Origin of the sequence: Cellulomonas sp. NTE-D12, from assembly GCF_027923705.1 — a bacterium.
Lineage (GTDB): Bacteria > Actinomycetota > Actinomycetes > Actinomycetales > Cellulomonadaceae > Cellulomonas.
In genome coordinates, this window is sequence record NZ_AP026442.1 from 343454 (window position 1) to 456882 (window position 113429).

Sequence of the window (113429 nt, forward strand, 5' to 3'; positions counted from 1 at the left end):
GGGTCGGCGTCCAGCTGCCCGAGGTCGAGCGGGACGTCCGCTGGCCGGAGCTGCTGGACCTGGCGCGCCGCGCCGAGGACGTCGGCCTCGACTCGCTGTGGGTGGGCGACCACCTGCTGTACCGCTTCGCCGACGGGTCCACCCGCGGGCCGTGGGAGGCCGGCTCGCTGCTGGCCGCGCTCGCGGCCTCGACGTCGCGGGTGACCCTCGGCCCGCTGGTGGCGTGCACGGCCTTCCGCAACCCGGCGGTGCTGGCCAAGCAGGCGGCGACGCTCGACGAGATCAGCGGCGGCCGCTTCGTCCTCGGCCTGGGTGCCGGCTGGAACCCCGTGGAGTTCGCGGCGTTCGGCCTGCCCTTCGACCACCGCATCGCGCGGTTCGAGGAGGCGTTCACCATCATCCGGTCGCTGCTGCGCGACGGCTCCGTGGACTTCGTCGGGCAGTACTACTCGGCGCGCGACTGCGAGCTGGTGCCCCGCGGCCCGACGCCCGGCGGCCCCGCGCTGATGATCGGCTCGATCGGCCCCCGCATGCTGGCCGCCACCGCGCCGCACGTCGACTCGTGGAACGCCTGGTACGCCGATACGGGCAACACGCCGGACGGGGCCGCCGCCGCGGCGGAGCCCCTGGCAGCGGCACTGCGGGCGACCGGACGGGAGTCCGACGAGGTCGTGCGCACCGTGGCGGTCCTGCTCCGGCTGCCGGGCGGTACCGGCCGGACGATGGGGGACACCTCGGACTCCCAGCAGGTGCGCCCGCTCACCGGCTCGCCCGAGGAGCTGGCCGCGGGACTGCGCGCCTACGCCGACGCCGGCATCACCGAGGTGCAGCTGGTGCTCGACCCGATCACCGCCGGCTCGATCGAGGCGCTCCGCCCGGTGCTGGCGCTGCTCGACGCCTGACGTCTCCTCCGGGGGGCGAGCACGGAGCGGCCACGCCGTCACGGCGACGAAGCCGCTGATCACGCCCTCGAACCGAAATGTGAAGGATCACACTCGTCCCCACCTCGGCGGTCGTGCGACTGCCCATCCCCGCAGGTGAACAGGCACGTTACCCAATTGTTACCGCTCACAATCTTCCGCTGTGTCCGTTGTGAAGGTTAACGTCGCGCCCACGGACCTGGCTCAGCAGGTTTCCGGCTCAGTCCGGACGTGTCCGGGCTCAAAACAAGGAGGTTTTGAGGATGAGGAAGAGGCTGCTCGCTGGGCTAGCGCTGGCAGGGGCCATCGCGCTGGCGACGACGGGATGTTCGGGCACTGCCTCGGGCTCGACCGGCTCGACCGGCGCGAGCACGGCCGGTGGAGGTGCCGCGCACAAGGTGATCACGGTCGGGTTCGCGCAGACGGGCTCGGAGTCCGGGTGGCGCGCCGCCAACACGCAGTCGATGAAGGACGCGTTCTCCGAGGCGAACGGCTTCAAGCTGATCTTCAACGCCGCGGACAACAAGCAGGAGGCCCAGATCGCGGCCGTCCGCAGCTTCATCAACCAGGGCGTCGACGCCATCGTCATCGCGCCCATCACGGTCGACGGCTGGGACGACGTGCTCAAGGAGGCCAAGGCCGCCAAGATCCCGGTGATCCTCGAGGACCGGACGATCAACGTGTCCGACCCGAGCCTGTACGCCGCCTGGGTGGGCGACGACTTCAAGAAGGAGGGCGAGACCGCCGGCGCGTGGGCCAAGCAGAACGCGACGAGCCCGACCAACATGGTCGTGCTCGAGGGCACCACCGGCTCGGCCCCGGCGCTCGACCGTGCGACCGGCTTCACGGCCGGCTCGGCCGGTGCTCCCATCACCACCCTCGCCTCGCAGACCGGCAACTTCACGCGGGCCGACGGCAAGACCGTGATGGAGGGCTTCCTGCAGAAGTACGGCAACAAGATCCAGATGCTGTTCGCCCAGAACGACGACATGGGTCTGGGCGCGCTCGACGCGATCACCGCAGCCGGTCTGACCCCCGGCAAGGACATCAAGATCGTGACGATCGACGCCACGCACGACGGCCTGCAGGCGCTCGCCGACGGCAAGTTCAACTACGTCGTCGAGTGCAACCCGCTGCTCGGCCCGCAGGTGTCCGACCTGGTCAAGAAGGTCGTCGCCGGTCAGTCGGTGCCGAAGTCGCAGACCGCAACGGACCTGTCCTTCACGCAGGACCAGGCCAAGACGGCGCTGCCCAGCCGCAAGTACTGACCGCCAGGCCCTGTTGACGGGCGGGGGTCGGCCTCGTGCCGGCCCCCGCCCCGGCCCCCGTGAAGGAAGCCCCGATGTCCCTCACCGACGAGGAGACGACGAGCGACGCGCTCGTCGCGATGCGCGGCATCACCATCCAGTTCCCCGGGGTCAAGGCCCTGGACGACGTCGACCTCACGCTGCGCGGCCGCGAGATCCACGCGCTGATGGGCGAGAACGGCGCCGGCAAGTCGACGCTGATCAAGGCCCTCACCGGGGAGTACGCGGTCGACGCCGGGACCATCTCCGTGGCCGGTGAGCAGCGCGTGTTCCACGGCACCGCCGACGCGCAGTCGGCCGGCGTGTCGACGGTCTACCAGGAGGTCAACCTCTGCGCGAACCTGTCGGTCGGCGAGAACGTCATGCTCGGCCACGAGGTGCGCCGCGCGGGGCGGATCGACTGGCGAGCCACCCACCGCGCGGCGGTCGGCCACCTGCAGAACCTCGGCCTCCGGCTCGACACGCGCACCGCGCTGGGGAGCCACTCGATCGCCGTCCAGCAGCTCGTCGCGATCAGCCGCGCCATGGTGACCGAGGCGAAGGTGCTGGTGCTCGACGAGCCGACGTCCAGCCTGGACCGCGGTGAGGTGCAGCAGCTGTTCGCCGTGATGCGCGACCTGCGGTCGCGCGGTGTCGCCGTCCTGTTCGTCACGCACTTCCTCGACCAGGTGTTCGAGATCTCGGACCGGTGCACGGTGCTGCGCAACGGCCGGCTCGTCGGGGACTACCCGATCGACGAGCTCTCGCCCGGCCGCCTCGTCTCCCTGATGCTGGGCCGCGAGCTCGAGGACCTCGCCGCCCTGTCGGGCGCGTCCGACCGCCCGGTCGACAGGTCCGGCACCCCCGTCGTCCGCATGAAGGGGGCCGGCCGCAAGGGCCTCATCGAGCCCGTGGACGTCGACGTCTACCCCGGGGAGGTCGTCGGCATCGCCGGGCTGCTCGGGTCCGGCCGCACCGAGCTCGCGCGGGTGCTGGCCGGGGCGGACCACGCCGACTCGGGCCAGATCGAGGTCGCCGGGAAGGCCGTCAGGCTCACCACGCCGCGGCACGGCATCGACCACGGCATCGCCTACTCGCCCGAGGACCGTCGCGCCGAGGGCATCCTCGGCGACCTGACCGTCGCGGAGAACATCGTGCTGGGCATCCAGGCCCGCAGGGGATGGCGCAAGGTGCGCAGGTCCGAGCAGGATGCGCTGGTGTCCGAGTACATCGCTGCTCTCGGCATCCGGCCCGCGAACCCGCACGTGCTCATCCGCAACCTCTCGGGCGGCAACCAGCAGAAGGTGCTGCTGGCCCGGTGGCTCGCCACCGCACCAGCGCTGCTGATCCTCGACGAGCCGACGCGCGGTATCGACGTCGGCGCCAAGGCGGACATCCAGAGCAAGGTCGCCGAGCTGTCCGAGCAGGGGCTGTCCGTCGTCTTCATCTCCTCGGAGCTCGAGGAGGTGCTGCGGCTGTCGCAACGGATCGTCGTGATGCGCGAGCACCGCAAGATCGGCGAGCTGGCCTCGAGCGAGACCGACGTCGACGGACTGATCGACTTCATCGCCCACGAGGGCCGGGAGGGAGCGGCGTGAACGCCGTCATGAAGCATCGGCTGTTCTGGCCGGTCGTGGTGCTGCTCGCGCTGATCCTGGTGAACACGCTGTCGCGGCCCAGCTTCGTCAGCATCACGGTGCAGGACGGGCGGCTGTACGGGTCGCTCATCGACATCCTGCGCAACAGCGCACCGCTCATGCTGGTGGCCCTCGGCATGACGCTGGTGATCGCGACCCGCGGCATCGACCTGTCGGTCGGTGCGGTGATGGCGGTGTCGGGGGCCGTGGCGCTGCAGATCATCCAGGACTCGGGCGACGCGGCGAACCCCTCGGTGCTCGCGGTGGCGATCGGCGCCGGGGTGCTCGCCGGCCTGGTGTGCGGCCTGTGGAACGGCTTCCTCATCGCGGTGCTGGGCATCCAGCCGATCATCGCGACGCTCGTGCTGATGCTCGCCGGTCGCGGCATCGCGCTGCTGATCACGCGCGGCTTCATCACGACGATCAACAGCGACCCCTACAAGTTCATGGCGCAGGGCTACGTGGTCGGCCTGCCGTTCGCGTTCTACGTCTCGCTGGCGGCGATCGCGATCGTCGCCGTGATCGAGCGGCGCACGGCGCTCGGCGTGCTGACCGAGGCCGTCGGCATCAACCCGGAGGCGAGCCGGCTGGCCGGCGTGCGGGCCAGGGGCATCATCTGGGGCGCCTACGCCGCCAGCGGCCTGCTCGCCGGCTTCGCCGGCCTGCTCTACAGCTCCAACATCATGGCGGCGGACGCCAACGCGGCCGGCCTGTACATCGAGCTCGACGCGATCCTCGCGGTGGTGCTCGGCGGGACGTCCCTGGCCGGGGGCACGTTCAGCCTGGCCGGCACGGTCGTCGGCGTGTTCACCATCCAGACGCTGAAGTCGACCATCACGTTCCTCGGCGTGCCGCCGGCCGTCACGCCGGTGTTCATGGCGGCGGTCGTCGTGCTCGTCGTCCTCATCCAGTCCAGCCGGTTCCGGCGCTGGGTCGGCCGGCTCGGCGGTCGGCTGAGCGCCAGGTCCGCCCAGCCCGTCGAGCGAACGGAGGTCGCGTCATGACGAGCACGCAGACGGTTCTGACGGGTGAGCTGCGCGCGGTGACGCGCCCGCACCGGTTCATGGCTCGGCACGCCTCGTGGATCCCCGTGTTCGCCGCCGTCGGGATCCTCGTCGCGATGGTGGTCGGTGCCCAGCTGTACTTCGGCAAGTTCCTCACGCCGCGGCTGGTGTCGTCGATCCTGCTCGACAACTCCTACCTGCTGATCCTCGCCGTCGGCATGACGTTCGTGATCCTCACGGGCGGCATCGACCTGTCGGTCGGCGCGGTGATGTCGTTCACCGGGATGATGGGCGCCAGCCTGCTGCGGCAGGGGCTGCCGTCGTCGGTCGTCGCCCCGACGATGCTGGCGACCGGGGCCGTCATCGGGCTCGGTGTCGGCGTGCTGGTCCAGTACTTCGACGTGCAGCCGTTCATCGCGTCCCTGGCCGGGATGTTCCTGGCGCGCGGCCTCGGCTTCGTGGTGAGCCTGAACTCGATCAAGGTCACCGACCCGCCGATCCTGTGGCTCCAGGGCACCCGCCTGCAGGCCGGATCCGGTTGGTACATCACGCCGACCGGGATCATCGCGCTGCTGGTCGTCCTGGTGGGGGCCGGGCTGCTGGCGTACACCCGGTTCGGCCGCACCGTCTACGCGGTCGGCGGCAACGAGCAGTCGGCGCGGCTGATGGGCCTGCCGGTCGCCCGCACCAAGCTGCTGGCGTACGTCGTCAGCGGTACGTGCGCGGGGCTCGCGGGGGTCATCTTCACCGCGTACACCGGCGCGGCCTACCCGCTGAACGGGATCGGCACCGAGCTCGACACGATCGCCGCGGTGGTGATCGGCGGGACGTTGCTGACCGGCGGCAGCGGGTTCGTCGTGGGCTCGATGATCGGCGTGTTCGTCTACGGGATGATCAAGACGATCATCAACTTCCTCGGCGTCGACCAGTCGTGGACCCGCATCACCATCGGCGCCCTGCTGCTGCTGTTCGTCGTGGTCCAGCGCCTGATCGTCGCCAGGTCGGCACGGCGCAGATAGGCCCGGCCGTGGCCCGTCGGGGCGCCGTGCGGGCCACGGCATGATGAGCACCATGGAGGACGCGCAGCCGCTGGTGCAGGTCACCGGCGCGACCGTGCGCTTCCGGTCGGACACGGCGCTCGACGGCGTCGACTTCCGCATGTTCGCCGGCGAGGTCCACTCGTTGATGGGCGAGAACGGCGCCGGCAAGTCCACGCTGATCAAGGCGCTCACCGGCGCGCTGGCGCTGGACGACGGCGAGGTCCGCCTCGGCGGCGAGGTGGTGCGGTTCGCCACGCCGCACGACGCGCACCTGGCCGGCATCAGCACCGTCTACCAGGAGATCGACCTCCTGCCGAACCTGACGGTCGCGGAGAACATCGCGCTCGGCCGCGAGCCGCGCAACCGCGTCGGGGCCATCGACTGGGCCGCGACCCGCCGCCTCGCGCACGACGCGCTCGCGGCCCTCGGCCTGGAGATCGACCCCGCGTCGGTGCTCGGCACCCATCCGCTGGCCGTGCAGCAGCTCGTCGCGATCGCCCGCGCCATCTCGACGGACGTCAAGGTGCTGGTGCTCGACGAGCCCACGTCGAGCCTCGACCTCGACGAGGTCGCCGAGCTGTTCCGCGTCATCCGCGAGCTCAAGGCGCGGGGCGTCGCGATCCTGTTCGTCTCGCACTTCCTCGACCAGGTGTACGAGATCTGCGACCGCATCACGGTGCTGCGCAACGGGCGGCTGGTCGGCGAGTACCTGACCACCGAGCTGCTCCGGATCGACCTGGTGCAGAAGATGCTGGGCCGGTCCGCTGCCGCGCTGGCCGAGCGGCAGACGTTCGACGCGCCCGACGACGACCCGTCCGTGACGCTGAGCGCCCGTGGCATCACCGTGCTGCCGGGCATCGCCGATGCGGACGTCGACCTGGTCGAGGGCGAGGTGCTGGGCGTCGCGGGGCTGCTCGGCTCCGGCCGGACCAAGCTCGCCCGCGCCCTGACCGGCGTCGACCGGCTGGAGGCCGGCATCATCCGCATCGACGGGCGCGAGCGGCGGCTGTCCAGCCCGCGCCGGGCGCTGTCGCTCGGCGTCGTCTACTCCTCGGAGAACCGCCGCACCGAGGGGCTGATCGGCGAGCTGAGCGTGCTGGAGAACATCACGCTGGCCCTGCAGGCGCAGCGCGGGGTGCTGCGCCGGATCCGGTCGGCACGCCAGCGGGAGCTCGCGGCGAGCTGGGTCGAGGCGCTGGACATCCGCCCGCCGGACCTCGACCGACCGGTCGCCAGCCTGTCCGGCGGCAACCAGCAGAAGGTGCTGCTCGCCCGGCTGCTGGCGCTGTCCCCGCGGGTGATCGTGCTCGACGAGCCGACGCGCGGCATCGACGTGGGCGCCAAGGTGGAGATCCAGAACCTGGTGGGCGAGCTGGCCGACAACGGGCTGTCCGTGGTGTTCATCTCGGCGGAGCTGGAGGAGGTGCTGCGGGTCGGCACGCGCGTGGCGATCCTGCAGGACGGCCGCGTCGTCGACGTCGTGCCGTCCGAGGGGCTGACGACGGACTCGCTGCTCGCCATGGTGGCCCGGTCCGAGGGGGACGAGGCATGAGCGGCGACGGCTCCCGCGCCGCGAACATCCTGGACGTCGCCCGGCTCGCGGGCGTCTCGCACCAGACGGTCTCGCGCGTGCTGAACGACCTGCCGAACGTGCGGCCGGCCACGCGCGCCCGCGTCGAGCAGGCGATCGCGCAGCTGCGCTACAGCCCGTCACCGCAGGCCCGTGCCCTGGTGACCCGTCGGACCCGGACGATCGGCCTGGTCACACCGATGGCCGCCGACTTCGGGCCGACGTCGGTGGCGATGCACTTCAACGTCGCGGCCCGTGCCGCCCGCTACAACGTCGAGACGGTCAGCCTGCTCGACACCGACCCGACCGACGTGCGGGCGATCGTCGAGAGCCTGCTGCGCCAGCGGGTGGACGCCATCGTGTTCGTCGTCGCCGACGCCGACGTGCTCGAGCTGGTCCGCGGCCTGGACCTGAGCGTCCCCGTGGTCGCCGCGGCGTCCACCGCGCGCCGCAGCCCGTTGTTCGTGTCGATCGACCAGTACCGGGGTGCCCGCTCCGCCGTCCGCCACCTGGCCGAGCTCGGCCACGAACGGATCCTGCACCTGGCGGGCCCGCAGCGGGCGGCCGACGCGATCGAGCGCGTGCGCGGCTGGCGCGACGAGCTCGCGGAGCGCCGGCTCGAGATCGTCACCCCCCTGCACGGCGACTGGTCCGCGGCCAGCGGCTACCGGCTCGGTGCGGAGCTGGACGTCGCCCCCGGGTCGGCTGTCTTCGTCGCCAACGACCACATGGCGATCGGGGTCCTGTCGGCCCTGCGCGAGCGCGGCCTGCGCGTGCCGGACGACGTCAGCGTGGTGGGCTTCGACGACGTCCCCGAGTCCGGCTACCTCTACCCGGCGCTGACGACCGTGCGGCAGGACTTCGCGGCGCTGGGCGAGCTGATGATGCAGAAGGTGCTGGTCGCCGTCGAGGAGCCGGACAGCGTCACGGTGGACACACCGCTGCCGACGCACCTGGTCGTCCGCCAGTCCACCCGCGCGGCAGCGCGCGCATGACGACGAGGGCCTATGCCGCGCTCCTGCGGGGCATCAACGTCGGGGGCAACAAGAAGCTGCCGATGGCGGAGCTGCGCGCGCTGCTGACGGGCCTGGGTCACGGCGACGTGCGCACCTACCTGCAGAGCGGCAACGCCTTCTTCACCAGCGACCACGACGACGAGGAGGCGCTCGCGGCCCGGCTCCGGGCGGCCATCGGAGCCCGCTTCGGGTTCGACGTCGAGGTGCTGGTGCGCGACCACGACTACCTGAAGGGCGTCGTCGAGGCCTGCCCGTTCCCGGCGGCCTCGCTCGAGGGCAAGCAGCTGCATGTCACGTACTTCTCCGAGCCGGTCGAGCAGTCCCGTCTCGCGTCCCTCGACGCGGCGGCGTTCTTGCCGGAGGAGTTCCGGCTCGGCGACCGCGCGCTCTACCTGTACGCCCCCGACGGGCTGGGCCGCTCCCCGCTCGCCGAGGCGCTGGCCAGGTCGGGACCGCCCAAGGGCGTCGTCGCGACCAGCCGCAACTGGAACACGGTGCTGAAGCTCGTGGAGCTGACCGCGCCGTAGCCACCGGGAGGACCAGCACGGCCGCTGGCGTGCCTAGCCGCGCACTGCGGCCAGGCACTGGTCGTAGAGGTCGATGACGTCGCCTTCTCCGCCCTTGTCGACCCACGCCATCGTCGCGGCGTCGAAGCACGCGAACGCCGTCGCGACCACTGCCCGCGCGCGCAGGTCGGAGCTGCGGACGCCGGGACCGAGGCGCGCCGCGACGAGCGGCAGCAGGTCCTGCTGCATCCGCAGCCGCTTCTCGAGGTAGCCGGCACGCAGCGACGCCGTGTCGTGCAGCAGCCGGAACCGGGCCAGGGCCTCCTCGCGGCTGTCCTGCAGAGCGAGAACGGCACAGAGCCCCGCGCGCAGGGCGTCCCAGACACCGACCTCGGCAGTTTGCTCGCTGACCGTCGCGGCCAGCACCTGCCCGAACCGCTGCGGGTCGTCGCCGAGCAGGTCGTCCTTCGAGCCGAAGTAGCGGAAGAGGGTGCGCTGGGATACCCCTGCCTCCTCGGCGATCTGGGCCATGGTCGTGTCCGCATAGCCCTGCTCGGCGAACAGCCGCCGAGCCGTCTTCAGGATCTCCTGCGTGGCCAGCTGTCGTGACCGTTCCCAGAGGGTCGTCACCCTGGCCGGTGCGGTCTCTGAGTCCGCTTCCGACCTCGCTCGCGGCGTCATGTCAGGAGGCTAGCGACCCAGTGCTGACAACGTGGCATTCGCTCGCGACCTGGCAGACACTGCCAACTAGGCGTAGCGTGCCAGTGACGCACAGAGGTCCGACGAACCAGGCCGGCCCGCGCGCTCCCCGCTTCTTCTCGGGACGACGGAAAAGGAACGCACATGTCCGCACCTGCAGCCCTCATCACCGGCGGAACGAGCGGCATCGGCAAGGCGACTGCCGAGCTGCTCCACTCGCGCGGCTACCGCGTCATGGTCACGGGCGTTGACCACGTCGCCGATGTGGGCCTGCCCGACGACGTCCTCGTCGTCCGGGCCGACGCGCGCTCCCTGCCGGACATCGACCACGCGCTGGACCAGGTGCGTCAGCACCTCGGCTCTCTCGACCTGCTGTTCCTCAACGCGGGCGTGTCCCGTCCCGGACCGATCGAGTCGACCGACGAAGCAGCCTTCGACGCCCTCTTCGACATCAACGTCAAGGGCACCTTCTTCACGCTGCAGAAGGCGCTCCCGCTCCTCGACGAGGGAGCGTCGGTGGTGTTCACCGTCGGTGCTGGGGAAGGGTTGGGCGCTGCGATCACGGCCGCCAAGGGCGCCCTGCTGCCACTGATGCGGGCGCTCGCTCTCGAGCTCGCACCCCGCCGGATCCGCGTCAACGCAGTCAGCCCGGGCCTCATCGACACCCCGGCCTACAGCAAGCTCGGCGTCTCGCCGGAGACGGTCGAGGCCTGGGGTCACGGCGTCCCGCTCGGCCGGGTCGGCTACCCCGCCGACGTGGCCGAGGCCGTCGCCTTCCTCGCCTCGGACGCAGCGGGCTATGTCACGGGCAACAACGTCATCGTCTCGGGTGGCATGGGCGTCCACCCGGCCTCCTGACCGGACCGCCGCCGCACGACCTACGGGCCCGAACCGCCACCAACGAGCCGCCACTGGCCGTCCGCCTGCTGCTTCAAGACGTAGAACCAGGTGTTCTTCCCGTTGTTCATGGAGGCGTCGGCACCCGTGACCGACAGCTCGGTCGAGAAGATCGCTTCACCGTTGCCGGGAAGCGCCGGCTGACCTGGTTCCGTGTACGACCAGACCTTGAGGTGCCCGCAGAGCTCGCCGTTGCCGAAGGAGAAGGTCGACGTGGCCAGCCGCCTCGCCGTCTTGCAGTCCCCCGCCTTGAGGGCCCGGAGGTAGACGGACAGAACGGTTCGCGGGTCGGCCCCGGCGGTTGGTAGCGCCACGGACGGGCTCGAGGTGCTCGCGCAGCCAGCGAGCAGGTCGAACGCCAGCACGACAAGAAGCGCTCGACGTGCTGGCACGGGGTGAGCATCGCAGGCCGCGCGCACCTGCGGATCGGAATCGGGCTGGCAATCCACGCGTGCGGAGTCCCGGGCGTCACGCCCGTGCGCGCGGAACGACGAAGGGCCCGCCACCCACATCGCTGCAGGTCGCGGGCCCTTCGGCAGAGCATCGGGCGGAGGATGGGGGATTCGAACCCCCGAGGCTGTTACACCAACACGCTTTCCAAGTGCCCGCTTGGGGACGGCGGCGGACGACGGGGGATACGTCGGTGCAGGTCACGGCGCTACCGGGTCGTCCGTTCATGACGCCGGACCGCCCCGCGTCGAAGACAACTGCAACCAGAACTGCAACCGCAACGAGCAGGTGTACGCATGTGGTCTATAGCGGTCCCGCGCAGCCCCACTTGCCCAAGTGGCGGCGCGATCCGGCTGCCAGGTCGGTGTCGGTCAGCGGGGCACGGCAGCCCAGGCAGTGCCCGGTGGGCACGGTGGACGGGTCCACGACCGGTGCGACCCGGGTCGCGCGGTTCCCCCGGCGAGCACGGGTCGCTGCGATGGCACGGACCCGTCGGACCATCGTCGACTCCGCCGTGGGAGGCGGTGCCGGCTGCTCGTGGGCAGCGACCTCTGGCGGGACCGGCTCCGCCGTTGGCACGGGCACGGCGACGGCGAACGCGCCGGGAGGCTCTGGTGGGGCGGTGATCGCGGTCATGGCCCACCTGCGCGACCGTCCAACCCGAACATTCGCGGGCCGCAGCACTTCACGGTCGCGCAGGATCCGAGCCCAGTCGTCGACCATGTATCGGAGAGCCTGAGCGTGGTACGGCATCTGGAGGGTGTCCACGCCGGGGATGAACTGGCTCTCGCTGATCCACACCCTGGTGGGGTTCGCCAGCGCTTTGGCTTGGTGCAGGGCGTAAAGGTAGGCGGCCGTCTGCCAATGCCGGTGGTCGATCCCCACGTACGGGGACGGGATCTCCGGGTACGGCACCAGCACGAGCCGCTCGAGGTCGTCACCGAACAGTTCGAGACCGCGGGCACGGGTCGACGAGCGCTCCCACAGCTTCGCGAGGGTGTCGACGTCACTGATCGGTTTGACGCCCCGCCGCACGACCGAGCGGGTGAGACGGCTTGCAGCTTGAGCGAGGGCTAGCTCGGCCGCCTTCTGGGCTGCTGCCGCACGCTGTCGCGCGTCTTCCTCGGCTCGCCGCTCGGCTTCCTGCACCCGGTAGCGGTTGTCGAGCGCTTGGTTGTACGCGTCGGTCCGCAACCCGTCCTTGGCAAGTCGCGCCTCACTCAGGGGGCAGATCGTCAGCCACACGTCCGTGTCGTCAGCCGGCACCAGAACAGGCTCTGCAGGCCCGCTGGGGAAGCCCCTGTAGGTGCCCGCCCAGGCGACGGTGGCGTCCACCGGGTTGATCCACCACACGGGGGACCCCGTGGCCATGACGGCGGCCTGCACCGCGTTCAACCTGGCATCTGCGGTGGTCCAGGCCGCCGCTCGGGCGAAGTGCGTGCCGGTGTGCCCGAACAGCCACACATCGGTGATGTCGTGAGCCATGTACCAGTCGTGACGGGACTGCCACAGCTCCACGGACAGGCCGCTGTACTGCACTTCGAACGCGATCCGGTTCCCTTTCTCGGAGACCGCAAGCACGTCTGGCCGGCGTTGGCCGCCCTCGAGGTTTACCTCCGGGTCGATGACCACGTCCGGGTACGCCTGACGCACCCAAGCGAGGATCGCCGCCTTGCCCTGCTGGTGCAGGACCGACTCGGGGTTGTGGGTCGCCGGGTCCACGGGCCCACGGTGGACGAACCCGTCCCGCTTCCTAGATCGGTGCGCGGCGGTGAGCGGAACGGTGCACCCGGGGACCACGCACGCCAGATGCTCTTTGGTCCACGCCCGGTAAGGGCCATCGACCTCGTCGTCCTGGACGTACACCAGGTTCGTGGGGTCGTCCCGGTGCACGGCCCAGACCATGCGTGTGTCAGCGTCGGCGTTGAACACCTGCAAGGTGAGCGGGTCGTGCCCCACGGTTGAGGACGGTATGCAGCAGGGAGGCAAGGAGGTCCTCGGTCGCCGGGTGAACTCCGGGCGCTGCAGGCGGTCCGTTCACGGCGCGGGACGGCTCCGCCGAGGGATAACTGCCACCGAGTCTGCAAACAGCGGCAGCGCGCCGGCTCCGTCCGACCGCCTCGTCCTGGGCGTTCGCGCCGTGCCGGTTGCGCCTGTCACGGGTGCGGTGCGCAGGTGGGACATCGAATCAGAGATAGTCGCCGTCATCCGCATCGAGGAGGGAAGCCAGCGATGTCGGCGGGAGCATCGTCGAGAAGACGATCTGCCCCTGGTTCGGGTTGATCCCGAGGACAGGGCCCGGTTCCGCGATCCAGTCGTCCGCAGCGACGCCCGGGACCGAGTCGAGAAGGACAGCGACCAACCGCGCGTCGTAGTACCCCTCGGCCGTGACTGCCAGGTAGGTCTCACCGTCGTCGGTCCGCACGAGCGCTCCGATGACGTGGTGCTGGACGGTGACCGTCCAGAGCTTGCCGTCGTGTGCTGATTTGACGATGGCCTTGCGAATGAGCCCTTGCATCGCCGTCACCGCGAGGGTCGCCAGCTCGGCATACCACCGCTTGTAGTCCGTCTCTTGCGGCAAGAGCCCCTCGGAGATGACGCCGCCGCTGCCCCTGCCGGCCCTCTCGCACTCGGTCGTGAGCCGGCTGTAGAAGTCCTGAGTTGGTGTGTCCGCTCTCCGGTGGCCCGCCGCAGCCAGCCACCAGCTGTGGTCGGGGACCGCGGGATCGTTGCCTGAAGGCACGTCGCCAGCGGCGCCCCGGTAGTCCTGGGTCTTGACCTTGAACCAGGTTCGGTCGGTGATACTCACGATCCGCTCGGCACCACCGGCCTGAACTGCTTCCGGCAGACCCTGCGCTTTCACGACGAGGGGGTGGTCGATCGTTGCGAGGGGTACGTCGAGTCTTGGGAACGTCAGGCCTAGGTCACTGAGCGCGCGCCTCGTGGGTCGCACAGGTTCCGCCACGGGGTGAAGGTAGCGCAGGGCACCTACAACGCCCGGCGGTCGTCACCCCGCAGCGGGAACCTCAGTGGTCGAGTCCGCCGAGATCCTCGATCTCGGCATCGCTCAGGCCGGTGAGCAGCTTGACAGCAGACTTCGTCGAACCGTCGAGCGCGTGCAGAGCGTCGACGACGCCGGTCTGAATCTCGGCTCGGTGGGTCTCGACGTACTCGCGCACGGCAGCGTCGACGACGTCCTTCTTCGAGCGCTGCAGGAAGTGGGCGGCGTGGGCGATGAGCTGATCCGTCTCGGCGTCGACCTTGATCGGCGCGGTGGCGGTGGCCATGTTTTCCTCCTCGGTCGGTACCAAAGTACCGAAGGCGACTGACGGTAGCACGCTGAGGAGCGTGCTCGGAGGTGTGACCTAGGGAGGGGGTGCGGACATCATGCAGTGTGGGCGATGAGGCGGACGAGGCGCTTTGGGCGCTGGTCGTCGCCGGTGATGCCGCCCCGTACGGGGTCCTGTGGGATCGGCATCGCGACCGGGTGTTTCGGCACCTGCTCTGGTTGGGGTTCGCAGCGCAGGACGCGGAGGACCTGAGCGCGGCGACGTTCCTTGAGCTGTGGCGCCGACGCGGGGCGGTCCGTTTCGTCGACGGTTCCGCGCTGCCGTGGTTGCTGGCCACGGCGCACAACCTGGCCCGTAACGAGGCGCGTGCTCGGCGTCGCTACCGCCGGTTCCTCGCCGCACTGCCGGCGCCGGAGCCGGCGCCGGACCCGGCAGTGCTGGTCGACGGCATTGACGCGGCGCGCGATGCCCGGGTTGGGGCGGTCTTGTCGGCGGCACGGCCGGCGGACGGCCGGCTGCTGGCGCTGACAGCGGTCGAGGGGTTCAGCGTGAAGGACGCCGCCGCTGCAGTGGGGATCAGTGAGTCCGCCGCGAAGATGCGCCTGTCGCGGCTGCGGCGCCGCCTGGCCCTGGTGATCGAGGGCCGCCCTGTCCCGGAGGGGGAAGTGCCATGACCGTGACCTTCAGCCCGAACAGGTCCGCTGCGATCCGTGCCGGCTTGATCGCTCACGCGCGCCCCGGCGGGGTCCGGGGACGCACGTGGAGGGGGATCGCGCTGGTGCTGGCGGGAGCGCTGGTCGGCGGTGGCGCCACGGCGGCCGCGTTCGGCGCGGCCAGCAGCCGCGTCCCGATCGCCCGTCCGTCCGGAGAGCCATCCCCGTCGCTGGGCGCGGCAGTCGATGCCCCTCCGGGAGTTGTCCCCGGGGCGCCGATCATCTCCCTTGTCGGCACGCCCATCACCAGGACGGTTAGCACCCGAACGACGATCTCGCTCCAGCCGCGACCTGCAGCCGCGACCCACGCCCGCGTGGTCGTCACCCCGACCGCTGCCGGCACCCTGAGCTTCGGGACCAGCGCGGGCGGCGACAACCCCAGTGCATCCTTCGACGCCGCCGACGTGACTCGCGGCAGCCAGGGCGCGAGCTGGTACGACTTCCCGCTCGACGGCACGGTGGACTCGCTGTTCCTGACGCCCTCGGCCGGGTTCGCCGGGACCGTCACCGTCCAGTACGTCACGCACATCCCGACCCGGCTTGGGGTCAACGCCCGCGGGCAAACGTTCGGCGTGAGCGGCTCCGCCCCGCAGGGAGACCCCGACCTGGTCGCGGTCCAGGCGACCAATGGCAAGTCCGGCTACGCCTATGCCGCCGACCTCGAGGGTCCTCAGCCCACCAGCCCGGCCGGCGCCGGCACCAACCCCGAGCACGGCCGAACCATCCCCGTCTACGAGTCCGACGGCAGCACAGTGATCGGTGAATTCGCCATCGGTTGACGCAGGTGCCTTCAGCGCGCGTCCTCAACAGCGCGATCCGATCGGTGCGCAGACCGTCACGACCATCTCGGCCGCTGAGTGCGCTAGTAGGGCTTGAAACACCGGCCCGGACGCTTCCGTTGTCGGCAGAGAAGCGGAAGCGACCAAGACACGTCTTGCACGGTGTGCGTTAGGGCGCCCGCCGGCGGGGGGGGGGGGGGGGGCGTCGGGGCCGCGTGACGGCGATGGGTGACGCCGTTCGGCCACGTGGTCTGTAGCGCGATCCTCAGCTCAATCGGGCGAGCGGATCTCGCCCGCCGGGACGCGATGCTCGGCCGCCGCGTGCCTGCGCCGCCTCCGAAGGCCGATGCCCTCATCGGCGTTCGTCCAAGAGACTCGCCTGCCTGTCTCGGAAAGCGAGACGCAGTCTCACGCCTGCCACGGCGACAGACCCCCACCGTCGCGTGTTGGTCGTCCGCTGCACACGTACGTACATGGGGACCACCAACGACGACCACCAGGCGCTCGCCGATCGACCGCGCGGGCCCGACTCGAATCGACCGCGGCATCGACAGCCGGATCGACAATCGACAGGTCGGCCGGCGCGGGATAGACAACGCGATCACTCGCTCATCACCGCCATGCCGACTCCCGCCCGCGGCCTGAAGGGCGGTGGCCGTCGGTGCTCGCGATCCGCAAGCTGAGCGTCGGTGACGGCTACCAGTACCTGTCCCGTCAGGTCGCCGCGGGCGACGTGCAGGTAGCGAAGACCGCAGCACTCACCGACTACTACGCCGCCTCGGGAACGTCGCCAGGCCGCTGGTACGGCAACGGGCTCAAAGGGCTCGCCGGCGCAATCAAGCCGGGCGACGTGGTGACGCCAGAGGCGATGACGCGCCTCTTCCGCGACGGCAGCGACCCGACGTCCGGCGAGGCACTCGGTCTCCCGTTCGATGCCCAGCGGGGCGGTACCGGCAAGGCAGTCGCCGGGTTCGATCTCGTGTTCACGGTGCCGAAGTCGGCGTCGGTCCTGTGGGCGCTGGGCGACGAGGCAACCCGCAAGGCGGTGGTCGCCGCCCACCACGCGGCGCTGGCACAGTCGATCAAGTTCCTGGAGGACAAGGTTGTCCGGACCCGCGTCGGCGCCGGCGGTGTGCGACAGATCCGCTCGGTCGGCCTCCTCGCGGCGGCCTTCGAGCACGTCGATTCGCGACTGAACGATCCCAATCTGCACACGCATCTCGTCGTCGCCAACAAGGTCCAGGGTCCCGATGGGAAGTGGCGTGCGCTCGACGGCCGCACGATGCTCGCAGCCACGGTCGCCGTCAGTGAGCTCTACGACGGTCTGTACGCCGACGAGCTGTCCCGACGCATCCCCGTCTGCTGGCACCTGCGCGACCGCGGGGAGCGGCGGATCCGCGCCTTCGCGATCGACGGGGTGTCCGACGAGTTGCTCGGCCACTTCTCCGGACGCGCTGCGCAGGTCGACCTGGCTCAGAGGGCCTGGGAGGCCCGCTTCACCGCCCGGCGCGGCCGCACGCCCACGCCCCTGGAGGTAGTCAAGAAGCGCGACCAGCTCACTCGCGCCACCCGGCCGACGAAGGTGCTGCGACCGCTGAGTGAGCTGTTCGAGGAGTGGGCCAATCGGGCACGAGCCCTGACCGGACGGGAACCACGGGATCTCGCGGCACGCGCGCTGCACGGCGACTACGGCCGGCCTCTCGCGGCGCACGACGTCGCCGACGAGACGTACGCCGCCCTCGTCTCCCGGGTCGTCGCCGACGTGCAGGCACGGGCCGCGACCTTCACCGAGTGGAACCTGAGCGCCGCTGCAGCCCGTGCGACTCGCGAGCTACGCATGGCCTCACCCGAGCAACGCCTGGCACTCGTCGGCCGCCTGGTCGTCGGCGCGGCCGCCCACTGCGTGCGCCTCGACGACGGCCACGTCGGCCGCATCGGCGAGCAGCGCTACTCGACCCCGCTGATCCTGGCCGCCGAGCGAGACCTGATGACCACCGCGGCGGCACCGCTGCCCCTCGGCGTCCCGAACCACATCCAGGTTCGATGGGCTTGGCGCGACGGACCCCCGTTGAGCTCCGACCAGCAAGATGCCGTCGCCGCGGTCCTCACCTCTGGCCGGGTGGTCGACACCGTCGTCGGCGCGGCGGGCACGGGCAAGACGACGACGCTGCGCGCCGTCGCCGACGGCTGGCAGCTGTTCCACCCCTGCGAGATCCTCGCGCTCGCGCCGTCGGCTACCGCGGCGCACGTGCTCGGGGACGCGTTGGGCATCCGGGCCGAGACAGCCGCAAAGTGGCTGTACGAGTCGCTCCGGCCAGCCCCGGATCGCCAGTGGCGGCTGTCGCTCGGACAGCTCGTCATCCTCGACGAGGCATCCCTCGCCGACACCCCGACCCTGGCGGCTATCACCCGGCAAGCCGCCGAGGCCGGCGCCAAGCTCCTCCTCGTCGGCGATCCCGCACAGCGGCCCGCCGTCGGGCCCGGGGGCGGGTTCGGCATGCTCGCCCACCAGCACACAACCGCCCGGCTGACGGTGCTGCACCGCTTCGTCCACCCATGGGAGGCCGAGGCCACCCTGCAGGTCCGCATCGGGGACCCGGGGGTGATTGGTACCTACGTGCGCGAAGGGCGCATCACCGAGGGAACCCCCGACGAGCTGCTCGACAAGGTGGTGGCCGCAGCCGCGGAGGACGCCGCCTCCGGGCGCTCCGTTCTCCTCGAGGCGGCGGACAACCACACTGTCCACGAGCTCAACCTTCGGGCACAGGCGCTCGCCGTCCTCGTCGGTCGAGTCGAGGGTGGCCAGGGCGTACCGCTGGCAGACGACGCGTCGGCCAGAGTCGGCGACCGCGTTGTCACCCGCCGCAACGATCGACGCCTTCGGGCACCGGACGGCTACGTCCGCAACGGCGACCTGTGGGAGGTGGCGGCGACCGGCGCGGACGGGTCCCTGACGGTCCGTTCGCTGCAATCCGGAGACGGCGGAGGCAACGCCGTCCGGCTGCCGGCCCGATACGTCGTCGAGCACGTCGAACTCGGCTACGCCACGACCATCGCGCGGTCCCAGGGCTCAACCGTGGACATCACCCGCACCGTGGTCACCCCCGCGATGGCCCGGGAGGACCTCTACGTGGCGATTACGCGCGGGCGCGAGCACAACCAGATCTACGTGCCGGTGGTCCCCGACGACCCCGACTGCCCACCGGGTCGGCCCGCCGAACAGACCGCTGCGGAGACGTTGCGCGCCGTGCTCAGCACCACGCGAGCACCCATGACGGCCCTCGAGACCTGGGCCGCTCACCACCCGGGGGAGCCGCTGCCCGTCCTGGTGAACCAACCACAACCCGTTCTGACGCCGACCTATCCACCGATGCGGCCCAGCCCCTCGACAGCAATGCCTGGGAGGGCACCTGCTGGACGAGTGGTCGAGCTGTGAACACCACCAAGGAGGCACACATGACCACCACCGACCACGCCGACGAGCGTCCGCGACTCATGCTCACCATCCAGGAAGCGGCCGACCAGCTCGCCATCAGCCGCACCCTCTGCTACCAGCTGATCAAGTCCGGCTCGCTGGCAACCGTCCGCATCGGCCGCCTCAACCGCGTGCCCGCCGACGAGCTCGCCGACTTCGTCGCGCGCCTGCGTCGCGGTGAACCCGCCTTCGGTGCGTAGCCGTGGGCACGCGCGCGGGAAACCTGCGCTCGTCGATCTACCAAGGCAACGACGGGCGCTGGTACGGCTACGTGACCATGGGCATCAAGCCCGACGGCTCGGTCGACCGGCGCAAGCGGACCGCCCCGTCGCGCCAGGCCGTCACCCGCAAGGTGCGCGAGCTGGAGCGTCAGCGTGACGAGCGCAGCGCCCTGCCGGCCGGATGGACGCCTCGGCTGGAGGACTGGCTGCACGACTGGCTGAAGTCGACCGCCTTGCGGGTACGGCCGAGCACACTCAACGGCTACACGGTCGACGTCGAGAACCACATCGTCCCGGCCATCGGGCGGCACCGGCTGGCCGACCTCGAGCCCGAGCACATCGAGCACCTCTACACGGTGCTGCTCGGCAAGGGTCTCGGCGCCGGCTCGGTCCACCACGTGCGTCGCACGCTCAACAAGTCGCTCAACGACGCGGTCCGCCGCCGACGGATCGCCCGGAACCCCGTCACGCTGGCTCACACCCCGCGCTACGACCCTCCGGACATCGAGCCGCTGACGGTCAACGAGGCCAAGCGGATCCTGCGAGCCGCCGAGTCCGAGCGCAACGGCGTCGCGTTCATGCTCGCCATCAGCCTGGGCCTTCGACGCGGAGAGGTTCTCGGGCTGTCGTGGGACGACGTCAACCTCGACGACGGTCGGCTCGACGTCCGCCGACAGCTCGAACGACGCCGATGGAAGCACGGCTGCCCTGATCCGCTCGGGTGTATCGCGATCAGGCCGGCCGAGTGCCCCGAGCGCACCGGCGGCGGACTCATGCTCACCGAGCTCAAGACGAAGCAGTCGCGGCGCACCCTGCCGATGCCGACGCCGCTCGTCCTCGCCCTGCGGCGGCACCGGCAGCAGCAGCGCGAGGCCCGCATCCACGCGGGCTCGGTGTGGGAGGAGACCGGCCTGGTGTTCACCAACGCCTACGGCCGACCGGTGGACCCGCGTGACCACTCGGTCCACTGGACTGCGTTCCTCGATCAGCTCGGCATCCGCCCGGCCCGTCTGCACGACGCCCGCCACACCGCGGCGACGCTGCTCCTCGTCCAGGGAGTCGACCAGCGGGTGGTGATGGGCATGTTCGGCTGGACCTCCGCCGCCATGACGACGCGCTACCAGCACGTCGTCCCGGAGCTGGTCAACGAGGCGAGCCGCCGCATTGCGAACTTGCTCTGGGGCGAATAGTGGCGGAGCGCTCGGAAGTCACGGCGTTCTCAGGCTAGGCCCGTCGTTGACGCTCACGCGCCTGCACCTGGCATAGCAGACACCAGATTGATTGCGTCGAGCCAGAGGCTACAGCGTCGGCAGTTCTGCCGTCGGCCCGGCGACCGGCGGCAAAGCCGCAGGCGCCGCGACAATGAAGTTCTTGAGCCAAATGCGGCCCGCATCACTCATGATGACCTTCGTTGCCTGGCTACGCTCAAACATGATCGTCATCAGGTGGTAGGCCGTGAGAACGGCTTCTTGAAGCTCTTGGCTATTCTCGAGGTCCTCCACTATAACGCCTTGGGTGCGAGCCTCGTCTCGGTCTATTCGCCGGCCATGGCTCTTATGCTTGTTGGCGTCGTTGAAGTGGGCCGCGATTGTGTGCCCAGCCGTCCCCTCTGAATCATTGCCGCCGAGCATCCAAGTCGTTAGCCAACGTGCAACCATGTCCTCCGAGTACTGGAGCGCGTTGTCGGCCTCTTGGAGGAGCGCGGGACCAAGGCTCTGGACGATTGGCGCCCAAATATGCGCTGACACCGGATTCGACAGCACGTCGTCACGCGCTCTGCTGAACTGCTCCACCACCGCGCGCGCAGAGACGGTGCGCCCGCCTGGCAAACTCATCTGGGGGTCGATGGGCCCGAGCTGACTTTGACGGCCCATGATTATGCGATTGGCACCAAGGCTAATCATCGTACCTGCAGACATCGCCAGAGCAGGAACAATTACCTCGACATCCGGGAATTTCGAGCGGAGATATGCAACGACGGACTCAGCAGCATTCGTGACACCGCCGGGCGTGTGCAGAATCAGGGTCAGGCCGCGTGAGCAATCCATCTTGTAGATCACTCCCATGAGACCGTTCAAGTCCTCATGGGTGATCATCGTCAGCTCTGCCGGGACCGCCGGCTTCTGGAGGAATCCCGACGCATAGAGCACGACATTCCGGTGGCGGTCTGGGCTGCTACTCCGGAGCGCTCCGACATTGGTCAAGGCCTCCACCATGCTGGCGTTGAGCCACGCGGCTTTTGACTCGTCAGACGGCTGCCGATCCATCTCGAGCAGCAAATCGTTCCATGAGGGCATTTCAGTGGGACGTGACAATCAGTGTGAGCGGTGCCGGGCTGGAGATGTAGAACTCGGGCCGGTCGCTGGCGGGGACCGAAGTCAGGTTGGCAACGCGCGAGATCTCTAGGTACTGGTCATAGAGCGGCAGAGCTTGCTCGATGAGATCCATGGCCTGGTCCGGCATCTTCAGCCTCTCGTGGCGGCGACTGGGGCACAGTAGGCATCGTCATCAGCGACCGATGGCTTGAGTCTGTGGGAGGACCCTTCAATCCCGAAGGCTAGTCGTGTTGTCGCCGTAGGCGTGTCCCGCGGTGTGCGTGCCATCGCTAGGTCGACGTCCCGCCGCGGTGGGACGCGGTGGCCCCGAGCGGCAGAGTCTGACTTCGGTACTCGGTAGCCCGCGGCTCGCTCCAATTGCAACCAAAACTGCAACCACGGCGCGCCATGCCAGTTCCCGTTCCAAACCGACGAAGGGCCCGCCACCCACATCGCTGCAGGTCACGGGCCTCTCGTACTGGCGGAGGATGGGGGATTCGAACCCCCGAGGCTGTTACACCAACACGCTTTCCAAGCGTGCGCCATAGGCCACTAGGCGAATCCTCCTGGTACTGCCACGTGCACGGCGACCCTGGGCTGACGGGCCGACCGCGGCGGCAAGTCTAGCGGAGCCCCGGCGGTGCGCCCGACAGCGCCCGACGAGGGCCCGCAGCCCCCGCGGCACACGCCCGCGGGCGCCCAGACCGTCGTCGGCACCGGTCTTCACCCGGGACCCCCGTCCTACTAGAGCGCTCGCTCTAGAGCGAAAACTCTAGGCATGGCCGAGTCCACCGTGCAGATCCCCACCGTCGCCCCCGTCCGCCGCAGCCTGCGCGTCACCGGCAAGCGCCGCCCCGGCACCGCCGAGCGGATCCTCGACGTGGCGGGTGACCTGTTCGCGGCGGAGGGCGTCCGCGCCGTCTCCACCAACCGGATCGCGTCCACCGCCCGGATCAGCCCCGGCAACCTCTACTACTGGTACGCCGACCGCCAGGCGATCGTCCGCGCGCTGTTCGCCCGCTACGCCAAGGCGCACGCGGCGGTGTGGGACGGGATCGACCCGGACAACGTCACCCCGGAGCGGCTCGACCGGCTCGTGGCGGCCGGCGCGCGGATCACGGCGGACCACCCGTACTTCGCGCGGGACCTGATCACGCTGGTCCGCGACGACGAGGAGCTCGCCGAGGCCTACCGGGCGGTGCGGGTCCAGCGCCGCGAGCTGTTCGGGCGGGTCGCGCGCGGCTGGCGGGCGCGTGGCGTGCTGGTCCCGGTGGGCGACGACCGGCTGGACCACGTCGTCGAGGCGCTGCTGGTGCTCGCCGAGTCGTGGTGGGCCTTCGCGCAGCTGGACGACGAGCGGCCCGAACCGGTCGAGGGCGAGCGCCTGATCAGGGCGCTCATCGAGCCGTACCTCGTCCCGGGCGTGCAGGGGGCGCCTGGGCCGTCGTCCGTCCCGCTCGCGGCGGACGCAGGACGATGAGCCGGCGGTCGCGTCGCCGCCCCGGTGCGGACGACGACGACACTGACGGTGTGAGCAGACGAGCCGTGCTGGGGTGGGTGGGCGCAGGCGCCCTCGTCGTCGTCGGCGGGACGCTGGTGCGCGCCCAGCGGCAGGGACTGCTGGACCCCCGCACCGGCCCTGCGTACACCGCGTGGCAGCCGACGCGCCGCACCGGTGCCGAGGCCGTGGTCGCCGCCGCCGTGCTCGCCGCGAGCCCGCACAACCTGCAGAACTGGTGGTTCCGTCCGACGACGGCCGCCGACGGCTCGGTCACGCTCGACGTGCACGACGACACCTCGCGGTCCCTCGGCGTGGTCGACGCGCACCGCCGCGAGGCGCACCTGGGCATCGGCGCTGCCGTGGTCAATGCCGAGGTCGCGGCCCCGGCACTCGGCTTCGACACCCGGCTCACCGTGCGGCCCGCGGCCGACGACGAGACGCTGCTGGCCCGCCTCGCCCTCACCCCGCACACGCCCGCCGATCCCGACCCGCTGGCCCAGGCGATCTGGCACCGGCACTCGGACCGCGGCGCGTACCCGCCGGAGGAGCCGTCGGCCGACCTGCTGAGCCGCCTGCGCGCCACCGCGCTGGACGGGACCACCGGCGTGGACCTCGTCTGGATCACCGCTCCGGACCAGCGCGAACGCCTCGGCAGGCTGCTCGTCGACGCCGCGACCGCCCTGACCTCCGACCACCAGATGAGCGTCGACAACGCGGAGCTGATCCGCTACGACCACCAGCAGGTGGAGCGGTACGGCGACGGCCTCACCATCGACGCGCAGGCCCTGTCGCCGTTCCTCGAGGTGGCCGCTCAGCTGCTGCCCGCCACGTCGCGCGCGCAGGGCGACAAGTCGTGGGTCCGGTCCACGCGGGACGTGCACACCGCGACGGCGCGCGCCTACGGGTTGGTCGTCGGCCACCGCAGCGACCCGGCCACCCGGGTGCACGCCGGCCGCGTGCTGCAGCGGCTGCACCTGGCCCTGGTCGCCGAGGGATGGGCGATGCAGCATATGAACCAGGCGGTGGAGATGGCCGAGCGGGACGCCACGCTGGCGACGGCGGACCGGTTCGACGGACCGCTGACGCAGCTCGCCGGTGGACAGGTGATCGCGGCGCTCCGGATGGGCCGACCGAGCGGTCGGGCGGTCGCCAGCCCTCGTCGTCCCCTCGCCGACGTGCTGCGCTGAGCCGGCGCCGGTCGAGCAGGGGGCGACCGGCGTCACCCTGGCCCTGCCCTAGACTGGGGGCAGACCCCTCGTGCGGCGTCATCTCGCTGAACTCCCCCAGGGCCGGAAGGCAGCAAGGGCAGGTGAGCTCTGGCGGGTGTGCGGGGGGTCCTTTCATGCCCGGTCAGCAGCTGCCTGGGCAGCGGCCATCGGGCCTGGTCAGCGGCCGTCCGGCGTCGTGGGACGGCCCCCGGGCGCCTCAGAGCTGTAGCAGCGACACCGGCGCGCAGACCTCGACGATGCCCCGCCCGGCCTGCGGAACGATCCCCGGCTCGGGCCGGTGCACGCTGAACATCGGTCCGGCGAACCGGTAGCCGTTGCGAGCGATCCACCGGCCCAGCGCGTCGAAGACGGTGTGCAGCTGCGCCTCACCACCGTCCTGCCGGCTGGAGGCGACCAGCGTCGTGGGGACCTGCCGGCAGCGCACCGCCTCGGTGTCCTCGAACGGGCCCGCCACCTCGAGCAGCACCTCGAGGTCGGCGTTCCGGCTCAGCAGGAAGTCGTCGTGGTACACGGTCAGCGCCAGGGGCATGGCGACGGGCGTCGCACCGGCTGTGGCCAGCCCCGACCACAAGCGCCTCCACAGCACACCTTCGTCGGCGGCGGACGGAAGCGTGTCCCGGACGGCGGCCATGGTGCATGGGGCCAGGGTGCGCGTGACGATCTCGGTACCCACAGGGGTCCTCCAACGGATGACCAGAGGCGAGCCGCACACCGGTGGACGGCCGCGCCGGTGGACACACTGTCGCACCTGCTCGCCGCGGCCTCCAGCGTGTCCATGCCCGCGTGGTGCGCCGGGGACGGTCGGCGGCGTGGTCGGTGGTCGGTCAGTCGCAGCCGGGGGCGTGCGGGTCCTCGTTGCACGTGGTGGCGACGAGGTGGGAGCGCAGCTCCTCGGCGGTGAAGGGCGTGCTGGCGCTGACCGTGGTGGCCGTCCCGGGGACGTCTCGGGGCGTGGGGTCGTCGGCGAGGGTGAAGGTCGCCGACCACGTGGTCGTCAGCGTGATCGTGTAGGTGCCGGTGTGGACGTAGGGGTGGGAGATGTCCGCCTGCGGCCAGGGCCGGCCCGGGATCGTTGTGCTGATCACGGCGCCGTCGCCGAAGTCCCACCGGTAGCTGTGAGGGTGGGCGGTGATGGTCACCGGGGTGCCCAGGATCGTGGTGGTCAGCGTCTGGTCGGCCGCGTCGGTATAGACGACCGTCGGCTTGTTCACCAGCACCCACCCGCGATCGGGCTGGACCGTCAGGGCGCTCGGGGTCAGCGTCATCCGGCGGAACTCGGCCAGCACCATCTCGGGTGTCACGGTCGCTGCCGCGGCGCACGACGCCGGCGCCGTCACCGCCCACTCGCTCCACGGACTAGCGGCATCCACCCGGGTGCGCTGCCAGACGGGCGCCAACGTCGCCACCCCGGCCGCCTCACACTCCGGCAACGGGGTGAGGTCGTCTCCGAGGCAGGGGAACAGCTCAGGGGAATCGCTCAGACTCCGCCGACAGATCGGCGCCCTCAACGTCTCGACGAGCTTCGCAGGTGCTGCCGCGGTGTGGGTGTCATCAGCGGTTCGGCTCTGTGCCTGAACTGCGGCGAAGTCTACGTGGTCATCGTCGGCAGCCGAGCTGTAGCTCGAGTCGCCGCCGGGCGTAACGGTCGGCGCGCCGACGAGGGTGAGGGCGCAGCCGATGACCAGGCTGGCGCTCCACGGCGTCATTTCGGCGCGCCGTTCACCGTCAACGTGTCGACTCCCCAGATGCGCCAGCCCTCCGGATGGCGCACGACCATGTAGGCGATGGTCATGGCACGCGCTGGCTCGGTGCTGACGACTGTCCCGGCTGTCGACCAAGTGACGCCCGCTTCCTGCTGGACATCGAAGTCGATCTCATAGGCGAGGGGGCTCGCTGACGCCACACGTTCCGCCAGCACCGTGATGAGGCCGGGATAGGTGACCGTCTTGCCGGCTACCTGTGACGCGACTGCGTTCTTGACGGAAGCGCAGAAGGTGCAACGGTCGAGGCTCGCCGTCGTCCACGGCCCGGTGTCCTGAGTGGACACGGTGTACCGGTAGAGGTCCGTGAGGAAGAAGCGTGCCGCTGCGATGGCGCCGGTCTCGTCGTCGCGAGACAACTCCGCGGGCTGTGTCGGCGACGGGGCCGGAGCGGGGAGCAGCGACGTCGGCGTGACGGAGGGGCTGAGTGCCGTCGGGGTCGGCACGGGCGTCGGGTCCGGTGCGCAACCGGCGACGAGACCGGCGACGGCCAGGGGGACGAGGAGTGCGAGCCGACCGCTCCGGCGGCGGGTGCGGGCGCGTGTCGACATGGGGTGACCTCGGCGGGCGCGGCAGTGGGGGCGCGTGCAGCCTGGCAGAAGCCGTGTTCCGATATGCCCGATTTCCCCAGCTCATCGCGCCCGGGTCTGGGCTGCCCAGGCTGACGGGCGAGTCCGCGCGGCTCGGCAAGGTACCGAACGGCCTGTACGCCCTATGTACGTACACCGGGCGCACAGCCCGAAATGGGTGCCGGGGGTGTCCGGGCCGGTGTCGTCGCCCCCGCCCCTCTCGTGCCGGGTCCGGACCACGCCCTCGGCTCCGCCCAGCCACGCGCCGGGCCGGGCCGGGCCGACCGGCCTACCCCTGCGGCACGTCCTCCAGCTGCTGGACCGGCTGGCGGATGATCGTCCGCAGCCGCTCGGGCGCCGAGCGGCGTGGGTCGTCGAGGTAGATCTCGTGGTGGGCGCCACGCAGCGCGTACCCCTGCTCGGCGATGGCGCGGTGCAGTCCGGCGATCGTCGGTCCCTCGGCGTCGTACGGGCCGACGTGCAGCACCTGGAACGCGGTGCCCTCGTCCAGCACGTCGAGGTGCAGGTGCTCCGCTGCGGGTGCACGGCCCTTGGCGACGGCTGCGTCCAGCGCGCGTCCGACGAGGTCCGCGGTGACGCTGGTCGGCTGGACGATCAGCATCGTCCAGCGCCATTCCGCACGTGTGTCGGTGAGGAAGACGTCGGGATCGTCGGCCCACCACAGCCCCTCCAACGGCCCGACCTTCCACGGCTGCTCACCGATCGCCTTGGCCATGAAGCGCAGGCCGTAGGAGACGGCGTAGAGGGTGCCGACCGCCTCGGCGTAGGCCGGCGTCGTCTCGGGATCCCCGGCGCCGTCCACCATCAGGCACTGCAGCGGTGGCACGTCCACCCGCGCGGTCGTCGCCGTGGCCCGGTACAGCGCAGCGAGCTCGGGGTCGCCTGCAGAACCACGGACCGCTGGGGTCATGGCCTCAGCGAACCGCAGTCCCAGGAGCCGGACAACAGAGGAGGACCACAATGGCGGGCGTGACTGCCACGACCTCGAACCAGACCCAGAACCCGAACCCGACCCAGACGCCGGCACTCATCCCGACGCAGAGCACCAACCACACCGGAACCGTCGCGGCCGCGCCGCTCGACCCGTCCTTCGTCGCGACCCTGGCCGCCGGCTTCGCCGCGGACCCGGCCCGGCTGCGCGCGCAGAACGCCGTCACGCGCACCCCGGTCGGCGAGGTGGCCATGAACCACGCGCGCGCCACCTCGATCCGCACCAGCGTCTCCAACCAGCTCGACGACTGGTCCGTCGCCAACCAGAAGAAGAGCGGTCGCTGCTGGCTGTTCGCGGCGCTGAACCTGCTGCGCGTCGGCGCCAAGCAGCGCCTGGGTGTCAATGAGTTCGAGTTCAGCCAGAACTACGCCATGTACTGGGACAAGCTCGAGCGGGCCAACTTCTTCTGCGAGGACGTCGTCGCGACGGCCGGCGAGCCGATCGACTCGCGCCTGGTCGGCTTCCTGCTGCAGACGCTGCTCGGCGACGGCGGCCAGTGGGACATGGCGGTCAGCGTGTTCCTCAAGCACGGGGTGGTGCCCAAGGAGGCGATGCCGGAGACGCAGTCGTCCTCGGACACCGACGCGATGAACACCCAGCTGCGGGCTCGGCTGCGCAAGGGCGCCCTGGCGCTGCGCGCGGCGGTGGCCGACGGCGGTGACGTGGCGGCCGTCAAGGCGCAGATCCTCACGGACGTGCACACCATCCTGACGATCCACCTGGGCACGCCGCCGACGTCGTTCGACTGGCAGTGGACCGACGACGAGAAGCAGTTCCACCGCGACGGCGTGCTGACGCCGCAGCAGTTCTTCGAGCGGTACGTGACCCTCGACCTCACGCAGTACGTGTGCCTGGTGGACGACCCGCGCACCGAGCACCCCAAGGGTGCGGCGCTGACGGTGGCCAACCTCGGCAACGTGGTCGGCGGTCGGCAGGTGCGGTACGTCAACGCGCCGATGGCCACCATCAAGGAGCTGGCCGCGGCGTCGATCGTCTCCGGTGAGCCCGTCTGGTTCGGCTGCGACGTGAAGCCGCAGATGCACCGTGAGGACGGCATCTGGGCCGCCGACCTGTTCGACTACTCCGGCGTGTACGGCGTCGACCTGTCCACCACCAAGGAGGAGCGGGTCGTCTCCGGTGAGTCGGCGATGACGCACGCGATGCTGCTGACCGGTGTGGACGTGGTGGACGGCACCCCGCGGCGGTGGCGGGTGGAGAACAGCTGGGGCGACGACAAGGCCGACAAGGGCTTCTTCACCATGGACGACTCGTGGTTCGACGAGTACGTCTTCGAGGTCGTCGTCCGCACCGACGCCCTGCCCGAGGACCTGCGTCCGGCGCTGACCGCCGAGCCCCTCGTCCTGCCGGCATGGGACCCGATGGGCGCGCTCGCCTGAGCCGCCGAGGGCCGGAGACGGGTGTCGGATCTGCCGCATAGGGTTCGCACGTGACGACAGCGCTGTACCGCCGGTACCGGCCCGAGACCTTCGCGGAGGTCATCGGGCAGGACCACGTGACGGCACCGCTGCGCCAGGCGCTGCGCTCCGGGCAGGTCAACCACGCCTACCTGTTCTCCGGCCCTCGCGGCTGCGGCAAGACGAGCTCCGCGCGGATCCTCGCGCGGGTGCTCAACTGCGCACAGAACACCGCCGAGCACCCGACGGACACGCCCTGCGGGGAGTGCGAGTCGTGCATCGAGCTGGCGACGGGCGGTCCGGGCAGCCTCGACGTCGTCGAGATCGACGCCGCCAGCCACGGCGGTGTGGACGACGCCCGTGAGCTGCGTGAGCGGGCCACCTTCGCGCCCGCGCGGGACCGGTACAAGGTGTTCATCCTCGACGAGGCCCACATGGTCTCCAACCAGGGCTTCAACGCCCTGCTGAAGATCGTCGAGGAGCCGCCGCCGCACGTGAAGTTCATCTTCGCGACGACGGAGCCGGACAAGGTGATCGGCACCATCCGCTCCCGCACGCACCACTACCCGTTCCGGCTGGTGCCGCCCGACGTGCTGGTGCCGTACCTCGCGCAGCTGTGCGAGCAGGAGGGTGTGCCCGTCGGTTCGGGCGTGCTGCCGCTGGTGGTGCGGGCCGGCGCCGGGTCGGTGCGCGACAGCCTGTCGGTGCTGGACCAGCTGATCGCCGGCGCGGGGGAGAGCGGGCTGGAGTACGAGAGCGCGGTGGCGCTGCTCGGGTACACGCCGGCGTCCCTGCTCGACGACCTGGTCGAGGCGATCGCCGCTCGCGACGGCGCCACTGCGTTCTCGGTGGTCGAGCGCGTGGTGGCCACCGGGCACGAGCCGCGGCGGTTCGTCGAGGACCTGCTCGAGCGGCTGCGCGACCTGATCGTGCTGGCCGCGGCAGGCGATGCTGCCGGTGCAGCCCTCGGCATGATCCCGTCGGACCAGCTGGACCGGATGCGTGCCCAGGCGGCGCACCTCGGTGCCGCCGAGCTGTCCCGGTCCGCCGACCTGGCCAACGCGGCGCTGACCGAGATGGCCGGTGCCACGTCGCCGCGGCTGCACCTCGAGCTGCTGATGGCGCGGCTGCTGCTGCCGGCGGCGGACGACGGCACGCTCGGGCTCGGTGCCCGGCTCGACCGGCTGGAGCGCGGCGGGTTCGCGGCCGTCCCGGCGGCGGTCGGGGCCGGTGGTGCGCCCACGGCGGCCACCCGTGCATCGGCGCCGGTGGAGCCGGCCACCCCGCCGCTCGCCACCCCGCCGGTGGCCACCCCGTCGACCGCAGCACCGTCGACCGCGGCACCGTCGTTCACCGCACCCTCGACCGCCGCGCCGGTGAGCGCAGTGCGGATGAGCGCGGCACCGCCGGCGGCTGCCGTGCGCGCCGCCGAGGCACCCGCTGCGGCAGCGGACGTCGAGGCTGCTGCGGACGCCGCTGTCGACCTGGACACACCGCCGTGGCCCGTCGACGACGCACCCGCCCGGTCGTCGTCCGGACGGAAGACGGCCACAGCTGGTCCCTCGTCGGCTCCGGCCGCCGCGGCGGCACCCGCACCGGCAGCAACCGCACCGCCGGCCCCAGCGGTGAGCGCACCACCGGCGGCGCCGCGCGGCGCCGGAGGCCCAGACACCGAGATGCTCCGACGCCGCTGGCCGGAGGTGCTCGGCACCCTCCGCGGGTTGCGGCTGCTGACGCACGCCCTGGTCAGCCAGCACGCCCAGGTGCTCGAGCTCGACGCGACGACGTTGCGGCTCGGCTTCGCCCAGCCGGGTCTGATCCAGCAGTTCCAGCGCGGCAGCCATGCCGAGGCGGTGGCGCAGGCGCTGCGGGAGACGCTGGGTGTCGAGGCTCGGGTCGAGGGCGTGCTGGGCGATTCGGCGACACCAGCCGGCAGCGGTGCACCGGCGGACCGGTCGACCGCCGCGGCGACACCGGCGTCAGCAGCCGACCTGACAGCCCGGTCCTCGTCAGGCGGCGCGACGGACCGCGCGGCGACCCGGTCGCCCGGCATCCCGAGCGTGGACGAGGCTGCGGCCTCGTGGGGCCGTCCTGTGCCGTCCGGCTCGGCCGCGGCCCCGGCAGCGGCTCCCGCGCCGAAGACCGGTTCGGCAGGCGGCGGCTCAGCACCGCGCGCCTCCCGCGGTCGCCCCGGCGCACCTGCCACTGCGCCTGCGGCCTCGTCGGACCCGGGATCGGACCGCGCGCCGGCGCCGCAGGGCCGCGCTGCCGGCACCGCTGCCCCGGCGCGCCGTAGCGGTGCCGCCGACGAGCCACCGGACCTCGACCCGCCCGACGTGCCGGTGGACGACCTGCCCCCCGGCGACTGGATCCCCCCGGACGACGAGGTGCCGTTCGAGGACCCCCGTGATGTCCCGAGGGACCCGGTGGCCGGCTCGGGCCCCCGTGCGGCGGCCCCCGGCTGGTCCGACGAGCCCGACGAGCCGTCGCCGGACGACCCGCTGATCGACGGATCCGGCCTGGTCGGCGCACCGCTGGTCGCGCGGCTGCTCGGCGGCACGGTCATCGACGAGCAGATCGACGACCCGAACGCCTGAGCCGCCTGCCTGCCGGCATGGGTCCGCGACGTCGACGCCGCGCCGTCGGTCCGTCGCGTCGACGCCGCCACGGCCCCCCTCCGACGGGCTCGCGAGGTCAACTGGATGGGTGACCAACTAGGCTGACCGCGTGTACGAGGGGGCGATCCAGGACCTGGTCGACGAGCTCGGGCGGCTGCCCGGGGTCGGCCCCAAGAGCGCCCAGCGCATCGCGTTCCACATCCTCTCGGCCGATCCGGCGGACGTCCGTCGTCTGGCCGACGCGCTCACCGAGGTCAAGGCCCGCGTCCGGTTCTGCGAGATCTGCGGCAACGTCGCGCAGGAGGCGCAGTGCCGCATCTGCCGCGACCCGCGCCGCTCCCCGAACGTCATCTGCGTGGTGGAGGAGGCCAAGGACGTCGTCGCGATCGAGCGGACGCGCGAGTTCCGCGGGCGGTACCACGTGCTCGGCGGTGCCATCAACCCGATCGGCGGCGTCGGCCCGGACGACCTGCGGATCGCCTCGCTGCTCAGCCGCCTGGCGGACGGCACCGTCACCGAGGTGATCCTGGCGACCGACCCGAATGTCGAGGGCGAGGCGACCGCCACCTACCTGGCCCGGCTGCTGGTGCCGATGGGTCTCGCGGTCAGCCGGCTCGCCTCCGGCCTGCCGGTGGGCGGGGACCTGGAGTACGCCGACGAGGTCACCCTGGGCCGGGCCTTCGAGGGCCGCCGACGGATCAGCGCGTAGGGAGCGGACGATGACCGACAACGACACCGACGACCTCGCGACCCTCGCCCGGTCGGTGCACGACGAGGCGCGCAGCTACCTGACCACCGTGACGGAGGTCGCGGCCGGCTCGGCCCCCGAGGCGACCCTGCCGCTGCTGCTCCTCGCGTTGTCGGACGTGATCGCGGCCGGTGCCCGGCTCGGGGCGATCAACGACGTTGTCCCGGCGCTGCGGTTCGAGCCGGACGTCGGCCCGGACCCGGACGTCGAGCCGTTGCGGGCCAACCTCGCGAACGTGTTCGAGGGCGTCGACGAGTACGTCGAGGTGGTCGACCCCGTCGTCGGCCCGGAGGTGGCCCAGGCGACGCTGTCCGGCGACCTCGTGGCGATCGCCGGGGCGCTGGCCCAGGGGCTGCGCCACTACGAGGCCGGTCGGCCCGTCGAGGCGCTGTGGTGGTGGCAGTTCTCCTACCTGTCCGACTGGGGGGAGCGCGCGTCGTCGGCCCTGCGCACGGTGCAGACGATCCTGGCGCACCTGCGGCTCGACGTGGACGACGACGTGGCCGCCGAGGCGGAGTACGACGCGCTGCAGCCCTGACCAGGGCGGACGTCGGGTACGCCCGACCGAGCCCCGACCCCGAGCCCCGGGCCTCAGGCCACCCGCACCCCGCGCGGCAGCGTGCGCTGCGGGATGCGGAGCCGGCGCACGGCGGTGACGTAGCCGGCCACGCCGAGCAGGACGGTGAACGCCAGGCCCCACGGCCACACCGGCACCGTGGACGGTCGCGGGCGGTCGGTCGGCAGGGTCGCCTGTCCCATCGGCCCCCAGCACTCGTTCGAGACACCCGTGGCACCCGCACGCGCGGTGCGGACCTCCTCGCGGATGGCCGCGAACGGTGACGTGATCGACCGCAGGTCCTGCTGCGGCACGGCCGAGGCGTCGGAGACGACGACGAACGGGTTGGCCGCCAGCAGCCACCAGGTCCGCTCGGTGTGGACCACGTCTCGCGTCTCGGTGCGCCATTCGCACGCGGGCACCACCGAGCTGTCGCCCAGGACCGTGCCACTGCTGAGGGTGGCGCTGCCGGTGCAGGACGTGTCGCCCAGGGCATTGGACTCGCACTGCTGCGACGACGGCGAGACGCCCCATACGCGCACCTGCTCCTGGGAGGTGTTCGCGGGCAGCGTCAGGCCGAAGAAGACGAGGGTGAACACCGCCAGGGCCGACACGCCGAGGAAGGTCAGGACGGTGGAGCCGGCCGTCCGGGCGGTCAGCGCCGAGAACCCGACGCCCATGCCGCACACCGACGCGAGGATCACGGCGGTCACCACCACGACGCTGACCAGCGTGATCACCCTCGTCCCGCCCATCGCCACCGCGAGCCCGTAGAACGGGAGGCTGGCCACCAGGAAGGCGGTGGCGGCGGCGAACGCCCCGAGCAGCTTGCCGGTGGCGATCTCGGCCGGGGTCAGCAGGGTCACCTGGACGGTGGCGAGCGTGCCGGCGGCACGGTCGCCGTTCACGGCGGTCGACGACAGGGTCGGGGTGACCAGCAGCCCCAGCCCCAGCACCAGGAACGTCACGACGAAGAACAGCAGCGGGCCGCGGTGCAGCGGGGAGGTGTCGTGACCCGTCAGCGTGCCCAGGGCTCCGGTGGTGAGCGCGGTGATGGCGCCGACCACGAGGAACCAGACCACCAGCGCGACGATCCAGCGGGTGGACCGCACCCGCTGCCGCAGCTCCAGGGCCGCCACCGTGCGCACCCCGTGCCAGGACAGCCGCCACGTGCCGTTCATCGCCGCTCCTCGTCCAGGGCCAGGTAGGCCTGCTCCAGCACCCCGCCGGCGGGGGCGATCGAGACGAGCGGCACCCCGGCCGCCACCGCGTCCCGCACCAGCCGGGCGGCGCCCTCGTCCCCGTCGACGTCGATCAGCACGCCGTCGTCGTCGGGCCGCCAGGCGGCGTGCACCGAGGTGAGCCAGCCCTGCAGCGCCTCCGCGTCCAGCGCGCGCACCCGCCAGGGCCGCCGGCTGCCCGCGGTGCCGAGGGTCGCCTCCGTGTCGCCGGTCAGCACCGTCCGGCCGCGGGACAGGAACACCGCGTCGTCGGCCATCTCCTCCAGCTCGGACAGCACGTGGCTGGACACCAGCACCGTGCGGCCCTCGTCGGCCAGCCGCCGCAGCAGCTCGCGCAGGTCGACGCGCGATCGCGGGTCCAGACCGGACGCGGGCTCGTCGAGCAGCAGCACCGCCGGGTCGTGCACCAGGGCCCGAGCCAGTCCCAGCCGCTGCTTCTGGCCGCGTGACAGCACCGCCGCGGGCCGGTCGGCGTACTCCGAGAGGTGGACCAGGGCGAGCAGCTCGTCGACGCGGGCGCCGACGGACGCCGCGGGCAGCCGGTACGCGGCGGCGAACGTCCGCAGCACCTCCCGTGCCGTCAGCGAGTCCCACGTGCCGAACGTGTCCGGCATCCACCCGGTCCGGGCCCGTGCGGCGGGGCCGTCCGTCACCGGGTCGTACCCGTCGATGCTCACCGTGCCCGCATCAGGCGCCAGCAGCCCTGCCAGCACCAGCAGCAGCGTCGTCTTCCCGGACCCGTTGGGCCCCACCAGCGCGGTGACCCGACCGGCGCGGGCGTGCAGGTCGACGCCGTCCAGCGCCCGCACGGCGCCGAAGCTGCGGACCACGCCCGCGGTGCGGATCCCGTCCGGGCCGCCTGGTCCGGGCGAGCCAGGGTGCGGAGGGACGGCCGAGGCAGCGACGTCGCTGGTCATGGCTCGACGGTAGGGGTCGGGCACCGGGCGCCGTGCCCGGTTTCTGAGGGGATCCTGTGCCGGGACTGCGCCGGTTCGTGGCGCGGCCGACCGGCAGGCCGTCCGTCCGCCGCCCGGCCCGGGTCCGGGTTCGGGTCCGGGAGGTAGGGTCCGCCACCGTGACCGTGTCCGGCCTGCACCTGACGCTCGCGACGGTCGGCCTGCTGATGCTCGCCGGGTTCACCGCCGGCTGGGTCGACGCGGTGGTCGGCGGCGGTGGGCTGGTGCAGCTGCCGGCACTGCTGCTGGTCCCCGGCATCACGCCCGTGCAGGCGCTGGCCACCAACAAGGTGGCCGGGATCATGGGCACGTCGGTCAGCGCGCTGACCTACTACCGGCGGGTGCAGCCCGGTCTGTCCACGGCAGGGCCGATGGCGATGACCGCCCTGGCCGGCGCTGCCGGGGGAGCGGCCCTCGCGGGGCTGCTGCCCTCCTCCGTGTTCAAGCCGGTCATCCTCGTGGCGCTGGTGCTGGTGGGCGCCTACACGGTGGCGCGGCCGCGGGTGGGTCGGGCCACCGACCTGCGCTGGACCGGCGCCCGGCACCGGGCCGTGGCGCTCACGCTCGGCCTGGTGCTGGGCGCGTACGACGGCCTGCTCGGCCCCGGTACGGGGTCGTTCCTGGTGATCGCCCTGGTCGGCGTCGTCGGCTACGGGTTCCTCGAGGCGTCGGCGCAGGCGAAGGTCGTCAACGTCGCCACCAACCTCGGTGCCCTGCTGGTCTTCACGCTGGAGGGAGCACCGCTGTGGCGGCTCGGGCTGCTGGTCGGTGGGGCCAACATCGCCGGCGCGTACCTCGGGGCCCGGACGGCGGTGGCGCGGGGCAGCGCCTTCGTCCGCATCGTCTTCGTCGTGGTCGTTGCCGCGCTGATCGCCCGGCTCGCGGTCGACGTGCTGGGCTGACCAGCGCGGACGTCTCGGAGCGCACCGGTCCCGAGCTGGGCCGTCCGTCATGCGGAAACCCGTCGGTCCGCATCGTGGGCCGACCTAGACTCGCAGGCGCCCCTCGTCCGATCGCGGTCTGATCGCGCAACCCATCCGGAGCGCACCCTCGTGGCCCTCATCGTGCAGAAGTACGGCGGCTCGTCCGTCTCTGACGCCAGCAGCATCAAGCGCGTCGCGAAGCGGGTCGCCGAGGCGAAGCGTGCCGGCAACGACGTGGTGGTGGTCGTCTCGGCGATGGGCGACACGACCGACGAGCTGATCGACCTCGCCCACCAGGTGACCCCGCTGCCGCCCGAGCGCGAGATGGACATCCTGCTGACCGCCGGCGAGCGGATCTCCATGTCGCTGCTGGCGATGGCGATCGACCAGCTCGGCGTCGAGGCGAAGAGCTTCACCGGCCAGCAGGCCGGCGTGATCACCGACGAGACGTACGGCAAGGCGCGCATCATCGACGTCACGCCGAGCCGCATCACCAAGACCCTGTCCAAGGGCCAGGTCGCGATCGTCGCCGGCTTCCAGGGCGTCAACCTGGCCACCAACGACGTGACCACGCTCGGCCGCGGCGGCAGCGACACCACCGCCGTGGCGCTCGCAGCGGCTCTCGAGGCCGACGTCTGCGAGATCTACACGGACGTCGACGGCGTCTTCACGGCCGACCCGCGCATCGTGCCGAGCGCCCGCAAGCTCGACCGGATCAGCTACGACGAGATGCTCGAGATGGCCGCCAGCGGCGCGAAGGTGCTCATGCTGCGCTGCGTCGAGTACGCCCGCCGCTACCAGGTGCCGGTGCACGTCCGGTCCTCGTTCTCCACCCACACCGGGACGCTCGTCACCGACGCGCCCGACACCACCCAGGAGGTTCCCGTGGAGCAGCCGATCATCTCGGGCGTCGCGCACGACCGCTCCGAGGCGAAGATCACCGTGGTCGGCGTGCCGGACGTGCCGGGCAAGGCCGCCAAGATCTTCACGGTGGTCGCCGGCGCCGGCGTCAACATCGACATGATCGTGCAGAACGTGTCCGCGGCCCGCACGGGCCTGACGGACATCTCGTTCACGCTCCCCGCGACGGACGGCAGCGTCGGCATGGCGGCGCTGGCGGAGCACCAGCCGGAGATCGGCTACGCGTCCCTGCAGTACGACGACACCATCGGCAAGCTCTCGCTGATCGGCGCGGGCATGCGCTCGCACCCGGGCGTCAGCGCCAAGCTGTTCGAGGCGCTGTCCGAGGCCGGTGTGAACATCGAGATGATCTCCACGTCCGAGATCCGCATCTCCGTGGTGACCCGGGCCGACTCGCTCGACGAGGCGGTCCGCGCGGTGCACACGGCGTTCGGGCTGGACACGGAGTCGGACGAGGCCGTCGTGTACGGCGGGACGGGGCGGTGAGCGGGATGAGCGGTGTGAACGTCGCAGTGGTCGGGGCCACCGGGCAGGTCGGTGGCGTGATGCGCCGGCTGCTGGCCGAGCGCGAGTTCCCGGTCGCGTCGATCCGGTACTTCGCGTCGGCGCGGTCCGCGGGGCGGACGCTGCCCTGGGGCGACGACGAGATCACGGTCGAGGACGTCGCGACGGCGGACCTGTCCGGCATCGACATCGCCCTGTTCTCCGCCGGCGGGGCGACGTCCAAGGAGCAAGCGCCGCGCTTCGCCGCAGCCGGTGCCCTGGTGGTCGACAACTCCTCCGCCTGGCGCAAGGACCCGCGTGTCCCGCTGGTGGTCAGCGAGGTGAACCCGCACGCGCTCGACGACATCCCGCTGGGCATCGTCGCCAACCCGAACTGCACCACGATGGCCGCGATGCCGGTGCTCAAGCCGCTGCACGACGAGGCCGGGCTGCGCCGCCTGATCGTCTCGACCTACCAGGCCGTGTCCGGGGCCGGCCTCGCCGGTGCGCAGGAGCTCGACTCGCAGGTGCGCGCCGCCGTCGAGGAGGACACGCTCGGGCTGGTGCACGACGGCTCCGCCGTGCACTTCCCCGCGCCGGCCAAGTTCCCGCGGACGATCGCCTTCGACGTGGTCCCGTTCGCGGGGAACCTGGTGGACGACGGCCTGCGCGAGACCGACGAGGAGCAGAAGCTCCGCAACGAGTCCCGCAAGATCCTCGAGATCCCGGACCTGCTCGTCTCGGGCACGTGCGTGCGGGTGCCGGTGTTCACCGGCCACTCGCTGTCGGTCAACGCCGAGTTCGAGCGGCCGCTGTCCGTCGAGCGGGCCTACGAGATCCTGGCCGACGCCCCCGGCGTGCAGGTCGAGGACATCCCGACGCCGCTGCTGGCGGCCGGCAAGGACCCGTCGTACGTCGGCCGTATCCGCACCGACGAGGGCGCGCCCGAGGGGCGCGGTCTCGCGCTGTTCGTGTCCAACGACAACCTGCGCAAGGGTGCCGCGCTCAACGCCATCCAGATCGCCGAGCTGCTGGTCGCCCGCCGCTTCGCCACGGCCTGACCGCGCTCGGACGGCCCCGGCACCCGACGGTGCCGGGGCCGTCCTGCGTCGTCGGCCGCTCGCCCGTTCGCCCGTTCGCAGCTCAGGCGCCGGAGGCCACCACCACGGTCATCACCAGGCACAACGCGCCGGCGACGACGGCGAACCAGGCCCGACCGCGTCCGTGGCCGCCGGACGACGCACGTCGGATCGCGACGACGCCGAGCGCCACCGACAGCAGCCCGACCACCGCACCGAACGCGGCCCCGGCCGTTCCCGCCATGGCCATGAACCACGCGAAGAGCGCGAACAGCCCGACGTAGCCGGCGACGATCGACTGCCACGAGCGGCCCACCGGCAGCACCCAGTGCAGACCGTTGCTCGGCCCCATGTCGCTGCCGACGGGGGTCGCCGGACCGTACGCGGCCGCGGCGTAGGCCCCGGGCGTGTACCCGGGCGCGTAGGGACCGGACGCGTACCCCGGCACCAGTGCAGCGGGCGCGGCGACCGGAGTCACGTGCTCGGTCCATCGGCTGCCGTCGAACCAGCGGACGACGTTCGGCGTGGACCCGTCCGGGTACCAACCCGCGGGTGGAAGCGGCGCGCTCATTCCGCTCGCATCGTCAGGTACCGGCGCGCCCTTGAGCGCCGTCACCCCTCAGTGCGACAGCATCTCGTCCGCCAGCCGGGCTGCGCGGACGGCGCCCTCCGCGACGGCGTCGGCGCAGAGCACCAGCCAGGCCGCGACCCGGTCCGGTTCACCGGTGGCGAAGCCCGCGGCGGTGGCCTGGTACACCAGCGGCGCGTCCGCCCAGGCGGGCTCCGCGACGGCGCACCCGGTCGGGTCGAGGCCGCCCGCGGTGACGGCGAGCCGGGCGACGGCACGGGCGACCGCGCCGTTGGCGGCGGTGAACGGCCGCAGCGCCAGCAGCTCGCCGTGCAGCACGGCGGCGACCACCCCGGCAGGGGCGGCGGTGCGGTGGACGGCCTCGGTCAGCACGGCCAGCCGGTGGCCGACGTCCGCACCGGCCGGCGCGGCTCCCAGACCGGCGAGGTCGGCGGTCGGGCGGTCGCCGCGGGGGCGGCCCAGCTCCTCGTCGGGAACCCTGCCCGTCGCCGCGAGGGTGTGCAGCCGCGCGAGCAGCTGGCCCAGCGGGAGCGGGCCGAGGGTGCCCCTGCCGTCGCCGACCCGACCCGGTGCACCGAGGTCCGGCATCAGGCGCTCGACGGCCGCGTGCGTCCGCACCGCGCCACGGACGACGTCGTCCGTCGGCCCCTGTGCGGGTGCGCCGGCGGCCAGCGCCTGCACGTTCTCGACCGGTACCCGCACGCCGTCCAGCGCGGCGCTCGCCCGGGCTGCCTCGAGGCCGGCGCGCACCCGCACCTCGGACCAGCGCCGCCGCATCGCGGGATGCCGGCGCAGCTCGGTGCAGGCGTCCCGGGCCCTGGTCACGGCGGCGGGGACGCCGGGGAGGGCCGCCAGCCCCGCCAGCACGTCGTCAGCGGGCTCGGTCGCGGGGCTCACGGGACCAGTCTGCCGGGCGCCGCGCCGAGGCTCGACGTCCCGCGGGTGGGCGAGCGGTCCACCACCCGCACGGTCCGGGACCGTTCAGCGCACATGACGACGGCCCTTGACCAGCACTTCTGCCGGTCAAGGGCCGTCGTCGTCTCCGGGTCGGGGTGGCGGGATTCGAACCCACGACCTCTTCGTCCCGAACGAAGCGCGCTACCAAGCTGCGCCACACCCCGGAGGAACCTGGCAAGGATAGCCGACGCCGCCACGGGCGAGGAAATCGCCTCCGAGGCGCCGGAGGCAGTGCCCGGACAGCACGACCTCGGGGCCGTCGGCCGGCTCGGACTCAGCGCGGGACGAGCGTCAGCAGCGTCGCCTCGGGCCGCACCGCGAACCGCACGGGCGCGTACGGCGAGGTCCCGAGCCCGGCCGAGACGTGCAGCCACATCGAGTCGCCGCCGCCCGGGCGGTCCGGGCGCGGACCCGGCCAGCCGTGCAGACCCTTCGCCCGCCGCGTGTCGAGGTCGGAGTTGGTCACCAGCGCGCCCCAGAACGGCAGACCCAGCTGTCCGCCGTGGGTGTGCCCGGCGATGGCCAGGTCGACGCCGTCGTCGAGCATCGCGTCCAGCACCCGCCGGTACGGCGCGTGCGTGACGCCGACGTGCAGGTCCACCGGGCTCCCGGCGCCCCGCACGTCGTCCGGGCCGCCCGCGGCGGGGAAGCGGTCGCGATCGAGGTGGGCGTCGTCCGTGCCGACCAGCGAGATGCGCCGACCGTCGACGTCGAGCACCCCTCGGTGGTTGTCCAGGTCCACCCATCCGGCCGACGTGAACCGCCGCACCAGCTCACGCCACGGCAGCGCCACCGGCTCCACCTGCGCGGTGCGGGCGTCCGGCTGCAGGTAGCGCGCCGGGTTCTTGGGCTGCGGGGCGACGTAGTCGTTGGAGCCGAGGGCGAAGGCACCCGGCACCTCCAGCAGCGGCTCGAGCGCCTCGAGCAGCGCGGGCATCGCGTCCAGGTGCGCCCAGTTGTCGCCGGTGTTCACGACGACGTGCGGCCGCGTGGTCGCCAGGTCGCGGACCCAGTCGACCTTGCGCCGCTGGCCGGGTGTCAGGTGCAGGTCGGACACGTGCAGCACGCGCAGGGGCGCCTGCCCGGGGGCCAGCACGGGGACGGTCGCCTCACGTAGCGCGTACCAGTGGACCTCGACGAGGGCGCCCCACGCGAGCGCGCCGACGCCGGCCAGCGCCAGGGCGCCGGTCGTCCGGCTCAGGGCTCCCATCAGCCGTGCTGCTTCCCGCCGCCCTGGCCTCCTGGACCGGGTCCGGGGCCCGCTGTCGGGCCGGTGGCGGCCCCGCCGCCAGGCGGCGGCTGGTTGTCCGCCGGCTGGCCGTTGGAGATCACCAGCGTGACGGTCGACCCCGGCGTCGCGGTGCCCGTGGGCGACTGGCTCGCCACCGAGCCGGCCGCCACGGAGGAGGACACCTGGTTCGGCGACACCTGGACGGTGAACCCGGCGTTCTGCAGCGTCGACGTCGCCTGGTCCTGGGGCTGTCCGACGACGTTCGGCACGCCCACCTGCTTGCCGTACAGCTGGTCGCTGCCCACCGCCGGGAAGTTCGGCACGTTCTGGCCGGCCATGATCCGCATCATGAACCGCTTCCACGTCGGTGCCGAGATGTCGGAGCCGAAGGGTCCCTGGTAGTAGGTCTTGCCGTTGATCGTCTCGCCGTGCAGCGTCTTCTGCTGCTCCGTGATCTGGCCGGACCACACCGCGGTGGCCCGCAGCGGCGTGAAGCCGACGAACCACAGCTCCTCGTTGAACGTCGTCGTGCCGGTCTTGCCGGCAGCCGGGAACGGCGGTGCGCCGACGGCCTTGGCCGTGCCGTTCCAGACGTTGCTCATCGCGTAGTCCATCGCGGCGGCATACTGCGGCTCGACCTTCTGCTGGCAGTCGGCGCTGGGCACGTTGAGCTTGTTGCCGGTCGCGTCCGTGACGCTGGTGATGGCGATCGGCTTGCAGAACACGCCGCCGGAGGCGAACGCCGCGTAGGCGCCGGCCATCATCAGCGGCGACGTCTGCTCCGAACCGAGGATGTTGCCCGCGTACGCCCCGAACGGCACGCCGCCCTGGGGGTCGCCCGAGGCGTCCTTCTCGTTCGGGTCACCGGCGCGCAGCACGCCGAGGTCCGCTGCCCCGTTGACGATGTTGCACAGGTTCAGCTGCAGGCCCATCGCGATGAACGCGGAGTTCACCGAGTTGGCCGTCGCGCTGAGCACCGTCTGGGGGTAGTTCTGGTTGCTCTCGGAGTTGCTGAACTTGTAGACGCCGGACAGCTTGCCCTTGCAGGAGGTGAACTGCGACAGGTTGTACTGCAGCGGCGTCGCGTTGACCTTCTCGTTGAGCGAGTGGCCTTGGCGCAACCACTCCAGCAGCGTGAAGGCCTTGTAGCTCGAGCCGGGGGAGAACCCGCGCGAGCCGCCGTACTCGAAGCTCGTGTTGAAGTTCAGCGCCGTCTCACCCGGGCCGGCATTCTGCATCGGGTTGTAGACGCGGTTCTCCGCCATCGACGTGATCTTGCCGGTGCCGGGCTCGACGGAGACCAGCGCGCTGCCGATGCCCGACGGGTCGTTCACCGGCACGCCGGCCTTGACCTCCTCGTCGGCCGCCGCCTGCTCACCCGGGATCAACGTGGTGGTGATCGTCAGGCCGCCGCGGTACAGCAGGGCCTGCCGGTCGGACTGCGTCTTGCCGAACGCCGGGTCGTTGAGGATCACCTTGGTGACGTAGTCGCAGAAGAAGCCCGAACCGGCGACCGTGTCGTTCGCCGTCATGCAGCCCTGCTTGATCGGCGTGACGTGCAGGGTGTCCTTCAGCGGGGTGGCGACGCCCTTGTCGTGCTCCGCCTGTGTGATGTAGCCCTGCTGGTACATCAGGTCCAGCACGGTGTCGCGACGGTTCTGCGAGTCGGCCGGGTTCAGCACCGGGTCCCACTTCGTCGGGCTCTGCGTGATCCCGGCGATCGTCGCCGCCTCGAGGTAGGTCAGGTCCTTGGCGTGCTTGCCGAAGAAGTACTCCGCAGCCGACTCCACGCCGTAGATCGAGGACCCGCCGAACTGGGCGATGTTGAGGTACTTCTCGAGGATCTGGTCCTTGGTCATCGTCTTCTCGAGCGTGATGGCCAGCTTCGCCTCGCGCAGCTTGCGTGCCATGCCGGAGGATCCGGAGTTGTCCCGTGCGTCAGCGAGCGCCTGCGCCCGCTGCGCGGGGTCCGGGATGGCGAGCGCCGCCTCGATCAGCACGTTCTTCACGTACTGCTGCGTCAGCGTCGAGGCGCCCTCCTTCTGGCCGACGAGCGTGTTGATCGCCGCTCGAGCCATGCCCTGCACGTCGATCCCGGAGTGCTCGTAGAACCGCTTGTCCTCGACCGCGATCACGGCCTTCTGCATGATCGGCGCGATCTGCGCGAGCGGCACCACCACGCGGTTCTGGTCGTAGAAGGTGGCCAGCACCTTCCCGTCCGCGGCGAGGATGGTCGACTTCTGCGGCAGGGGCTTCTGCTCCAGCTCGGTGGGCAGCCCGTCGAAGGCCTTGACCGTCATGCTGGTGGTGCCGTCCGCGACCGCGACGGCGGGCAGGGCGAGGCCCGCGGCCAGCACGCCGCCGACGCCGGCGACCAGCACCAGCGCCAGGAACAGGGCCAACGCCTGGCCGGGCCGGATGAAGCGACCGTGCGTACGGGGCGAGCGGGCAGGGGACGCCATGCCCGCCAGGGTAACGGCGACACCTGACCCGTTCCCGTGGACCCCCCCGTGCGAGCCGGGTCTGCACGGTATGTGCACACCGCGGGACTGCCTGCGCACGGCGGGGACGTTCGTCCCGGTTACCTGTGCTGGACAGCAAGATCAGGACGTTCGTGGCATCACGGACACACCTGGACGGTTGTCTGGTAGCGCTTCCACGCTTCTCACCAGGCAGGATGACCCGAACGGCGGCTCGTCAAGCGGTACTACTCCCCGGTACGGTCCCCCACCAGGGGGCACTCGGGGGGGTGCCCGCGTGACAAGGAGGTGCGCGATGGCCTGGACATCGCGGGAGGGCCACTGGACCGCGTCGGCAGCCTGCGGCAAGGGCAAGCTGGCGCCGGACGCCCTGTTCGTCGAGGGATCGGCGCAACGGGACGCCCGGTCGGTGTGCGGCACGTGCCCGGTACGGCTGGAGTGCCTGGCCGACGCGCTCGACAGCCGGATGGACTTCGGGGTGTGGGGCGGCATGACCGAGCGGGAGCGGCGTGCGCTGCTGCGTCGTCGCCCCGAGGTCCGGTCGTGGCGCAGCGAGCTCGCCACCGCCGGCGACGTGCGCTGACGGCCCAGCCGAGGTCCGCTGCGGCACCGCTGGTGGACAGCGGCGGGCGTCCATCGGACCGGCGTCGGGCCGTCGCCTAGGGTGGGTGCATGGCCACTGCCTGGGAGTACGCGACCGTCCCGCTGATCGTCCACGCCACCAAGGCGATCCTCGACCAGTGGGGGGTGGACGGCTGGGAGCTGGTCACCGTCCTGCAGGGCCAGGACGGCAACCTCGTCGCCTACCTCAAGCGCCCGCGGGAGGCCTGATGTCCGTCGCCGACCGTCTGGCTGAGCTGGGTCTGCAGCTGCCGTCCTCCGCCGCGCCCGTCGGCGCCTACGTGCCCGCGGTGCGCACCGGCTCGTACGTGTGGACGTCCGGCCAGCTGCCGTTCGTCGCCGGCGGGCTGACCGTCACGGGGATCGTCGGGCTGACGCCCGGTCAGGTCACGCCGCCGGCCGCCACCGAGCAGGCGCGCATCGCGGCGCTGAACGCGCTCGCCGCCGTCGGGAGCTTGTTGGCCGGTCCCGGTGGGGACCCCGTCGCGGCCCTGGACCGGGTGGTGCGGGTGGTCAAGGTGGTCGGGTTCGTCGCGAGCGACCCGACGTTCACCGGCCAGCCGGCCGTGCTGAACGGTGCGAGCGAGCTGCTGCACGCGCTGCTCGGCGACGCGGGCGTGCACGCGCGCTCGGCGGTCGGGGTCGCGGCGCTGCCGCTCGGTTCGCCGGTCGAGGTGGAGCTGGTCGTCGAGGTCGCCTGAGCGGCGGCGCTCAGCGCGCGCGCCGCTCCAGGCGGTCGACGTCGAGCAGCACCACGGCACGGCCCTCTCGGCGGACCCACCCGCGTGCGGCGAAGTCGGCCAGCGCCTTGTTCACCGTCTCGCGGGACGCGCCGACCAGCTGGGCCAGCTCCTCCTGCGTCAGGTCGTGCGCCACGCGGATGCCGTCGTCCACCGGTCGGCCGAACCGGCTCGACAGGTCAAGGAGCGCCTTCGCCACGCGGCCCGGCACGTCGGAGAACACCAGGTCCGCCAGCGCCTCGTTGGTGCGGCGCAACCGGCGAGCGAGCGCCTGCAGCAGGTGCTCGGCGACGGCCGGGGTGGACGCCAACCAGGTCTGCAGGTCGTGGTGACCCATCTCCAGCACCACGGCGTCGGAGATCGCGGTGGCGGTCGCGGTGCGCGTGCCGGGGTCGAACAGCGAGAGCTCGCCGATCATCTCGCCGGGGCCCAGCACGGCGAGCAGGTTCTCCCGGCCGTCGCTGGAGCGGGTGCCCAGCTTGATCTTGCCCTCGCGGATCACGTAGAGCCGGTCGCCCGGCTCGCCCTCGTGGAACAGCACGTCCCCGCGGCCGACGTCGATGCTCTTCATCGACGCGATCAGCGTGCGTGCGGAGTCCGGCTCGAGGCCCGCGAAGAGCGGGGCGGTCAGCACCACGTCGTCAGCCACGATCAGTCCACCTTCCCGCAGGCGCCGAAGGGACGGCGTCAGCGCTCAGTCTGCCCCATGGCGGTCTCGCAGGTCAGTTGCGCGTCTCGTGCTCCGGGACGGGTCCCAGCACGGCGTCCGGCTGCCCCGCCAGGTGCCCGATCAGCCGTTCGGTGGCGGCCGCCAGCGCGGCGTCGACCCCTTCCTGGTACCGCACCAGCCGGCTGTCCAACGCCCGGAGGGCGGTGAGCTGGTCGAGGTGGGTGCCGGAGCGGTGGCCGCCCAGCACGGCCTCGAGCTCATCGGGTCGGGGCACGTCCAGCCCCACGTCGAGGGGCAGCTGGAAGGCGAGCTCCTCACCGAGCGGCTGCGGACCGACGGCACGGGCGACGATGAGGTCGAGGCGCGCGCGGACCAGCCGCCGCCACCAGCCGACGCGGGAGCGCTCGGCGCGCAGGGCGCGGTGGTCCAGCCGGAGGGTGTGGACGTCGAGCACGTGCTGCGTGGTCACCGCACCTCCGTCCCGTGGTCTCCTGGTGTCTGGTTCGGGACGTCGGGCCCCCGACTTGAGCGCCACCACCCGGACGCCCGTCCAGATTCACTCGGGCGGACGTACCGCCGCCTCCCTGTGCGGGGCCGGTTACCCCGGACGGCCGAACGTGCGGGCGGACGCGGGAGCAGGCCGCCCGGCGGCCGTGTCGGAGCCCCCGCGTAACCTGCGACGGTGACCCTGGTTCCCGACGAGTCCACGCTCGCGCGCACCCGACGAGCACGTCGCATCGACCGCGCGCTGGCGGTCCGCTTCCCTGACGCGCACATCGAGCTGGACTTCCGCACGCCGTTCGAGCTGCTGGTCGCCACCGTCCTGTCGGCGCAGACCACCGACGTGCGCGTCAACCTGACCACCCCGGCACTCTTCGCACGGTTCCCGGACGCCGCCGCGATGGCGGCGGCGGACCCGACCGAGCTCGAGGAGATCCTGCGGCCCACCGGGTTCTTCCGCGCCAAGACGCGGGCCGTCATCGGCATCGGCCAGGCGTTGGTCGAGCGGTTCGGCGGTGAGGTGCCCGGCCGGATGAAGGACCTGGTGACGCTGCCGGGGGTGGGGCGCAAGACGGCGAACGTGGTGCTGGGCAACGCGTTCGGTATGCCCGGCCTGCCCGTGGACACCCACGTGCTGCGACTGTCCGGCCGGCTCGGGTTCACGGAGAGCGACGACCCGGTGCAGGTGGAGCAGGACCTGTGCGCCCTGCTGCCGCGCAAGGACTGGACGATGGCCTCGCACCACCTGATCTTCCACGGCCGCCGGATCTGCTTCGCGCGCAAGCCTGCGTGCGGCGCGTGCCCGGTGTTCGCGCTGTGCCCGTCGGCGGGGATGGGGGAGAACGACCCGGTCAAGGCCGCCGCGATGGTGAAGGGCTGACCCCCGGACGCGACGCCGGAGCGCGGGCCAGGGGTGGCCCGACGCGAACGCCGTGGGGTCGGACGAGGGTCTCGGCGAGCCTCAGACGAGGGTCTCGGCGAGCCAGTCCAGGAGCAGGGCGGTCAGCCGCTCGGGTGCCTCGTCGGACACGTAGTGGCCCACGCCGCGCAGCAGCTCGTAGCGGTAGGGACGGGCGAGCGCCGCAGCCGTCGACCTGTGCAGGGCGGCAGCGGCCGGGGTGCACACCCCGTCGCGGTCACCGTGCACCTGCAGCGTCGGCAGCGGCCGTGCGCGCTCGAACGCGGCGAGGTAGCGACGGCCGTCCAGCCGGGGGCGGGACCGCAGCAGCCACCGGACCTGCTCCAGCTGGCTGTGGGCGGCGAACGGCACCCGCAGCGCCCGGGTGTACGCCTCGACGGTGGCCGCGTCCGGGCGACCCCGGCCGCCGCTGAGACCCGTCAGCAGGCGCGCTGCGAGGTCGCCCTCGGTCAGCGCCCGCTCCGGGACGGAGGGCAGCTGCACGTAGGCCAGGCGGCGGGCCGCGGCGGGCCGCACCGTGGTGGGACCGACGTCGAGCGGGTGCGGGCAGGACAGCGCCGCGACGGCGCGCACCGCGTCCCCGTGCAGGGCGGCGGTGGCCCACGCGAGCTGACCGCCGGTGCCGGCGCCGACCAGCACGGCCTGGCCCGCACCCAGGGACCGGATCACGCCGGCGACGTCCGTGGCCAGCGTCGGGGCGTCGTAGCCGTGCGGCGGCTTGTCCGACCCGCCGGTGCCGCGCACGTCCATCGCGGCGACCCGGTACCCGGCCTCGGCCAGCGCCGGCAGCTGGTGCCGCCAGGCCCACCAGTAGGTGAGCACGTCGTGCAGCAGCACCACCAGAGGGGCGTCCCGCTCGTCCGGCCCCGCCAGCGCCACGTGGAACCGCGCGCCGTTGGCCGGCACGAAGCGGTGCTCCCACGGGCCGTCGACGGCGAGCTCGGCGGAGTCGACGGTGCTCATCGGCACGAAACCTACCCGCTGACCGACCGGCGGCGCCGTCGGTGCACCCGGTCCCGCCACGCCAGGGTGCTGCCGCCCAGCACGGCCGCCACCGCGGAGGCCGCGAGCACCGCGACCACCACGTGCTCGTCGTGCGGGCTCCCGGAGCCGAACGCCAGGCCGCCCACCAGGAGCGAGACCGTGAACCCGATCCCGCCCACCAGTCCGACCCCCAGCACGTCGGCCCAGCCCAGCGCCGGTGCGAGGGTGGCGCGCGTGAACCGGGCGACGGCCCAGGTGGCGGCGAGGATGCCCAGCGGCTTGCCCAGCACCAGGCCCGCCGCCACGCCGAGTGCGACGGGATCGTGCGACGCGGCACGAAGCACGTCGCCCGAGATGGTCACCCCCGCCGCCGCCAGCGCGAACACCGGCACCGCGACGCCGGCCGACAGGGGACGCCAGCGGTGCTCCCACCGCTCCGCGGTCGACGCCGCATCGGGGGCCGCGCCGGCCGGGAGGCTGGTCGGCGCGCTGAGCCCCAGCAGCACGCCCGCGATGGTCGCGTGCACGCCGGACGCGTGCAGCAGGGCCCACGCCGTCAGGGCGAGCGGCAGCAGCAGCCACACCGGCGGGCGCGCTCGGCGGGCCAGCACCGCGAACAGGGCGACCGCACCGAGTGAGCCCAGCAGGGGCACCACGGACAGCGAACGGGCGTAGAAGACCGCGATGACGACGATCGCCAGCAGGTCGTCCACCACCGCGAGCGTCAGCAGGAAGGCGCGCAAGGCGGCGGGCAGCGAGCGTCCCACCAGGGACAGCACCCCGACGGCGAAGGCGATGTCCGTGGCCGTCGGCACGGCCCAGCCGACCGGGCGGCCGTCCGCGGAGGTCAGGTTGACGGCGAGGTAGACGAGCGCGGGCACGGCCATGCCGCCGACGGCCGCCACGGCGGGCACCACGGCGGTCGCCGGTCGGCGCAGCTCGCCGGTGACGAGCTCGCGCTTGAGCTCCAGCCCGACGACGAAGAAGAACACCGCCAGCAGCCCGTCGGTCGCCCACTGCCCGAGCGTCAGGTGCAGGTGCACCGCCGCGGGGCCGACGGCGGTCGCCCACGTCGAGCGGTAGCCGGCGGGCCACAGCTGCGCCCACCCGAGCGCGAGGGCCGTCGCGACGAGCAGCAGCACGGCGCCGGTCCGCTCGTCGCGCAGCGTGTCGAGCAGGTTCCGCTCGCTGCCGGGGGTGAGGGCGGCGAAGAGTCGGCGGTGCTCACGTGGTGCGCGGCCGGCACCGACCGGGTCGATGGGTGCGCGCTCAGGCGTCGGGCGCGGGTGCATCTCGCGGCGGGGCGGCACGGGGACCTCCGGGGTCGGCAACAGGACGCCGACCAGGCTTCCCGGCACACCGCCTGCCAGGCTACCGGTGGAGGGCGACTACAGCCCAGCGGTCTCCGTCAGACCGGAGCGGTCGTCTGCCCCGCGCCGTGCCTCCTTCGGCGGGTCGAACCGGTACCCGACGTTGCGCACCGTGCCGATCAGCTGCTCGTGCTCGGGGCCGAGCTTGGCGCGCAGACGCCGCACGTGGACGTCGACCGTGCGGGTGCCCCCGTAGTAGTCGTAGCCCCACACCTCCTGGAGCAGCTGCGCGCGGGTGAACACCCGTCCCGGGTGCTGCACCAGGTACTTCAGCAGCTCGAACTCCTTGTAGGTGAGGTCGAGCGGCTGACCGCGCAGCCGGGCGGTGTACCCGCCCGCGTCGATGGTCAGCTCGCCGGCGCTGATCTCCAGCGGCGCGTCCTCGTAGGCGGCGGTCGCCGCACGCTCCATCACCAGGCGGAAACGGGTCTCCACCTCGGCCGGGGTCGCGTTCTCCAGCACGATGTCGTCCGCGCCCCACTCGGCGGTCACCACGGTGAGGCCGCCCTCGGTCAGCACCAGGATCAGCGGGACCGTCAGGCCGGTGGCGCGCAGCAGCCGGCACGTGGTGCGCGCCGTCACCAGGTCACGGCGTGCGTCGAGCACGACGATGTCTGCGTCCGGGGCGTCCACGAGAGCGGACGGTTCCACCGGTAGGACCCGCACCCGGTGCGACAGCAGGCCGAGTGCGGGCAGCACCTGCGCGGACCCCCCGGACGCCGGAGTGAGGAGCAGCAGGTCTGCCACCAGGACCTCCAGGCGCGCGAGTGAGCACACGGTACCGCGCGCTGCGCAGGCGTAGGCCGAGCCGTCCGCGGCACGGCATCTGCGAGAATCCCAGCGTGCTGACCCCCGCCCCCGCGCCGCTGCCTGCGCTCGGCGGCCCCGGGCAGGTGGTGGCGCGATGACCATCGCCACCCGGTCGGTGGCCACGGCCGCCCTCGCCGCGGCGGTCGCGCTCGCCGGCTACCTGCACCCGACGGCCCTCGTGGGTGCGGGTTTCGTGCTCGTCGTGCTGCTGGCGCTCGGCTGGCCGTGGCTCGCCCGGCTGCCCTTCCCGCCCGGCTCGTCGGCCGTGATCGGCCTCGCCGGGGCCGGGGCGCTGTACGCCGTCGCGTTCGTCACGGCGTCGTCGGACCTGTCCGCGCTGTCCATCGCGATGGCCGGGGCGCTGCTGCTGGCCTTCGTCAACGAGCTGCTGCGCCGGGACGGGCGCGTGCGGATGGTCGAGTCGGTGTCCGGCACGGCGGCCGGTGCCGTGATCGCGCTGACCGCCTCCGGGTGGGCCGCGGCCGACGCGCTGTCCGGCGGACCGACGCTGGTGGTCACCGGCGCGGTGGCGCTCGCGGTCGGCTCCGCGGTGTCCGCCCTGGCCGTCGCGCGGTGGGTGAGCGCGGTCACCACCGTGCTCTCGGCAACCGGGGTCGGTGCGCTGGTCAGCATCCCGCTCGCCTCGTTCAGCCCGGCCGTCGGCGCGCTGCTGGGCGGGGCGGTGGGCGTGCTGGTCGCCGCGATGGACGCCCTGTTCGACGGGATGCCGGAGCTGCGGCGGCGGATGCCGGCGCTGGCCGCGATCGCCCTGCCCGTGTGCGTGACCGGCATGGTGCTGTACGTGGTCGGGCGGGTGCTGGTCCGGTGACCGTGGCCCGCGTGGTGCTGGTCGTGGCGGTGCTGGCGGCGGCGGTCCTGGTGGGCCTCGCGTGGCAGCGGCGCAACGGCCGGTTCACCGCAGTGCCGACGGCCGTGCTGGCGGCCGCTGACCTGACCGACGGGCCGCACGTCCACGGGCCAGGCGTGGAGCGCCTGACGAGCGCGGAGATCGGCGTGGAGCCCGGGACGCGTGCGACCTTCGTCCAGCTGTCCAGCGAGGTGTGCACGCCCTGCCGGCGCACCCACGCGGTGCTCGCCGATCTCGCTGCTCAAGAAGCTGGTGTCCGGCATGTGGACCTGGACGTCGCGCAGCACCTGGACCTCGTGCGACGCTTCGACGTGATGCGTACCCCGACCGTCCTGCTGATCGACGGCGCCGGTGTCGTCGTCGGGCGGATGTCCGGGGCGACCGACCGGCGTCAGGCGCTCGCTGCCCTGGAGGCCTGCCCGCCTCCGGCCGACGGCTGTCCGCGCGGGACCATCGCCGGCTGAGCCCCGCTGCGGCGGAGGCGTCCGGCCCCGCCGCGGTCCCGGTGCACGTGCGCTGCACGTCCACCACCCCCCGGCATCGGATGGTCCCGGCCCCGCGCCCTGGCGCACCCGCGCCCCGCACCAGCCCCCGGAGAACCCCCCTATGAGCACCACCACCACTCCTGTGCAGGCGCCCGCCGGGATCGACCCCCGCGGTCCCCGGTTCGGCGCGGCGCTCACCGCCGCGCTGCTCGTCGTCGTCCTGCTGCTCGGCACCGGCACCGCCGCCACCGTCGTCCTCGCCGTCGTCGCCGCCGGGTTCGCCCTCGGCGTGGCGCGCGGCGTCGGCGGCACGTGGCAGGGCGCCGTCTACCGGCGGCTCGTCGCGCCGCGGCTCGCACCGCCGACGGAGCGTGAGGACCCGCGGCCACCGCGGTTCGCCCAGCTCGTCGGGCTGGTGGTCACCGGTGCCGGGCTGCTGGTCGCGGTGCTCGGCGCGCCGCTCGGCGTGACGGTCGGCGCGGCGCTCGCCCTGGTCGCGGCGTTCCTCAACGCGGCGTTCGGGCTGTGCCTCGGGTGCGAGCTGTACCTGCTGGGCCTGCGGCTGCGGTCGGCGCGCTCGGCCTAGCCAGGGCGGTCAGTAGACGAGGGCCTGGGCACCCTCGGCGAGGACCTCCTCCACGAACACGGGCGCCCCGGCGATCCGGACGCCCGGCAGCACGTCGTCCGCGGTGATGCCGCGCCGGACGGCGCACTGGGTGCACACCGTGACGCGACCGTCGGCCAGCAGCAGCTCGAGCAGCTCCGGCAGCGGTGTGGCGTGCGCCAGCTCCAGCTCGGCGGCCCGACCGGGGACGGCGAACCAGCTCGCCTCGCCGGTGAGCCACAGGCTGACGTCGGCACCGGCCGCGACGGCTGCGGCCGCGACCGTGAACGCCTGGTTCGCGGCCTCGGGGCGGTCGGTGCCGGACGTGGACTTGATCACCAGGGAGCGTGTCACCGGCACAGGCTAGCCAGGCCGGCGCGGGCGTCGCCGTGCCGGGTCGCGCCACGTCGCCCGCGGTCGTGGGCATATCCGCACGTCGTCGTCGGTTGGCCCCCGACGGAGCCACCTCACCGAGCCGTCCCCGACGAAAGGCCGACCCATGCGAGCGATCGTCTTCACCCGACCCGGCCCCAGCGACGTGCTGCAGCTCGTCGACCGGGAGGTGGCCGCGCCCGGTGCCGGTGAGGTGCGGGTGCGGGTGGTGCGGTCGGCCGTGAACCCGACGGACTGGAAGTCGCGCGGCGGGTCGACCGGTTCGCGGCTGGCGTTCGACGAGGTGGTGCCCAACCAGGACGGCGCAGGCGTGGTCGACGCCGTCGGCGAGGGAGTCGACGGCCTGGCCGTCGGAGACCGCGTCTGGCTGATGCTCGCCCAGCACCAGCGGCCCACCGGGACGGCGCAGGAGCTGACCGTGCTGCCGGTCGACCGGGTGCACCGGCTGCCCGAGGGGGCGAGCTTCGACCTCGGGGCCGACCTCGGCGTGCCGGCGGTGACGGCGCACCGCGCCCTGACCACCCTGGAGGAGGGCCCTCGCAGGCTGACGGCCGGTGCGCTGTCCGGGCGGACCGTGCTGGTCGCCGGCGGTGCGGGAGCCGTCGGCAACGCGGCGATCCAGCTCGCCCGGTGGGCGGGCGCGACGGTGGTCACCACGGTGAGCAGCCCGGAGAAGGCGGCGCTCGCGACGGCCGCCGGCGCTCAGCACACCGTGGACTACCGGCGCGAGGACGTGGTGCGGGCGGTGCGCGCGATCGCGCCCGAGGGCGTCGACATCGTCGTCGAGGTGGCGCCGGCGCAGAACCTCGAGACCGACCTGGCGCTGATCCGGCCACGCGGGACCATCTCGATCTACGCGAACAACGGCGGCGACCAGCTCGCGTTCCCGGTGCGCGGCATGTTCTCCACGAACGTGCGTCTGCAGGGGGTCCTGCTCTACACCGTCGGGGCCGCGGCGCTCGCGGCGGCCGCCGAGGACGTCACCGCCGCCGTGGCGGACGGTGCCTTCGGCGTCGGCGAGGAGCACGGCCTGCCGCTGCACCACTACCCGCTGGAGCAGACGGCCGCGGCGCACGACGCCGTCGAGGGCGGCATCGTCGGCAAGGTGCTGATCGACGTCGCCGAGGGCTGACGCGACGTGCGGCGCTTCGGCGGTGAGCCAGTGACCGCACCGTCGCAGCGCGCGGCCGTGCGTCCGGGGAGCGGACCAGGCGTCGTTACGATGGGCCCATGTCCGGGCTCGAGATCTTCTTCATCTCCCTGCTCGCCGTCACCACGCTGGCGATCGGGTGGTTCGCGGCGCTGTCCGTCTACAAGCTGTACCAGGGCCAGCGCTGAGCAGGCCCTGACCGGGACGCCTGCGTCCCACGTCCGCACCGACCGCCGTCCGTCAGGGAGGCACCATGCCCTTCGTGCTGCCTGAGGGTCTGGCACCCGAGGTCTACCCGCTCGCGTGGCTGGTGGGCCGCTGGCGCGGTGAGGGCGTGCTCGCCTACCCCGGTGTCGAGGAGGCGGCGTTCACGCAGGAGCTCGAGGTCACCAGCGACGGCGGCCCGTACCTGGCGTACCGGTCGAGCATCCGGCTGGTGGTGGCACCCGACGACCTGACGGCCCTCGAGACGACGCCGGAGCCGCCAGGGGATGAGGCGGCCACAGCCCCGGACGCACCGCCCAGCACGCCGACGGAGCACACCGGGCCGGTGTGGTCGTCGGAGGTCGGCTACTGGCGCGTGCCGCCGGAGCCGTCGGTCGAGCTCGCCGAGGGGCAGCACCCGGTGGAACAGCTGGTGGCGGACCCGTCCGGGCACGTGGCGGTGTACGTCGGCGCGGTGGGCAACGGGCGGATCGACCTGGTCAGCGACCTGGTGGCGCGCACCGCGACCGGTGCCGAGGTGTCCGCCGGACGGCGGCTGTACGGCCTGGTGCACGGCGAGCTGATGTGGGCGCACGACCTCGCGGCGTTCGGCCAGCCGCTGCAGTCGTACTCCTCCGGCCGGCTGACCCGCGTGGAGGAGTGAGCGATGTCGGACCAGCTGCCAGCGGTGCAGACCCCGAGCGGTGCCCCCGACCGGACGACGGCCGCGGCGCCCCGGCGCCGCAGCCCGCTGCTCGACCGCCACGGTGCCGTCCCGGCGGCCGGTCCGGACGCCGGGGTCGCGTGGCACTACGGCGACCCGGTCGCCGAGCAGCGTGCCCTCGAGCGCGGCGGTGCCGTGGTGGACATGTCCCACCTGGGCGTCGTCCGCGTGGCCGGGCCCGACCGGCTGAGCTGGTTGCACTCGATCACCTCGCAGGACGTGGAGCACCTCGCACCGCGCACCTCGACCGAGCTGCTGGTGCTGGACCCGCAGGGGCACGTGGAGCACGCCGCCGGCGTGGTGGACGACGGCGAGGCGACCTGGCTGTTCACCGAGACGCCCGTCGAGCTGGCCGCGTGGCTGGACCGGATGCGCTTCATGCTGCGCGTCGAGGTCGCCGACGTCACCGACGAGTGGGCGGCGATCGGTGAGCCGGTCGACGCGGAAGGCCTGGCGGACGAGCCCGTGACGTGGCGGGACCGGTGGCCGCACGTCGCGGCGGGCGGCACCCGGTACGGACCGCCCGACGACGAGCACCCCGGCGCCGAGCGGCCGTGGCGGCTGGTGCTCGTCCCGCGGGAGCGGCTGGCCGACGAGGTGGCGGCCCGCGAGGCCGCCGGCGCGGTGCTGGCCGGTACGTGGGCCACCGAGGCGCTGCGGGTGGCGGCCTGGCGGCCGCGGTTCTCGCACGAGGTCGACCACCGGACCATCCCGCACGAGCTCGACTGGCTCCGCACGGCGGTGCACCTGCACAAGGGCTGCTACCGCGGCCAGGAGACCGTGGCCCGCGTGCACAACCTCGGCCGTCCGCCGCGGCGGCTGGTGATGCTGCACCTCGACGGGTCCGGCCACCTGCTGCCGGAGGCCGGTGCCGTGGTCCGCACCCTCGACGGCCGCGAGGTGGGGACCGTCACCACCGTGGCGCGGCACCAGGAGCTGGGGCCGGTGGCGCTCGCGGTGGTGAAGCGGTCCGTGCCCGCGGACGACGAGCTGCGGGTGGACGGTCCGGCTGAGCCGGTGGCCGCCTCGCAGGAGCAGGTGGTGCCCGGCGACGGTGTCTCGGCGGACCGCCCGGCCCCGCGCGGGCCGGTGGCCCGAGGTCTCGGCCCGCACGTCTCGCTGTGAGCGAGGCGGCCGCGGGGCCGGGGCGGCAGGCCGGAACCGCGCGGCGGACGGGGCTGCGGGACCTGCGGGTGACGGCCGAGGCGCGCGCCCGCCAGGGCTGGGCCCGGGTGCACGCGTCCTGGTTCTGGATCCTGCAGGCCGCCGTCGCCGGCACCATCGCGTACGCCGTGGCCTTCTACGCCTTCGGCCACACGCACCCCTTCTTCGCCCCCGTCAGCACGTGGGTGGCCCTCGGCTTCTCGCGGGACCGGTCGACGCGGCGGGTGGCCGAGCTGGCGGTCGGCGTGGCGCTCGGGGTCGGGTTCGGCGAGCTGATGGTGCGGCTGATCGGCTCGGGCATCTGGCAGATGGGCGTGGTGCTGGCGGTGTCCGCCCTGGTGGGCCGCTTCGTCGACCGGGCGCCGCTGATCACCACGCAGGCCGGTGTCCAGGCGATCGTCATCATGACCCTGCCGGCGCTGACCGGCGGACCGTTCGGCCGGTGGGTGGACGCGGTGGTCGGCGGGGTGATCGGCCTGGTCGTCGTGGTGCTCACGCCGACGGACCCGCGCCGGCACCTGCACCGGCAGGCTCGCGCGGCCACCGAGGAGCTCGCCGGGATGCTGCACACCCTGGCCAGGGGCCTGCGCACCGGCAGCGTGGCCGATGTGGAGGATGCGCTGCTGCGAGGCCGCACCTCCCAGCCGGCGCTCGACGAGTGGCGCGAGTCCGCCGGGACCGCCCGCGACCTGGCCCGGGTGTCCCCGGCCGCCTGGCGGCACCGTGACGAGCTGACGCGGTCCGTGTCCGCCGCGGTGCTGCTGGACCGGGCGGTGCGCAACGCGCGGGTGCTGATCCGCCGGGCGGTGACCGCGGTCGACGATGGGCAGCGAACCGAGCTCGCCGGTGAGCTGCTCGAGGCGGTGGCGCGTGCGGCGGACGCGCTGGCCGAGGCGTTCGGCGTGGGCCGTGACCCTGCCCGGGCCCGTGCGGCGCTCCGCGCGGTGGCCGAGCGGCTGGACCCGTACGCGATGGGGTCGGACGACTGGCAGGCGCAGAGCCTGGTGCTGCTGGCCCGGTCGCTCGTCGTCGACCTGCTCGAGGCCGCCGGGACCGACCCGGCGGAGGCGCGGGCCGTCCTGCCGGAGCTGTAGGAGTGCACCGTAGGCTCGGCCCGTGACTGCCATCGGCACCCTGCAGCTCGGCCTGTTCCTCGTCTTCTTCGTGGCGATCCTCGCGCTGACCGTCTGGGCGCTGGTCGACTGCCTGACCCGTCCGGCCCGGGCCTTCCCCGCCGCGGACAAGCGGACCCGGCCGTTCTGGGCAGGCATCCTCACGGCCGCCGTGGTGGTGGCTTTCCTCGCGGTGCCGCTCGGGTTCGCACCGAGCAGCTTCTTCCAGTTCCTCGCGCTGCTCGCCGCCGTGGCGGCCGTCGTGTACCTGGTGGACGTCCGGCCCGCGGTGCGGCCGTACTCCGGTCGTGGGCCGCGCGGCGGCTCGTCCCGCGGGGGCTGGTGACGCGTGCGCGCGGTGGTGCAGCGGGTGACGCGCGCCCGCGTGACGGTGGGCGGCGAGGTGGTCGCCGCGATCGACGAGCCGGGGCTGGTGGTGCTGGCCGGTGTGACGCCCGGTGACGGCCCCGCGCAGGTGGACCTGATCGCCCGGAAGGTGGCGGACCTGCGCATCCTGCGCGACGAGCGGTCGGCTGCCGAGGTGGGGGCGCCGGTGCTGGTGGTCAGCCAGTTCACGCTGTACGCCGACACCCGCAAGGGCCGGCGGCCGACGTGGAACGCCGCGGCGCCCGGGGTCGTGGCCGAGCCGGTTGTCGACTCCCTGGTCGCGGCGCTGCGCGAGCGCGGGCTCCACGTGGGCACCGGTGTGTTCGGCGCCGACATGGCGGTGGAGCTGGTGAACGACGGCCCCGTGACGATCCTGCTGGAGTCCGAGCCGACGATTCCGGAACGAGCCCGGACATGAGGAAAGGCCCCTCGGAGTAAGCGTCCGGGGGGCCCTCCTCTGATCGCAGGTCCCTTTGCTCATCGGTCACCCGATGGGGACGCCGCTGCGACGCTGCGGCTCCGTCCCGCTGCGACGGGATCCGGCGAACCGGTCCTCCGCGAACGGGGCGACTGCGATCGACCGCCCGGTCCGTGATGGCCCTCGCGTCGTCGCCGCGAGTCGTCGGGTTTCCCCGCCGATCTGGCCGTCCGTTCTCCGGTCGGTCCGATCCTCGACGACCTGTCCCCGTCGGTGGGATCTCCCCGGGGGGAGTCTCTCTCCGTCGGTTCTCGGTGCCGAGGCCGATGAGTGATTTCTAGTCCCGCCTTGACACCCCCACAAGGGGTTCTGGAGAGCAACTTTGTGCACAGTTGACCTCACAGGTCTGTGCACAGGACGACCTGCGAGAACGCTGGTCAGGCACAGGGCTGTGGACGGAATTTGTGGACAGTTCGCGTGTCGTTCACCCGCTCGGCGGCAGGCCGTCCCTAGCCTTGGTCGCGGTACAGGCCCCTCGGAGTAAGCGTCCGAGGGGCCTCGCCATCTCCGGGCACGGTCCGCACGTCCTCGGCCCGTCCCGGCACCACCCCACCGCCCGACCGTCAGGGCTGCAGCTCCGGCCGACGTGCCACCTCGTCGTCGGGCAGCATCGCGGCGCGCACCGCCCGGGCTCCCCACCACGCGACGCGTGCCAGCACGGCCGCCGTGGGCAGCTCGACCAGCACGGCCATCGCGACCGCCTGCCACAGCTCCACCCGCGTGGTGGACGTCATCACGTCGAACCATGCATCGAGCACGAAGAGCGGGACGCTCACCGCGGCGCTGAACGCCGACGCCCAGTGGCCGCGGCGCAGCGCGACACCGGTCACCAGCAGCCCCAGCACCTCCAGCGAGTCGACCATCACCCAGGTCAGCTGCCAGCTGCCCAGCCCGGTCCACGCCGCCGACCAGGACTGCCGCAGGGCGGACGGCGGCAGGGAGCTGCCCAACCAGCACGCCCACGCGGAGAGGGCCGCAGCCCCCACGACGAGCACGGCGCCGGTGCGCCGGACGGCCGACGAGGCGACGTCGGGTCCGAGCGGGGCGGCGGTGCGGGGCACGTCGTCCACCCTCACCTGCACCCGACGACGGCGGAATCGGGGTGTCCCCCCATCGCACCCCGGATCCTCTGCCCCCCTTCTCAGGGGGCAGACCCCCGGAGCGGGGCGGCCGCGGTGCCGGCGGAGGTCGGAGCGGATGACCGACGGCGCCGGACGGGCGACGATGGGCAGGTGCAGCTCGAAGCGGTCCGTGGGGACATCACCGCGGAGCCCGTCGACGCGATCGTGAACGCGGCGAACTCGTCGTTGCTGGGCGGCGGTGGTGTCGACGGCGCCATCCACGCTGCGGCGGGTCCGCGGCTGCTCGCCGCGTGCCGCGAGCTGCGGGCCACCACGCTGCCGAAGGGCCTGCCCGTGGGCGACGCCGTCGCCACGCCGGGGTTCGACCTGCCCGCGCGGTGGGTGGTGCACACCGTCGGTCCCAACCGGCACGCCGGTCAGGACGACCCGGAGCTGCTCGCGTCGTGCTTCCGCCGCTCGCTCGACGTCGCGGCGGAGGTCGGGGCGCGCAGCGTCGCGTTCCCGGCGGTCAGCGCCGGCGTGTACGGCTGGGACGTGACGCAGGTGGCCCGGGTGGCGGTCGCCACCGTGCGGGAGTGGGGCCGGACGCACCAGGGAGGTCCGGGCACGGTGCGGTTCGTGCTGTGGAACGACGCGGCGCTGCGGGCGTTCGCCACCGCGCTGGAGGAGTGAGCTCGGCCGCGTCCCGCCGTCGGGCCGTCAGCCCCGCAGCGCCTCCACGGCGGCCGCGACGTCGTCGTCGTCGTTCCAGACGTGGAAGGACAGGCGTGCGCAGCCCCCTCGCGCCGCCGCTCGTAGTCCCGCCCGTACCAGCCGGGCACCGGCGGACCCGTCGGGGTCCGGCAGGGAGACGATGGCGCTCCCGGCCGGCTCGAGGTCCAGGCCGGCGCGCAGCCCGTCGGCGAGCGCGACGTCGTGGCGGCGGACGGCATCGGGCACCGGTCCGGCCAGCTCGTCGGCGAACGCCTCGAGGGCGGGGGTCGCACCGAGCCAGCACAGCCACGCCGGGGACAGGTCGAAGCGCCGGGAGTCGTCCGCCAGGCGCAGGTCGTGGCCGTAGACGGACGACCACACGTCCGCACCGGCGTACCAGTTGGCGTGCACGGGCCGCAGCCGGTCGCGGGCCTCCGGGCCGGCGGTGAGGAACGTGACGCCGCGCGGCGCGCACAGCCACTTGTAGGCGCTGGTCACGGTGACGTCGAAGCGGCCGGCGTCCACCGGCAGCCAGCCGGCGGCCTGGGTCAGGTCGACGACCGTCAGCGCACCGACCCGGTGGGCGGCCTGGGTCACGGCGTCGAAATCGGCGATCGCGCCGTCGTGCGACTGGACCAGGGAGAACGCCACGGTGTGGGTCCCCGGGCCGATCCGCTCGGCGAGCTCGGCCAGCGGTACGGCGCGCAGCCGGAGGTCCGTGCGGACGAGGAACGGGTAGGTGACGGACGTGAAGTCGCCCTCGACGGTCAGCACCTCCGCCCCTGCGGGGAGGCTGGTGGCGACCATGCCGACCAGGGCGGCCGTCTGCGCCGCGACCGCGACGTCGGAGGTGGGGACGCCGACGATCCGGGCGAACGCCGCGCGGCTGGCGGCGACCGCGGCGTCGTAGTCGGCCGGGTCGTGATCGGCACGGCTCCAACGCTCGACGCCGTCGACCAGCGCGGCGACCGTGCCGGCCACGGGCAGCCCGCACGTGGCGGCGTTGAGGTACCCGCGGGTCGGCGCGAACCGCGCGCGGAGGGTGTCGAGCGTCATGACGACGAGCGTTCCGGTCGCCGGGCCATCACACAACGGCGAATTCCGCCGCCAGTCCATCCAGCCTCGTTATGATTCCGCGCCATGGGGAGACCGGGAGGGCGTGGTGCCGCCGCGACGACGGCCCCGGGGACGACCGTCCGTGAGGGGGTCGTCCGTGAGGCGACCGTCCGTGAGGCGACCGTCCGTGAGGCGACCGTCCGTGAGGCGACAGGCCGCGACGGCGCCGTCCCGGTGGACGCCGACGGGGTGGACGGGGTCGGAGCCCTCGCCGGGCTCGACGTCGGCGGCCTGCGACTGCTGCAGGCGATCGCCGAGCACGGGACGCTCACGGCGGCGGCGGCGGTGCTGGGAACCAGCCAGCCGGCGGTGTCCCAGCACGTCCGGCGCCTGGAGCGTCGTCTCGGCACGGCGCTGCTCGACCGCTCCGGCAGGCGCGTGCGGCTCACCGAGGCCGGTGCGGTGCTGGCCGCGCACGGTCAGACCGTGAACGCCGCGGTGCGCGCGGCGGCCGCCCAGGTGACCGCGCTGACCGGCCTGCGCGCCGGCGTCGTGCGGGTCGTCGCGTTCCCGTCGTCGTCGGCCACGCTGGTGCCGCTCGCGCTCGCCCGGCTGCGCCGCGAGCACCCCGGGCTGACGGTGACGCTGGACGAGGCCGAACCGCCCGAGGCGCTCGCCCGGCTGCGCGCCGGCACGTGCGACGTCGCGGTCACGTTCGCGTACGCGGGGAGCGGCTCGACGGCCACCCTGGCGCCACCGACCGACGCGGCCGCGGACGGCGCCCGGGACGGGGAGCCGTCCGGCCTCGTCGCGCGGCACCTGCTCGACGACCCGACGCTCGCCGTGCTCCCCGCGGACCACCCGCGCGCCGACGACCCGCACCTGTCGCTGTCCGACCTGGCGGACGAGACGTGGATCGCCGGCTGCCCCCAGTGCCGCGGGCACCTGCTTCACTCCGCCGCCGCGTGCGGGTTCGCCCCCGAGATCGCGTACGCGACCGACGACTACGTCGCCGTGCTGTCCCTGGTCGCCGCCGGGCTCGGCGTCGCTCTGCTGCCGCGGCTGGTACGCCAGACGGGGGAGCGGCACCCGGGCGTCGTGCTGCGGTCCGCCTCCGGAACGTCGGCCCGACGCGTCTACGCCGTGACCACCCCGGACCTGATGCGTGTCCCGGCGGTCGCCGCGACCCTCGACGCGCTCGCGGCCGCCGCCCCGGCGACCACCGCGGCCGTCAGCGGCTGAGCACGCCGTCCAGCTGGAGCGCCGAGACGATGGTGCGCACCACGCCGTTGGCGTTGTTGCCCGGTGCGACGTAGCGGGCCTCGGCCCGCACCTGCGGGTGCGCGTTGTCCATGGCGAACGACCATGCGGACGCCCGGAGCAGCCCGAGGTCGTTGAGGTAGTCGCCGAACGCCATCGTCTGCTCGCGCGTCACGCCGAGCGCCCGCTGTGCGGCCTGCAGCGCGTGCCCCTTGTCGGCGCTCGGGCTCATCACGTCCACCCAGTGCTCGCCGGAGACGACCACGCGGACGGGGCCGTCGAACGGTGCGAGGGCAGGTGCCGCACCGCGCTCGGCGGAGCCGAAGTCGTAGATCGCCAGCTTCAGCACCTCGTCGTCCACCGCTCGCAGGTCGCCCACCAGCTCCAGCCGCGCGTAGTACGGCTCGGCCTGCTCGAGGAACGCCCGGTCGGTGCGCTCGACGTACGCCGACCGCTTGCCGCACAGCACGGTGCCGACGTCCGCACCGGAGGTCGCCAGCTGCCGCACGGCATCGACCACCGGCAGGGCGGCGTCCCGGCTCACGCCGTCCGAGCTGAGCTCCTGCTCGTCGCGCACGACGTAGGCACCGTTCTCCGCGATGTACACCAGGTCGTCGCGGCCGAACTGCCGGCGCAGCGTCGCGTACTGGCGCCCGGACGCGGGGCACAGCACCACACCGCGCTCGTGCAGCGCGTCGAGCAGCGGCCAGAAGCTCGGGTCGATCCGCTTCTGGTCGTCCAGCAGCGAGCCGTCCATGTCCACCGCGATCAGCCGGACGTCCGGGACGGTGCCGAGCGCGGGCGGGTCGAGGACGGGCTGGTCGGCTGGGGTCACCCGTCGATTGTCGCCGACGAGGCCCCCGGGGCGGATCGGAGCCAGGCCTGGACGGCGGCGGCCACCGGGCCGTCGGCTGGTACGTGCGCACCCGGGACGAGCGTGAGCGTCAGTGGACCGGCGACCGCGGACAGCTGCGTGCGCAGCTCGTCGGGCGTGCCGAACGGGTCCCGGTCGCCGCTGACGGCGAGCACGGGGACGGTGATCCGCGGCAGGTGCTCCACCCGCAGCCTCTCCGGCCGGCCCGGCGGGTGCAGCGGGTAGGACAGCAGCACGAGCCCGGCGACGGCCAGCCCGTCGGCGACGGCCAGCGAGCACATCCGACCGCCGAACGAGCGGCCGCCGACCAGCAGCTGCTCGGTGCCGACCCCGAGGTCGGCGGCGAACGTGGCGGCCAGGCGTCCGACGGCCGTGACCGCGGCGCCCGCCGACCGCGGCAGGTCCACCCGGCGGACCGGGAACGGGGCGAGGGCGCGCTCGAGGGTGACGAGCGTGCGGTGGTCGCGGGTGGCGCCGGCCCCCGGGGCGAGCAGCAGACCGGCGGGGGTCACGAGGAGGACGGGGACGGGTTGGCCAGGGCGGTGCGGACACCGTCCTCCGGCCGGCCGAGGAACACCGGCCGGCGGTGCGTCAGCGCGTCCCAGGCCGCCTTCCACGACGCCGGCACCTCGCGCAGCCGCCAGACCACCGCCTGCCGTGGCGTCACGGAGGCGGCCGAGACGCCGACCCCCGTCGAGTCGATCCCCGCAGCTCGGCACGAGAACAGCGCCCGCCGCACGTGGTAGTCCTGCGTCACCACCACCGCGGAGGTCACGCCGAAGATCTGCCGGGCGCGCACACAGCTGTCGTGGGTGTCGAACCCGGCGGCGTCACGGACGATCTTCGCGTCCGGCACGCCGTGCTGCAGCAGCCAGGTGCGCATCGCCCCCGGCTCGTCGTGGTACGGCGTCGAGTTGTCGCCGCTGACCAGGACCACCTGCACCGTGCCCGCAGCGAACAGCTGGCGCGCGGCCTCGAGGCGGCGCGCGAGGTAGACCGACGGGGTGCCGTCCGGCTCGAGGCCGGCGCCGAGCACCAGTGCCACCGGCTTCGGGGCGACCGAGGCGACGCCCGGCTGCACCGCCGCCTGACCGACCGCCTGGACCACCAGCACCGGACCGAGCCCGACGACGAGGGCACCCGCCAGCGCCCACCACCACGGTCGGCGCGAGCGTGCCGAGGACGGGGCGGGAGCGGCTGGCACGGGCCGAGCGTAGGCCCCGGCGCTACGGTCCGACATGTGAACGGTCAGCCGAACGGTGGGTCGAACGGTGCGCAGGACGGTGCTCGCGGACGGGTGGTGATGCCGGTCCGCTGGTCCGACGTGGACCTGTTCGGGCACGTGAACAACGCGGCGTTCCTGCGGTACCTGGACGACGCCCGGTTCACCCTGTTCCCGCAGATGGGCGTCGACGAGTCGGGCGCGCTGACCGCCTCGCTGCTGGTGGTGGCCAAGCACGAGATCGACTACCTGGCACCGCTGACGTTCCGCCCCGTGCCGTTCGTCGTCGAGGTGTGGGTGCCGCGGACCGGCCGGTCGTCGGTGGACATCGCCTACGAGATCCGGGACGCACCGGAGGACGGCGCCGTCTGCCTGCGGGCACGCACCCGGATGGTGCAGCTGGACGCCGCCACCCACCTGCCGCGGCCGTTCACCGACGAGGAGCGGGCGGCGTTCGAGGCGTACGCGGGCCCGGAGCCGCAGCTGCACGGCTGGTGAGTCATATACCCACGGGGGTATGCTGACGACCCGTCCACCGGAGGTGCCGTGTCCCAGCTGCCGTCGGAGCCGTCGACCCGGCCGTCGTCCGCGACACCCGTCCTGCCGCCGCCCGAGCCGCTGCCCGAGCCGAGCGACGGAGCACGGCGACGACGCCTGGTCACCGTCGTGCTCGCCCCGCTCGTCCTGGCCGTGCTGCTGGCAACGGTCGGCGCCGCCGGGCCGGTGTGGACGGCGCTCGCGGCGGGGGTGTCCGTGCTGGTCGCGCTCACGGCGGCGACCTATGTGCCCGACGCGCGTCGGCCCTGGGCCTCTCGCCTCGGCTGCACGCCGTGCGCCGGCGTCGCGGGTGGTGCGGCCCTGGTCGCGCTGGTGGTCCTCGCGACGGCGCCCGGTGACGTGGGTCAGGCGATGCTGGGCGCGGCGATCGCCGGCGCGGGGCTGCTGCAGCGGGTGCGCGGTGCCGGTGAGGCGTGCCCGACGCGGCCTGCGCCCCGCTCCTGACGGCGGCTCAGCCGAGCGGTCGGGCCTGCTCGTCCACGAGGCGCGCGACGAGGGCCGGGACCGCCTGGTCGATCGGCTCGCGGATCACCTCGGCCGCGAGGTGGTCGTACGGCGTCGGCTGCGCGTTGACCACGACGAGCCGGGCGCCGCGGTCCACCGCCAGGCCGGCCAGGCTCGCCACCGGCTGGACCGTCAGCGTGGTGCCGATGGCGACGAACACCTCGGCGTCCGTCGCCGCGTTCACGGCCCGCTCCAGCGCCTCGTCGGGAAGCCGCTCGCCGAAGTAGACGATGTCCGGCTTGAGCACGCCTGCACCGCACTCGGTGCACCGCGGGTCGGGCTCGTCGGCCAGGCGGGCCAGCACCTGCTCGGTGGGCCAGCGGGCGCCGCAGCGCATGCACGACGTCGTGGTCAGCGTGCCGTGCAGCTCGACGACGTGCCCCGGGTCGGACCCGGCACGCTGGTGCAGGCCGTCGAAGTTCTGCGTCAGCGCCGCGATCAGCAGGCCCGCACGCTCCAGCTCGACCAGCGCGCGGTGCGCGGCCGTCGGCTGCGCCGCCCACGCCGGATGGTCGCGCCACATCGCCCAGCCGCGCGCCCGGACGTCGGCGGAGGCCATGTACCGGCCGATCTCGAGGAGCTCGGCGGAGGCGGGGTCCTGCGTCCACACGCCCTGCGGTCCGCGGAAGTCGGGGATGCCCGAGCCGGTGGAGATGCCCGCCCCGGTGAGGACGGTGACGGTCGGCTGCGGGCCGTGGTGGTGGTCGTGGTGGTCGCTCATCGCGCCGCCGACCGTACGCCGGTGCGGGACGGGTGCGGTGCGTCGTACCGGCGGCACTAGGACCTAGGTCCTAGGTCGCCTTACGGTGTGACCGTGGCAGTGGGGGAAGGTGCGGTGGGGGAGCACGCGGGTCGCGGCCGCGAGGCGGACCGTCCTGGTCGTGGTTCGGAGGCAGACCTCGGCGACCGTGCGGGCGGTGTCCTGCTGTCGGCGATCCTCGGCATGGCCGGCGATCTCGACGTGGCCAGCCTGCTCGAGCGCTTCGTCGCGGCGAGCGCCGAGCTGACCGGAGCGCGGTACGGCGCGATCAACATCGTCGACGACACGGGGACGTCGATCACCTTCGTCCAGACCGGCGTGGACCCGGCGACGGTCGCCGCACTGGGCCACCCGCCGCACGCGTGGGGCGTGCTCGGGTCGATCCCCGACCAGGGCGTGCTGCGGCTCGACGACCTCACCGACCACCCGCACTTCCGCGGGCTGCCGGCCGCGCACCCGCCGATGGGCCCCTTCCTCGGCGCCGCGGTCCGGGGGCGGGGCCAGCGGTACGGCACCCTCTACCTGGCGGACAAGCCCGGTGGGTTCGGTCAGCAGGACGAGGGCGTGGTGCTCACGCTCGCGGCGGCGGCGGCCGTCGCCGTGCAGAACGCCGCGCTGTACCAGCTGCAGGTGCGCCGGCAGCGGTGGGCGCAGGCCGCCGCGCAGATCTCGACGATGCTGCTCGAGGGCGCCGACGCGGAGGACGTGCTGCAGGCCGTCGCCGATGCGGCGCGCCAGGTGGACGGTGCCGACGGGACGGTGCTGATCCTCCCCACCCCGGACGAGGCGCTGATCGTCGAGATCGTGTCCGGTGACGCGGACGACCTGCTCGGCCTGGACGTGTCCGACGAGCCGCTGGTGCGCCAGGTGTTCGGCGGGCAGGACGGGCACGTCAGCTCGGCGGCCGCGGTGACGCCGGGCTCACCGCTGGGCCGGTACGGACCGATGCTGCTGGCGCCGTTGCGCACCGAGGGGCAGGGGGTCGGCGTGCTGGCGGTGCTGCGGCGCCCGGGCGCGCTGCCGTTCGAGCCGGACGACGTCGAGCTCGCCACGTCCTTCGCGCAGCAGGCAGCGCTCGCCTTCGTGCTGGCCGAGGCGCAGCACCTGCGCGGTCAGGCGGCGCTGCGCGGCGAGCGTGCACGGATCGCGCGGGACCTGCACGACCTGGCGATCCAGCAGCTGTTCGCCGCCGGGATGCAGGTCGAGGCCGTCTCGAGCAACGCGTCGGAACCCGTGGGCGCCGGCGTCGCCCGTGCCCTGGACGAGGTCACGGAGCACATCGACGCTGGCATCCGGCAGATCCGGGTGATCGTGCGCGCGCTCGACGACCCGGACGCCAGCGTGCCGCTGGTGGCCCGCATCCGGGCCGAGGTGGAGATCGCGCGCGGGGCCCTCGGGTTCACCCCGGCGCTGTCGGTGCAGGTGGACGGCGCCGAGCTCGACGTCGAGGACGAGGGGGAGCCTGCCGGACCGGTCGACGACCTCGTCGCGCCCGGACGGGCCAACAACGTGGTGGCGGTGGTCCGGGAGGGGCTGGCCAACGTGGCGCGGCACGCGCGCTCCCGACGGGTCGACGTGCGGCTGCGCGTCACCTCCGGACCGGGCGGCTCAGTGGTCGTCGAGGTCGAGGACGACGGGGTCGGCGTACCGGCCGCCCCGGAGCGCTCGTCGGGCACCAAGAACCTGGCGCTGCGCGCCCAGGAGGCGGGCGGCTCGTTCTCGCTGCTGCGCCCGCCGTCGGGCCGCGGCGCGCTGCTGCGCTGGTCGGCGCCGCTCGACTGAGCCCGTCCCACGCCGCTGCCGACCCGACCCCGACGCCGCCGTCACGCCTGCGGCGAACACGGGACGACCGGGCTGCACCCCGCCGTTAGCATCGAACAACGCCGCTTCGTCGGCTCCGTGCAGCCCACGCGCGCGGGTCCCGAAGCTCGCCGCTCGTGAGGAGTGCACATGTTCGAGAGATTCACCGACCGAGCCCGTCGCGTGGTCGTCCTCGCCCAGGAAGAGGCGCGGATGCTCAACCACAACTACATCGGCACCGAGCACATCCTCCTGGGCCTGATCCACGAGGGTGAGGGTGTCGCGGCCAAGGCGCTGGAGTCCCTCGGCATCTCGCTCGAGGCGGTCCGCGCCCAGGTGATCGAGATCATCGGCGAGGGTCAGCAGGCCCCGTCCGGTCACATCCCGTTCACGCCGCGCGCCAAGAAGGTGCTGGAGCTGTCGCTGCGCGAGGCGCTGCAGCTCGGCCACAACTACATCGGCACCGAGCACATCCTGCTCGGCCTGATCCGCGAGGGTGAGGGCGTCGCCGCCCAGGTGCTGGGCAAGCTCGGCGCCGACCTGAACCGCGTCCGCCAGCAGGTGATCCAGCTCGTCTCCGGCTACCAGGGCAAGGAGCCCGTGGCGTCCGGCGGCCCGGCCGAGGGTCAGCCCTCCGGCAGCGCCGTGCTGGACCAGTTCGGCCGCAACCTGACCCAGGCCGCCCGCGACGGCAAGCTCGACCCGGTCATCGGGCGCGAGAAGGAGATCGAGCGGGTCATGCAGGTGCTGTCCCGCCGCACCAAGAACAACCCGGTGCTCATCGGGGAGCCCGGCGTCGGCAAGACGGCCGTCGTCGAGGGCCTCGCGCAGGACATCGTGCGCGGCGACGTCCCCGAGACGCTCAAGGACAAGCAGCTGTACACGCTCGACCTGGGCGCGCTGGTGGCCGGCAGCCGGTACCGCGGCGACTTCGAGGAGCGCCTGAAGAAGGTGCTCAAGGAGATCCGCACCCGCGGCGACATCATCCTGTTCATCGACGAGATCCACACCCTCGTCGGGGCGGGTGCCGCCGAGGGCGCCATCGACGCCGCCAGCATCCTCAAGCCGATGCTGGCCCGCGGCGAGCTGCAGACCATCGGGGCGACCACGCTCGACGAGTACCGCAAGTACGTCGAGAAGGACCCGGCCCTGGAGCGGCGCTTCCAGCCGATCCAGGTGGCCGAGCCGACGCTGGCGCACACGATCGAGATCCTCAAGGGCCTGCGGGACCGGTACGAGGCGCACCACCGCGTCTCCATCACCGACTCGGCGCTGGTCGCCGCCGCCACGCTGGCGGACCGGTACGTCAACGACCGGTTCCTGCCGGACAAGGCGATCGACCTGGTCGACGAGGCGGGCGCGCGCCTGCGCATCCGCCGCATGACGGCCCCGCCGGAGCTGCGCGAGCTGGACGAGGAGATCGCCAAGACGCGCCGCGACAAGGAGTCGGCGATCGACGAGCAGGACTTCGAGAAGGCCGCGCGCCTGCGCGACACCGAGAAGCAGCTCGGCCTGCGCCGCACCGAGAAGGAGAAGGCGTGGAAGAACGGTGATCTCGACGCCGTCGCAGAGGTGGACGAGGAGCTGATCGCCGAGGTGCTGGCCAACGCCACGGGCATCCCGGTGTTCAAGCTCACCGAGGAGGAGTCCAGCCGGCTCCTGCGCATGGAGGAGGAGCTGCACAAGCGCGTCGTCGGGCAGGACCAGGCGATCCACGCGCTGTCGCAGGCGATCCGTCGTACCCGTGCCGGTCTGAAGGACCCGAAGCGGCCCGGTGGGTCGTTCATCTTCGCCGGCCCCACGGGCGTCGGGAAGACGGAGCTGGCCAAGGCGCTCGCCGAGTTCCTGTTCGGGGACGAGGACGCGCTGATCCAGCTGGACATGAGCGAGTTCTCCGAGAAGCACACGGTCTCGCGGCTGTTCGGCTCGCCCCCCGGCTACGTCGGGTACGACGAGGGTGGTCAGCTCACCGAGAAGGTGCGCCGCCGTCCGTTCTCCGTCGTCCTGTTCGACGAGGTGGAGAAGGCCCACGCGGACATCTTCAACTCGCTGCTGCAGATCCTGGAGGACGGTCGTCTGACCGACTCGCAGGGCCGGGTGGTCGACTTCAAGAACACCGTGATCATCATGACCACCAACCTCGGCACGCGGGACATCGCCAAGGGCATGATGACCGGCTTCCAGGCCGGCGGGGATCTGTCGACGTCCTACGAGCGGATGAAGACCAAGGTCAACGACGAGCTCAAGACGCACTTCCGTCCGGAGTTCCTCAACCGCGTCGACGACGTGGTCGTGTTCCCGCAGCTGTCGCAGCCGGAGATCTTCGCGATCGTCGACCTGATGGCAGCCAAGCTGGACGCCCGCCTGCGCGACAAGGACATGGGCATCGAGCTCACCCCGGCGGCCAAGAAGCTGCTGTCGGAGAAGGGCTACGACCCGGTGCTCGGGGCACGGCCGCTGCGCCGCGCCATCCAGCGGGACGTCGAAGACGCGCTGTCCGAGAAGATCCTGTTCGGCGAGCTGAAGTCCGGGCAGCTGGTGATCGTGGACGCCGAGGGCGAGGGTCTGCTCGGGGAGTTCACGTTCCGCGGGGTGCCGATCGGGGACCGGGGCAAGCAGCCGGTGGCCGTGGGCGCCTCGGTGGGGACGCCCAACTCCGGCATCGACGTGCCGCCGGCCCCGCCGGCGCCGTCGCTCGGCGACGGTGGGACCGGGCTGATGCCGGCCTGACGCACCACAGCGGTCCCGAGAGGGCCTCGTCCCGGTTCGCCGGGGCGGGGCCCTCTCGTCGTTCGCGGGCCGCGGGGCGCCGCGCGTGCCTGCGGCGCGCGCCTAGTGAGGTAGGACGATGGTCCCGGAGGGCCCGACGGCATCGGCGCAGGTGGCGCGATCGGCCGACCGGATGGTGACCCGGGGTCGTGCCGAGGGGCCCTGACGTGCCAGGATCGCCCGCTCGTGGAGCACAGTCGCGGTCAGTCCGCCCCCAGGAGCATCTTCCGGCGCACCTCTCCGGAGGACGCGCTCGCCGCGACGCACGACCCGCACCGGCAGCTGCGGCGGACGCTGACCCCCTGGGACCTGGCCGTGATGGGCGTCGCGGTGGCGGTCGGCGCCGGCATCTTCTCGGTCGGTGCGACGGCGGCGGCGAACTACGCAGGACCGGCCGTCATCGTCTCGTTCGTCGTGGCCGCCATCGTCTGCGGCCTGGCGATCATGTGCTACGCCGAGTTCGCGTCCTCGCTGCCCATCGCCGGGTCGGCGTACACGTTCTCCTACGCGACCATGGGCGAGGGTGTCGCCTGGGTGATCGGGTGGGACCTGATCCTCGAGATGCTGCTGGCCGCCGCCGTCATCGCCAAGTTCTGGGGCGTGTACGTCGGGGACGCGCTGGGGCTGTTCGGGCTGCACGTACCCATGTCGTTCCACGTCGGCGGTGTGAGCGTCGAGTGGGGTCCGGTGCTGGTGGTCGGCATCTTCACCACGCTGCTGGCGATCGGCACCCGCCTGTCCACCCGCGTGAACGCGGTGTTCACGGCGCTGAAGGTGGGCATCACGCTGTTCGTCGTCGTCGCCGGCTTCGCGTACGTCAAGGCGGCCAACTACCACCCGTTCGTGCCGCCGTCGCAGCCGTCCACGGCCGGCACCTCGGCGCTGCACCAGTCGCTGTTCGGCTGGCTGCTCGGCTGGGCCCCCGCCACGTACGGTGCCGCCGGCATCCTCTCCGGCGCGGCGCTGGTGTTCTTCGCGTTCATCGGCTTCGACGTCGTCGCGACCACCGCCGAGGAGACCAAGGACCCGCAGCGCACCATGCCGCGCGGCATGCTCGGTGGCCTCGCGGTGGTGACGGTGCTGTACATCCTCGTCAGCGTCGTGGTGACCGGCATGGTGCCGTACACGGAGCTGGCCAAGTCGGCCAGCCCGTCGCTGACCACGGCCTTCGTGCTGGTCGGTGCGACGTGGGCCGGCAAGGTCATCTCCGTCGGCATCGTGCTGGGCCTGACGTCGGTGGTGATGGTGCTGCTGCTCGGCCTGACCCGGATCGTGTTCGCGATGAGCCGCGACGGGCTGCTGCCGCGCGGCCTGTCTCGCACGTCTCCGCGGTTCGGCACGCCGGCGCGGCTGCAGGTGGGCGCCGGGGTGGTGGTCGCGCTGATCGCCGGCCTCTCGCAGGTGCACCTGCTCGAGGAGATGATCAACATCGGCACGCTGTCCGCGTTCGTGCTGGTCAGCTTCGGGGTGCCGGTGCTGCGCAAGCTGCGTCCCGACCTGCCGCGCGGGTTCCGGGTGCCGTGGTCGCCGGTGCTGCCGTGGATCTCGGGCGTCGCCTGCCTGTGGCTGATGCTCAACCTGACGACGCTGACGTGGCTGCGGTTCGCCGTGTGGCTGGCCGTCGGCGCCGTGGTGTACGCGACGTACTCCTACCGGCACAGCCGGCTGGGGCGTGGCGAGGTGGTGCAGGCGCGCGAGGAGGACTCGCTGCTCTGACGGCCGGGGCCGGGCTGGCCGCCGTCCACCCGCCGTCGGCCCGCCGTCGCCTCGTCGGCGTCCCCGTCGTACGAGGGTCGTCCGGGCGGTGAACGTTGGACGAACACTGCGCGCACCCACCCGTCCGGCCGTATGCCGTTCGTCGTGCGGGATGGACCATGCTCCGCGTGCCGAACGACGTGAACCTCCTGGTCCGGGCCGCGCGCGCGACGGGCGCGACCCGTCCCGCCGTCATGCGAGACCTGGTCCGACCGCTGACCGTGACCGACGGGACCACCCCGATGAACGAGCTCGAGGTGCTGTTCCGGTCCCCGCACCTGCCGTGCATCGGTGTGCAGGACCCCGACGACCCCTCCCGGCTGGGCCTGCTGACGCGGACCCGGTTCGCCGAGGCGATGACCGGACGGCTCGGGTTCGGCCGGGCGGTGCTGACCCGGCAGCCGGTGGCGCAGGTCGCCGACTGGAACCCGCTGGTGGTGGACGAGCAGACGGCGGTGGTGGAGACGGCGGTCCGGGCGATCGAACGGCCCGTCGAGTCGCGGTTCGACGAGGTGCTGGTGCGGGCGGACGCCTGGCAGATGGTCGGTACCGGCGACCTGATCGGCGCCCTGGTCGCGGCGCTGACCGGCCGCTCGCTGCACGACCCGCTGACCGGCCTGCCGTCCCGCGAGCTGGTGCGGCACACGATGCGGGACTGGGCGAAGCTGCTGCGCGGCACGCAGCGCCGTCTGGTGGTGCTGCTGGTGGACGTCGTGGAGTTCGGCGCGATCAACGCGGCGCACGGCGAGGCCGTCGGCGACCTGGTGCTCCGCGCGATCGCCGAGCGGCTGACCCAGGTGGTGCCGAGCGGTTTCCTGGTGGGCCGCACGGGCGGTGACGAGTTCATGGTGCTGGGGCTGCTGCCGGCGGCCGTCGAGCAGCGGGCGCCGGCGCAGCGCGAGGAGCTGCGGGTGCAGGTGGCCGCGGGGCTCGCCGGCTCGCCGGAGGACGGGACGGAGGGGCAGCTGCCGCCGCTGCGCGTGGTCGCCGCGGCGTCGACCCCGGGCTGGGCGGACCTGGACCTGCTGATGCAGGACGCGCAGCGGGCGATGCGGCTGGCCAAGCGCGGTGCTGAGGGGCTGGCTCGGTCGGCGGGCGCCGCCTGACGGGCGTCGGCGGTGGCTGGCGGGCGGCGGCTGACCGCGCGTCAGGACCAGCGGAGGGTCGCCTCCGGCAGCGCCTGGACGAAGTCGCGGGTGTCCGGGTGCACCGGGTCGGCCAGCACGTCGCGCAGGCTGCCGGTCTGGACCAGCCGCCCCTCGGCCAGCACGTGCACCCGCGTGGTCAGCTGCTCGAGCAGCCGTACGTCGTGCGAGGCGAGCAGAAGCCCGATGCCTGTCGGACCGACCAGGGCGAAGATCCGCTCCGCGACGTGGTGACGCATGGCGGGGTCGAGGGCCGTGAGCGGCTCGTCGAGCAGCAGCACGTCCGGCCGGGCGGCGAGGGCGCTCGCGATCGCCAGGCGCTGACGCTCGCCGCCGGACAGGGTGCCCACCTTGCGCCGGAGCACGTGCGTGGGCAGCTCCACGACGGCCAGGGCGCCCTCGGCGTCGCCGCCTGTGGACCGGCCGGCGGCGCGCGCCTCGTCGAGCGCCAGGCGGAGCACCCGCTCGGCGGTGTGCTCCGGGTCGGCGTTGGCCAGGCCGTTCTGGTGCACCGTGCGCAGCCGGGCCCGCAGCGCCTTACGATCCCGTCGCGCCGGCTTCGCCACGCGGCGACCGTCGAACGTCACCGATCCTCGGCTCGGCACCAGCGCGCCGGCGAGGACCTGCACCAGCGTGGACTTGCCGACGCCGGACAGGCCGAGCAGCCCGAGCGCGTCGCCGGGCGAGACGTCGACGTCCACCCCGGCCAGCACCGCGGCACCGCCGTAGCCGGCCCACACGTCCCTCGCCTGCAGCAGGCCTGTCCCGTTGCCCATGACCGTCCCTCGTCGCCGTCCGGACCGCCCCGGTCCCGGTGGCGTCCAACGACCGACGCCCCACGAAGGATCCCACCGCGGCCTGAGCGGCTCGTCACACCGCCCGGCTGGTGCGGCACGGCGGACGTGCCGCGGCTCGGTCGGGCGACGGGTGCATCGACGCGATGACCCCGACGGGAGCGGGCGGCGCTCCGGTCGGGAGGCGCCTCGTGCGACCGGCGGTGACACTGACCAGATGTCGGCCGAGGGCGGTTCGGGAGCCGGCCGCTCGCGGCGACCCGGCCGCCGGGCGGCCATGCTGGTCGGTGCCTCGGTCGTCGTCGTCCTGCTCGTCGCCGGGGCGGTGGTGCTCGTCGCGCGGGGCCGCCCGGGGCAGGCGCCCGTCTCGTCGTCCCTCGGCCGCGTCCTCGGGGCCCCCGCCGCCGGGAGGTCCGGCGTCGGGCCGACCACCGGCCCGACGCCGTCCGTCGCGCCGCTGACCCCGACCGCCGACTGGCACGTCAGCTCGCCGCCCGGGACGCACATCGAGGGGTACGCCGACCGGACCAGCGTGCGCACCGACGGCCAGGTGCAGCTGCGCGTGTCCGCGACGGGCAGGTCGTTCGGCGTGACGGTGCTCCGGATGGGGTCGTACGGCTCGTCCGCGGCGGCCCGCCTGGCACACGCCGGTCCGTTCCGGGTGGTCGCGCAGCCGCCGCCGACCGTCGTCCCCGAGACCCGGACGGTCACCACGTCCTGGACCCCGACCGCGACGATCGCGGCGACGGGGTGGCCGCCGGGCGCGTACCTGCTGCGCCTCGAGGGGGACGACGGTGCCGAGGGCTACGTCCCGCTGACCGTGCGCTCGGACAGCACCGCCGGGAAGGTGGTGCTGGTCCAAGCCGTCACCACGTGGCAGGCCTACAACGACTACGGCGGCATGAGCCTCTACCACGGCAAGGACGGGATGCCGGCGAGCCGGTCGTTCGCCGTGACGTTCGACCGGCCCTACGCCGCGGCCTCCGGCAGCGGCGACTTCCTCGGCAACGAGCTGCCGCTCGTGACGTTCGCCGAGCACCTCGGGCTCCCCCTCGCCTACGCGACGGACGTCGACCTGCAGGAGGACCCGCACCTGCTCGACGGCGCCCGCGCCGTGGTGTCCCCGGGGCACGACGAGTACTGGTCGACCGCGATGCGGCAGGCGCTGACCAGGGCCCGCGACGCCGGCACCAACGTGGCCTTCCTCGGCGCCAACGCCGTCTACCGGCACATCCGGTTCGGGTCCACGCCGGTGGGACCGGATCGGCTGGAGATCGACTACAAGAGCACCGCGGACCCGATCACCGCGACCGACCCCTCCGAGTCGACGACGCAGTGGCGCTCCGCTCCCGTGCCACGCCCGGAGAGCGACCTGGTCGGGGGCTTCTACCAGTGCAACCCGGTCAAGGCGCCGCTCGTCGTGGCGCACCGGCTGTCGTGGCTCACCGACGGCCTGCAGCCCGGGCAGACGCTCGGGACGCTCGTCGGGCCCGAGTACGACCGGGTCGACCTCTCGGTGCCGACGCCCCATCCCCTCCAGGTCCTGTTCCACTCTCCCGTCACGTGCAAGCTCATGGGCCGGACCGTCCAGGACGCCGCCGACGTCACCTACTACACGACGAGCAGCGGCGCGGGCGTCTTCGACGCGGGCACCAGCAAGTGGGTGTGCGCGCTGGACGACACGGCGTGCGAAGCCGGCTGGGGCGACGCGGCGACGTACCAGGTGGTGCGGCAGGTGACCCAGAGGTTGCTGACCGAGGCGGCGAAGGGGCCGTTGGGTCGGACGCACCCGGCGCAGGACACCACGGGTGGCGCCCCGGGCCGCGACGACGGGGTCGCCGGGATCCCTGCAGGTGGCCCGACACCCTGAGTCCGGTGCGGAACTGTCAGTCGCCGCCTGCTCGATCGGCCCCTGCCTGCGCGGACCGCTGCAGCGCCCGGTCGGCGAGCGTGTCGGGGGTGCCGAACCGGTGGGCGGTGACCGTGACGGACTGCTCACGGAGGAACGTCAGCAGCTCCACCCGGCCGGACTCGGTGACGGGCTGGTGGTAGACCGCCAGGTCGGGTCGCGGTCCGGTGGCGTGCGCGAGCGCATCGGCGTCGCCGTCCACCAGCCGGATGCGGCCGGACGGCAGGGTGCGGACGGCGGCGAGCCACGTGGTGTCGTCCTCGGCGCGCACCGTGACGCCGAGGTCGTGCAGCACGGCGCCGAGCGGGGCGGGCAGCAGGTGGGACGTCGAGACCGTCACCTCGGCGCCGGCCACCAGCCCGGCGCCGACCACGCGCACCAGGGCGGCCACCGACCCGCGCCGACCGAGCCGCACCAGCACCGGCACCGGCCGGTAGCGCAGGACGTTGCGCTCCGCGCCCAGGCCGGTGACGTCGTCGGACCGGGAGAAGACGTCGCGCCAGGCCTGGGCGTCCGAGGCGAGGGCCCGTTCGAGCGGACCGGCTGCGGCGGGCGTCGCGTCGCCGGACGGCGTGACGGGTGCGCCGTCGGAGGCGGACGACGAGGTCTGGCCCGGGCCGGCCGGCCGGAAGTCCGCCTCGTCGTGCGCGAACGGCGCATCCGCCACGCCCGCGGCACGGGCCGCCTCGAGCAGCCGGGCCGCTGCCGGACCCAACGGCGCGCCGTGCCGAGCGGGCGCGGAGGCCCAGTCGACCAGCGGCACCAGGGTGTTCGGACCGCCGGCCTTGGCGCCGGGGCCCACCGCCGACCGCTTCCAGCCGCCGAACGGCTGCCGCCGCACGATCGCCCCGGTGATGCCGCGGTTCACGTAGAGGTTCCCCGCCTCCACGCGGGTCAGCCAGTGCGCCACCTCGTCCACGTCCTGGCTGTGCAGGCCCGCGGTCAGCCCGTAGTCGACACCGTTCTGCAGGTCGATCGCCTCGTCGAGCGTCTCGGCGGTCATCACGCCGAGCACCGGTCCGAAGTACTCGGTGCGGTGGAACGCCGAGCCCGCGCGCACCCCCGCGCGCACGCCGGGTGTCCACAGGCGTCCGGCGTCGTCCAGGCGTCGCGGCCGCACGGCCCAGCTCTCGCCCGGCGCCAGCCGGGTCAGGCCGTCGAGCAGCTTGCCCTCCGCGGGCTCGATCACGGGCCCCATCTGGGTCGCCGGGTCGGCGGGCAGGCCGACGCGCAGGCTGGTCACCGCGTCGAGCAGCTGGTCGTGGAACCGCCGCGACGTGCCGACCGACCCGACCAGGATCACCAGCGACGCGGCCGAGCACTTCTGGCCCGCGTGCCCGAAGGCGGAGGCGACGACGTCGCGCACCGCCAGGTCCAGGTCGGCGCTCGGCGTCACGACGATCGCGTTCTTGCCGCTGGTCTCCGCCAGCAGGTGCAGGCCGGGCCGGAAGCCGGCGAACAGCCGGGCCGTCTCGAACGAGCCGGTGAGCAGCAGCCGGTCGACGCGCGCGTCGGAGACGAGGGCCTTGCCGAGACCGTCCTCGGCGACGTGCACCAGGGCCAGGACCTCGCGCGGCACGCCGGCCGCCCACAGCGCCTCGGCCAGCACCGAGCCGCACCGGGCCGCCTGCGGCGCCGGCTTGAGCACCACCGCCGAGCCGGCCGCGAGCGGGGCCAGCACCGAGCCCGCGGCGATCGACACCGGGAAGTTCCACGGCGGCGTCGCCACGGTGAGCCGGACGGGGTGCGCGACGGCGCCGTCCGTCCCCTCGAGCTCCTCGGCGAGCCCCGCGTACCAGCGCGCGAAGTCGACCGCCTCGCTGACCTCGGGATCGGCCTGGTCGAGGGTCTTGCCGGTCTCGGCGGCCATCACCTCGCACAGGTCGCCGCGGCGCCGCTCCAGCTCGTCGGCGGCCCGCCGCAGCACCGTCGCGCGCTCGCGGGCCGGCAGGGTGCCCCACTCGGTGCCGGCCGCGACGGCGGCCGCGAGGATGCGGTCGAGCTCGGCGGGGTCGGTGACGGTGTGCTCGTCACGCGTCTTGACGCCCAGGTGCGACGACGGGACGCGGGCGAGCAGCTCGCGTGCCCACTGCCGGTTCGGCGCGAGCGAAGGGTCCGTGTCCGGGGCCGAGGCGAACGTCCGGGCATCGGACGAGGCCGCGGCGTCACGGCGGCGGTCCTGGGTGCGGCGCGGTGCCGGCACCTCGTCGCGGGCGTCCACCAGCGCCCGCAGCGAGACGAGGAACCGGTCGCGCTCGCGCGCGAAGGCCCCGTCGTCGTCGGCCATCGTGAACAGGGACGACATCACGTTCTCCGGGCTCGCGGCCTCCTCCAGCCGCCGCACCAGGTAGGCGATCGCCACGTCGAAGTGCTCGGGGTGCACCACGGGCGTGTAGAGCAGCAGCCGCCCCGTCGACCGGCGCACCGCCTCGGCCTGACCGGTGGCCATGCCGAGCAGCATCTCCATCTCCACCGCGTCCTGTACGCCCCGTCGCCCTGCCAGCAGCCAGGCGAACGCCAGGTCGAACAGGTTGTGACCGGCCACGCCGAGGTGCACGTTCGCGGTCCGCTCGGGCGTCAGCGCCCAGTCGAGCACCCGCTTGTACGCGGTGTCCGTCTGCTGCTTGGTGTCCCAGGTGGCCGGCGGCCAGTCGTGCAGCTCGGCGTCGACGTGCTCCATCGACAGGTTCGCGCCCTTGACCAGGCGCACCTTGACCGGCGCCCCGCCGCCGGCCCGCCGCGCGGCCGCCCACTCCTGCAGCCGCTGCATCGCGCCCAGCGCGTCCGGCAGGTAGGCCTGCAGCACCACGCCCGCATGCAGGTCGCGCAGCTCCGGCCGGTCGAGCAGCCGCATGAACACCTCGAGCGTCAGGTCGAGGTCGCGGTACTCCTCCATGTCGAGGGTGACGACGGTGCCCGTCGCCGCGGCGCGTCGGTACAGGGGCAGCAGGTGCTCCACCACCTCGTCGACGGTCGCGTCGAACGCCCAGGGCGCGTGCGGACCGCTGACCGACGACACCTTGATCGACACGTGGTCCACGTCGGTGCGCTCCAGCAGCCGCGCGGTGCCCTCGAGCCGCCGGTCCGCCTCCCGCCGGCCGAGCACCGCCTCGCCGAGCAGGTTGAGGTTGAGGGCGACGCCGTCGCGGCGCAGGTGGGCCAGCGCGGCTCCGAGGTGCGCGTCCGACGCGTCGACGACGAGGTGCCCGACCAGCTCGCGCAGCACCCGACGGGCCACCGGGACGACGACACCCGGCGCCACCGGCCCCGCGAGGCCACCGGCCCGCACGGACCAGCGCAGCGGCGCCGGCAGGAAGCCCGGCACGTCGCGGGACAGGGTCGCGAGCGCCCGGGCGGCCGCCGCCGGGTCCTCCGGCCGCACCACCCGGTCGATGAACCCGACGGCGAACCGCAGCCCGGCCGGGTCGCGCAGCAGCCCCGCCAGCAGGGACGCACCCCGGTCGGGCGGCACGTCGGCAGCCTCGTCGAGCCAGCGGCGCACCAGCGCCTCGACGTCGGGGACCAGGTCGAGCAGCTCGTCGTCCATCGACTCGATCGTGGCCCGGTCGGCACCGCTGCGCGCGACGAACCGCCGCACTCGGCCGACTCAGACCAGCGACGCGCGCGCCGCGTGCACCTCCGCCACCCGCTCGAGGATCGCGTCGAGCACCGGCATCCGGTCGAACTGCCGCGCGTGCGCCAGCGCCTGCTCCGCCATCGACTCCCGCTCCACGTCGGACATGCCCAGCACAGCGCGGTCCAGGGCCGCCGCCAGCGCCGCCGGGTCCGCCGGCGGCACGATCAGCGCCGTGTCGCCGACGGCCTCGCCGATCCCGCCGACGTCCGTGGTGATCACCGGCCCGCCGCCGGACAGCATCGACTCGACCAGGGCGATGCCGAACGTCTCGGTGAACTCCGGCATCGACTTGCTTGGCAGGGCGAACGCGCGCGCGCCGGCCATCAGGTGCGCCTTCTCGTCGTCGTCCACGTCGTGCAGGAACCGGATGCGCCCCTCCACCGCGGTCGTCGCCGCGAGCGCGTGCAGCGCCTCGGCCTGCGGTCCGTTGCCGGCCACCACCAGCTCCACCGACCCGGCGGCGCGGCTGGCGGCGTACGCCTCGATCAGGTCGTCCACCCCCTTGGCGTGCGCCAGCCGCGAGAGGTAGAGCACGTACCCGCCGCGCGTCAGCCCACGCGCGGCGAGCACCGCGTCGGTGAGGCCGTCGTCCCGCGCCAGGTACGCGCCGACGTCGATCGCGGGGTAGCTGACGTGCACCCGCTCCTCGCACTGCGCGGCGAACCGGGTGCCGTGCTTGGCGTCGATGGCGCGCGCCTCGTCGACGATCATGTCGCGGGTGTACCGGGACACCGCCAGGCACACGTCGTGGTCCAGGTAGCTGTCCAGCACGTGCGCGGCAGCCCCGAACCGGTCCTCCTCGACGCACGCCCGCACGACGTTGGTCACGTCCGACCCGACCGCCTCCGCGACCGTCACCACGTCCACCGGCAGGCCGGTCGACCGGGCGATCCGCACGGCATCCGCCACCGCCGTGGCGTGCGGTGACAGGTACAGCGACATCGCCACCGTCGGCACGCCGTCGGTGAACAGCTCGACCAGCCGGCCGGTCAGCCCCGCGAGCCACCGACCGTCCGGCACCTTGTAGTCGCCCACCGGACCGGGCCGCTCCACGGTGATGCCGTCGCTGTACGGCAGCACGCCGTCGAGCGGCTTGAGGGGCAGGCCGGCGCGCTGCAGCACGTCCAGCGGCCAGGTGACGATGCGCACGTCGTCGAACCCGCGCTGCAGGGCCGCCTCGGCGAGGTTGCGCGCCTCGCCGGAGTGCCCGCAGATCACCGGGTCGGCGCGCACCACCAGCACCAACCGCCGCGTCGGGGCGCGACCGGGGGTCGCGCCGTCCGGAACCGTGCTCATGCCGCTCCTCCCGGCCGGACCACCGGCGTCGACAGGGTCGGCGGTCCGGAGCTGGTCGTCAGCGGCACCGGTGAGCGGGACGACGGCGGTCGGCTCGCCAGGTCGGTGCCCCAGCCGTTGGGCTCAACGCCGAGCCGCACCTGCAGGTGCCCGCCGCGGTGCACCTCGTGCCCGCTGAGCCACGACCGGTCCAGCGGCCGACCGTTGAAGACGATGCCCTGGACGTACTGGGCGGGACCGCCGGGCTCCGGCTCCCGGAACCCCTCCGTCTCGATGGTCAGCGAACGCCCTCCGACCTCCAGTGCCGCGGCCCGCCAGGACGGGGCGTTCACCAGGAACCGGTTCTGCCCGGCCACCGGGAACAGCCCGAGGCTGGCCCACACGTACCAGGACGAGAGTCCGCCGGAGTCGTCGTTGCCGGGCAGCCCGCCACGGCCGGTGCCGAACTGGTTCAGCACCACGTCGTGCACCACCTGCGCCGTCCGGTCGGGCCGGCCGGCCCAGTGGTACGCGTACGGGGCCTCCATGTCCGGCTCGTTGTTCAGCCCCTCGAACCGGTCCAACCGGTAGCCGGCCGCCATCTCCGCCAGCTCGGGCTGCAGCCCCGGCTGCACCACGGGCGGTGCGCCGAACCCGAAGAAACGGTCGAGCAGCCGGACGAAGGCGTCGTCACCGCCGGCCAGCGCGATCCGCCCCGCCATGTCGTGCAGCAGCCGGAACGAGTAGTTCCACTTGCCGCCCTCGTAGTACGTCGAGTCGTGCAGCAGGCCGGTCGCCGGGTCGAAGGCGTTGGCCCACCGGTCGGCGAGCGGGGCGAACTGCTCCACGAGCGCCCGGTCGCCGACGTGCGCCGCGACGTACGCGGTGCACCAGTAGCCGAACGCCAGGTCCAGCGTGTGGCTGACCGGCTGCGCCAGCCCGCGCAGCAGGAACTCCTCGCCGTAGGTGCGCCGCAGGTCGTTGTGCATGTGCACCAGCGCCCAGTCCCAGTCGACACCGGGCAGGCCGAGCTGGCACACGTCGGCCAGGAAGGTGTGGGCCAGCGCCGACCCCTGCCGGGAGAACTGGTCCGCGCCACGCGCCATCCGGTACCCGATCGGCAGGTTGCCCTCCTCCTCGGCGATCTGGATCAGCGCGTTGGCCAGGGCCACCGCCTTGTGCGGCCGTAGGGCGGTGATCAGCGGCAGCTGCGTGCGGTAGATGTCCCACATCGTCGCGATGTCGAACACGAACGGGCCGTCCGTCGGCCAGAACGGGGACTCGTCCATCGCCAGGCACGGCTTGATCAGGGAGTGGTAGACGGCGGTCGACAGCACCGTCTGCCGCGCCCGGGACGGGGTGTCCACCTGCACGCCGTCCAGGTGCTCGCGCCAGTCGGCGGCCGTCGCCGCCCGTCGGACGGTGAAGCTGCGCGGCCCCGGCCCGCAGTCGTGCTCGAGGTTCTCCCGGGCCTGCTCCACGCCGCGCAGCGAGAAGCCGAACCGCACCTCGACCACCTGGCCCGGTTCCGCCCGCCCGGCCCACATCAGCCCGAACGGCCGCAGGGTCGTCGGCCGGATCCGGTCGAAGTCCAGCCGGGTGCCGCCCGGCATCAGCCGGCGGTCGTACCAGAGCATCTGCCGCCAGGCGCCGGGTGCGTCGCACTCCACGTGCACGGCCAGCGGTGCGCCCTCGACGACGATCTCGCCCTGCGCCACCCCTGGCGCCAGCGCGGCGAGCCGCGCCCGCAACGGCACCGTGCGGCCGTAGGGGATGATCAGCCCGCCCATCGAGAAGTCGATCACCACGCGTGCGTCGCGGTGCGCCGGGAACGTGTACCGGTGCACGGCGCTCTTGGGGCCGACGGTCAGCTCGCAGTGGATGCCGGACCCCAGTGTCGCCGAGTAGTAGCCGGGCTCCGCCTGCTCGTCGACCACGTCCCACAACGACCCCAGGTCGTCCAAGGGCTGCAGCATGGGCGTGACGCGGAAGTAGTTGTAGTACTTGCGGATCGCGCCGGTCCCCGACTGCTGGAAGTGCGTGAACCCGCTGGCCACCTGCCGCTCGTACAGCGGCACGGGCAGCCCCTCGGTGCCCAGGTCGTACCGGCCGTAGCCCGTGGGGTAGGCGCCGGAGTACGCGCAGGCCGAGACCATGCCGAGCGGGTAGGTCGCGCCGGGGTGCGTGTTGCCCACCTGCGGCTTGGGCCACCACCACGTGGCGGCCAAGCCCTGCGGCTGCGGGAGCTGGGTGGCCTCCGTGCCGATGAACGGGTCGACGTGCTCGAACACGCGCTCACCCCTCTCGTTGGCCGCATCGTGCCTGATCGGCGGAGGTTACGGCAGGGGGGTGACGGGCAGGTTGCCGGGACGCGTCCGGACGACGACGCGTTGCGACGACGGCGACGCCCGCAACCGTCGAGGCGCAGGCTCGTTCACGCGCCGCCCGGGAACCCCAGCTGCCGCCACGCCTCGTACGTCGCCACGGCGGCGGCGTTGGACAGGTTCATCGATCGGCGGCCCGGCAGCATCGGGATGCGCACGCGGTCGGTCACCCGGGGGTCGTGCTGGACCTCCGGCGGCAGGCCGGTCGGCTCCGCCCCGAACAGCAGCGCGTCGCCGTCCTGCCAGTCCACGTCCGTGTACCAGCGGTCGGCACCGGTGGTGAAGGCGAACACCCTGGTCAGACCGGCCAGCGCATGGTCCAGGTCGGGGTGCACCACCACCTGGGCGAGGTCGTGGTAGTCCAGTCCGGCTCGTCGCAACCGCGGTTCGTCCAGCTCGAAACCCAGCGGCTCCACGAGGTGCAGCACCGCCCCTGTGCCGGACACCATGCGGATCGCGTTGCCGGTGTTCCCGGCGATCCGGGGCTCGTGGAAGACGACGTGCAGCACGGGCCGATGCTGCCACGGGCCGGTGTCGGTTCCGGTGGCTAGCCTGGTCGCGCACCCCGCCGCCCACGGCCGTCGGTGCGCCACCCGAGAGGATCGCCGTCGATGCCCACGCCGTACGCCGCCGCCGAGAACCGGTACGACTCCATGACCTACCGGCGCACCGGCCGCAGCGGGCTGGACCTGCCGGCCATCTCGCTGGGCCTGTGGCACAACTTCGGCGACGCCAGCCCGTACGGCCGCCAGCTCGAGGTGCTGCACACCGCGCTCGACCTCGGCATCACCCACCTGGACGCCGCGAACAACTACGGCCCGGGCCCCGGCTCGGCGGAGACCAACCTCGGCCGCGCGCTCGCGGCCGACCTGGCGGCGTACCGCGACGAGCTGGTGATCTCGACGAAGGCCGGCTACCCGATGTGGACGGGGCCTTACCAGGACGGCGGCTCGCGCAAGTACCTGCTGTCCTCGCTGGACGCGTCGCTGCAGCGCCTCGGCCTCGACTACGTCGACATCTTCTACCACCACCGTCCGGACCCCAGCACGCCGCTGGAGGAGACGATGGGGGCGCTGGCGAGCGCCGTGACCAGCGGAAAGGCGCTGTACGTCGGCGTCTCCAACTACTCGCCGTCGCAGACGCGTGCCGCGCACGCCCTGCTCGCCGACATGGGCGTCCGCCTGCTGATCCACCAGCCCAGCTACTCGATGTTCAACCGGCACGTGGAGAACGTGGCGCCGGGGGAGACCGAGTCGCTGCTCGACGTGGTGGGCGACCTCGGCATCGGCACCATCGTGTTCTCCCCGCTCGCCCAGGGGCTGCTCACCGACCGGTACCTGTCCGGCGAGGTGCCCGCCGACTCCCGCGCCGCGACCGGCCGGTTCCTGTCGGCGTCGAACCTCACCGACACCTACCTGCAGCGCGCCCGGGCCCTGAACGAGTTCGCGCAGGGTCGCGACCAGACGCTGGCGCAGCTCGCGGTGTCGTGGGTGCTGCGCGACCAGCGGATCACCTCGGCCCTCGTCGGGGCCAGCTCAGCGGAGCAGCTGCGCTCGAACGTCGCCGCGCTGACGGCCCCGCCGCTGACGGACCAGGAGATCGCCACGCTCGAGCAGTGGGCGGTCGACGGCACCGGCCGCAGCTGACCGCTGCCCCCGTCGCCCAGCCGCAGCCGACACTCAGCCGGTGTGGACGGCCCAGCCGTTCGCCGGCACCGACGCCGCGTCCGCCCACGACGGGTCGCTGACCGCCAGCCGCGCCCCGGCCGGCGCCGCCACCGGCTCGGTGCCGAGGTTCAGCGCCAGGGTCAGCGCCTCACCACCGCCGCGAGACGTGACGGTGATCCGCGCCCCCGTGTTCGACAGCTCGGACACGCCGACCGACCCGTCCACCAGCCAGGGGTGCCGCCGGCGGAGCCCGAACAGCTCCTGGTGCACGCGGTAGACCGGCAGGCCGATCGGCGACAGCTCGTCCGGTGACGCCGGGAACGCCGGCCGGATCTCGTCGTCCCCGCCGACGCGCTCCTCCTTGACGCCGCGGAACCCGTGCTCGTCACCGGCGTACACCGACGGGATGCCGGGCAGCAGGGCCAGCAGGGCGACGGTGTGGGTCAGCAGCTCGGCCGGGACGGTCGACGCGATCCGTGTGACGTCGTGGTTGCCGACGAACGTCTGCGGCAGGAACCGTGCGACCAGCTCGTCGTGCCGGCCCAGCGTCCAGGCCAGCTCCCAGAGGTTGCGGTCGACCAGCGAGCTCCAGATCGCCTTCCAGAGCTCGTACTGCGTCACCGAGTCGAGCCCGGACTCCTCGACGTACTCCGCGTAGTCGCCGTGGATCATCTCGCCGAGGAACCACGCCTCCGGGTGCCGCGCGCGCACCCCGGGCAGCACCGCCGCCCAGAACGACGGCGGCACGGCGTACGCCGCGTCGAGCCGCCACCCGTCGACACCCCGGTCCAGCCAGTGGGTCATCACGTCCCCGACGTACGCGCGCACGCGCTCGTCGTCGTGGTTCAGCGCCACCAGCGCGCCGTGCCCCTCGAACGTCGCCGGTCGGTCCCCGTCCCACCGGACCAGCCGTCCGGCCTCGCTCTGCGGCCCGCCGGCCACGGCGTCCCGCACCCACGGGTGCTCGGCCGACACGTGGTTGAACACCCCGTCCAGCAGCACCCGGACCCCGCGCGCGTGCCCCGCCGCGACGAGCTCGTCCAGCTGCTCGTCCCCGCCCAGCCGGGCGTCCACCCGCAGGTGGTCGAGGGTGTCGTACCCGTGCGTCGCGGAGTGGAACACCGGTCCGAGCAGCAACCCGTTCGCACCGAACCCCACCAGGTGGTCGAGCCACCCGACCAGGTGCCGCAGCCCTCGTCCGGTCTCGACCGAGGACCCGTCGGTCGCCGCCCCCGTGAAGCCGAGCGGGTACAGGTGCCACCAGATGGCGTGCCGCGCCCACGCCGGCCCAAGCACTCGCCCCGCCGCCACGGTCCCGGCGGCGCCCGCCGACGGCACGGCGCCGCTCGCCGCCGCCTCGCCGTCCACTCAGCCCTCCAGCGCCGCGAGCAGCCCGGCGCCGTACCGCTCGAGCTTCGCAGCCCCGACCCCGCCGATCCCGGCCAGCTCGTCCAGGTCCGCCGGCCGCCGCGTCACCACGTCCCGCAGCGTCGCGTCGTGGAACACCACGTACGCCGGCACGCCCTGCTCCTTGGCCACGCCGGCCCGCCACGCGCGCAGCCGCTCGAACACCGCCTGCGCCTCGTCGTCCAGCTCCGGCACGCCCGCGCCACCCGCCCGGCCCCCGGCGGCACCGGCTCGCGCCCGCGGCCGACCCGCCCGCGGCGCCTCCCGCCGCAGCCGTACCTCACGCTCACCGCGCAGCACGTCGGCGCTGCCCTCGGTCAGCCGCAGGGTGCCGTACCCGTCGGTGTCCACGGAGAGCAGCTCGGCGGCCAGCAGCTGCCGCACCACGCCGCGCCACTCGACGTCCGACAGGTCCCCGCCGATGCCGAACGTCGACAGCTCGCCGTGGCCGAGGCTGCGCACCCGCTCGGTCTCCTTGCCGCGCAGGATGTCCACCACGTGCCCGACGCCGTACCGCTGCCCCCGCTGCTCGAGCCGGACCACGGTGGACAGCAGCTTCTGCGCCGGCACCGTCCCGTCCCACGTCTCGGGCGGGGCCAGGCACGTGTCGCAGTTGCCGCACGGCTCCGACACCTGGCCGAAGTACGAGAGGAGCTGCACGCGGCGGCAGTCGGCCGTCTCGCAGAGCGCCAGCATCGCGTCGAGGTGCTGGGTCAGCCGCCGCCGGTGGGCGGCGTCCCCCTCGGAGCCGTCGATCAGCCGCCGCTGCTGCACCACGTCGGCCAGCCCGTACGCCAGCCACGCGGTGGACGGCAGCCCGTCACGTCCGGCGCGGCCGGTCTCCTGGTAGTACCCCTCGACGGACTTGGGCAGGTCCAGGTGCGCGACGAACCGCACGTCCGGCTTGTCGATGCCCATCCCGAACGCGATGGTCGCCACCATCACCAGACCGTCCTCGCGCAGGAACCGTGCCTGGTTGCGCGCCCGCACCGCCCGGTCCAGCCCCGCGTGGTACGGCAACGCGGCGATGCCCTGCGCGACGAGGAACTCCGCCGTCTGCTCCACCGACGCCCTGGTCAGGCAGTAGACGATGCCCGAGTCCCCGGGGTGCTCGGTCCGCAGCAGCTGCAGAAGCTGGGCCCGCGGGTTGTCCTTCGGCACGATCCGGTACCGGATGTTGGGTCGGTCGAAGCTCGCGACGAAGTCCCGCGCCTCACCGAGGGAGAGCCGCTGCCGGATCTCGGTGTGCGTCGCGGCCGTCGCCGTGGCGGTCAGCGCGATCCGCGGCACGTCCGGCCACCGCTCGTGCAGCAGCGACAGCTGCAGGTAGTCCGGCCGGAAGTCGTGCCCCCACTGCGACACGCAGTGCGCCTCGTCGATGGCGAACAGCGCCACCCGTCCCCGGTCCAGCAGGTCGAGCGTGTCCGGTGCGGTCAGCCGCTCCGGTGCGAGGTAGAGCAGGTCGAGCTCACCGGCGAGGAACGCCCGCTCGGTGTCCCGACGAGCAGTCGGGTCCTGCGTCGAGTTGAGGAACCCGGCCCGAACACCCAGTGCCGAGAGGGCGTCCACCTGGTCCTGCATCAGGGCGATCAGCGGGGAGACGACGACGCCGGTGCCCTCCCTGACCAGGGACGGGACCTGGTAGCACAGCGACTTGCCGCCACCGGTGGGCATCAGCACGAGCGCGTCGCCGCCGGCCACCACGTGGTCGATCACCTCGGCCTGGGCGCCGCGGAACTCGTCGTACCCCCAGACGGTGCGCAGCACGTCGAGCGGGGTCTGCGACGTCAGCTGCACCCGCCCACCCTACGAGCGACCCCCGACAACGGGACGCCAGGCCGCCCACAGGCCCGGCCCCGGGCGGTCGGACCCGTCGGCCGTAGTCCGGCCCGACGCCTCCCCGAGCACGCCCGACGGTCCGTAGGGTGGCCCGCATGGGTACTGCACTGGTCACCGGCGCGAGCGCCGGCCTCGGTCTCGAGTTCGCCTGGCAGCTGGCCACCGCGCGGCACGACGTGGTGCTCGTGGCCCGTGACGAGGACCGGCTGCGCCGCCTCGCCGCCCAGCTCGAGGCAGCCGCCGGTGTGCGCGCGGAGGTGCTGGTCGCGGACCTGTCCGTCCGTGCCGACCTCGAGCGCGTCGCCGACCGGCTGCGGGACGACGAGCGTCCCGTCGGCCTGCTGGTCAACAACGCCGGCTTCGGGCTGGCGCAGGAGTTCGTCGGCGGCGACGTCGCCCGCGAGGAGTACGCGCTCGACGTGATGGTGCGTGCCGTCATGGTGCTGTCCCACGCGGCGGCAGACGCGATGGTGCGACGGGGCCGCGGCGCCATCCTCAACGTGGGATCCGTGGCAGGACTGCTCGCCTCCGGCACCTACTCGGCGCACAAGGCCTGGGTGCGCTCGTTCACCGAGGGCCTGGCGGTGGAGCTGCAGGGCACGGGCGTCACCGCCACCGTCGTCCAGCCGGGCTTCGTGCACACCGAGTTCCACGAGCGCGGCGGCATCGACGTCTCGATGTTCCCGGACGTCACCTTCCTCAACCCCGAGGACGTGGTGGCGGCCGCCCTGGCCGACGTCCGTCGCGGCGTGGTCCTGTCCACGCCGAGCCTGCGCTACCGCGCCGCGGCCGCAGTCGCCCGCGTCGCGCCGCGCTCGGCGATCCGTGCCTTCGGCCGCTACCGCAAGCAGCTGCAGGACCAGGAGGGGCACCAGGACGACGATCAGCGGCAGGATCGCGACGAGGCCGCCGCCGACGCGTGACGCGAGCGCTCCTGACCCCCGGCCCGACTCGTTACCCTGGCGACCCGTGAGCCCCGACGCCTCGACCGGCCCCGTCTCCACCCGCGACCAGCTGCGCGACCTGATCCGTGACCTCGCCGTCGTGCACGGCCGCGTCACGCTCGCGTCCGGCCGGGAGGCCGACTACTACGTCGACCTGCGCCGCGTGACGCTGCACCACCGCGCCGCCCCGCTGATCGGCCACGTGCTGCTGGACCGCCTCGAGGAGGTCGGCCTGGGACCCGGCGAGATCGACGCCACCGGCGGCCTGACGCTCGGGGCCGACCCCGTGGCCACCTCGCTCCTGCACGCCGCCGCGAGCCGCGGCCTGGACCTCGACGCCTTCGTCGTCCGCAAGGAGGCCAAGGCTCACGGGATGCAGCGCCGCATCGAGGGCCCGGACATCGCCGGCCGCCGCGTGGTGGTGGTCGAGGACACGTCGACGACCGGCGGCTCGGTGGCCACGGCCGTCGAGGCGGTGCGTGAGGCCGGCGCCGAGGTGCGGGGTGTTGCCGTCCTGGTCGACCGCGACACCGGCGCCCGGGAGAAGATCGAGGCCCTCGGCGTGCCGTACCACTACCTGTACGGCCTGGCCGACCTCGGCCTCGCCTGACCCGGCCGCCTCAGGTGCCGTCCCGCGCGTGTCGATGACGTGGGCATGAGCGCCGTCGGGGTCCGCGGGTGAACAACTGGGTCTTCTGGCTGGTCGTGCTGCTCAGCGTCGCCGCGACGGCCGGGCAGGCGTGGCTGCGCGTGCAGAACCGGCGGCGGCTGAAGGTGTGGGCGCAGGCCACCGGCTGGCAGTACGCGGAGCGCTACGACGAGTGGACGACGATCTCGTCGTCCCATCCCTTCGGCCAGGGACGCGACCGCCGGGCGTGCGACGTCGTCCAGGGGTCCTTCGAGGCGCACCCCGCCGTCGCCTTCGACTACCGGTGGACCACCGGCCAGGGCAAGAACCGGCAGGTGCACCACGCGCACGTCGTCGCGCTGCGGTTGCCGGCGTACCTGCCCACCATCCAGGCGACCCCCGAGGGCCTGGGCACGGTGCTGGCGCACCTGGTCGGCGCGCAGGACATGCAGTTCGAGTCCGAGGACTTCAACCGCGCCTACCGGGTCACGGCCGGCGACCTGCGCACCGCCACCGACGTGATCAACCCCCGGCTGATGGAGCGTCTGCTGCGCGGCGACGCGCGCGGGGTGTCGTGGCGCATCGACGGGATCTGGATCCTGTCCTGGCAGGCCGGCGGCTGGGACCTCGACTCGCTCGCCGCACGACTCGGGGTGCTGGCCGCCGTCGTCCGCGCCGTTCCCCGCCACGTGTGGCAGGACCACGGCTACGATCCGCTCACCGACAGCACCCCTGGAGAGGCCGTCCTGTGAACCCCGTGTCCGTCGTCCTGATCGTGATCGCGGCGATCGTCGTCCTGCTCCTGCTGTGGGCGGTGGCGCAGTACAACGGCCTGGTCCGGCTGCGGAACCTGGTCCAGGAGGCCTGGCGGCAGATCGACGTCGAGCTGCACCGCCGGCACGACCTGATCCCCAACCTCGTCGAGACGGTCAAGGGCTACGCCGCCCACGAGCGTGCGGTGTTCGACGAGGTCGCGCGGGCGCGCGCTGCCGCCTCCGGGCCCGCGGCCGGCCCGGCGCAGCAGGCCGAGCAGGAGAACGCGCTGACCGCCGCCCTCGGACGGCTGTTCGCGGTGGCCGAGGCCTACCCGGTGCTGCGCGCCAGCGAGAACTTCCAGCAGCTGCAGGCCGAGCTGTCCAACACGGAGGACCGGATCGCGGCCGGCCGTCGGTTCTACAACGCCAACGTGCGGGCCCTGAACACCAAGGTCGAGACCTTCCCGTCGAACGTGATCGCCGGCATGTTCGGCTTCACGCGGGCGGAGTACTTCGAGGTGGACGACCCGCAGGTCCGTCAGGCGCCGACCGTCAGCTTCTGATCCGCCTAGAAGGAGTACGTCGCGACGTGCTCCTGCGACGGGTGCGGCAGCGACGGGTCGCGCAGCGACGGCAGCAGGTGCAGGAGCGGGTCGACGAACCCCCGCCGCGGGTCCAGCACGCCGGCGTCCGCCAACCGGTCGAGCAGGTGGCCGACCTGCTCGGCAGGGATACCCAGCTCGACGGCGATCTCCGCCGGCTCGACGAACCGCCCGGTGGTGCTGCACACCGCGACGAACAGCCGCTCGATCGGGCACGGTGCGGACCCGTCGCCGATGCACACGTCCCGCCGCAGCCCCTCGGCGAGCAGGTCGACGAACGCCGTGCTGACGTCCCCGAGGTCCCGCCGCTCGGCCACGGCCCGCGCGAAACCGCCGTACCGCAGGTACTCCTCGCGCACCGTGCGGGCGTCCGCCCCCGGCTGGGCGCCGAGCAGCTCGGCGAGGGTCGACGGGCGCAGCGAGCGCACGGTCGCGGCACCCTCCCAGCCGGCCTGGACGCGCTCCACCGCCGCGCCCGCGAGGGACGCCGTCACCAGCACCCGGACGCCCGGCACCGGCGTCGCCAGCACGTCGGCCCAGTCGCCGCACGCGGACGCCTCGTCCAGGATCACCAACCGGGGCTGGTCGCACGCCGGCGCGCCCACCCGCGTCGGCCGCCGCAGGGCGTTGTCCAGGTCCTGGGCGTCCAGCGCGGGGCGGTCGGGGAACGGGTCGTCGGGCGTCGCCTCGACCGGCACCCACAGCACCGCACGGGCGTCCAGGTCCGGCTCGGCGAGCGCCTGGACCACGGCGTCCTTCGCCGCCGTCGTCTTGCCCACGGCGCGCGGGCCCACCAGCACGGTCGCCGTCCCGGCGGGGGCGTGCGCGACATCGGACAGCGCGGCCCGGCCGGCGAGCGTGCCGGTCAGCCACTCGTGCCGTGCGCGCTGGGCGAGGTGCACGTCGTCCACTGCCCAGGAGACCCGCGTGCGGCGGGACCACCACGGGTTGGCGGCGCGGAGCACCTGTGCCAGCTCGCTGTGTCGCATCCTCCTGAGGGTGCTACCCGGGAGTAGCGATCAGCGAGGACGAAGGGCCCGTCCGGGCCGCCGACCAGGGCGTGCAGGGCCGATCCGGAGCTCCGCGCGTCAGACGCGGGCGACGAGGTCGGCGACCGATCCCACGACCTCGGTGGGCCGGTACGGGTACCGCTGCACGTCCTCGGCACGCGTCGACCCGGTGAGCACCAGGAAGGTGCGCAGCCCCGCCTCGATGCCCGCCACCATGTCGGTGTCCATCCGGTCGCCCACCATCACGGTGGTCTCGGAGTGGGCGTCGATCCGGTTGAGGGCCGACCGGATCATCATCGGGTTCGGCTTGCCGACGAAGTACGGCTTGCGCCCGGTCGCCGCCGAGACCATCGCCGCCACCGCTCCCGTCGCCGGCAGGTCGCCGTCCGCGGACGGGCCCGTCACGTCCGGGTTGGTGGCGATGAAGCGTGCACCGCCCTGGATCAGCCGGATCGCCTGCGTGATCGCCTCGAACGAGTAGGTGCGGGTCTCACCGAGCACGACGAAGTCCGGCCGGCTGGCCGTCAGCGTGAAGCCCGCCTGGTACAGCGCCGTGGTGAGGCCGGCCTCGCCGATCACGTACGCGCTGCCGCCGTCGGGCGCCTGGTCCACCAGGAACTGCGCCGTGGCGAGCGCCGACGTCCAGATCGCCTCCTCCGGCACCTCGATGCCGCTCGCCGCGAGCCGGGCGCGCAGGTCACGCGTGGTGAAGATGGAGTTGTTCGTCAGGATGAGGAACGGGCGGCCCTTCTGCTGCAGGGCGCCGACGAACTCGGCCGCTCCGGCCAGCGCGCGGTCCTCGTGGACCAGCACACCGTCCATGTCGCACAGCCACGAGGCGATCTCGCGCGGTGCCTGCACGTCAGGCCTCGTCGCGGTCCAGCGCCGTCGCCGGCGCCCCGTCGGCCGCCTCGAGCGTGGCCAGCCGGGCGACGCGCGACCGGCGCCGAGCCCGCCACGCCTCGACGAGCACCGGGGCCACCGAGATCAGCACGATGAGGACCAGGAGCACCTCGATGTTCTTCTTGATGAAGGTGATGTTGCCCAGGCCGTAGCCGAGCCACGTCACGCCGCCGGCCCAGAGCACCACGCCGATGCCGTTGTAGAGGGCGAAGTGCGAGTACCGCATCCGGCCCACGCCCGCCGCGACCGACGCGTACGTCCGCACGAACGGGATGAACTGCGCGATCACCAGCGTGCGACCGCCGTACTTGTCGAAGTACGCGTACGTCTGGTCGATGTGCTCCTGCTTGAAGATCTTCGAGTCCGGCCGGCTGAACACCCGCGGGCCCAGCGTCCGGCCGATCCAGTAGCCGCACTGGGTGCCCGCGTACGCGGTCAGCACCATGATCAGCGACAGCCACCAGATGGACGGCAGGTGCGAGCCGCCGTGCGCCACCAGGGCACCCGCCGTGAACAGCAGGGAGTCGCCCGGCAGGATCGGGAACAGCAGCCCGACCTCGATGAAGACGATGGCCATCACGCCGATCAGCGCGGCGGTGCCCAGGGAGCTGATGATGTGCTCCGGGTCCAGGAAGCTGGGGCCGAGCGTGTGCACCGCTCCGGCGGCCAGGGCGGACGCGGTCAGCACGACGTGCCGCGGCTGGGACGAGAGGTCACGGGGCGCATGGCCCCCAGGGTACGGCGCGGGGTGGTCCCGAGCCGTGGTGCCCGTGTGGCGGTCCTGTGCGGCCACGCGGTGCGGGCGGGCAGGCCGTAGGGCCCAGGGGTCCCGGACCGGGACCTTCCCCAGCGTGAAACACTTCTGGTGCATCCATCGCGTCCCCACGTCGCGCATGCCACGTCGCGCATCGCAGGCAGCAAGGACGCCGTCCCGACGAAGCAGGAGAAGCAGCGATGCCCATCGCGACCACCGAGGTCTACGCCGAGCTGATCAACCGCGCCAAGGCCGGCGGTTTCGCGTACCCCGCCGTGAACGTCACGTCGTCCCAGTCGGTCACCGCGGCCCTCCAGGGCTTCGCGGAGGCCGAGAGCGACGGCATCATCCAGGTCTCGGTCGGCGGCGCGGAGTACGCCTCCGGCTCGACCGTCAAGGACCGCGTCGCCGGTTCGCTGGCGCTGGCCGCCTACGCCCGTGAGGTCGCTAAGGGCTACCCGATCACGGTCGCCCTGCACACCGACCACTGCACCAAGCAGAACCTGGACAGCTGGGTCCGCCCGCTGCTGGCCCTCGAGGCCGAGCAGGTGAAGAACGGCCAGGAGCCGACCTTCCAGTCGCACATGTTCGACGGCTCGAACATCCCGCTGGACGAGAACCTGGTCATCGCGGCCGAGCTGCTCGAGCTGTCGCAGAAGGCGCGCACCATCCTCGAGATCGAGGTGGGCGTCGTCGGTGGCGAGGAGGACGGCCACGCGGCCGAGATCAACGACAAGCTCTACACGACCCCCGAGGACGGCCTGAAGACCGTCGAGGCCCTCGGCTTCGGCGAGAAGGGCCGCTACCTGACGGCCCTGACCTTCGGCAACGTGCACGGCGTCTACAAGCCTGGCGCCGTGAAGCTGCGCCCCGCGATCCTGGAGGAGATCCAGAAGGTCGTCGGCGCCAAGGTCGGCAAGGACAAGCCGTTCGACCTGGTGTTCCACGGCGGTTCCGGCTCCACGGCCGAGGAGATCGCGGCCGCCGTGAGCTTCGGCGTCGTGAAGATGAACATCGACACCGACACGCAGTACGCGTTCACCCGCCCGGTGGTCGGCCACATGTTCAGCAACTACGACGGGGTGCTGAAGGTGGACGGCGAGGTCGGCAACAAGAAGGCGTACGACCCTCGCGCCTGGGGCAAGCTCGCCGAGGCCGGCATGGCGGCCCGTCTGGTCGAGGCGGCCCAGCAGCTCGGCTCTGCGGGGCACAAGCTCTGAGGTCGGTCTGACGACGACGAAGGCCCGGGACCTGATGGTCCCGGGCCTTCCTGCGTCGGTGGTGTCTCGCAGGCCGGTCCGGCGGCCGCGAGCAGCGGTCAGGCGGTCGGTGCTCCGTCGCCGAGCGGCTCGAACGGGGCGCTCTGGTCGTCGTCGACGATGTCGAGGAGCTCGCCGATCCGCGTCACCTCGAGCAGGAACCGCACCGTGGGAGGCACGCGGAGCAGCCGCACCCGGTGCTGGCTGCGGATGGACAGCCGGGCGAGGAACGCCACGCCCGAGGAGTCCATGAAGGTCACGTGGTGCGCGTCGACCTCGATCGGCAGCCCGCGCTGCTCGGCCTCGGACGTCGCCTCGGCCAGCTCGGCACCGAGATCGGCGTCGACCTCGCCCGACAGCACGATGCGCGTCCGGTCCGCGCCGACGATCACCTGGACGGCGCCGGGCTCCCCGACGACCTCCTGGGCCTGGGCCTGCTCGTCCGGCGTGGGGCTGTTAGCGTCTCGCACGATGCTCCTTCCGGCCGGACGTGCTGGGCTGCTGTCGCTGGGTCCCGCGGCACGTGCTCCTGGCGCGAACGCTAGACGATCGGAGGTGATGGTGGTCAATCTACCGGCCACCTCGCACCCGGCGGTCCCCGGCGCGGGCGAGAGCACCCAGGAGCTGGTGGCGCGGGCGGTCGCCGCGAGCGACATGCCGATGCTGGTGCTCGACGCCTCTGTCGACGGTCTGGCGGTCCTGTGGGCCAACCCTGTCGCGTCGATGCGTACGGGGTACGCGCTCGATGCCATGCGGGCGGCGCCGCGCGGCCTGCTGGCCGACCCGCGCGTCCGGCTGCTCGACGGCGCCGAGGGGCACCTCGACGAGGCGCTGCGCGGCCGGCGGCCCGTCGAGCTGTCCGTGGAGGTGCGCCGTCCCGACGGGACGGTGCTGATGTGCTCCGCCCGGCTCGCGCCCGTGCGCGGCGGACCTCGCACCGACGTGTGGGTGGCGGTGCTGCGGGACATCGGTGGTGAGCTGTCGCGCGAGGCCCGGCGGGCCGAGGAGGTGGCCGAGGAGCGGCGGGAGCGGCAGGCGCTGTCCGTCGTCGCCCAGGTGTCCGACCTGCTGGTCGACGTCGACGACCCGCACGCGCTGGGCGAGATCGTCGCTCTGCTGCGGTCCACGACCGTCGACTGGGCTGCGTTCTACCTCAACGACGGCGGTCTGCGAGCCGCCGACGGCATCGAGCCGGACCGTCCGCCGACGGGCGTCGGCCGTCGGCACCTGGCCCCCGACGTGCCGGCCGACCGTGCGGCACCCGCCGCCGAGCTGGCAGCCGACCCGGTGCAGCAGCTGCTGGACGGCCACAGCGAGCGGCCGGTCGAGCTCGACGTGTCGGAGGGTGCCGGGCACGTGCCGGGGAGCGCCAGCGACTGGCTCGCGCGGCACGGTCGGCCGTCCGACGGCGAGCCGTACGTCGTCGTGTACCCCGTGTCGGGCCGTCGCCGGGTGATGGGGCTGCTGGCGGTGCGCGGGCGTTGCGGCTCCGGGCTCGCCGGGCTGGACGCCTCCACGCGGACGGTGCTGGAGCTGACGGCGCGCCGGGTGGGTCTCTCGGTGGACAACGTGCGGCTCTACGAGCGGGAGCACCGGCTGGCCGAGGCGCTGCAGCGGGCGATGCTGCCGGAGCAGGCCGAGGTCGAGGGCCTGGACGTGTGGACGTACTACGCGCCCAACTCCGCCAACGTGCAGGTGGGCGGCGACTGGTACGACGTCCTGCAGATCACGTCCGACGTGGTGGGCGTGGTGATCGGCGACGTGGTGGGCCACGACGTGGAGGCCGCGGCCACCATGGGGCAGCTGCGCTCGGTGGTGCGCTCGTACGGGTTCGACGTGACCGTGCCGGGGCCGGTGCTCGAGCGGGTGGACCAGCTGGTGGCCGGGCTGCGGACGCCGCGCTCGGCGGCGCTGGTGTTCTCGACGCTGACCAGGGCGGACGACCGGTGGGTGCTCGCCTACTGCCGTGCCGGCCACCTGCCGATGCTGCTGGTGCGGCAGGGCCATGCCCGTCCGCTGTCCGACGCCGGCGGGCCGCTGGTCGGGTTCGGTGGCGGTGCGCGGTCCACGGCCACCGTGGAGCTGGAGCCCGGCGACGCCCTGGTGTACTTCACGGACGGGCTGATCGAGCGGCGGGACCGAGGGCTGCGCGAGGGGCTCGCGGCGCTGGTCGACGCGGCGGGAGCCGTGACGGCCACGGACGCGGCCGGAATCGGGGAGGACCTGCTGGTCCGGCTCGCCGACCAGCCGGAGGACGACGTCGCCGTCGTCGTCGTCCGCGTGCCCGACGCCGCCGAGGTGACGGACTCCCGTCCCAGCCCTCGTCGTCGGCGCTGGGCGCTGCCCAACGAGGCCGCGTCCATCGGCCGGGCCCGGCACGCGGTGGTGCGCACCTGTCAGGCCTGGGACATCGCCGACTCGGCGAACGCCGAGCTGGTGGTGTCCGAGCTGGTGGCCAACGCCGTGCTGCACGGCTGGGGCCGGGTGGCCCTGCAGCTGTACGACACGGGCGACGGCCTGCGGATCGAGGTCGAGGACGCCAACCCGACGCCGCCGGTGGCCACGGACGGGCACCCGGGTCGCGTGGGCGGGTTCGGCATGCAGATCGTCGAGCGGCTGTCCGACTGGGGCTGGCGCCCGGCGCGCGGCGGCAAGGTGGTGTGGGCCAAGCTGCGGCCGGGGTCCCTCCCCGAGACGGCGACGAGCTCGACGACGAGCCGCACGGCCGACTGAGGTCAGGCGTTCGGGCGCTGGAACGTGGACGTCGCCACCGAGTCGCCGCAGTCGTGCTCCGTGTCGATGCGGAACATGTCCAGGGCGCCGCACACCTCGAGGACGAACAGGTCCCGGGGGTCGGCACCGCGCAGCACCGTCGCGCCGCCGCGCTTGCGACCGGAGTCCGCCAGCGAGATGAGGAACGCCGCGCCGGTGGAGTCCATGAACGTGACGCGGCACATGTCGATCACCAGCAGCTGCCGGCGAAGGCCCACCACGCGTGCGGTGATCTCGGGGAACTGGTCGCGTTCCGCGAGGTCCAGGTCGCCGGCGATGGTGAGCGTCGTCGTCGCCGCGGACGTGGAGATCTCGATCACGACGGGCTCCTCCGGGTCGGGCGGTGGCCCGGTGCGACGGGCAGTGCTCCGTGCGACTGTAGGTCGGACCCTCGTCGCGCGCGAGCGGGGACCGCCTCGGGTCGGGGTCCCAGGTCGCCGGGCGATAACCTCGTGCGGGAGACGGGCCCGCTGCCGCCCGTGACCGTGTGGTCCACCTACCTGCGAGGCAGCGCGGAACGGGGACAAGCATGCCTGCCGTCGTGGTGCTCGGGGCCCAGTGGGGCGACGAGGGCAAGGGCAAGGCGACCGACCAGCTCGCCGCGCGCACCGACTACGTCGTGAAGTTCAACGGCGGCAACAACGCCGGCCACACCGTCGTCGTCGCGGGCGAGAAGTACGCGCTGCACCTGCTGCCCTCCGGCATCCTCACGCCGGGCGTCGTGCCCGTGATCGGCAACGGCGTCGTCGTCGACCTCGAGGTGCTGTTCCAGGAGATCGACGCGCTCGAGCAGCGCGGCGTGGACACGTCGGCGCTGCTCGTCTCCACCGCCGCGCACGTCATCCCGCCGTACAACCGCACGCTGGACAAGGTGACCGAGCGGTTCCTCGGCAAGCGCCGGATCGGCACCACCGGCCGCGGGATCGGCCCGACGTACTCGGACAAGATCAACCGCATCGGCATCCGCGTGCAGGACCTGTTCGACGAGCACATCCTCACGCAGAAGGTCGAGGGCGCCCTCGACGGCAAGAACCAGCTGCTGGTCAAGGTCTACAACCGCCGCGCGGTGACGGTCGAGGAGACCGTCGAGGACCTGCTGCAGTACGCCGAGCGGCTGCGCCCGCACGTCGCCGACACGCCCCTGGTGCTCAACCGGGCGCTCGACGAGGGCAAGACGCTGGTGTTCGAGGCGGGTCAGGCGACGATGCTCGACGTCGACCACGGCACCTACCCGTTCGTCACCTCGTCGTCCGCGACCGCCGGCGGCGCGTGCACCGGCTCCGGCGTCGGGCCCACGCGGATCGACCGCGTGGTGGCCGTCGCCAAGGCGTACACGACGCGGGTCGGCGAGGGCCCGTTCCCCACCGAGCTGCTCGACGAGGACGGCGAGTGGCTGCGCACCACCGGCGGCGAGTACGGCACCACCACGGGCCGGCCGCGCCGCACGGGCTGGTACGACGCGGTCGTCGTCCGGTACGCCGCCCGCGTGAACGGCCTGACCGACCTGGTGCTGACCAAGCTCGACGTGCTGACGGGCAAGGAGAAGATCCCGGTCGCGGTCGCGTACGACGTGGACGGTCGCCGGGTCGACGAGATGCCGGCGGACCAGTCGGACTTCCACCATGCCAAGCCCGTGTACGAGTACCTGGACGGGTGGACCGAGGACATCACGGGCGCGCGCACGTTCGAGGAGCTGCCGGTGGCGGCGCAGCGGTACGTCGAGCACCTCGAGCAGATCAGCGGCGTGCGGGTGTCGTCCATCGGTGTCGGACCGGGCCGCGAGGCGACCGTCGTGCGGCACGAGCTGCTGGACTGACCGCACCCGCTGCACCGACCGCACCAGCTGCACCGACCGCACTCGCTGGACGGCGCCGGGCGGCCGCCGGGGCGGCCGTTACGCTCGGCCGTCGTGGAGATCCTCGTCGTCGGCACCGGTGCCCGTGAGCACGCGATCGTGCGTGCGCTGTCGCTCGACCCGGCCGTGACCGGCCTGCACGCCGCGCCCGGCAACCCGGGGATCGGCGCGCTGGCGCAGCTGCACCCGGTGGACGTGCTCGACGGTGCCGCGGTGGCGGCGCTGGCGACCGAGCTGAGCGTGGACCTCGTCGTCGTGGGCCCCGAGGCGCCCCTGGTCGCGGGCGTGGCGGACGCCGTGCGCGCGGCGGGGATCCCGGTGTTCGGACCGTCCGGTGCGGCGGCGATGCTCGAGGGGTCGAAGGCGTTCGCTAAGGACGTGATGGCGGCAGCCGGGGTCCCGACGGCGGCGGCGCGGGTCGCGACGACGGTCGACGAGGTGGCGGCGGCGCTCGACGAGTTCGGCGCCCCGCACGTGGTGAAGGACGACGGGCTGGCCGCCGGCAAGGGTGTGGTGGTCACCTCCGACCGGGACGCCGCGCTGGCCCACGCCGCCGAGTGCCTGGCCAAGCCGGGCGGCCGCGTGGTGGTCGAGGAGTACCTCGACGGTCCCGAGGTGTCGCTGTTCGTGCTGAGCGACGGCGCGGACGTGGTGCCGCTGGTGCCGGCGCAGGACTTCAAGCGCGTCGGGGACGGCGATGCCGGGCCCAACACGGGCGGCATGGGCGCGTACTCGCCGCTGCCGTGGGCGCCGGCCGGGCTGGTGGACGAGGTCGTCGAGACGGTCGCGAGGCCGACGATCGCCGAGATGGCGCGGCGGGGGACGCCGTTCGCCGGTGTCCTGTACTGCGGGCTCGCGCTGACCAGCCGCGGGGTGCGCGTCGTGGAGTTCAACGCCCGGTTCGGCGACCCGGAGACGCAGGTGGTGCTCGCCCGCCTCCGCACGCCGCTGTCCGGCGTGCTGCTGGCGTCCGCGACCGGGCGGCTCGGCTCGATCGAGCCGCTGACCTGGGACGACGGTGCGGCCGTCACCGTGGTGGTCGCCTCGCACGGGTACCCGGTGCAGGCTCGCAGCGGCGACCCGATCACCGGGATCGCGGACGCCGAGCAGCTGCCGCAGGTGCATGTGCTGCACGCCGGGACGGCGCTGGACCAGGACGGGCACCTGGTGTCCGCGGGCGGCCGGGTGCTGTCGGTGGTCGGCAGCGGAGCCACGCTGACCGCCGCGCGCGAGGCCGCGTATGCCGGTGTCGCCGCGATCGACCTGCCCGGGTCGCACCACCGGTCGGACATCGCGCTGGCAGCGGCGCAGGGCGTCTGAGCGCGACTCCCCGCCTGCGTCAACAAATGGTTGACGCAGGCGTCCACGTCAAGCAATGATTGACGCATGACGACGTCCGACCCGACCCGTCCCACCCTTCGCGAGCACCTGGCCGCCGCGCTCGACGCGGCCGAGCCGGACCTCGCCGCCCGGCTCGAGCACGAGCCCGGCTCGCACCTCGACCTGGTCCGCCTTGCTCGGGCCGCGTACGACGAGACCGGTCAGCTGCTGGTCGCCGCCGTCGGCTCGGCGCGCTCGGCAGGGTGCACGTGGGAGCAGATCGGCGACGTGCTGGGCATGACGCGGCAGGCCGCGCAGCAGCGGTACGGCCGGCGGGACGAGCTGCCGGACCCGGCGGAGTCGACGGCGGAGGCCGCGCCGCACCGGCGGCAGCTGCTGACGCCGCTGACGGCGTTCAACGAGATGCGGGTGCTCGAGCGCGCGGGCCGGTACGGCTGGCACGCGGTGGCCTACGGCCCGCTGTTCTTCGAGGTCGAGGAGTCCGACCAGCAGTGGGAGCACCACCGCTCCTACGTCGGCGCGGGGCCCCTGCGGCCGGGGGACGGCTGGCAGCGCATCGGGACGATGTGGTTCCCGTGGGTCTACTGGAAGCGGCCGCTGGGCGTGGCGCCGCTGCCCGGCCTGCGGGACGTGCGGGACCTGCTGCTGCCCTGACCTGGGTCGTCGTCCTCGGGTCCCGCTCCCGGCAGTCGCACCGTCGCCCGGCGCTGCGCGGCGGACGGCCGTGCGGCGCCCGCGACGCCTGGGGGAGGATGACGGCCATGGCGGATGCGGTGGACCTGACCGGCTGGACGCACGCGTACTCGGGCAAGGTGCGCGACCTCTACGTCCCGGCGGAGGACCCGTCGGGCGCGGCGATCTTCGAGCGGTACGGCGACGTGGTGCTCGTCGTGGCCAGCGACCGGATCTCCGCCTACGACCACGTGCTGAGCCCGGGCATCCCCGGCAAGGGCGTGGTACTGACCCAGCTCAGCCTGTGGTGGTTCGAGCAGCTCGCCGCGCTCGTGCCGAACCACGTCGTCTCCACCGACGTGCCGGCGGCGGTGGCGGGCCGGGCGATGATCTGCCGCCGGCTGACCATGTTCCCCGTCGAGTGCGTCGCCCGCGGGTACCTCACCGGCTCCGGGCTGGTCGAGTACCGCACCAACGGTCAGGTGACCGGCATCCCGCTGCCTCCCGGCCTGGTGGACGGGTCACGCCTGCCGGAACCGATCTTCACGCCCGCCACCAAGGCCGAGTACGGCGAGCACGACGAGAACGTGCCGTTCGCGGCCGTCGCGGACCTGGTCGGCCGGGACGCCGCCGCAACGCTGCGCGACCTGACGCTGGCGGTCTACGCCCGTGCCGAGCAGATCGCCCGCGAGCGCGGCGTGATCCTCGCGGACACCAAGCTCGAGTTCGGCACCGACCCGGTCACCGGGCAGATCACCCTCGGCGACGAGGTGCTCACCCCGGACTCCTCGCGGTTCTGGCCGGCCGACGAGTGGGAGCCGGGGCACGCGCAGCCCAGCTTCGACAAGCAGTACGTGCGCGACTGGCTGACCTCGGACGCCTCCGGGTGGGACCGTGCCGGCGACGCCGAGCCGCCGCAGCTGCCGGCGGAGGTGGTCGCGCGGACCCGGGACCGGTACCTCGAGGCGTACCAGCGCATCACCGGGTCGCCGCTGGTGGTGCCGGAGGCCTGACGACGACCCGTTCGGCGGGCGGACGCCCCGATCGGCTCGTGGGGACCCCGCTCTAGGATGGGCGCCGACCCCCGTTCGCCACGCCCGTCTGGAGCTGCTGTGGGACTCGTCGTCGTCGACGTCATGCCGAAGCCCGAGATCCTCGACCCGCAGGGCAAGGCCGTCGCCGGCGCACTGCCGCGGCTCGGGTTCGCCCAGTTCGTCTCGGTGCGGCAGGGCAAGCGGTTCGAGCTCGAGGTCGACGGGCCGGTGACGCCCGAGGTGCTCGAGGCGGCGGCCGAGGCCGCGCGCCAGGTGCTGAGCAACCCGGTGATCGAGGACGTGGTCAACGTGGCCGACGCGGAGGCCGAGGGCTCGTCGACCGCGGCAGGGGCCGACGCCTGATGACGCGCATCGGTGTGGTGACGTTCCCCGGGACGCTCGACGACCGGGACGCCGCCCGTGCCGTCCGGCTGTCGGGTGCGGAGGCGGTGCCGCTGTGGCACGCCGACGAGGACCTGCACGGCGTGGACGCCGTGGTGCTGCCGGGCGGCTTCTCCTACGGCGACTACCTGCGCGCCGGGGCGATCAGCCGGTTCGCGCCGGTGATGACGTCGATCGTCGAGGCCGCCGGCAAGGGGATGCCGGTGCTGGGCATCTGCAACGGGTTCCAGGTGCTCACCGAGGCGCACCTGCTGCCCGGGTCGATGGTGAAGAACGACCACCTCCACTTCGTGTGCCGGGAGCAGCAGCTCGAGGTGGAGAACGTCGACACCCCGTGGACGCGCGAGTACACGCGCGGCGAGGTGATCACGGTCCCGCTGAAGAACCAGGACGGGCAGTACGTCGCGGACGAGCACACGCTCGACGAGCTCGAGGGGGAGGGCCGTGTGGTGTTCCGCTACCGCGGCTGGAACCCCAACGGCTCTCGCCGGGACATCGCCGGCATCTGCAACGCGGCGGGCAACGTCGTCGGCCTGATGCCGCACCCGGAGCATGCGGTGGAGCCAGGCTTCGGGCCGGACGGTGCACGCGGACCGCGGACGGGGACCGACGGGATGCGGTTCTTCACCTCGGTGCTGCACACGCTCGTCGGCTGACGCCGCTGGGTGCGGGGCCGCTGTCACGCGGCCGCGTGCGGCTGCCCGGGCGCTACTTCGACAGCCCCGCCACCAGGTTGACCAGCAGCGCCAGGATCACGGTGCCGAACAGGTAGGACAGCAGGGCGTGCACCTGCGCGGTGCGGCGGAACGCCGACGCCTTGAGGTCGGTGTCCGAGATCGCGAAGCTCATCCCGACCGTGACGGCGATGTACGTGAAGTCGGTGTAGCAGGGCGGCTCGCTCTGGTGGAAGTCGATGCCGCCGTCCGGGCCGGTGTAGTACATCCGTGCGTAGCGCAGCGCGAACATCGTGTGGATCGCGGCCCACGACGCGAAGATCGCCGCCAGCACCGTGGCCATGCCGAGGGCGCCGGCCTTCTTCTCGGCGCCGGTCCAGACCAGGACCACCCCGGACAGGCTCGCCATCGCCGCCGTGAACACGATGACGTGCGCCGCGATCCGCTCCGGCTCCTCGCGCGTGGCGTGCGCGGCGGTCTCCGTGGCGTTCATCGGCACGATCACCAGCCACGTCCACAGGGTCGACAGGAGGCCGGTGGTCGCCCAGGCGCCCATCAGGGCCGCCACGGCCGAGCTCCACGTGAGCGCCAGGCCCACGGCGACGCCCGCGACGGCGGAGACTGCGATCCGGATACCGGGGCGCACGTCGAGCCACCCGCTGAGCCGGCGCAGGCGGCGGCTCTGAGCGGGATCCGTGGAGTGGTGGTCGGCCATGGGAGCAGTCAACCGCCTGCCGGCCCGCGCGGCCCGCGGCGGGCCGGGTGCCGGGCTGGCGACCGGCCTAGAGTCGTGAGCAGGGCCGCCGTGCCGGTGGCCGTCACCCCTTCACCCTGGAGTCGCCATGACCGATGCGCCCGAGTCGACGTCGTCCGCCCCGCAGCCGACCCAGCCCACGGCTGACGGTCAGGAGCCCGCCGAGCTGCACGAGGAGCCGCACGACGCGAACGTCGGCTCGCGGCTGAACTGGCTGCGCGCCGGGGTGCTGGGCGCCAACGACGGCATCGTCTCCACGGCCGGCATCGTCATCGGCGTCGCCGGCGCGACCACGTCGGTGACTGCCATCGCCACCGCCGGCATCGCCGGCATGGTCGCCGGCTCCCTGTCGATGGCCGGCGGCGAGTACGTGTCCGTCAGCACCCAGCGCGACACCGAGAAGGCGCTGCTGACCAAGGAGCGCTGGGAGCTGGAGAACATGCCGGACGAGGAGCTCGAGGAGCTCACGCGCCTCTACGAGGCGAAGGGCATCTCGCGGCGGGTCGCCGAGGAGGTGGCGCGCGACCTCACCAGGAACGACGCCCTGCGGGCGCACGCGGAGACGGAGCTCGGCCTCGACCCGGACGACCTGACGAACCCGTGGCACGCCGCCGGGTCGTCGTTCATCTCGTTCGCGGTGGGCGCCCTGATCCCGCTGGTCGTGATCCTGCTGCCGATCAACGGTGCGCGGGTGTGGGCGACCGTCGGCGCGGTGATCCTCGGGCTGATCCTCACCGGGTTCCTCAGCGCCCGGCTCGGCAAGGCGCCCGAGGGTCGGGCGATCCTGCGGAACGTCGGCATGGGCATCCTGACCATGGCGATCACCTACGCCGTCGGCAAGATCTTCGGGACGACGGTGGCCTGACCCGCCCCGCGGGACGATCCGCGGGGGTCACGCCACCGCTCGCCGGGCGACCGGTCTGTCAGCCGCCCGGTCAGCCCGCGGAGCCGGCGGCGTCGAGCGCCTGGGACAGGTCGTCGACCAGGTCGTCCACGTCCTCCAGGCCGACGGACAGGCGGACCGTCGACTCGGCGATGCCCACCGCCGCGCGCCCGGCGGCACCGAGCTTGCGGTGCGTCGTCGTCGCCGGGTGCGTGACCATCGACTTGGCGTCGCCGAGGTTGTTGGACACGTCGATCACCCGCAGGGCGTCCAGCACCGCGAACGTGCGGCGCTTGGCCTCGTCCCCACCGGCACCCTCCGGCACCGCCAGCTCGAACGTCACCACGGTGCCGCCGCCCGTCTGCTGCGCCAGCGCGAGCTGGTGCTGGGGGTGCGACGGCAGGAACGGGTAGCGGACGCCGGCGACGGCCGGGTGCTGCTCCAGCCACTCCGCGAGGCGCAGCGCCGACGCGGCCTGGTGGCGCACCCGCAGCGACATCGTCTCGAGCCCCTTGAGCAGCACCCAGGCGTTGAACGGCGACAGCGACGGACCGGTGTTGCGGATCAGGGTGCGGACGGGACCGTGCAGCAGCTCCGTCGACCCGAGGATCGCCCCGCCGAGCACCCGGCCCTGCCCGTCGATGTGCTTGGTGGCGGAGTAGACCACCACGTCGGCGCCGTGCTCGAGCGGGCGGGAGAAGACCGGGGTGGCGAAGACGTTGTCGACCACCACGACGGCGCCGGCGGCGTGCGCCAGGGCGGACACCGCGGCGATGTCGACCAGGTCCTGCATCGGGTTGGACGGCGTCTCGAAGAAGACGACGTCGGCAGGGGTGGCCAGCGCGGCCTCCCACTGCTCCGGCACGTGGCCGTCGACGTAGTCGGTCCGCACGCCCCAGCGGGCGAGGATCTCGTCGAAGATCACGATCGACGAGCCGAACAGGGCGCGGGCGGCGACGATCCGGGAGCCCGACGAGACGAGCGCGGCGAGCGTGGTGAACACGGCGGACATGCCGCTGGACGTGGCGACCGCCGCCTCGGCACCCTCGAGCAGGCGCAGGCGCTCCTCGAACGTCGACACCGTCGGGTTGCCGTAGCGGGAGTACTGGAACCGGTCGGCCTCACCGGCGAAGGCCGCCTCGGCGTCCGCCGACCGCTCGTAGACGTAGCCCTGCGTGAGGAACAGCGCCTCGGACGTCTCGTCGAAACCCGAGCGCACCAGGCCGCCGCGCACGGCGAGCGTGTCGGGCCGCAGCCCGGCCCGGTCCACCCGGCGGTCGTCCCAGTCGGCAGGTCCCGGGACCCGGCGGCTCACGCCTGCCGCCACGGCAGGCCGTCGGCGCGCCAGCCCGTGTGGCCACGCTGCCCGTCCGGGCCGACGTCGCCCTCGAAGCCCTGCAGCACGTTGTGCACGGGACCGTAGCCGGCGGCCTGCGCCGCGAGCCCCGCGGCGACGGACCGCACGCCCGACCGGCACAGGAACACGAGGTCCCGGCCGTCACCGGGCTGCACGCCGGCCAGCGCCAGCTGGTCGAGGAACTGCGGGTTCACCGCGTGCGTGGTCCCGCTCAGCCACTCGACGAACACGGGCTCGCGGCCCAGGTCCGCCGTGTCCGGCACGCCGATCTGCTGCCACTCGCCGGCCGTGCGGACGTCGACCAGCACGGCACGCTCGTCGGACGCGAGCAGGTCCCAGGCCTCGCGCGGGGTCAGGTCGTCGATGTCGCTCATGTGCTCCTCCATCGGTCCCGGCGGTAGCACCCGTGTCCGGTCCGCGCCGTGGGGCGTGGTCCGCGGGTTGCTGCGGCGTCGTCGATCCGGGTCTCTCGGCCGCTCTGGATGGTGGCGCGATGCTATGCCTCGCTCCGAGGGCCGTCCCAGTGCGCGGACGAAGTGTCTTGCATGGCGAGATAGACGGCCGTCGGCGGTTGACAGCGGGCCCAGCCGCCGCCGAACCTCGTCTCGGTCATGAGCGCCAGCGAGCGCCGGCTGGGACCCCGCACGGGTCCGCAGGCGGCGTGCAAGCCCCGGCTCGCTGGCCGGCAACCCTCCCTCCGCGGCGGGGTGCCCCGGGTGACGACCAGGCCGTCCGCCGTCCGGCGGGCGGCAAGCGCGGACCTCGCCGAGGTCCTTCCCGCCGGAGGACTGCCATGACCAGCGTGCTCGAGACCTCGCCCGTCTGCACCGACATCCCCGCCCTGCTGCCCGTCGTCGGGGCCGACACCCTGGTGCCGCTGGTGGACGGCAGCAGCGCCGTCTACGCCAACCTCGACTGCGCCGCGAGCGCCCCTGCGCTGCAGTCGGTGGCGGACCGGATCGCCGACGTGCTGCCGCTGTACGCCTCGGTGCACCGGGGTGCCGGTTACTTGTCCCAGGTGTCCACCGCCCTGTACGAGTCGGCGCGGTCCACCGTCGCGGCCTTCGTCGGGGCGCGGGCCGACGACGTCGCGATCATCACGCGCAACACCACCGACTCCCTGAACCTGCTGGCCGGAGTGGTGCCCGGCCCGGTGCTGGTGCTCGACGTGGAGCACCACGCCAACCTGCTGCCGTGGGTGCACGCCGCCCGCGCCCGCCACCGCACCACGATCCTGCCGGTGGCGGCCACCGTCGCGGCGACCCTCGACGCGCTGCGTGCCGAGCTCGCGGCCAACGAGTACGCCCTGGTCACCGTCACGGGGGCGTCGAACGTCACCGGCGAGGCGCTGCCGCTGGACGCCGTGGTGGACGCGGCGCACCAGGCCGGTGCCCGGGTGGCGGTCGACGGCGCGCAGCTGGTGCCGCACCGTGGGTTCTCGCTGGCGGCCAGCGGCGCGGACTACGTCGCCTTCTCCGGGCACAAGACGTACGCGCCGTTCGGTGCCGGTGCGCTGGTGGGTCAGCGCGACTGGCTCGACGCGGGCACGCCGTACCTGGCGGGCGGCGGTGCCGTGCGGGACGTGCGGCCGGACCGGACGTTGTGGCAGCCGGCACCGGCGCGCCACGAGGCGGGCTCGCCCAACGTGCTGGGCGCGGTGGCGCTCGCCGAGGCGTGCCAGACGCTGGTCGCCCTGCCGGCCGGGGAGCTGACGGCGCACGAGGAGTCGCTGCGGTCCCGGCTGGTGGCGGGGCTCGAGGCGCTGCCCGGGGTGCGGGTGCTGCGCGTCTGGCCCGACTCGGAGGACCCGGTCGGCGTGGTCAGCTTCACGGTGGCGGACCTGGACCCGGGGCTGGTCGCCGCGGTGCTGTCCGCCGAGCACGGCATCGGCGTGCGGGACGGGCGGTTCTGCGCGCACCCGCTGCTGGCGCACCTGTCCGCGTCGGACGGTGCGGTGCGCGCGTCGGTGGGCGTGGGGACGACGAGCGAGGCGGTCGACCGCCTGGTCACGGCCCTGGACCGGCTGCTGGTGGAGGGGCCGGCGGCGGAGTACACGGTGGTGGACGGGTGCTGGACGGTGGCCGACGACCCGCGGCCGCTGCTCGACGTGCCGGGGCTGGACCACCTGGCGGCCACCGCGGCGGCGGCCTGCGGCCCGGCCGTCTGACCTGCCTCGTCGGGCCCTCGCCCGCTCGTCGGGACCCCGGATCGCTCAGTCGACCCGGATGCCCAGCTGCTCCGCGAGCGCCGGGGCCAGCTCCAGCAGCAGGTCGCCGGTGATGGTCGACCCCGCCAGCCCGGCGACACCTTCGATGTGCTGCAACCCGGTGAGGCCGCGCAGGTCGACGTCCACCAGCCGGGCCGCCGTCACGTCGAGCCGGCGAACCGTGCAGCCGCGCAGCTCGAGCCGCCGGACGGTCGCCCCCCCCAGCGCGAGCTCGTCGACCACGCAACCGTCGAGCACCACGTCCACCAGCTCGGACTCACGCAGGTTCAGGTAGTCGACCTTCCCGCCGCGGAGGGTCACCCGCGTCCACGACGACCCGTAGGCCTGCACGGCGCCGAGCCGGCAGTCGGTCAGGGTGCCGTCCCACCAGGTGGTGCGCGCCAGGCTGAGCTCGTCGGCGCGCACCCGTGACCAGGACGTGTCCACCAGCCGGGCGCCGTCGAGGCGGACCCCGTCCAGCCGGCAGGCGGTGAACGTGCACTCCAGGACGCGGGCGTCGTGCCCGTCGGCGCCGGACAGGTCGACGTCCGCCAGGTCCACGCCGTCCAGGTCGGCACCGGGGGAGAGCGGCTGGGGCCTCACGCGACCACCGTCCCACGCCCGCGCGGGGTGACCGACCGGGACCCGCCGGCGTCGAGGGGCCACGGGTCGACGGGAGCCCCGGTGCGGGGTGTGGGCGGCGGATGGCAGCATCGCGATGTGCGCCACTCCCTGGTCCTCACCGCGCCCGGTGTCCTGCTCGTCCCGCTGGCCGACGTGCACGCCCCCGCGCTCGCCGCGCTGGTCGACGAGCCGATGTGGCGCGGGATGAGCAGCCCGGTCCCGCGCACGCCGGACGACGTGCTGGACCTGATCGCGGCCGCCGACGCCGATCCGGGCCGGTACGCGTTCGCCGTCGTCGAGCAGTCCAGCGGTGCGGTGGTCGGCAGCACCTCGTTGTACGACGTGACGCTCACCGCCGCCCGCGCCGAGATCGGGTTCACCTACTACGCGCGCCGGGTGTGGGGCACCACCGTGAACCCCGCCTGCAAGCTGGCCCTGTTCAGCCAGGGCTTCGACGACTGGGGCCTCGCGCGCGTCGCCCTGCGCGCCGACACGGCCAACTCCCGGTCGATCGGAGCGATCCTGCGGCTCGGCGCGACGGCCGAGGGCGTGCTCCGCAGCCACCGCGTTCGACCCGACGGCAGCCGCGGGGACACCGCCTACTTCTCGGTGCTGGCCGACGAGTGGCCGGCGGTGCGGGCCGGTCTGGAGCAGCGCCTGGGGCTGGCGTAGGTGCCGACGCTCGACCGTCGGCTCGGCACCACCGATGCTGTCGTGATCGGGCTGTCGTCGATGCTCGGCGCCGGTGTGTTCGTGGTGCTGGGCCCGGCGACGGCCGCGGCGCACGGCGGGGTGCTGGTCTCCCTGGTGGTGGCGGCCCTGGTCGCGTGGGCCAACGCGACGTCGACCGCTCAGCTGGCGGCGGTGCTGCCACGCGCCGGAGGGGTCTACGCGTACGGCCGGGAGCGGCTCGGCCAGTGGCCCGGGTTCCTTGCGGGGCTGGCGTTCGTGCTGGGCAAGACGGCCTCGTGCGCGGTGATGGCGGGGACGGTGGCGGCGTACCTGGTTCCGACGGCGTGGCACAGGCCGGTGGCCGCGCTGATCGTCGTCGTGCTGGTCGCGGTCAACCTCGCGGGGGTCTCCCGGACGGCGGCGGCGGCGCGGCTGCTGCTCGCCGTCGCGGTGGTGGTGCTGGTCGCGGTCGTCGTCGTCGCCCTGCGTCGGCACGCCGACACGCTGCCGGGGGACGTGCTTCCCCACGGTCTGCCCGGTGGGGTGCGCGGCACGCTGCAGGGCGCGGCGCTGCTGTTCTTCGCCTTCGCGGGGTACGCGCGCGTCGCCACGCTCGGCGAGGAGGTGCGCAGGCCCCGCACGACGATCCCGCGGGCCATCCGCATCGCGCTCGCCCTGGTCGCGGTCGGCTACCTGGCCGTGGCGGTCGCGGTGCTGCACGTCCTCGGCGTCGACGGCGCGGCGGGGTCCCGGGCGCCGGTGCTCGACACGGCCACGGCGACCGCCGGCTGGCTGGTGCCGACCGTGCGGGTGGCCGCGGTCGCGGCGGCCGGGGGCGCGCTGCTCGCGCTGCTCGCCGGGGTGAGCCGCACGGCGTTCGCCATGGCTCGGGAGGGTGACCTGCCGCGCCGCTGGGCCGCCGTCGGCGGGCGCTCGCGGGCGCCGTGGCTGGCCGAGCTGGTGGTCGGCGCGACGGTGGTGGTGCTCACGCTGACGGTCGACCTGACGGGCGTGCTGGTGGTCTCGTCCTTCGGCGTGCTGCTCTACTACGGCATCGGCCATGCGGCGGCCTGGACGCAGCCGGCGGCCGACCGGCTCGCACCGCGATGGGTGCCGGTGGTGGGCCTGGTCGGGTGCCTGGCGCTCGCGACCGCGCTGCCCGGGTGGGCGGTGGCGGCTGGTGTCGGGGTGCTGGCGGTCGGGTCCGCGGTGCGGGCGGTCGCCGTGCGGCTCAGGCGGTCGGCAGCGGGAGGACCGAGCCGGTCAGGTGGGGACGACGTCGGCGCGGGTCCCACACGGTGAGGTCGTGGCCGGTGCCGGTGCCGGTGCCGGTGCCGGTGGCGGTGGCGGTGGCGGTGGCGGGGTCGCTGCGCGCCACGCGCACCGCGACGGTGGTCGGCAGGACCACGGGCGCCGCGAAGTCGACCGACCAGGTGAACGACTCCCCGCGGACGGCGCCGACGGTGGCCAGCGCCCGCGCGGCGGTGAACATGCCGTGCGCGATGGCGCCGTGGAAGCCGAACGCCCGGGCGGCGGGTGCCCACAGGTGGATCGGGTTCACGTCGCCGGAGACGGCCGCGTAGCGGCGGCCGGTGTCCGCGGGCAGCCGCCAGGTGGCGGTGGGGACGGGCGGCTCGAACGGCCGGCGGTCGGTGGCCTCGTCCGTGCCGGAGCCGTCGCCGGAGCCGTCGTCGTAGGCAGGGGCCGGGACCGAGCCCGGCTCCGACGCGGGCCCGGCCGACCCGGCCAGCCGCACCCCCTTGGCCAGGTACGTCGACACCCCGCGCCACGCGGTGACCCCGTCGGCTGTCACCTCGCTGACCAGGTCGACCTGCGTCCCGGACCGGTGCGCGCGCAGCCCGGCGGCCCACGACCGCACGGCCAGCTCCTGCCCGAGCCGCAGCGGCTGCCGCTGCTCGACGCGGTTGGCGACGTGCACCAGCCCCAGCAGCGGCAGCGGGAAGTCGTCGCGAACCATCAGGGCGGTCGCGACCGGGAACGCCAGCACGTGCACGAAGCCCGCGGGCAGCACGTCCGTTCCGGGCTCGCCCACCAGGTGCTGGTACGCGGTGAGCCGCTCGGCGTCGGCCTGCACGCCGTGGGTGCTGAGCGTGACGTCGGGCAGCGTCGTCGTCGCGCCGCCCCGGCCAGCTCGCCCGGCGCGACGCGACACCGCACCGGCCGCGGCCGCGGTCAACGCGTGCCGGTACGAGTCGCCGAGCGGTGGCACCGTCGGCAGCTCGACGGTCCGCAGCGCCCCGGTCACTGGCCCACCAGGTTCTGCCCGCACACCCGAAGCGTCCGTCCGACGATGCCGCCGGCTGCCGGCGAGGCGAGGAAGGCGACCGCCTCGGCGACGTCCTGCGGCAGGCCGCCCTGCTGCAGCGAGTTGAGCCGTCGCGCGACCTGCCTGGTCAGCGCGGGGATCCGCGCCGTCATCTCCGTCTCGATGAACCCGGGGGCCACGGCGTTGGCCGTCCCGCCGAACGGCACCAGCAGGGGAGCGGTGGCGCGGACCATGCCGATCACGCCGGCCTTGGAGGTGGCGTAGTTGGTCTGGCCGCGGTTGCCGGCGATGCCGGACGTCGAGGCGGTGGCGACGATGCGCGGCTCATCGGTGAAGTCGCCGCTGGTCAGCAGCGCCTCGTTGATCCGCAGCTGCGACTCG

Annotated in this window: 109 protein-coding genes, 2 tRNA genes, 1 other RNA gene and 1 riboswitch (2 of these 113 running past the window's edge); of the genes, 63 read left to right on the forward strand and 49 right to left on the reverse strand. The window is 73.3% G+C overall.

The features are described from left to right. The 8 genes from QMF98_RS01525 to QMF98_RS01560 form a co-directional block, all read left to right on the forward strand. Window positions 1-902, forward strand: the 3' portion of a protein-coding gene (locus QMF98_RS01525; RefSeq protein WP_337974336.1) for an LLM class flavin-dependent oxidoreductase. It extends 58 nt beyond the left edge of the window; only the last 902 of its 960 coding nucleotides appear in the window; its start codon lies off the left edge, out of view; it ends in the stop codon at window positions 900-902. A gap of 281 nt (window positions 903-1183) precedes the next feature. Further along, on the forward strand, window positions 1184-2188 hold the full coding sequence (locus tag QMF98_RS01530) for an ABC transporter substrate-binding protein (protein WP_337974337.1): 1005 nt from the start codon (window positions 1184-1186) through the stop codon (window positions 2186-2188). Window positions 2189-2262: 74 nt separating this feature from the next. Continuing rightward, window positions 2263-3804, forward strand: a complete 1542-nt coding sequence (locus QMF98_RS01535; RefSeq protein WP_337974338.1) for a sugar ABC transporter ATP-binding protein — start codon at window positions 2263-2265, stop codon at window positions 3802-3804. Continuing rightward, window positions 3801-4847 (forward strand): ABC transporter permease, encoded by a 1047-nt coding sequence (locus tag QMF98_RS01540; protein WP_490715634.1) that lies wholly within the window; start codon window positions 3801-3803, stop codon window positions 4845-4847. The genes QMF98_RS01535 and QMF98_RS01540 overlap by 4 nt, the downstream gene beginning before the upstream one ends. After that, complete coding sequence (locus QMF98_RS01545) at window positions 4844-5866, forward strand: ABC transporter permease subunit (RefSeq protein ID WP_337974339.1); 1023 nt, start codon at window positions 4844-4846, stop codon at window positions 5864-5866. The genes QMF98_RS01540 and QMF98_RS01545 overlap by 4 nt, the downstream gene beginning before the upstream one ends. Before the next feature lie 43 nt (window positions 5867-5909). Then, on the forward strand, window positions 5910-7439 hold the full coding sequence (locus QMF98_RS01550) for a sugar ABC transporter ATP-binding protein (protein WP_490715635.1): 1530 nt from the start codon (window positions 5910-5912) through the stop codon (window positions 7437-7439). Further along, window positions 7436-8452 carry a LacI family DNA-binding transcriptional regulator gene (locus tag QMF98_RS01555; RefSeq protein ID WP_337974341.1) on the forward strand — a complete coding sequence of 339 codons (1017 nt, stop codon included), beginning with the start codon at window positions 7436-7438 and terminating at the stop codon, window positions 8450-8452. The genes QMF98_RS01550 and QMF98_RS01555 overlap by 4 nt, the downstream gene beginning before the upstream one ends. After that, window positions 8449-9000: a DUF1697 domain-containing protein gene (locus QMF98_RS01560; protein WP_337974342.1), complete on the forward strand. Its 552-nt coding sequence runs from the start codon at window positions 8449-8451 to the stop codon at window positions 8998-9000. Before QMF98_RS01555 ends, QMF98_RS01560 begins: the two co-directional genes overlap by 4 nt. A gap of 33 nt (window positions 9001-9033) precedes the next feature. Here the strand turns inward: QMF98_RS01560 and QMF98_RS01565 are convergent, their stop codons facing one another. Beyond that, a complete protein-coding gene (locus QMF98_RS01565) occupies window positions 9034-9609 on the reverse strand; it encodes a TetR/AcrR family transcriptional regulator (protein ID WP_337974343.1) in 576 nt (191 codons plus the stop codon). Between the two features lie 213 nt (window positions 9610-9822). Here QMF98_RS01565 and QMF98_RS01570 point away from each other — a divergent pair, with 213 nt between their 5' ends. Beyond that, on the forward strand, window positions 9823-10536 hold the full coding sequence (locus QMF98_RS01570; protein ID WP_337974344.1) for an SDR family oxidoreductase: 714 nt from the start codon (window positions 9823-9825) through the stop codon (window positions 10534-10536). Between the two features lie 20 nt (window positions 10537-10556). On the opposite strand, the gene QMF98_RS01575 is transcribed toward QMF98_RS01570, so the two are convergent. From QMF98_RS01575 to QMF98_RS01590, 4 genes are all read right to left on the reverse strand, one after another. Next, window positions 10557-10967, reverse strand: coding sequence for a hypothetical protein (locus QMF98_RS01575; protein ID WP_337974345.1), 411 nt, complete (start codon window positions 10965-10967; stop codon window positions 10557-10559). A gap of 361 nt (window positions 10968-11328) precedes the next feature. Continuing rightward, a complete protein-coding gene (locus tag QMF98_RS01580; protein ID WP_337974346.1) occupies window positions 11329-12984 on the reverse strand; it encodes a competence protein CoiA family protein in 1656 nt (551 codons plus the stop codon). Between the two features lie 229 nt (window positions 12985-13213). Beyond that, on the reverse strand, window positions 13214-13990 hold the full coding sequence (locus tag QMF98_RS01585) for a hypothetical protein (RefSeq protein WP_337974347.1): 777 nt from the start codon (window positions 13988-13990) through the stop codon (window positions 13214-13216). A gap of 61 nt (window positions 13991-14051) precedes the next feature. Beyond that, window positions 14052-14312 carry a hypothetical protein gene (locus tag QMF98_RS01590; RefSeq protein ID WP_337974348.1) on the reverse strand — a complete coding sequence of 87 codons (261 nt, stop codon included), beginning with the start codon at window positions 14310-14312 and terminating at the stop codon, window positions 14052-14054. A 107-nt stretch (window positions 14313-14419) separates the two neighbouring features. On the opposite strand from QMF98_RS01590, the gene QMF98_RS01595 reads away from it, so the two are divergent. The 5 genes from QMF98_RS01595 (at window position 14420) to QMF98_RS01615 (ending at window position 20693) form a co-directional block, all read left to right on the forward strand. Further along, window positions 14420-14989 (forward strand): RNA polymerase sigma factor, encoded by a 570-nt coding sequence (locus QMF98_RS01595; RefSeq protein ID WP_337974349.1) that lies wholly within the window; start codon window positions 14420-14422, stop codon window positions 14987-14989. After that, window positions 14986-15807: a hypothetical protein gene (locus tag QMF98_RS01600; RefSeq protein WP_337974350.1), complete on the forward strand. Its 822-nt coding sequence runs from the start codon at window positions 14986-14988 to the stop codon at window positions 15805-15807. The genes QMF98_RS01595 and QMF98_RS01600 overlap by 4 nt, the downstream gene beginning before the upstream one ends. A gap of 661 nt (window positions 15808-16468) precedes the next feature. After that, window positions 16469-19243, forward strand: coding sequence for a MobF family relaxase (gene mobF / locus QMF98_RS01605; RefSeq protein WP_337974351.1), 2775 nt, complete (start codon window positions 16469-16471; stop codon window positions 19241-19243). 20 nt (window positions 19244-19263) lie between these two features. Then, on the forward strand, window positions 19264-19482 hold the full coding sequence (locus QMF98_RS01610) for an excisionase family DNA-binding protein (RefSeq protein WP_337974352.1): 219 nt from the start codon (window positions 19264-19266) through the stop codon (window positions 19480-19482). Window positions 19483-19484: 2 nt separating this feature from the next. After that, window positions 19485-20693, forward strand: a complete 1209-nt coding sequence (locus tag QMF98_RS01615) for a tyrosine-type recombinase/integrase (RefSeq protein ID WP_337974353.1) — start codon at window positions 19485-19487, stop codon at window positions 20691-20693. A 108-nt stretch (window positions 20694-20801) separates the two neighbouring features. On the opposite strand, the gene QMF98_RS01620 is transcribed toward QMF98_RS01615, so the two are convergent. The 3 genes from QMF98_RS01620 to QMF98_RS01630 all read right to left on the reverse strand — a co-directional run bounded on the left by QMF98_RS01620 (window position 20802) and on the right by QMF98_RS01630 (window position 22385). Continuing rightward, entirely contained in the window at window positions 20802-21770 is a 969-nt protein-coding gene (locus tag QMF98_RS01620) for an SDH family Clp fold serine proteinase (protein ID WP_337974354.1), read from the reverse strand. A gap of 31 nt (window positions 21771-21801) precedes the next feature. After that, a complete protein-coding gene (locus QMF98_RS01625; RefSeq protein ID WP_337974355.1) occupies window positions 21802-21951 on the reverse strand; it encodes a hypothetical protein in 150 nt (49 codons plus the stop codon). 346 nt (window positions 21952-22297) lie between these two features. Then, window positions 22298-22385: transfer RNA gene (locus QMF98_RS01630), tRNA-Ser, on the reverse strand. Window positions 22386-22596: 211 nt separating this feature from the next. Here QMF98_RS01630 and QMF98_RS01635 point away from each other — a divergent pair. The 3 genes from QMF98_RS01635 (at window position 22597) to ffs (ending at window position 24662) form a co-directional block, all read left to right on the forward strand. After that, window positions 22597-23298: a TetR/AcrR family transcriptional regulator gene (locus tag QMF98_RS01635; RefSeq protein WP_337974356.1), complete on the forward strand. Its 702-nt coding sequence runs from the start codon at window positions 22597-22599 to the stop codon at window positions 23296-23298. Window positions 23299-23348: 50 nt separating this feature from the next. Continuing rightward, window positions 23349-24506 carry a hypothetical protein gene (locus QMF98_RS01640; RefSeq protein ID WP_337974357.1) on the forward strand — a complete coding sequence of 386 codons (1158 nt, stop codon included), beginning with the start codon at window positions 23349-23351 and terminating at the stop codon, window positions 24504-24506. Between the two features lie 59 nt (window positions 24507-24565). Further along, an RNA gene (gene ffs, locus QMF98_RS01645) (signal recognition particle sRNA small type) lies at window positions 24566-24662 on the forward strand. Window positions 24663-24744: 82 nt separating this feature from the next. On the opposite strand, the gene QMF98_RS01650 is transcribed toward ffs, so the two are convergent. The 4 genes from QMF98_RS01650 to QMF98_RS01665 all read right to left on the reverse strand — a co-directional run bounded on the left by QMF98_RS01650 (window position 24745) and on the right by QMF98_RS01665 (window position 27808). Beyond that, a complete protein-coding gene (locus QMF98_RS01650; RefSeq protein ID WP_337974358.1) occupies window positions 24745-25179 on the reverse strand; it encodes a GyrI-like domain-containing protein in 435 nt (144 codons plus the stop codon). Window positions 25180-25372: 193 nt separating this feature from the next. Further along, window positions 25373-25849, reverse strand: coding sequence for a PKD domain-containing protein (locus QMF98_RS01655; protein ID WP_337974359.1), 477 nt, complete (start codon window positions 25847-25849; stop codon window positions 25373-25375). A gap of 401 nt (window positions 25850-26250) precedes the next feature. Next, window positions 26251-26754 (reverse strand): DUF6318 family protein, encoded by a 504-nt coding sequence (locus tag QMF98_RS01660; RefSeq protein WP_337974360.1) that lies wholly within the window; start codon window positions 26752-26754, stop codon window positions 26251-26253. A 412-nt stretch (window positions 26755-27166) separates the two neighbouring features. After that, on the reverse strand, window positions 27167-27808 hold the full coding sequence (locus QMF98_RS01665; RefSeq protein WP_337974361.1) for a GyrI-like domain-containing protein: 642 nt from the start codon (window positions 27806-27808) through the stop codon (window positions 27167-27169). Window positions 27809-27867: 59 nt separating this feature from the next. On the opposite strand from QMF98_RS01665, the gene QMF98_RS01670 reads away from it, so the two are divergent. The 4 genes from QMF98_RS01670 (at window position 27868) to QMF98_RS01685 (ending at window position 33208) form a co-directional block, all read left to right on the forward strand. Beyond that, window positions 27868-29286, forward strand: a complete 1419-nt coding sequence (locus tag QMF98_RS01670; protein ID WP_337974362.1) for a C1 family peptidase — start codon at window positions 27868-27870, stop codon at window positions 29284-29286. A 50-nt stretch (window positions 29287-29336) separates the two neighbouring features. Further along, on the forward strand, window positions 29337-31901 hold the full coding sequence (locus QMF98_RS01675) for a DNA polymerase III subunit gamma and tau (RefSeq protein ID WP_337974363.1): 2565 nt from the start codon (window positions 29337-29339) through the stop codon (window positions 31899-31901). Between the two features lie 130 nt (window positions 31902-32031). After that, on the forward strand, window positions 32032-32631 hold the full coding sequence (gene recR, locus QMF98_RS01680) for a recombination mediator RecR (protein ID WP_263731378.1): 600 nt from the start codon (window positions 32032-32034) through the stop codon (window positions 32629-32631). Window positions 32632-32641: 10 nt separating this feature from the next. Then, window positions 32642-33208 (forward strand): DUF5063 domain-containing protein, encoded by a 567-nt coding sequence (locus QMF98_RS01685; protein WP_337974364.1) that lies wholly within the window; start codon window positions 32642-32644, stop codon window positions 33206-33208. 53 nt (window positions 33209-33261) lie between these two features. On the opposite strand, the gene QMF98_RS01690 is transcribed toward QMF98_RS01685, so the two are convergent. Next, entirely contained in the window at window positions 33262-34407 is a 1146-nt protein-coding gene (locus QMF98_RS01690; RefSeq protein ID WP_337974365.1) for an ABC transporter permease, read from the reverse strand. Further along, window positions 34404-35384, reverse strand: coding sequence for an ABC transporter ATP-binding protein (locus QMF98_RS01695; RefSeq protein ID WP_337974366.1), 981 nt, complete (start codon window positions 35382-35384; stop codon window positions 34404-34406). The genes QMF98_RS01690 and QMF98_RS01695 overlap by 4 nt, the downstream gene beginning before the upstream one ends. 206 nt (window positions 35385-35590) lie before the next feature. On the opposite strand from QMF98_RS01695, the gene QMF98_RS01700 reads away from it, so the two are divergent. The 3 genes from QMF98_RS01700 (at window position 35591) to QMF98_RS01710 (ending at window position 38811) form a co-directional block, all read left to right on the forward strand. Continuing rightward, complete coding sequence (locus tag QMF98_RS01700) at window positions 35591-36325, forward strand: sulfite exporter TauE/SafE family protein (protein WP_337975524.1); 735 nt, start codon at window positions 35591-35593, stop codon at window positions 36323-36325. 150 nt (window positions 36326-36475) lie between these two features. Next, on the forward strand, window positions 36476-37753 hold the full coding sequence (locus QMF98_RS01705; protein WP_337974367.1) for an aspartate kinase: 1278 nt from the start codon (window positions 36476-36478) through the stop codon (window positions 37751-37753). Between the two features lie 5 nt (window positions 37754-37758). Continuing rightward, entirely contained in the window at window positions 37759-38811 is a 1053-nt protein-coding gene (locus QMF98_RS01710) for an aspartate-semialdehyde dehydrogenase (RefSeq protein ID WP_337974368.1), read from the forward strand. A gap of 82 nt (window positions 38812-38893) precedes the next feature. Here the strand turns inward: QMF98_RS01710 and QMF98_RS01715 are convergent, their stop codons facing one another. The 5 genes from QMF98_RS01715 to QMF98_RS01735 form a co-directional block, all read right to left on the reverse strand. After that, window positions 38894-39400, reverse strand: a complete 507-nt coding sequence (locus QMF98_RS01715) for a DUF2510 domain-containing protein (RefSeq protein WP_337974369.1) — start codon at window positions 39398-39400, stop codon at window positions 38894-38896. A 48-nt stretch (window positions 39401-39448) separates the two neighbouring features. Then, window positions 39449-40315, reverse strand: a complete 867-nt coding sequence (locus tag QMF98_RS01720; RefSeq protein WP_337974370.1) for a cell filamentation protein Fic — start codon at window positions 40313-40315, stop codon at window positions 39449-39451. 150 nt (window positions 40316-40465) lie between these two features. Next, window positions 40466-40539 (reverse strand) — tRNA-Pro (locus QMF98_RS01725). Between the two features lie 110 nt (window positions 40540-40649). Continuing rightward, the gene (locus QMF98_RS01730) at window positions 40650-41585 is read right to left on the reverse strand and encodes a metallophosphoesterase (RefSeq protein WP_337974371.1); all 936 of its coding nucleotides are present in this window, start codon (window positions 41583-41585) and stop codon (window positions 40650-40652) included. Then, on the reverse strand, window positions 41585-44068 hold the full coding sequence (locus tag QMF98_RS01735) for a penicillin-binding protein (RefSeq protein ID WP_337974372.1): 2484 nt from the start codon (window positions 44066-44068) through the stop codon (window positions 41585-41587). Before QMF98_RS01735 ends, QMF98_RS01730 begins: the two co-directional genes overlap by 1 nt. A gap of 313 nt (window positions 44069-44381) precedes the next feature. Here QMF98_RS01735 and QMF98_RS01740 point away from each other — a divergent pair, with 313 nt between their 5' ends. From QMF98_RS01740 to QMF98_RS01750, 3 genes are all read left to right on the forward strand, one after another. Next, window positions 44382-44669 carry a WhiB family transcriptional regulator gene (locus tag QMF98_RS01740; protein WP_263731389.1) on the forward strand — a complete coding sequence of 96 codons (288 nt, stop codon included), beginning with the start codon at window positions 44382-44384 and terminating at the stop codon, window positions 44667-44669. 89 nt (window positions 44670-44758) lie between these two features. Next, a complete protein-coding gene (gene sp36, locus QMF98_RS01745; RefSeq protein ID WP_263731390.1) occupies window positions 44759-44917 on the forward strand; it encodes a Sp36 family protein in 159 nt (52 codons plus the stop codon). Further along, complete coding sequence (locus tag QMF98_RS01750) at window positions 44917-45408, forward strand: RidA family protein (protein ID WP_337974373.1); 492 nt, start codon at window positions 44917-44919, stop codon at window positions 45406-45408. Before sp36 ends, QMF98_RS01750 begins: the two co-directional genes overlap by 1 nt. A gap of 10 nt (window positions 45409-45418) precedes the next feature. Here QMF98_RS01750 and QMF98_RS01755 read toward each other — a convergent pair whose 3' ends face one another. Then, window positions 45419-46096, reverse strand: a complete 678-nt coding sequence (locus tag QMF98_RS01755) for a Crp/Fnr family transcriptional regulator (RefSeq protein ID WP_291761181.1) — start codon at window positions 46094-46096, stop codon at window positions 45419-45421. Window positions 46097-46169: 73 nt separating this feature from the next. Continuing rightward, window positions 46170-46586 carry a hypothetical protein gene (locus QMF98_RS01760; protein WP_337974374.1) on the reverse strand — a complete coding sequence of 139 codons (417 nt, stop codon included), beginning with the start codon at window positions 46584-46586 and terminating at the stop codon, window positions 46170-46172. Window positions 46587-46799: 213 nt separating this feature from the next. Between QMF98_RS01760 and nth the strand changes: the two genes are divergently transcribed. Beyond that, window positions 46800-47498 (forward strand): endonuclease III, encoded by a 699-nt coding sequence (gene nth / locus QMF98_RS01765; RefSeq protein WP_490715636.1) that lies wholly within the window; start codon window positions 46800-46802, stop codon window positions 47496-47498. An 81-nt stretch (window positions 47499-47579) separates the two neighbouring features. Here nth and QMF98_RS01770 read toward each other — a convergent pair whose 3' ends face one another. From QMF98_RS01770 to QMF98_RS01780, 3 genes are all read right to left on the reverse strand, one after another. Then, complete coding sequence (locus QMF98_RS01770; RefSeq protein ID WP_337974375.1) at window positions 47580-48500, reverse strand: alpha/beta fold hydrolase; 921 nt, start codon at window positions 48498-48500, stop codon at window positions 47580-47582. Window positions 48501-48511: 11 nt separating this feature from the next. Further along, window positions 48512-49831, reverse strand: a complete 1320-nt coding sequence (gene nhaA, locus QMF98_RS01775; RefSeq protein WP_337974376.1) for a Na+/H+ antiporter NhaA — start codon at window positions 49829-49831, stop codon at window positions 48512-48514. Between the two features lie 78 nt (window positions 49832-49909). Then, window positions 49910-50638, reverse strand: coding sequence for a winged helix-turn-helix transcriptional regulator (locus QMF98_RS01780; RefSeq protein ID WP_291761188.1), 729 nt, complete (start codon window positions 50636-50638; stop codon window positions 49910-49912). 157 nt (window positions 50639-50795) lie between these two features. On the opposite strand from QMF98_RS01780, the gene QMF98_RS01785 reads away from it, so the two are divergent. The 3 genes from QMF98_RS01785 (at window position 50796) to QMF98_RS01795 (ending at window position 52640) form a co-directional block, all read left to right on the forward strand. Continuing rightward, window positions 50796-51530 carry a hypothetical protein gene (locus QMF98_RS01785; protein ID WP_337974377.1) on the forward strand — a complete coding sequence of 245 codons (735 nt, stop codon included), beginning with the start codon at window positions 50796-50798 and terminating at the stop codon, window positions 51528-51530. After that, window positions 51527-52033 carry a thioredoxin family protein gene (locus QMF98_RS01790; RefSeq protein WP_337974378.1) on the forward strand — a complete coding sequence of 169 codons (507 nt, stop codon included), beginning with the start codon at window positions 51527-51529 and terminating at the stop codon, window positions 52031-52033. Before QMF98_RS01785 ends, QMF98_RS01790 begins: the two co-directional genes overlap by 4 nt. 142 nt (window positions 52034-52175) lie before the next feature. Then, a complete protein-coding gene (locus QMF98_RS01795; protein WP_337974379.1) occupies window positions 52176-52640 on the forward strand; it encodes a DUF4395 domain-containing protein in 465 nt (154 codons plus the stop codon). A gap of 9 nt (window positions 52641-52649) precedes the next feature. On the opposite strand, the gene QMF98_RS01800 is transcribed toward QMF98_RS01795, so the two are convergent. Further along, the gene (locus QMF98_RS01800; protein ID WP_337974380.1) at window positions 52650-53012 is read right to left on the reverse strand and encodes a DsrE family protein; all 363 of its coding nucleotides are present in this window, start codon (window positions 53010-53012) and stop codon (window positions 52650-52652) included. Window positions 53013-53157: 145 nt separating this feature from the next. Between QMF98_RS01800 and QMF98_RS01805 the strand changes: the two genes are divergently transcribed. From QMF98_RS01805 to dtd, 6 genes are all read left to right on the forward strand, one after another. Next, window positions 53158-54183 (forward strand): NADPH:quinone reductase, encoded by a 1026-nt coding sequence (locus QMF98_RS01805; protein WP_337974381.1) that lies wholly within the window; start codon window positions 53158-53160, stop codon window positions 54181-54183. Between the two features lie 271 nt (window positions 54184-54454). Continuing rightward, on the forward strand, window positions 54455-55069 hold the full coding sequence (locus QMF98_RS01810; RefSeq protein WP_337974382.1) for a heme-binding beta-barrel domain-containing protein: 615 nt from the start codon (window positions 54455-54457) through the stop codon (window positions 55067-55069). A 3-nt stretch (window positions 55070-55072) separates the two neighbouring features. Continuing rightward, window positions 55073-56254: a CAF17-like 4Fe-4S cluster assembly/insertion protein YgfZ gene (gene ygfZ, locus QMF98_RS01815; protein ID WP_337974383.1), complete on the forward strand. Its 1182-nt coding sequence runs from the start codon at window positions 55073-55075 to the stop codon at window positions 56252-56254. After that, entirely contained in the window at window positions 56251-57387 is a 1137-nt protein-coding gene (locus QMF98_RS01820) for an FUSC family protein (protein ID WP_337974384.1), read from the forward strand. Before ygfZ ends, QMF98_RS01820 begins: the two co-directional genes overlap by 4 nt. Window positions 57388-57409: 22 nt before the next feature. Further along, the gene (locus tag QMF98_RS01825; protein ID WP_337974385.1) at window positions 57410-57751 is read left to right on the forward strand and encodes a DUF2516 family protein; all 342 of its coding nucleotides are present in this window, start codon (window positions 57410-57412) and stop codon (window positions 57749-57751) included. A gap of 3 nt (window positions 57752-57754) precedes the next feature. Next, window positions 57755-58210 (forward strand): D-aminoacyl-tRNA deacylase, encoded by a 456-nt coding sequence (gene dtd / locus QMF98_RS01830; RefSeq protein WP_337974386.1) that lies wholly within the window; start codon window positions 57755-57757, stop codon window positions 58208-58210. Window positions 58211-58833: 623 nt separating this feature from the next. Here dtd and QMF98_RS01835 read toward each other — a convergent pair. Continuing rightward, window positions 58834-59331 carry a hypothetical protein gene (locus QMF98_RS01835; RefSeq protein ID WP_337974387.1) on the reverse strand — a complete coding sequence of 166 codons (498 nt, stop codon included), beginning with the start codon at window positions 59329-59331 and terminating at the stop codon, window positions 58834-58836. Window positions 59332-59502: 171 nt separating this feature from the next. On the opposite strand from QMF98_RS01835, the gene QMF98_RS01840 reads away from it, so the two are divergent. Continuing rightward, window positions 59503-60024: an O-acetyl-ADP-ribose deacetylase gene (locus tag QMF98_RS01840; protein WP_337974388.1), complete on the forward strand. Its 522-nt coding sequence runs from the start codon at window positions 59503-59505 to the stop codon at window positions 60022-60024. A 27-nt stretch (window positions 60025-60051) separates the two neighbouring features. Here the strand turns inward: QMF98_RS01840 and QMF98_RS01845 are convergent, their stop codons facing one another. Continuing rightward, window positions 60052-61101, reverse strand: coding sequence for an aminotransferase class V-fold PLP-dependent enzyme (locus QMF98_RS01845; protein WP_337974389.1), 1050 nt, complete (start codon window positions 61099-61101; stop codon window positions 60052-60054). A gap of 84 nt (window positions 61102-61185) precedes the next feature. Between QMF98_RS01845 and QMF98_RS01850 the strand changes: the two genes are divergently transcribed. Next, window positions 61186-62343 (forward strand): LysR family transcriptional regulator, encoded by a 1158-nt coding sequence (locus tag QMF98_RS01850; protein WP_337974390.1) that lies wholly within the window; start codon window positions 61186-61188, stop codon window positions 62341-62343. Here the strand turns inward: QMF98_RS01850 and QMF98_RS01855 are convergent. Genes QMF98_RS01855 through QMF98_RS01865 form a run of 3 tightly spaced genes read right to left on the reverse strand, consistent with a single transcriptional unit; the run spans window position 62333 to window position 64439 of the window. Further along, the gene (locus QMF98_RS01855; protein ID WP_490715637.1) at window positions 62333-63196 is read right to left on the reverse strand and encodes a Cof-type HAD-IIB family hydrolase; all 864 of its coding nucleotides are present in this window, start codon (window positions 63194-63196) and stop codon (window positions 62333-62335) included. The two genes, QMF98_RS01850 and QMF98_RS01855, sit on opposite strands and share 11 nt — an antisense overlap. Further along, on the reverse strand, window positions 63193-63747 hold the full coding sequence (locus QMF98_RS01860) for an alpha/beta hydrolase family protein (protein ID WP_337974391.1): 555 nt from the start codon (window positions 63745-63747) through the stop codon (window positions 63193-63195). Before QMF98_RS01860 ends, QMF98_RS01855 begins: the two co-directional genes overlap by 4 nt. After that, window positions 63744-64439: a SanA/YdcF family protein gene (locus QMF98_RS01865; protein WP_337974392.1), complete on the reverse strand. Its 696-nt coding sequence runs from the start codon at window positions 64437-64439 to the stop codon at window positions 63744-63746. The genes QMF98_RS01860 and QMF98_RS01865 overlap by 4 nt, the downstream gene beginning before the upstream one ends. Window positions 64440-64475: 36 nt before the next feature. Here QMF98_RS01865 and QMF98_RS01870 point away from each other — a divergent pair, with 36 nt between their 5' ends. Both QMF98_RS01870 and QMF98_RS01875 read left to right on the forward strand, forming a co-directional pair. Then, window positions 64476-64955: an acyl-CoA thioesterase gene (locus QMF98_RS01870; RefSeq protein WP_337974393.1), complete on the forward strand. Its 480-nt coding sequence runs from the start codon at window positions 64476-64478 to the stop codon at window positions 64953-64955. A gap of 48 nt (window positions 64956-65003) precedes the next feature. Further along, entirely contained in the window at window positions 65004-65459 is a 456-nt protein-coding gene (locus tag QMF98_RS01875; protein ID WP_337974394.1) for a hypothetical protein, read from the forward strand. Window positions 65460-65466: 7 nt separating this feature from the next. On the opposite strand, the gene QMF98_RS01880 is transcribed toward QMF98_RS01875, so the two are convergent. Then, window positions 65467-66240 (reverse strand): SIR2 family NAD-dependent protein deacylase, encoded by a 774-nt coding sequence (locus QMF98_RS01880; protein WP_337974395.1) that lies wholly within the window; start codon window positions 66238-66240, stop codon window positions 65467-65469. A gap of 93 nt (window positions 66241-66333) precedes the next feature. Here QMF98_RS01880 and QMF98_RS01885 point away from each other — a divergent pair, with 93 nt between their 5' ends. From QMF98_RS01885 to QMF98_RS01900, 4 genes are all read left to right on the forward strand, one after another. Further along, on the forward strand, window positions 66334-68061 hold the full coding sequence (locus QMF98_RS01885) for a sensor histidine kinase (RefSeq protein ID WP_337974396.1): 1728 nt from the start codon (window positions 66334-66336) through the stop codon (window positions 68059-68061). A 168-nt stretch (window positions 68062-68229) separates the two neighbouring features. Continuing rightward, window positions 68230-70809 (forward strand): ATP-dependent Clp protease ATP-binding subunit, encoded by a 2580-nt coding sequence (locus QMF98_RS01890; RefSeq protein ID WP_337974397.1) that lies wholly within the window; start codon window positions 68230-68232, stop codon window positions 70807-70809. 225 nt (window positions 70810-71034) lie between these two features. Next, complete coding sequence (locus QMF98_RS01895) at window positions 71035-72564, forward strand: amino acid permease (RefSeq protein ID WP_337974398.1); 1530 nt, start codon at window positions 71035-71037, stop codon at window positions 72562-72564. 167 nt (window positions 72565-72731) lie between these two features. Further along, a complete protein-coding gene (locus QMF98_RS01900) occupies window positions 72732-73709 on the forward strand; it encodes a GGDEF domain-containing protein (RefSeq protein ID WP_337974399.1) in 978 nt (325 codons plus the stop codon). 41 nt (window positions 73710-73750) lie between these two features. Here QMF98_RS01900 and QMF98_RS01905 read toward each other — a convergent pair whose 3' ends face one another. Next, window positions 73751-74524 (reverse strand): ATP-binding cassette domain-containing protein, encoded by a 774-nt coding sequence (locus tag QMF98_RS01905; protein WP_337974400.1) that lies wholly within the window; start codon window positions 74522-74524, stop codon window positions 73751-73753. Window positions 74525-74759: 235 nt separating this feature from the next. On the opposite strand from QMF98_RS01905, the gene QMF98_RS01910 reads away from it, so the two are divergent. Then, window positions 74760-76412 (forward strand): N,N-dimethylformamidase beta subunit family domain-containing protein, encoded by a 1653-nt coding sequence (locus QMF98_RS01910; protein ID WP_337974401.1) that lies wholly within the window; start codon window positions 74760-74762, stop codon window positions 76410-76412. A gap of 16 nt (window positions 76413-76428) precedes the next feature. Here the strand turns inward: QMF98_RS01910 and QMF98_RS01915 are convergent, their stop codons facing one another. The 4 genes from QMF98_RS01915 to QMF98_RS01930 all read right to left on the reverse strand — a co-directional run bounded on the left by QMF98_RS01915 (window position 76429) and on the right by QMF98_RS01930 (window position 84256). Continuing rightward, the gene (locus QMF98_RS01915; RefSeq protein WP_337974402.1) at window positions 76429-79998 is read right to left on the reverse strand and encodes a proline dehydrogenase family protein; all 3570 of its coding nucleotides are present in this window, start codon (window positions 79996-79998) and stop codon (window positions 76429-76431) included. A 60-nt stretch (window positions 79999-80058) separates the two neighbouring features. Then, complete coding sequence (locus tag QMF98_RS01920) at window positions 80059-81384, reverse strand: glycosyltransferase (RefSeq protein WP_337974403.1); 1326 nt, start codon at window positions 81382-81384, stop codon at window positions 80059-80061. Next, window positions 81381-83654, reverse strand: coding sequence for a glycoside hydrolase domain-containing protein (locus QMF98_RS01925; RefSeq protein ID WP_337974404.1), 2274 nt, complete (start codon window positions 83652-83654; stop codon window positions 81381-81383). The genes QMF98_RS01920 and QMF98_RS01925 overlap by 4 nt, the downstream gene beginning before the upstream one ends. A 143-nt stretch (window positions 83655-83797) precedes the next feature. Beyond that, a complete protein-coding gene (locus QMF98_RS01930) occupies window positions 83798-84256 on the reverse strand; it encodes a tRNA (cytidine(34)-2'-O)-methyltransferase (RefSeq protein ID WP_337974405.1) in 459 nt (152 codons plus the stop codon). A gap of 102 nt (window positions 84257-84358) precedes the next feature. Between QMF98_RS01930 and QMF98_RS01935 the strand changes: the two genes are divergently transcribed. Continuing rightward, complete coding sequence (locus QMF98_RS01935) at window positions 84359-85393, forward strand: aldo/keto reductase (protein ID WP_337974406.1); 1035 nt, start codon at window positions 84359-84361, stop codon at window positions 85391-85393. 33 nt (window positions 85394-85426) lie between these two features. Here QMF98_RS01935 and QMF98_RS01940 read toward each other — a convergent pair whose 3' ends face one another. Together QMF98_RS01940 and recQ are read right to left on the reverse strand one after the other, a co-directional pair. Then, window positions 85427-86710: an alpha-amylase family glycosyl hydrolase gene (locus tag QMF98_RS01940; protein ID WP_490715657.1), complete on the reverse strand. Its 1284-nt coding sequence runs from the start codon at window positions 86708-86710 to the stop codon at window positions 85427-85429. Between the two features lie 72 nt (window positions 86711-86782). Then, the gene (gene recQ, locus QMF98_RS01945; protein ID WP_337974408.1) at window positions 86783-88618 is read right to left on the reverse strand and encodes a DNA helicase RecQ; all 1836 of its coding nucleotides are present in this window, start codon (window positions 88616-88618) and stop codon (window positions 86783-86785) included. A 137-nt stretch (window positions 88619-88755) separates the two neighbouring features. Here recQ and QMF98_RS01950 point away from each other — a divergent pair, with 137 nt between their 5' ends. The 4 genes from QMF98_RS01950 (at window position 88756) to QMF98_RS01965 (ending at window position 91550) form a co-directional block, all read left to right on the forward strand. After that, window positions 88756-89583 (forward strand): SDR family NAD(P)-dependent oxidoreductase, encoded by an 828-nt coding sequence (locus tag QMF98_RS01950; RefSeq protein WP_337974409.1) that lies wholly within the window; start codon window positions 88756-88758, stop codon window positions 89581-89583. A gap of 46 nt (window positions 89584-89629) precedes the next feature. Next, window positions 89630-90214 (forward strand): orotate phosphoribosyltransferase, encoded by a 585-nt coding sequence (gene pyrE, locus QMF98_RS01955; protein ID WP_337974410.1) that lies wholly within the window; start codon window positions 89630-89632, stop codon window positions 90212-90214. A 68-nt stretch (window positions 90215-90282) separates the two neighbouring features. After that, complete coding sequence (locus tag QMF98_RS01960) at window positions 90283-90984, forward strand: type III secretion system chaperone family protein (RefSeq protein ID WP_337974411.1); 702 nt, start codon at window positions 90283-90285, stop codon at window positions 90982-90984. 5 nt (window positions 90985-90989) lie between these two features. Next, window positions 90990-91550 carry a LemA family protein gene (locus QMF98_RS01965; protein WP_263731433.1) on the forward strand — a complete coding sequence of 187 codons (561 nt, stop codon included), beginning with the start codon at window positions 90990-90992 and terminating at the stop codon, window positions 91548-91550. 5 nt (window positions 91551-91555) lie between these two features. Here QMF98_RS01965 and QMF98_RS01970 read toward each other — a convergent pair whose 3' ends face one another. The 3 genes from QMF98_RS01970 to QMF98_RS01980 form a co-directional block, all read right to left on the reverse strand. Beyond that, the gene (locus tag QMF98_RS01970; protein WP_337974412.1) at window positions 91556-92578 is read right to left on the reverse strand and encodes an AAA family ATPase; all 1023 of its coding nucleotides are present in this window, start codon (window positions 92576-92578) and stop codon (window positions 91556-91558) included. A 99-nt stretch (window positions 92579-92677) separates the two neighbouring features. Continuing rightward, window positions 92678-93421: an HAD-IIA family hydrolase gene (locus QMF98_RS01975; RefSeq protein ID WP_337975527.1), complete on the reverse strand. Its 744-nt coding sequence runs from the start codon at window positions 93419-93421 to the stop codon at window positions 92678-92680. 40 nt (window positions 93422-93461) lie between these two features. Continuing rightward, on the reverse strand, window positions 93462-94190 hold the full coding sequence (locus tag QMF98_RS01980; protein WP_337974413.1) for a VTT domain-containing protein: 729 nt from the start codon (window positions 94188-94190) through the stop codon (window positions 93462-93464). A gap of 266 nt (window positions 94191-94456) precedes the next feature. Between QMF98_RS01980 and fbaA the strand changes: the two genes are divergently transcribed. Next, window positions 94457-95476: a class II fructose-bisphosphate aldolase gene (gene fbaA / locus QMF98_RS01985; protein ID WP_291761274.1), complete on the forward strand. Its 1020-nt coding sequence runs from the start codon at window positions 94457-94459 to the stop codon at window positions 95474-95476. Between the two features lie 98 nt (window positions 95477-95574). Here the strand turns inward: fbaA and QMF98_RS01990 are convergent, their stop codons facing one another. Continuing rightward, window positions 95575-95985 (reverse strand): STAS domain-containing protein, encoded by a 411-nt coding sequence (locus QMF98_RS01990; protein WP_337974414.1) that lies wholly within the window; start codon window positions 95983-95985, stop codon window positions 95575-95577. A gap of 88 nt (window positions 95986-96073) precedes the next feature. On the opposite strand from QMF98_RS01990, the gene QMF98_RS01995 reads away from it, so the two are divergent. Further along, the gene (locus tag QMF98_RS01995) at window positions 96074-98248 is read left to right on the forward strand and encodes an ATP-binding SpoIIE family protein phosphatase (protein ID WP_337974415.1); all 2175 of its coding nucleotides are present in this window, start codon (window positions 96074-96076) and stop codon (window positions 98246-98248) included. 2 nt (window positions 98249-98250) lie between these two features. Here QMF98_RS01995 and QMF98_RS02000 read toward each other — a convergent pair whose 3' ends face one another. Beyond that, window positions 98251-98607 (reverse strand): STAS domain-containing protein, encoded by a 357-nt coding sequence (locus QMF98_RS02000; RefSeq protein WP_337974416.1) that lies wholly within the window; start codon window positions 98605-98607, stop codon window positions 98251-98253. Between the two features lie 209 nt (window positions 98608-98816). Between QMF98_RS02000 and QMF98_RS02005 the strand changes: the two genes are divergently transcribed. The 6 genes from QMF98_RS02005 (at window position 98817) to purQ (ending at window position 104247) form a co-directional block, all read left to right on the forward strand. Beyond that, entirely contained in the window at window positions 98817-100103 is a 1287-nt protein-coding gene (locus tag QMF98_RS02005) for an adenylosuccinate synthase (RefSeq protein ID WP_337974417.1), read from the forward strand. Window positions 100104-100196: 93 nt separating this feature from the next. Next, window positions 100197-101462, forward strand: coding sequence for a phosphoribosylamine--glycine ligase (gene purD / locus QMF98_RS02010; RefSeq protein WP_337974418.1), 1266 nt, complete (start codon window positions 100197-100199; stop codon window positions 101460-101462). A gap of 66 nt (window positions 101463-101528) precedes the next feature. Further along, window positions 101529-102137, forward strand: a complete 609-nt coding sequence (locus QMF98_RS02015) for a hypothetical protein (RefSeq protein ID WP_337974419.1) — start codon at window positions 101529-101531, stop codon at window positions 102135-102137. 107 nt (window positions 102138-102244) lie between these two features. Beyond that, window positions 102245-103168: a phosphoribosylaminoimidazolesuccinocarboxamide synthase gene (locus QMF98_RS02020; RefSeq protein WP_337974420.1), complete on the forward strand. Its 924-nt coding sequence runs from the start codon at window positions 102245-102247 to the stop codon at window positions 103166-103168. A 99-nt stretch (window positions 103169-103267) separates the two neighbouring features. Beyond that, window positions 103268-103552 carry a phosphoribosylformylglycinamidine synthase subunit PurS gene (purS, locus tag QMF98_RS02025; protein WP_291761290.1) on the forward strand — a complete coding sequence of 95 codons (285 nt, stop codon included), beginning with the start codon at window positions 103268-103270 and terminating at the stop codon, window positions 103550-103552. Further along, window positions 103552-104247, forward strand: a complete 696-nt coding sequence (gene purQ, locus QMF98_RS02030) for a phosphoribosylformylglycinamidine synthase subunit PurQ (RefSeq protein ID WP_337974421.1) — start codon at window positions 103552-103554, stop codon at window positions 104245-104247. The genes purS and purQ overlap by 1 nt, the downstream gene beginning before the upstream one ends. Window positions 104248-104299: 52 nt before the next feature. Here the strand turns inward: purQ and QMF98_RS02035 are convergent, their stop codons facing one another. Then, window positions 104300-104980: a DUF1345 domain-containing protein gene (locus QMF98_RS02035; protein ID WP_337974422.1), complete on the reverse strand. Its 681-nt coding sequence runs from the start codon at window positions 104978-104980 to the stop codon at window positions 104300-104302. A gap of 127 nt (window positions 104981-105107) precedes the next feature. Between QMF98_RS02035 and QMF98_RS02040 the strand changes: the two genes are divergently transcribed. Continuing rightward, entirely contained in the window at window positions 105108-105884 is a 777-nt protein-coding gene (locus tag QMF98_RS02040; protein ID WP_337974423.1) for a VIT1/CCC1 transporter family protein, read from the forward strand. Window positions 105885-105954: 70 nt separating this feature from the next. Here QMF98_RS02040 and QMF98_RS02045 read toward each other — a convergent pair whose 3' ends face one another. Next, complete coding sequence (locus QMF98_RS02045; protein ID WP_337974424.1) at window positions 105955-107217, reverse strand: O-succinylhomoserine sulfhydrylase; 1263 nt, start codon at window positions 107215-107217, stop codon at window positions 105955-105957. Next, window positions 107214-107633 (reverse strand): rhodanese-like domain-containing protein, encoded by a 420-nt coding sequence (locus QMF98_RS02050; RefSeq protein WP_337974425.1) that lies wholly within the window; start codon window positions 107631-107633, stop codon window positions 107214-107216. The genes QMF98_RS02045 and QMF98_RS02050 overlap by 4 nt, the downstream gene beginning before the upstream one ends. A 273-nt stretch (window positions 107634-107906) precedes the next feature. Then, a riboswitch (SAM riboswitch) is annotated at window positions 107907-108021 on the forward strand. 31 nt (window positions 108022-108052) lie between these two features. Between QMF98_RS02050 and QMF98_RS02055 the strand changes: the two genes are divergently transcribed. Then, window positions 108053-109426, forward strand: coding sequence for an aminotransferase class V-fold PLP-dependent enzyme (locus QMF98_RS02055; RefSeq protein ID WP_337974426.1), 1374 nt, complete (start codon window positions 108053-108055; stop codon window positions 109424-109426). 45 nt (window positions 109427-109471) lie between these two features. Here the strand turns inward: QMF98_RS02055 and QMF98_RS02060 are convergent, their stop codons facing one another. Beyond that, window positions 109472-110068, reverse strand: coding sequence for a pentapeptide repeat-containing protein (locus QMF98_RS02060; RefSeq protein ID WP_337974427.1), 597 nt, complete (start codon window positions 110066-110068; stop codon window positions 109472-109474). Between the two features lie 117 nt (window positions 110069-110185). On the opposite strand from QMF98_RS02060, the gene QMF98_RS02065 reads away from it, so the two are divergent. Next, entirely contained in the window at window positions 110186-110761 is a 576-nt protein-coding gene (locus tag QMF98_RS02065) for a GNAT family N-acetyltransferase (RefSeq protein WP_337974428.1), read from the forward strand. Continuing rightward, window positions 110762-112063, forward strand: coding sequence for an APC family permease (locus tag QMF98_RS02070; protein WP_337974429.1), 1302 nt, complete (start codon window positions 110762-110764; stop codon window positions 112061-112063). It abuts the gene before it with no gap. Here the strand turns inward: QMF98_RS02070 and QMF98_RS02075 are convergent. Then, window positions 111993-113027: a MaoC/PaaZ C-terminal domain-containing protein gene (locus QMF98_RS02075; protein ID WP_337974430.1), complete on the reverse strand. Its 1035-nt coding sequence runs from the start codon at window positions 113025-113027 to the stop codon at window positions 111993-111995. The two genes, QMF98_RS02070 and QMF98_RS02075, sit on opposite strands and share 71 nt — an antisense overlap. Further along, window positions 113024-113429, reverse strand: partial view of a 3-oxoacyl-ACP reductase gene (locus QMF98_RS02080; RefSeq protein WP_337974431.1) — the final stretch only. 1013 nt of this gene lie beyond the right edge of the window; only the last 406 of its 1419 coding nucleotides appear in the window; the start codon falls outside the window, past its right edge; the stop codon is at window positions 113024-113026. Before QMF98_RS02080 ends, QMF98_RS02075 begins: the two co-directional genes overlap by 4 nt.

What these genes read in the sequence shown, in the direction of transcription:
- QMF98_RS01530 (WP_337974337.1), top strand. Translation starts at nt 1,184, where the DNA reads ATGAGGAAGAGGCTGCTCGCTGGGCTAGCGCTGGCAGGGGCCATCGCG.
- QMF98_RS01535 (WP_337974338.1), top strand. Translation starts at nt 2,263, where the DNA reads ATGTCCCTCACCGACGAGGAGACGACGAGCGACGCGCTCGTCGCGATG.
- QMF98_RS01545 (WP_337974339.1), top strand. Translation starts at nt 4,844, where the DNA reads ATGACGAGCACGCAGACGGTTCTGACGGGTGAGCTGCGCGCGGTGACG.
- QMF98_RS01550 (WP_490715635.1), top strand. Translation starts at nt 5,910, where the DNA reads ATGAGCACCATGGAGGACGCGCAGCCGCTGGTGCAGGTCACCGGCGCG.
- QMF98_RS01555 (WP_337974341.1), top strand. Translation starts at nt 7,436, where the DNA reads ATGAGCGGCGACGGCTCCCGCGCCGCGAACATCCTGGACGTCGCCCGG.
- QMF98_RS01560 (WP_337974342.1), top strand. Translation starts at nt 8,449, where the DNA reads ATGACGACGAGGGCCTATGCCGCGCTCCTGCGGGGCATCAACGTCGGG.
- QMF98_RS01570 (WP_337974344.1), top strand. Translation starts at nt 9,823, where the DNA reads ATGTCCGCACCTGCAGCCCTCATCACCGGCGGAACGAGCGGCATCGGC.
- QMF98_RS01590 (WP_337974348.1), bottom strand. Translation starts at nt 14,312, where the DNA reads ATGGCCACCGCCACCGCGCCGATCAAGGTCGACGCCGAGACGGATCAG.
- QMF98_RS01600 (WP_337974350.1), top strand. Translation starts at nt 14,986, where the DNA reads ATGACCGTGACCTTCAGCCCGAACAGGTCCGCTGCGATCCGTGCCGGC.
- QMF98_RS01610 (WP_337974352.1), top strand. Translation starts at nt 19,264, where the DNA reads ATGACCACCACCGACCACGCCGACGAGCGTCCGCGACTCATGCTCACC.
- QMF98_RS01620 (WP_337974354.1), bottom strand. Translation starts at nt 21,770, where the DNA reads ATGGATCGGCAGCCGTCTGACGAGTCAAAAGCCGCGTGGCTCAACGCC.
- QMF98_RS01625 (WP_337974355.1), bottom strand. Translation starts at nt 21,951, where the DNA reads ATGGATCTCATCGAGCAAGCTCTGCCGCTCTATGACCAGTACCTAGAG.
- QMF98_RS01635 (WP_337974356.1), top strand. Translation starts at nt 22,597, where the DNA reads ATGGCCGAGTCCACCGTGCAGATCCCCACCGTCGCCCCCGTCCGCCGC.
- QMF98_RS01650 (WP_337974358.1), bottom strand. Translation starts at nt 25,179, where the DNA reads ATGGCCGCCGTCCGGGACACGCTTCCGTCCGCCGCCGACGAAGGTGTG.
- QMF98_RS01665 (WP_337974361.1), bottom strand. Translation starts at nt 27,808, where the DNA reads ATGACCCCAGCGGTCCGTGGTTCTGCAGGCGACCCCGAGCTCGCTGCG.
- QMF98_RS01685 (WP_337974364.1), top strand. Translation starts at nt 32,642, where the DNA reads ATGACCGACAACGACACCGACGACCTCGCGACCCTCGCCCGGTCGGTG.
- QMF98_RS01690 (WP_337974365.1), bottom strand. Translation starts at nt 34,407, where the DNA reads ATGAACGGCACGTGGCGGCTGTCCTGGCACGGGGTGCGCACGGTGGCG.
- QMF98_RS01695 (WP_337974366.1), bottom strand. Translation starts at nt 35,384, where the DNA reads ATGACCAGCGACGTCGCTGCCTCGGCCGTCCCTCCGCACCCTGGCTCG.
- QMF98_RS01700 (WP_337975524.1), top strand. Translation starts at nt 35,591, where the DNA reads ATGCTCGCCGGGTTCACCGCCGGCTGGGTCGACGCGGTGGTCGGCGGC.
- QMF98_RS01710 (WP_337974368.1), top strand. Translation starts at nt 37,759, where the DNA reads ATGAGCGGTGTGAACGTCGCAGTGGTCGGGGCCACCGGGCAGGTCGGT.
- QMF98_RS01715 (WP_337974369.1), bottom strand. Translation starts at nt 39,400, where the DNA reads ATGAGCGCGCCGCTTCCACCCGCGGGTTGGTACCCGGACGGGTCCACG.
- QMF98_RS01730 (WP_337974371.1), bottom strand. Translation starts at nt 41,585, where the DNA reads ATGGGAGCCCTGAGCCGGACGACCGGCGCCCTGGCGCTGGCCGGCGTC.
- QMF98_RS01735 (WP_337974372.1), bottom strand. Translation starts at nt 44,068, where the DNA reads ATGGCGTCCCCTGCCCGCTCGCCCCGTACGCACGGTCGCTTCATCCGG.
- QMF98_RS01740 (WP_263731389.1), top strand. Translation starts at nt 44,382, where the DNA reads ATGGCCTGGACATCGCGGGAGGGCCACTGGACCGCGTCGGCAGCCTGC.
- sp36 (WP_263731390.1), top strand. Translation starts at nt 44,759, where the DNA reads ATGGCCACTGCCTGGGAGTACGCGACCGTCCCGCTGATCGTCCACGCC.
- QMF98_RS01750 (WP_337974373.1), top strand. Translation starts at nt 44,917, where the DNA reads ATGTCCGTCGCCGACCGTCTGGCTGAGCTGGGTCTGCAGCTGCCGTCC.
- QMF98_RS01770 (WP_337974375.1), bottom strand. Translation starts at nt 48,500, where the DNA reads ATGAGCACCGTCGACTCCGCCGAGCTCGCCGTCGACGGCCCGTGGGAG.
- QMF98_RS01785 (WP_337974377.1), top strand. Translation starts at nt 50,796, where the DNA reads ATGACCATCGCCACCCGGTCGGTGGCCACGGCCGCCCTCGCCGCGGCG.
- QMF98_RS01795 (WP_337974379.1), top strand. Translation starts at nt 52,176, where the DNA reads ATGAGCACCACCACCACTCCTGTGCAGGCGCCCGCCGGGATCGACCCC.
- QMF98_RS01805 (WP_337974381.1), top strand. Translation starts at nt 53,158, where the DNA reads ATGCGAGCGATCGTCTTCACCCGACCCGGCCCCAGCGACGTGCTGCAG.
- QMF98_RS01810 (WP_337974382.1), top strand. Translation starts at nt 54,455, where the DNA reads ATGCCCTTCGTGCTGCCTGAGGGTCTGGCACCCGAGGTCTACCCGCTC.
- ygfZ (WP_337974383.1), top strand. Translation starts at nt 55,073, where the DNA reads ATGTCGGACCAGCTGCCAGCGGTGCAGACCCCGAGCGGTGCCCCCGAC.
- QMF98_RS01845 (WP_337974389.1), bottom strand. Translation starts at nt 61,101, where the DNA reads ATGACGCTCGACACCCTCCGCGCGCGGTTCGCGCCGACCCGCGGGTAC.
- QMF98_RS01850 (WP_337974390.1), top strand. Translation starts at nt 61,186, where the DNA reads ATGGGGAGACCGGGAGGGCGTGGTGCCGCCGCGACGACGGCCCCGGGG.
- QMF98_RS01880 (WP_337974395.1), bottom strand. Translation starts at nt 66,240, where the DNA reads ATGAGCGACCACCACGACCACCACCACGGCCCGCAGCCGACCGTCACC.
- QMF98_RS01890 (WP_337974397.1), top strand. Translation starts at nt 68,230, where the DNA reads ATGTTCGAGAGATTCACCGACCGAGCCCGTCGCGTGGTCGTCCTCGCC.
- QMF98_RS01905 (WP_337974400.1), bottom strand. Translation starts at nt 74,524, where the DNA reads ATGGGCAACGGGACAGGCCTGCTGCAGGCGAGGGACGTGTGGGCCGGC.
- QMF98_RS01910 (WP_337974401.1), top strand. Translation starts at nt 74,760, where the DNA reads ATGTCGGCCGAGGGCGGTTCGGGAGCCGGCCGCTCGCGGCGACCCGGC.
- QMF98_RS01915 (WP_337974402.1), bottom strand. Translation starts at nt 79,998, where the DNA reads ATGGACGACGAGCTGCTCGACCTGGTCCCCGACGTCGAGGCGCTGGTG.
- QMF98_RS01920 (WP_337974403.1), bottom strand. Translation starts at nt 81,384, where the DNA reads ATGAGCACGGTTCCGGACGGCGCGACCCCCGGTCGCGCCCCGACGCGG.
- QMF98_RS01935 (WP_337974406.1), top strand. Translation starts at nt 84,359, where the DNA reads ATGCCCACGCCGTACGCCGCCGCCGAGAACCGGTACGACTCCATGACC.
- QMF98_RS01950 (WP_337974409.1), top strand. Translation starts at nt 88,756, where the DNA reads ATGGGTACTGCACTGGTCACCGGCGCGAGCGCCGGCCTCGGTCTCGAG.
- QMF98_RS01970 (WP_337974412.1), bottom strand. Translation starts at nt 92,578, where the DNA reads ATGCGACACAGCGAGCTGGCACAGGTGCTCCGCGCCGCCAACCCGTGG.
- QMF98_RS01975 (WP_337975527.1), bottom strand. Translation starts at nt 93,421, where the DNA reads ATGGACGGTGTGCTGGTCCACGAGGACCGCGCGCTGGCCGGAGCGGCC.
- fbaA (WP_291761274.1), top strand. Translation starts at nt 94,457, where the DNA reads ATGCCCATCGCGACCACCGAGGTCTACGCCGAGCTGATCAACCGCGCC.
- QMF98_RS01995 (WP_337974415.1), top strand. Translation starts at nt 96,074, where the DNA reads ATGGTGGTCAATCTACCGGCCACCTCGCACCCGGCGGTCCCCGGCGCG.
- QMF98_RS02005 (WP_337974417.1), top strand. Translation starts at nt 98,817, where the DNA reads ATGCCTGCCGTCGTGGTGCTCGGGGCCCAGTGGGGCGACGAGGGCAAG.
- QMF98_RS02015 (WP_337974419.1), top strand. Translation starts at nt 101,529, where the DNA reads ATGACGACGTCCGACCCGACCCGTCCCACCCTTCGCGAGCACCTGGCC.
- QMF98_RS02020 (WP_337974420.1), top strand. Translation starts at nt 102,245, where the DNA reads ATGGCGGATGCGGTGGACCTGACCGGCTGGACGCACGCGTACTCGGGC.
- purQ (WP_337974421.1), top strand. Translation starts at nt 103,552, where the DNA reads ATGACGCGCATCGGTGTGGTGACGTTCCCCGGGACGCTCGACGACCGG.
- QMF98_RS02035 (WP_337974422.1), bottom strand. Translation starts at nt 104,980, where the DNA reads ATGGCCGACCACCACTCCACGGATCCCGCTCAGAGCCGCCGCCTGCGC.
- QMF98_RS02040 (WP_337974423.1), top strand. Translation starts at nt 105,108, where the DNA reads ATGACCGATGCGCCCGAGTCGACGTCGTCCGCCCCGCAGCCGACCCAG.
- QMF98_RS02050 (WP_337974425.1), bottom strand. Translation starts at nt 107,633, where the DNA reads ATGAGCGACATCGACGACCTGACCCCGCGCGAGGCCTGGGACCTGCTC.
- QMF98_RS02055 (WP_337974426.1), top strand. Translation starts at nt 108,053, where the DNA reads ATGACCAGCGTGCTCGAGACCTCGCCCGTCTGCACCGACATCCCCGCC.